Here is a 115343-nt window from a genome sequence, read left to right on the forward strand (position 1 = left end):
GTGTCCGACCACCAGGCCGATCTGGGTCTCGTGTGGGAGCAGGTCGTGCAGGAGCTAGCCGCCAGCACGTTGTCTCCCCAGCAACGCGCGTGGATGCGCGTGACCAGACCCATCGGGCTGCTCGACGGGACCGCCCTGCTCGCCGCGCCGAGCGACTTCGCCAAGGAAGCCATCGAGCGCGCGCTGCGCGAACCCATCACCGCGGCGCTCTCGCGTCGTCTCGGCCGTGCCGTGTCGCTGGCCGTGAAGGTCGACTCGCCCGACCCCGTGACCGCGCCGATCCCGGTGCCCGCTGCCGTGCCTGTCGCCATGTCGACATCGGTGTCGGGCATCAACGGCGGCTACGGCATCAACGGCGGCTACGCGGTCGAGGCGGAGACCGAGGGTGACGCCGAGGGCGAAGGCGAAGAGGTCGACGAAGAGGGCGAAGCGCTCGCCGCCGTCACCGAGATCTGGCCCACGTACGGTGGCGGCCACGCCGCGCCGAGCGGCACGCCGTACACGCGACCGGCGAACCCGGTGGCGTCGCAGACGAGGTTGAACGAGAAGTACAACTTCGACACGTTCGTGATCGGCGCGTCGAACCGCTTCGCGCACGCCGCCGCCGTCGCGGTCGCCGAAGCACCGGCCCGCGCGTACAACCCGCTCTTCATCTGGGGTGAGTCCGGGCTCGGCAAGACGCACCTGCTGCACGCGGTCGGGCACTACGCCCAGCGCCTGTTCCCCGGGATGCGGGTGCGGTACGTGTCGACCGAGGAGTTCACCAACGACTTCATCAACTCCCTGCGTGACGACCGGAAGGTCGCGTTCCAGCGCCGGTACCGGGACATCGACGTGCTGCTGGTCGACGACATCCAGTTCCTGGAGGGCAAGGAAGGCACGCAGGAGGAGTTCTTCCACACGTTCAACACGCTGCACAACGCGAACAAGCAGATCGTGGTGTCCTCCGACCGTCCGCCCAAGCGGCTGGAGACGTTGGAGGACAGGTTGCGGACGCGGTTCGAGTGGGGCCTGATCACCGACATCCAGCCCCCCGAGCTGGAGACCCGGATCGCGATCCTGCGGAAGAAGGCGGCGCAGGACCGCCTGGCGGCGCCCGCCGAGGTGCTGGAGTTCATCGCGGCGCGGATCGAGCGGAACATCCGCGAGCTGGAAGGCGCCCTGATCCGCGTGACGGCGTTCGCGTCGTTGAACAGGCAGCCGGTCGACGTCCAGTTGGCGGAGATAGTGCTCCGCGACCTCATCCCGGATTCCCACGCGCCCGAGATCACCGCGCCGACGATCATGGCCGTCACGGCGGAGTTCTTCAGCGTGTCCATAGACGATCTTTGTGGGCCCGGTAAGACGAAGGTGCTGGCGCAGGCGAGGCAGATCTCGATGTACCTGTGCCGGGAGCTGACGGACCTGTCGCTGCCGAAGATCGGTCAGACGTTCGGTGGCCGGGACCACACGACGGTCATGCACGCGGACAAGAAGATCCGCAAGGAGATGGCGGAACGCCGGCGGGTCTACGAGCAGGTGCAGGAACTGACGTCGCGCATCAAACAGCGCGCCCGACACACTCCCTGACGCCTCGCAAACGCTTGCGCCTCACTATGTGGTCCACGATCGAGTGATCGTGGACCACATATGTACGGAAACACCGTTACCGCTCCTCGGTTGACAAGACGGCCCCGCGACCACCCCTCACGCCTCCACCACCCCACCCATACAGCCGCCGCCCGCCTGCCGCGCCCGCCAGCCAGTCGCCCACCGCTGCCAGAGCCGCCGGCCACATCCGGCCCACGCAAGCCCGCCGCAGGCAGGCCCAACCGCCCAGGCCACCCCGGCCCTGGAACGTGGTGCCGCATCGGCATCCGCGTCCCGCCGCACCGCACGCCGCGTCCCACCCCGCGGCCCAACGGCCACGCCTCCCAACGGCCACGCGATCCCGCGGACCCGCCGGACCCATCCCGCCGGACCCATCCCGCCGGACCCATCCCGCCGGACCCATCCCGCCGCGCGCCTGCATCGCGCGCCTGCCACCGCGCACGCGACGACCCGCGCACCAACGGCCCCAATCGGCCACGCCCCAGCTGTCGTTGTGAGCCGCCGGCCCCTGCCACCGCACGCCGCCGCTGCCTGCCACCAAATGCGAGCCGCGATCTTCCTCGCCGCAGCCAGGCCCTCCAGCCTCTGCGCCTTCAGCTCCGCCCCTCCCGTCGCGACTCCCGCGCCGAAGATCGCCCCCGAGGTGCTCGCGCCAACCGCCCGCTCGGCCGGCTTCCTGGCTTGGACCGTCCAGCCGCGACCGGCGACTCCGGCGACCGGGTGCGCGGTCGCCGGAGTCGCCGTCAGTCCGATACGGCCGTCGGGTGGCCAGCCGGGTGACGGGTTCGGACGGTGACGGTCGGGCAACGGCGTGCGGGTGCGGGTGCGGGGGGCGGGGGGCGGTCGGCGGCGGTGCGGTGGGTGGTCGGTCGGCAGCCACGGCGGTGGGCGGGCTGGGTCGGCGGGCACGAGGGTCGGATGGGGCGGCGGCGGGGTCGCGGGCGGGCCGGGTCGAGGAGCCGAAGCGAGGCGGAGCGGAGGGAGCAGAGGGTGGAGCGGAGGGAGCAGAGGGGAGCGGAGGGGTGGAGGGGGCCGACTGAGAAAGAGCGGGGCCGCCCGCGCGCGGGCGGGCTATGGAGAGGACAGCGGTCGGGGGAGCGGGGCGGCGGTGGAGTGGGGCCGCGGTGGGTTGAGGCGGGTGTTCGCGTCCCCGGGTGTCGCCGTCGCCCCCGGGGACGCCGCGATCCGCACCCAGGGACGGTCCGGATCGATCGGCGCCCCGCCGCCGGCACCCGGGTGCGACGCCCGCCATGGGCACCAGGCACGGCTCGAACCCGGGTGCCGCGTCAGCTCGAGCAAGCAGAACCCGCCCGAAACGGGGTGGTTTGACGGCGTCCTCGGCAGATCACCCTTATGGGGTGGCCGATCCCGGTTGGGCGTGGTTCCCGGGCTGGGCTTGAGGTCCCGACTCCGCGCCCGCCCAAGGAGACGCAGGTGAACGACCGGCCACGAGTTGTCCACAGCCCAGGAAAAGTGCCCCGCCGGGGGAGATTCGGCCCACCGTCACCCTGTGCAGCACCCGGGTACAACTCGGCCCACACCCGGGGATGAACCCGGGGACAACTCGGCCTACCTGTGGACCGATCGGACCGTCCCCGAAGTTCTCCCCGGGGACGGCGAGTTGTCCCCGGGTGCCACCCCGTACTTGTCCACACGGCCAAGCGGGCGACACGCTGCGGGAACAAGGGTTGTCCACACAATCCACAGGCCCTACTGCTGTTGCTGTTGTCTTCCCTTGAAGAGAAGAACAAAAGAAAAACAGGCGGCGGTCGAGCCCGGGGACGAGCGCTCGGCAGCGCCTCGCCCCGGGTGTGGCCCCGAGGTGACGAACCACGCCCCGACGCTCTACGGTGGGGAACCTCCGCGCCGTGGGTCGGAAGATCCGGCGAGGGACGCGGCTCCCCAACCCCCACCGCAACGCATGCTGTTGTCGGTCATGCCGACTTGAGGAAGGACGCCTCATGAAGATCCGCGTCGAGCGCGACGGTCTGGCCGACGCCGTCGCCTGGGTCGCTCGCAGCCTGCCGTCGAGGCCGCCTGTCCCGGTGCTCGGTGGCGTCCTGCTCGACGCCGGGGCGGAGGACGGCTCCGGCGAAGCGCTGACGGTCTCCGGCTTCGACTACGAGGTGTCCGCCCAGTGCGGCGTCCCGGCCACCGTCGCCGACGGCGGCAAGGCGCTCGTCTCCGGCCGCCTGCTCGCCGACATCACCAAAGCGCTGCCGAACCACCCGGTCGAGATCGCGGTCGACGGCTCCCGGATGACGATCTCCTGCGGCAGCGCCCGGTTCAGCCTGCCGACCATGCCGGTCGAGGACTACCCGCAGCTGCCGTCCATGCCGCAGCACGCCGGCGAGCTCCCGGGCGAGATCTTCGGCGAGGCCGTCGCCCAGGTCGCCGTCGCGGCCGGCAAGGACGACACGCTCCCGATGCTGACCGGCGTCCGGCTGGAGATCGGCGAGGGCAAGCTGACCCTCGTCGCCACCGACCGCTTCCGCCTCGCCATGCGCGAGTTCCCCTGGGAGCCGAACGAGTCGCTCGGCGAGGTCGCCGTCCTCGTCCCCGCCAAGACCCTGAACGACGCCGCGAAGACGCTCGGCGCGTCCGGCGCCAAGATCACGCTCTCGCTCGCCGCGAACGACGGCCTCCTCGGCCTGTCCGGCACGAACCGCCGCACGACCACCCGCCTGCTCGACGCCGACTTCCCGAAGTACCGCCAGCTGCTCCCCACCGAGCACTCGGCCGCCGCGATCATCGAGGTCGACGCGCTGCTCCAGGCGATCAAGCGCGTGTCGCTCGTCGCCGAGCGCGGCACCCAGGTCCGGCTCGAGTTCGTGGACAACAGCCTCCGCCTGTCCGCCGGCGGCGACGACGAGGGCAGCGCCGAGGAAGAGCTCCCCGTCGACTACACCGGTGACCCGGTCACCATCGCGTTCAACCCGACGTACCTGCTGGAAGGCCTCCAGGCCGTCCGCACGCCGAGGGCGCACTTGTCCTTCACCACACCCAGTCGGCCCGCGCTGCTCAAGCCGGTGGACGAGGATGGGAACGTGGCGCCGGGCTACCTCTACCTGCTGATGCCCGTGCGCCTGCCCGGCTGATCGACAACGCATCCACAGACGTAGGGAAGAGGAACGACCGTGCAGCTCGGACTCGTCGGCCTCGGCAAGATGGGCTTCAACATGCGCGAGCGGATCCGCCGCGCTGGGCACGAGGTGGTCGGCTACGACCGCAACCCGGAGGTCACCGACGCCGAGTCGCTCGCCGACATGGTGAGCGGGCTCGACGCACCACGCCTGGTGTGGGTGATGGTGCCCGCCGGCGACATCACCCGCCAGACGATCGCCGAGCTCGGCGACCTGCTGGAGCCGGGCGACCTGGTGATCGACGGCGGCAACTCGCGCTTCACCGATGACGAGATCAACGCGAAGGCCTTGGCCGAGAAGGGCATCGGCTACATGGACGCCGGCGTGTCCGGTGGCGTGTGGGGCCTGGAGAACGGCTACGGCCTGATGGTCGGCGGCGAGGCCGAGCACGTCGAGCGCGCCATGCCGATCTTCGACGCGCTGCGCCCGGAGGGTCCGCGCGAGGAGGGCTTCGCGCACGCGGGCCGCGTCGGCGCCGGCCACTTCGCGAAGATGGTCCACAACGGCATCGAGTACGGCCTGATGCAGGCGTACGCCGAGGGCTTCGAGCTGCTGGAGGCATCGAAGCTGGTGGACAACGTGCCGGCCACGATCAAGGCGTGGCAGCGCGGCACGGTGGTCCGCTCGTGGCTGCTCGACCTGCTGGTCCGCGCGCTGGAGTCCGACCCGGAGCTGGACGACCTGCGCGGCCACGTGGAGGACTCCGGCGAGGGCCGGTGGACGGTCGAGGAGGCGATCAAGCACGCGGTGCCCGCGCCGGTGATCTCCGCCGCGCTGTTCGCCCGGTTCGCGTCCCGCCAGGACGACTCGCCGGCCATGCGGGCGGTCGCGGCGCTGCGCAACCAGTTCGGCGGTCACGCCGTTCAGGTCGCGGGCCCTTCGTCCGGTTCCGGCTCCACCCAGAGCTGACCCGTTGTACGTCCGGCACCTGCAAGTCGCCGACTTCAGGTCGTGGGAGCACGCCGACCTGGCGTTCGAGCCGGGGGTGAGCGTGCTCGTGGGGCGCAACGGCCAGGGCAAGACGAACCTGGTCGAGGCGCTCGGGTACGTGGCCACCCTGGGCTCGCACCGGGTGGCCACGGACGCGCCGTTGGTCCGGCACGGCGCGCAGCGCGCGGTGGTCCGCACGGCCGTGGTCAACGAGGACCGCGAGCTGCTGGTCGAGCTGGAGATCACGCCGGGCAAGGCGAACCGGGCGCGGATCAACCGCGGCCCGGTGCCTCGCCCGCGTGACGTGCTGGGCATCCTGCGCACGGTCCTCTTCGCGCCGGAGGACCTGGCGCTGGTGCGCGGCGACCCCGGCGAGCGGCGGCGGTTCCTGGACGAGTTGCTGACGACGCGCGCGCCGCGGTACGCGGGAGTCCGCAGCGACTACGAGCGCGTGCTCAAGCAGCGGGGCGCGTTGCTGAAGAGCGTGCGCGCGTCGCGGAACGCGGACATCAGCACGCTCGACGTGTGGGACGGGCACCTGGCCCGGCACGGCGCCGAGCTGCTGGCCGCCCGGCTGGACCTCGTCGCGGACGTCGCGCCGCACGTGGCCGCGGCGTACGCGGAGGTGGCGCCGGAGTCGCGGCCCGCGCGGATCGCGTACCGGTCGAGCCTCGGCGAGGCGCTGCCGGAGTCGCACGACCGCGAGGTGCTGGAGGACGCGCTGCTCGCCGAGCTGCACCGCGTCCGCGGGCAGGAGGTCGAACGGGGCGTGTGCCTGGTCGGGCCGCACCGCGACGACGTCGACCTGGCGCTGGGCGACCTGCCCGCGAAGGGCTACGCCAGTCACGGAGAGTCATGGTCCTTCGCCTTGGCCCTGCGACTCGGGGGGTACGAGTTGCTGCGTGTCGAAGGCGCGGAACCGGTGCTCGTGCTGGACGATGTGTTCGCCGAACTGGACCGCGGCAGGCGCAGCCAGTTGGCGAAGGTGGCCGCCGGCGCGGAGCAGGTGCTGATCACGGCGGCGGTCGCGGAGGACGTGCCCGAGGAGCTGGACGGGCTGCGGTTCGACGTTCGCGACGGGGAGGTGCGTCGTGTCTGACGACTTGCGCCAAACGGGTGTGACCCGAGGCACATCTGGGGACAACCCTGTGGATGGTGTGGATAACTCGGGGTCGGAACTGGACATATCCACACCTGCGGCCACTCCATCGAGTGGTTTGCGGGGTCCGGACCTCGCACGCGCCGCGCTCGAAGCGGCCCGCGCCTCCGCCAAGGCCCGTGGCGCTCGTGGCCCGCGCAAGGGTTCGGTGCCGGCCGCCGGCCGTCGTCGGCGCCGCCGCTGGTCCGGTCCCGGCCCCGATGACCGCGACCCGCAGCCGCTCGGTCGGCTCGCGTCCAGGCTCGCCGCCGACCGCGGCTGGGCCGAGCGGCTGGCGGGTGGCCAGGTGTTCGCCCGGTGGGCGAAGCTGGTCGGTGAGGACGTGGCCGAGCACGCGCAGCCGGTTGCGCTGAGTGACAACGAGCTGACCGTTCAGGCGGACTCGACGGCGTGGGCCACCCAGCTCCGGCTGTTGCAGCGGGACCTGCTGAAGCGGATCGCCGCGGGCGTCGGCGACGGCGTGGTGAAGAAGCTGAAGGTGCAGGGTCCGGCGGCCCCCAGTTGGCGCTACGGCCCCAGGCACGCCCCAGGTCGCGGACCACGTGACACCTACGGGTGACCTGCGCCAGGGCCGCAGCGGCGATTCTGTGGCGCGGTGAGCGCTCACCAGTCGATTTTGACCCCGTGAGCGGCGGTCGGCCCCCATCTGCGTTCACTTGGGGCCGCCTGTGAGCGAACCAGGGGTGTCCTCGGTGGGTTTCTGTCGGACTGCCCCGGTAGGATCGAGGGGTAGCGTGACCCCAGCGTCGCCAGGCGACGAACGCAGTCGCTAGAAGTCTGAGGAGACACCGAGCCCGTGGCAGCCAAGAAGAATGAGTACAGCGCGTCTTCGATCACCGTCCTCGAGGGCTTGGAGGCGGTCCGCAAGCGGCCCGGCATGTACATCGGGTCGACCGGCGAGCGCGGTCTGCACCACCTGATCTGGGAGGTCGTGGACAACTCGGTCGACGAGGCGATGGCCGGCTACGCCACCGTCGTGGACGTCACGCTGCTCGCCAACGGCGGCATCCGGGTCATCGACGACGGCCGCGGCATCCCGATCGACATGCACCCCGTCGAGAAGAAGCCGACGCTGGAAGTGGTGCTGACCAAGCTGCACGCGGGCGGCAAGTTCGACAGCGACTCCTACGCGGTGTCCGGTGGCCTGCACGGCGTCGGCATCTCCGTGGTGAACGCGCTGTCGAGCGCGGTCGACGTCGAGGTCAAGCGCCAGGGTTTCACGTGGAACCAGCGCTTCGAGGCCACCAAGCCCGCGCACGAGCTGCGCAAGGGCGAGCCGACCGACGAGACCGGCACGGCCATCACGTACTGGGCCGACCCGCAGATCTTCGAGGCCACCGACTACAACATCGAGACGATCTCCCGCCGGCTTCAGGAGATGGCGTTCCTCAACAAGGGCCTCACCATCATCCTGCGCGACGAGCGCACGCAGGCCGGTGACGAGGAGGCCGACGCCGAGGGTCACGTCGCGGCCGTGCGCGAGCGCACCTTCCACTACCCGGGTGGCCTGGAGGACTTCGTCCGCCACATCAACCACACCCGCGAGCCGGTGCACCAGAAGGTCGTCTCGTTCGAGGCCAAGGGCGAGGACCTCGAGGTCGAGGTGGCGATGCAGTGGAACACCGGCTACACGCCGTCGGTGTACACGTTCGCCAACACGATCAACACGCACGAGGGCGGCACGCACGAGGAGGGCTTCCGCGCGGCGCTGACCCGGGTGGTCAACGAGTACGCGCGCGAGAAGAAGGTGCTCAAGGAGAAGGACGCCAACCTCACCGGCGACGACATCCGCGAGGGCCTGGCCGCGATCATCTCGGTCAAGCTCAAGGAGCCCCAGTTCGAGGGCCAGACGAAGACCAAGCTGGGCAACAGCGAGGCCAAGTCGTTCGTGCAGAAGTCGACCAACGAGCACCTGGCCGACTGGTTCGAGCGTCACCCGAACGAGGCGCGCACGATCGTCACCAAGGCGGTGTCGTCGGCGCAGGCCCGCATCGCCGCCCGCAAGGCGCGCGAGCTGGTGCGCCGCAAGGGCGCGCTCGACATCGGCGGCCTGCCCGGCAAGCTCAAGGACTGCCGCTCCACCAACCCGGAGGAGTGCGAGATCTACGTCGTGGAGGGCGACTCCGCGGGCGGTTCGGCCAAGGAGGGCCGGGACTCCATGTTCCAGGCGATCCTGCCGATCCGCGGCAAGATCATCAACGTGGAGAAGGCGCGCATCGACCGCGTGCTGAAGAACACCGAGGTCCAGTCCCTCATCACCGCGTTCGGCACGGGCATCCACGAGGACTTCGACCTCGCGAAGCTGCGCTACCACAAGATCGTGCTGATGGCCGACGCCGACGTGGACGGCCAGCACATCCGGACGCTGCTGCTGACCCTGCTGTTCCGCTTCATGCGCCCCCTGATCGAGCACGGCCACGTGTACCTCGCCCAGCCGCCGCTGTACAAGATCAAGTGGCAGCGGCAGGACCCGGAGTTCGCCTACAGCGACCGCGAGCGCGACGGCCTCGTCCGCGCGGGCCTGGCCGCCGGCAAGAAGCTCGGCAAGGACGACAACATCCAGCGCTACAAGGGCCTCGGCGAGATGAACGCCTCGGAGCTGTGGGAGACCACGATGGACCCGGCCCACCGGGTGCTGCTCCAGGTCACGATGGACGACGCGGCCACGGCCGACGAGCTGTTCAGCGTGCTGATGGGCGAGGACGTGGAAGCCCGCCGGTCGTTCATCACCCGCAACGCCAAGGGCGTGCGGTTCCTCGACGTCTGATCCACCTCCGGGCCTGATCCGCCGGCTGCCTGTTAAGGAAGTAGAACTGTGAGCGAGACGACCCTGCCCCCGGCGTCCGGTGGAGACCGCACCGAGCTGCGCGACATCGAGCAGGAGATGCAGAACTCGTACATCGACTACGCCATGAGCGTGATCGTGGGACGAGCGCTGCCCGACGTGCGCGACGGCCTGAAGCCGGTGCACGTCCGCGTGCTGTACTCGATGTTCGACTCGGGCTTCCGGCCGGACCGCAGCTACAACAAGTGCGCCCGCGTGGTCGGCGACGTGATGGGCAACTACCACCCGCACGGCGACTCGGCCATCTACGACGCGCTCGTGCGCCTGGCCCAGCCGTGGTCGATGCGCTACCCGCTGATCGACGGCCAGGGCAACTTCGGCTCCCAGGGCAACGACCCGGCGGCGGCCATGCGCTACACCGAGTGCCGGCTCACGCCGTTGGCCATGCAGATGCTGGCCGACATCGAGGAAGACACGGTCGACTTCCGGGACAACTACGACGGCCGCATCCAGGAGCCGACGGTCCTGCCGTCCCGCGTGCCCAACCTGCTCATCAACGGCAGCTCGGGCATCGCGGTCGGGATGGCGACGAACATCCCGCCGCACAACCTGCGCGAGGTCGCCGAGGGCGTGGTGTGGGCGCTCGACAACTCCGAGGCGTCGGAGGAGGAGACGCTCGAGGCGATGATCGCCCGGATCAAGGGACCGGACTTCCCGACCCACGGTCAGATCCTGGGCACCTCGGGCATCGAGGACGCGTACCGCACCGGCCGCGGCTCGGTGAAGATGCGCGCCGTCGTGGAGATCGACGAGGACGCCAAGGGCCGCACCATCCTGGTCGTCACCGAACTGCCCTACCAGGTGAACCCGGACAACCTGGTCGAGAACATCGCCACCCTGGTCCGCGACCAGAAGCTGACCGGCATCGCGAACATCGCGGACGAGTCGAACCGCCGCTCCGGCATGCGGATCGTCATCACCCTGAAGCGTGACGCCGTCGCCAAGGTCGTGCTGAACAACCTCTACAAGCACACCCAGCTGCAGTACTCGTTCGGCGTGAACATGCTGTCGCTGGTCGACGGCGTGCCGCGCACGTTGCGCCTGGACCAGATGATCCGGCACTACGTGAAGCACCAGATCGAGGTCATCGTCCGGCGCACGAGGTACCGGCTGCGCAAGGCCGAGGAGCGCGCCCACGTGCTGCGCGGCCTGGTCAAGGCGCTCGACCAGCTGGACGCGGTGATCGCGCTGATCCGCCGGTCGGACACGCCCGAGGCGGCGCGCACCGGCCTGATGGAGCTGCTGGAAGTCGACGAGATCCAGGCCAACGCGATCCTGGAGATGCAGCTGCGCCGCCTGGCGGCCCTGGAGCGGCAGAAGATCGTCGACCAGTTGGCCGAGATCGAGCGCGAGATCGCCGACCTCAAGGACATCCTCGACAAGCCGGAGCGGCAGCGCGCGATCGTGCGCGAAGAGCTGATGGTCATCGTCGACAAGCACGGTGACGAGCGGCGCACGAAGATCGTGCCGTTCGACGGCGACGTGTCGATGGAAGACCTGATCGCGGTCGAGGACGTCGTCGTCACGATCACCCGGACGGGTTACGCGAAGCGCACGAAGACGGACCTGTACCGCTCGCAGAAGCGGGGCGGCAAGGGCGTGCAGGGCGCCCAGCTCAAGCAGGACGACATCGTGCAGCACTTCTTCGTGTGCTCCACGCACGACTGGATCCTGTTCTTCACGAACAAGGGCCGGGTGTACCGGGCGAAGGCGTACGAGCTGCCCGAGGCCAACCGCAACGCGCGCGGCCAGCACGTGGCGAACCTCCTGGCGTTCCAGCCGGAGGAGGAGATCGCCCAGGTCATCCAGATCAAGAACTACCTCGTCGCGCCGTACCTGGTGCTGGCCACCAAGAAGGGCCTGGTCAAGAAGTCGAAGCTGTCCGACTTCGACTCCAACCGGTCCGGTGGCCTGATCGGCATCAACCTGCGCGACGACGACGAGCTGGTCGGCGCGGTGCTGTGCTCGGCGACCGACGACCTGCTCCTGGTGTCCAGGGACGGCCAGTCGATCCGGTTCCACGCGAGCGACGAGGCGTTGCGGCCGATGGGCCGGGCCACGTCCGGTGTGCTGGGCATGCGGTTCAACAGCGGTGACGAGCTGCTGTCGATGGGCGTCGTCCAAGAGGGTCTGTTTGTTTTGGTCGCCACCGACGGTGGGTACGCCAAGCGCACGCCGATCGAGGACTACCCCGTCCAGGGCCGTGGTGGCAAGGGTGTGCTCACCATCCAGCACGACCGCAGGCGTGGCAGGCTGGTCGGCGCGCTCATCGTCGACGTCGACGACGAGCTGTACGCGATCACCTCCTCGGGCGGGGTCATCAGGACCAGCGCCAAGGAGGTGCGCAAGGCAGGACGGCAGACGAAGGGCGTCCGGTTGATGAACCTCGGTGAAGGGACCACCCTGATCGCGGTGGCGCGCAACGCCGATGAGCCCACGGACGTCACCAATGGTGACGACAGCTTGATCGTCGGCGCCGCTGACGGTGGCCCGGCCGTCGACCTCGCCGGCGACTCGGTCGACGACGGTTCGACCGCCGACTCGGCCATCGACGGTTCGACCGCCGACTCCGTCGACGGTGATCGGATTGCCGACTCCGCCGAGGGTGACCAGGCTGGGCCTGCCAACTAGCGCGAACGAGAGGTTGAGGACTGCTCGTGACTCCACCCGAGAAGCCAGAGGACAAGACCGCGGTGATCACCCGGCCCGGTGCCGAGCCGACACCGGCGGCCGGCGCCACACCGACCGGTGCCGGGAAGCCGGCGGTCGACCCCTCGGGGGCGTCCGAGCAGCCCGAGACGTCCGCGGTCGGTGCCACCCCGGCCGGCTTGGCACCGGCCGGCTCGGCGACTGGTGCGGCCGACCAGAAGGCCGACGCCAAGGCCGATCCCGAGCCCAAGACGGAGAAGACCGACAGAGCGGCGTCGGAGAACGAAGGGCACCACGTGGGCACGCCGCCGCCGTGGCAGCGGGGCTCCGGTGACGCGCAGTACTCCGAGGCGCAGCAGGTCGGTCCCGCCGACCTGCTGGCCGCCCCGGACCAGCCCACGGTCGAGGCGCACCAGCCCTCGTACCCGTCGAACGACCCGGACACGGTGGCGGTGGCCCGCCCCGTGCTGACGGGGTCGGCCGCACCCGGTGGCCAGGGCGCGTCCGGAGGTGCCCGGACGCAGGTGAACCTGGGTGCGGCCAACGGTGGCCGTCCGGCCGCCGCGCCGTCGGCCCGCCGTCCGGGGCGCGGGCCGCGTCGGGCGAGCCTGCAGGTGAAGCGGATCGACCCGTGGTCGGTGCTGAAGCTCGCGCTCGTGCTGAGCGTGGCGCTGTTCTTCGTGTGGCTCGTGGCGGTCGGCGTGCTGTACGGCGTGCTGAACGGCATGGGCGTGTGGGACAAGATCAACAACACCGCGAACGACCTGCTGCAGGGCAACGAGGCCGGCGGTGAGCCGCTGATCAGCGCGGGGCGCGTGTTCGGCGTGGCGGCGATCATCGGCGCGGTGAACATCGTGCTGTTCACCGCCCTGGCGACGGTCGGGTCGTTCGTCTACAACGTTTCCGCTGATCTTGCGGGTGGGTTGGAAGTGACCCTGTCCGAGCGGGAGTGATCAAGGACCACCCGATTTGGGGCCTCGACGGAGGGTGCTGTAGTCTTGCCGTCGTTGCCCCGAGGGCCTATAGCTCAGACGGTTAGAGCGCTTCGCTGATAACGAAGAGGTCGGAGGTTCGAGTCCTCCTAGGCCCACCGGAAGTTCACAGGTGTTGCAGAGGGGAATCGCCGTGAAGAAGATCATCGCACTGGTCGCCGTCGCGGGTGCGGTCCTGTTCTTCGTCAAGCGCAACCGCTCGGCGAAGGCCGACGCGGACCTGTGGCGCGAGGCCACCGCTCCCACCGACTGACCCGCGAGGGCGGTACATCTGCCGCCCCGTGAGGGGACGTAGCTCAATTGGCAGAGCACCGCCTTTGCAAGGCGGGGGTTAGGGGTTCGATTCCCCTCGTCTCCACGATCCGAGAGGCGAGCTGTGTTCGCGGAGTACGCGAACCGGCTCGCCTCTTCGTGTTTCCGGGGGTGCGACCTCCACGCTCGGACGTAGCGGTCGACTGACCGACCCCTGTGCCCGACCTCCGTGCCGACCTCCGTGCCCGTGCCGCATCCCCGTTCCCGGCCCTCGGGTGCTGATGTCCCGCAACGTTGACGTCATCTAGGGGGAGCGCAACTTTCGGATCTCGTGTTAACTGGGTGTTGCGACTCGCACGTCCGGATGGGCGAGTGGTCGCGTTCGCGGTATGGCAGCAAGGTGAGGGCCCGCACCCAATGCCGCTGGGTGCGGGCCCTCGTTGTGCCCTCTGCTATGCGGTGACGAGCACGCCCTGCTTCTGCTTACGTGCGGCGAGCACCGTGTCGACGGCCCAAGAGCCGGGACCGATGAACGCCAACAGCAGGAACACCCAGCAGTACACTGCGGCCGGCTCGCCACCGTTCATGATGGGCATGAGGGCCTTGGGCTGGTGAACCACGAAGTACGCGTATGCCATCGCTCCCGAAGAGAGCAGCGCGGCGTACCTGGTACCCAGGCCGATCATGATCAACGCACCACAAACCAGCTCGATCAGACCAGCGGGGCCGCCAGGCCAGCTGGTGATCGACACGGCACCCTTCGTGGACCCCAGCACGCCGAAGAGAGTCTTCGCGCCGTGGCACAGGAACAGGAAACCGACGACCATTCGGAACACAGCGATAGCATGCTCGCGACCGCGGTCAAAGATGTTCATCTTGACTCTGTCCTTACATTGCAGAGGCGGCCGGCAGGGTAAGGACAAACCTAACGGGCATCACGCGATGTGCCTAGATGGTGACCCTGTCGGTTCGCGGTTCGCCGTCTGATTGACTGGCTGCCCTATGAACCGAGCGCTGCACACCGCCCTGCCGTCCCTGTTGGTCCTCGGTGCGTTGGTCGCCTGCGGCACCGCAGATCCTTCCCCGACGCCGGCCACCGAGACCAGCACAGTCGCGCCGACGACCACGGCCGGCCCCGCCGGACCACCACCCCCGCCCGAGCCCGTGACCGACGGCCAGTGCCCCTACCTGGCATCTTCGGTCGTGCAGGAGGCGAACGGACAGCTCGTCCGAAAGGTTCGGCTTTCCGCCGACCAGCCGAACCCGGCCTGCTTCTTCTACGCCGACGGAAGTGACGTCCAGCTGTCCGTCTGGGTGTTCCAGGGTGACGCGATGATGGCGAAAGCGGTGGTCGACCGGGCCGCGCCGGTCGCCGACTCGAACCCCGCGGCAGCGCCCGAGGGTTGGAACGGCGGGTCGTTGACCACCGACACGGGCGCGGTCTACGCCGTCGCCAAGGACGGCCACGCGGTGGTCGTGACGAGCAACCAGAAGCAGACGATCAAAACGCGCCGGGTGGCCGAGACGGTCGTCGGCAACCTGGGCCTGTAGGGACGCACGACTTCGCGCCCGACCCGGAGCGGGTCGGGCGCGAAGTGCTTCCTGCGGTCAGCTGCGGCTGTGCTGGTCGGACACCTGGCCGTTGCGCGCCGCGTGCGGGTGCACGGACTCGGTGGTGGGGTCGGTGGTGTCGACGGTTTCCAGCGTCGGCTCCACGTCGTCCTCCAGGCGCACCTCCTGCGGCCGCTTGGTCAGCGCCATGTACCCCGCGACGGCGGCTGCCGCGAACACGCCCAGCACCCACGGCCAACGGCGGCGCTTGTGCGGCGTCGAGCCCATGTCCTTGCGGGCCTTCTTCGCGACCTTGCGCATCTCCTTCGCGCGCACCTTGGCGTCCTTGCGCGCCCGCTCGGCGGCCTTGGCCATGTCCTTGCGGACGGTCTTGGCCCGCTTCGCGAGCTGCTTGCGACCGCGCCGGGTGGACTTCTCGTACTCCTCGGCCCTCTCCACCAGCGCGCCCGCCTTGTCGGCGACGATGCCCCGGACGTAGTCCCTGGTCATGCCGCGCTCGGCGAGCTTGCCCTCGGCCCGCCCCGCGAGCTGAACGGCTGCGTCCGCACCGGCGTGACCAGCGCGAACGGCACCGAGGCGGGCAGCGCGCACCGCCTTGCCGACCGACTCCCCGGCCCGGGTCATGGCGTCTACCTCATCCATATCTCGCTCCAGCAGCTGTCGGTCAGTGACGTTCCAGGCAATACCCATCGTGCCCCTTTCCCAACCACCTCGCCCGGTGATGGCACGATGGGGTGCGTGGCTGACAGCAAAGAATCGTTCGTCGGGACCAAGGTGACGGCGACCCTGCACACGTCGCAGGGCGACATCCGCATCAACCTCTTCCCCGACCACGCCCCCAAGACGGTGGCCAACTTCGTCGGTCTCGCCGAGGGCACGAAGGACTACACCGAGCCCAACGCGAAGGGTGGGACGTCCGGCCCGTTCTACGACGGCTCGGTCTTCCACCGGGTGATCGCGGGCTTCATGCTCCAGGGCGGCGACCCGACCGGCACCGGCCGCGGCGGTCCGGGCTACAAGTTCGCCGACGAGTTCCACCCGGAGCTGCAGTTCAACAAGCCCTACCTGCTGGCGATGGCGAACGCCGGACCCAACAGCAACGGCTCGCAGTTCTTCATCACGGTCGGGCCGACCACGTGGCTGAACTTCAAGCACACGATCTTCGGTGAGGTCGCGGACCAGGAGTCGCGCACCGTGGTGGACGCGATCGGCGCCACCCCCACCGGCGCCGGCGACCGCCCGGTCACCGACGTGGTCATCGAGAAGGTCTCGGTGGAGCGGTCCTGAGTGGCGGACTTCCCGACATCCCCGCCGCCCGGTGAGCCGATCGGGGCGCGTCCGGACCTGCCGGTCTGCGTGCGCCACCCCGATCGGGCCACCGGGCTGCGGTGTGTCCGCTGCGACCGGCCGGCGTGCCCCGCGTGCCTGCGCGAGGCGTCCGTCGGCCACCAGTGCGTCGACTGCGTGAACGAAGCCCGGGCCACGGTGCGCCGACCGCGGACGGTCGCGGGCGCCGAGGTCTCGCAGGGCGTGGTCGTCACGCCGGTGCTGATCGCGCTGAACGTGCTGATGTTCGGCGTCACCGCGGTGCAGGCGGGCAGCCTGGCGGACAACCAGCTGTCGCCCCTGTTCCGCGACTTCGTGATGTGGACGAGAGCGGTCGCCGCCGGGGACGAGTGGTGGCGGATGGTGACGTCCGGGTTCCTGCACTACGGGCCCGCGCACCTGGCGATGAACATGATCGCGCTGTTCGTGCTCGGCCGGCTCCTGGAACCGCAGTTCGGCAAGCTGCGGTTCACCGCGATCTACCTGGTGTCGCTGCTCGGCGGCAGTGTGTCGGTGTACCTGTTCGGCGGGATCGACGACGGGGTGGCCGGCGCGTCCGGCGCGGTGTACGGCCTGATGGGCGCGCTGCTGGTGGCCGTGCTGAAGCTGAAGCTCAACGCGAGCTCGGCGCTGGTCGTGATCGGCTTGAACCTGGTGCTCAGCGTCACCCTGCCGGGCATCTCGCTGCTCGGGCACCTCGGCGGGCTGGTGATCGGGGCGGCCGTGGCGGCCGGGTTGCTCTACGCGCCGAGGGAGAAGCAGGCGAACTGGCAGGCGGCGGCCGTGGCGGGCGCGTTCCTGCTGCTCGTGGTGATGACGGTCGTGCGGACCGGTCAGCTGCTCTGACGGCCCGGCGCCGGCCGCGTGCCGGCGCTGGACCAATGCCCGTCACGGGCGCAGGGCGTGGAGGACGTCCGCCACGTCGCGCGGGTCCGTGCCGAGGTCGATCGGGGTCAGCACGAACAGCTGCTCGTCCTCGCCGTGCTTCCAATCGAGCTCCAGCGTGGCCGTCTCGCGACCCAGCCTGCGGGTGCGGGCGATGCGGACCTTCACCTCGTGCCACGGCAGCTGCCTCGCCCCGCTGAGGGTGCGGACGGTGAGGCCTGAGTCGTCCACCACCAGCCTGGGGCGCACGAATGTGCCGTAAGCACCCAGGGCGAGCAGCAGGAGCGTGGCGAGGCCGAGGAAGACCCGGCTCGTCGCCTCCGAACTGAGGATCGTGACCAGCAGTGACACGGCGGCCAGACCCCAGGCGAGGCCGACCATGCCCGGTTGTGGTGACCAGGAGCGCGTTGGGTTCACGCGTTCGAGTCTGCCGCACTTGTGGACAACTAGAGCCCTCGACCGGCGCTTGTGCGAACTGGCGCAAAGTTGTCCACAGGAGTTGTCCCCATTGGGGATGACTTACACCCGTGTGTTTCGGTGACCGTCCGGTGAACCAGGTGAACTACGGGGTAACGCGAAACGGCCCGGACGTGGTGCTCGTCCGGGCCGTCTGCCACTTGGCGTAGCGCGTGGTCAGCGCCATTTCATGGTCATCAGCAAGCCGACGATCATCAGGGCGAATCCGATGCCGAAGTTCCAGGACCCTAGGTCCATCATCACCGGGACCTTCTCGCCCGCGATGTAGTTGACCACCAGCCACGCCAGCCCCAACAGCATCATGCCGAGCATCACGGCGACGTAGACGGGGTGCGACGGCCCCGCTGCCTTGACCTTCACCGGGGTGCGGCGATCGGCAGGCGCCGTGTAGACGGCCTTCTTGCGGACCTTGGACTTGGGCATGCTGTCCTCGCCTGACGGGTGGATAGGCCTCCAGTGGCCGCGAGTTCACGTCCACTGCTGGATGAACACGTTAACGTAACCGGGCAGGTCCCTGAAGCACCGTGTAGTTCTGGAACGTTCGGTTTGGGAGGTTTTTCGGTGAGCTACGACCCGCCTCCGCCGCAAGGCGGCCCGCCGGGCCGACCGCCGCGACCCAGGCCACAGCCGCCGCAGGGCCCCGGCGAACCGCCGCCCCCGGGCTACCGGCCACCCACTCCACCTGCGGGTTTCGACCGTCCACCGACCCCGCCGGGCGGTTTCGACCGGCCCGCTGCTCGCCCGGACCGACCGCTCACCCCGCCCGGCGGGTTCGACCGACCGGTCACGCCACCGGGTGGACTCGATCGTCCCGTTCCCCGGTCCGGAGGTGCCGACCGACCGGTCACACCACCCGATGGGTTCAACCGCCCGGGCGACCACCACCCGTCCCGCGCCGAGCCGCCGCGCCCGGAAGCGCCGTACGCCGAGCCGCCGCGGGCCGAGCCGCCGGCCACCGGTCGCCGTGCGCGGCGCGACGACGTGCCGCCCCGGGAGCACCGGCCGCAGCCGCCGTACGGGGAACCGCCGTACGCCGAGCCTCCGCAGGCCGAGCCTCCGCCGTCCGGCCGTCGTGCGCGCCGGGACGACGCGGGGCCCGGTGTCGAACCGCCATCCGGACGCCGTGCGCGTCGGGACGACCCGGGGCCGCCGGCCGAGCCGCCGTACGCGGATCCCTCGTACGCGGACCCCGGGTACGGCGACCTGTCACGCCCTGAGCCGGCGCGCCCCGACCCGTCGCGTCCTGAGCCTCCGCGTGCCGAGCCTCCGCCGTCCGGGCGTCGTGCCCGCCGGGACGACGCGGGACCGGGCGTCGAGACGACCTACGTGGAGCCCGTGCGAGTGGACCCGCCGTCCGGACGGCGGGCCCGGCCCGACGACGCGGCCCCCGTCCCGCCAGCGCCGGGTCGCCGCCGTGCGCCGGAAGACCCGGCGAACCGACCCGCGACACCGGACGTCGCCGCCCGCCTCGGCGGAGCCGCGCCACCGCCCGGTCCGCGCCCTCGGCCCACCCCGCCGCTGGACGCCGACGCCACCCGCTACACCAACGCGTTCTCCGGCAGCCTCCCGCCGCCGCCGGGGGCGCGCCCACCCGCGCCGCAGCGCCGCCCCCTCCCGGTGGACCCGCCCACCGAGCTCATCGCCCCCGTCGGCGACGGCCACCCCGAGGACGGCTACGCGGACGACTACGAGGACGCGTACGAGGAATACGACGACTACGAGGACGAGGCCTACTACGACGACGAGCAGCCCGCGCCGCCGCCGGACAGCGCCGCCCGCAAGACCGTCCGCACCATCGGCGAGCTGCTGATCACGGCGGGCCTGGTCATCCTGCTGTTCGTGGTCTACGAGGTGTACGTCACCGACCTCATCTCGGCGGGCAAGCAGGGCGATGCCACCGAGGCGCTGGACGAGCAGTGGAACTCGAACACCGTCGAGGCCGACCCGCAGCGCAAGGCCCAGTACGAGCTGCTGGACGGCCAGGCGTTCGCCAAGATGTACATCCCGGCCTTCGGCCCGGACTACAAGTTCTCCATCGTCGAGGGCACCACGGACAAGGACCTGGAGATCGGCCCCGGCCACTACAAGGGCACCGCGCTGCCGGGTCACCCGGGCAACTTCGCCGTCGCGGGCCACCGGGTCGGCAAGGGCGCACCGTTCAACGACCTGGACCTGCTCAACCCGTGCGACGCGATCGTGGTCGAGACGCAGACCGAGTGGATCGTCTACCGGATGCTGCCGAAGTCCGGTGACGTGGCCGGCTGGGCGGAGAAGCAGGCGGCGAACGCCAAGTGCGCGAAGGTCTCGCCGCTGGGCGCGCCGTACGACAAGACGGTCGGCCAGGAGATCGTGCTGCCCACCCAGGGCGAGGTGATCGACGTGGTGCCGCACTTCGCCGGTGAGCCGCCCCCCGAGGCGCAGCAGGTGTCGTTGATGACGCTGACCACCTGCCACCCCCGGTTCTCCGACAAGCAGCGGCTGATCGTGCACGCGGTGCTGGCGGACACCTACCCCAAGGCCCCCGGTTTCATCCCCGAAGAGATGAAGGAGCAGTGATGTACGGGTGGATCTGGCGGCACCTGCCGGGCCCGCTGCCCGTGCGCATCATCGAAGCGGTGGTGCTCGCGGCCGGCGTGGTGGCGCTGCTGATGTTCGTCGTGTTCCCGTGGGCGGAGCCGAAGCTGCCGTTCAACAACGTGACGACGCCCCAGTAGCCCGCCGCCGATATCGCTTCGGCCGCGGAGTTCGTCACGGCTAGGCTGGCGGCATGCGCGTGCTCGTGGTCGACAACTACGACAGCTTCGTCTACAACCTCGTCCAGTACCTGGCCCAGCTCGGGGTCGAGTGCGTGGTGCGGCGCAACGACGCCGTCGAGCTGGACGAGGTCGGCGAGGTCGGCGGCGTCCTCGTCAGCCCGGGGCCCAGCACGCCGGACAAGGCCGGTCGGAGCATGGACGTCATCCGCCACTGCGCGGACCAGGGCGTTCCCGTGTTCGGGGTGTGCCTCGGCCACCAGGCGATCGGCGCCGTCTGGGGCGGCACGGTCGACCTCGCGCCGGAGCTGCTGCACGGCAAGACCAGCGTGGTGCACCACAACGGCGTCGGCGTGCTGGAAGGCGTGCCCAGCCCGTTCACCGCGACGCGCTACCACTCGCTGACCGTGCTGCCGGACACCATCCCGGTCGAGTTCGAGGTGACCGGCCGCACCGAGTCCGGCGTGGTGATGGCCATGCGCCACCGCGAGCTGCCGGTCGAGGGCGTCCAGTTCCACCCCGAGTCCGTGCTGACCGACGGCGGTCACCGGATGCTGGCGAACTGGCTCGCGGTGTGCGGCTTCCAGGTGCCGGAGGCGACCGTGGCGCACTTGGAGGACGGCATGCGCCAACTCGCCGCCGCGGCCCGCCAGAAGTAGGCCGACCCCCGGACAGGACGATGGCCCCCTCCGCGGAGGGGGCCATCGTCGTGGGACCGCTAGCGCGATGGCGTTGTCGCGCCGACCTTGAAGTCACCGATCATCACGTTGATCCGGGCGTTCTTGCCCACCGGCGTGTCGGTCTTGATCTCCTGGTCCTGGATCTTCTTGTCCTGGGTGAGGTCGGAGACCGGCACCTTCTCGCTGACCACCAGGTCGTTGCCGGTCCACCCGGCCTGGGCGAGCTTCGTCCTGGCCTGGTTCTCGGTGAGGCCGCGCAGGTCCGGCATCTTGAACTGGTTGTTCTTCGACACGCTCAACGTGACCAGCGTGTTCTTCTCGGCGCGTCCCGGGCCCGGGTTCTGGGCGACCACTTCGTTCAGGTCCTCGACGCTGTCGACTTCCTTGGTCTGCACCTTGAACCCGTTGCCCTCGAGCGTCGTCCTGGCGTTGGCGAGCGTCTGGCCGGTCACGTCGGGCAGCTGGACGGTCTCCGGGGCCTTGCCCAGCGTCACCGTGACGGTGCTGCCCTTGGGCGCCGTGACGCCGGGGTCGGGCGACTGCGACACGACCTTGCCGACCAGGTTCGGGTCATCGGTCTCGACGGTCCCGGTGGCCTGCTGGTAGACCCAGCCCTCGGTCTGCAGCTTCTTCTGCGCGTCCGTGGGGCTCAGACCGGTGACGCCGGGCACCGGCGCGGGCTGCGGGTTGGTGCCGACCACCAGCTTGATCTCGGTGCGCTTCTCCACCTCGCGGTTCGCCGGCGGGTCGCTCGAAACGACCTTGCCGATCTGGTCGTTGGTGCAAGTCGGCTCGGGACCCGGCTGGCACGGCAGCACCTCGATGAACGAGCGCAGCTCCTTGGCTTCCAACTCCGCCTGCGCCGCCGTCAACTCCTTGCCCACCAGCGCGGGCACCTGGACCTTCTCCGTGATCGGGGTGTTGGCGGCGTCGTTGTTCATCAACGTCGTGGTGATCCACGTGGCGAGCGCGAGCACGGCGACGCACAGCAGCACGACCAGCGTGACCATGATCGCCTTCTTGCGCCGGGCCCGCCGCTCCGCCTCTTCCTCGGCCAGCGGGTCGTAGTCGTCCGGCTCGTCGCGCTGCGCCGCCGGCCGGTGCCGACCGCCGCCCGACGAGACCTCGGTGCGCGGCGACGGCGACTGGTTGAGCACCGCGGTGCGGTCCTCGGGCGTCATCACGGCGGGCGCCGAAGGGCGCTGGCCGGACAGCACGCGCACCAGGTCCGCGCGCATCTCGGCGGCCGACTGGTAGCGGTTGGCCGGCCCCTTCGCCATCGCCTTCAGCACGATCGCGTCCAGCGCGGGCGTCACCTTCGGGTTCAGCATCGACGGGGACTTCGGATCCTCCCGCACGTGCTGGTAGGCGACCGCCACGGGCGAGTCGCCGGTGAACGGGGGCTCGCCGGTCAGCAGTTCGAACAGCACGCACCCGGACGCGTACACGTCCGAACGCCCGTCCACGGCCTCGCCGCGCGCCTGCTCCGGTGAGAGGTACTGAGCAGTCCCTATCACCGCCGCCGTCTGGGTCACGGCGGCCTGGCCGTCGTGCACCGCGCGGGCGATGCCGAAGTCCATCACCTTCACCGCGCCGGAACGGGTGATCATGACGTTCGCGGGCTTCACGTCCCGGTGCACGATGCCGTGCCGGTGGCTGAAGTCCAACGCGGCCGACACGTCGGCCATGACCTCCATCGCCCGCTTGCCCGACAGCGGCCCCTGCGTCTTGACGATGTCGCGCAGCGTGCGGCCGTCGACGAACTCCATCACGATGTAGGGGAGCGGACCGTACTCGGTCTGGGTCTCACCGGTGTCGTAGACCGCGACGATGGCGGGGTGGTTCAGCGCCGCCGAGTTCTGGGCCTCCCGACGGAACCGCTCCTGGAACTGGGTGTCGCGGGCGAGGTCGGCGCGCAGGACCTTGATGGCCACGTCCCGGCCGAGCCGGACGTCCCGCCCCTTGTGCACCTCCGACATGCCGCCGTAGCCGAGGGTTTCACCCAGTTCGTAGCGGTTGGAGAGCAGTCGCGGAGTGCTCATCAGTGCTTCGTCCCGCTCCTCGTCAACGGTCTCACCATCAAGCCTTGCGTTCGCTGTCGTACCGTTTCACCGTCAAGTCGGCACACACGTCACCGTCACCCGTGAGCCGATCGCCACTTCGCCGGTCGGCGTCAGGTCCGACACCAGGCACCGCTCGGGGTCCCGCGGCACGCCTCCGTCGTCGGAGTGCACCTCGGGCGCCAAGCCGTGCCCGGAGAGCGTCGTGGCGACCTCGTCCACCGGCAGGTCGACGTAGTCCGACTTGGTGATCGTCACCTTGGGCTTGCCGGGGAGCCGATCGGTGGAGTCGTCCAACGGGCGGGCACTCGTGGTGCCCTGCAGGCTCGCTCCACCTGACACCTCGTCCTTCAGCGCCCAGCGGAGGACGACCACGCCCAGCACCAGCAGCGCGACCACCAGCACAGCGACCATAACCCACACGAAGGCACGGTAGCCCCCCGGTGGCCGCGGTCCGGGGGGCAACGGACGGAAAGCGCCCGTGTGCGGAGTGTTCATCGTCGGCAGCACCGGCTGCAACCCCGGGCGCGATCCGGGGTTGGTGATCCGGATGCCCGGATGGGTGGCCTGGGCGGGCGCCTGCGGGATGGCCGGCGCCAGCGGCGGCGCGCCGACGGCCATCGCCAGGCCGGACGGCGCGGGCAGCGGCTGGCCGGCCCGCACCGCGCCCACCGCCGAGGCGAACTCACCGCCGTTGCGGTAGCGCTGGCGGGGATCCTTGACCAGCGTCGCCTCGATCAGCGCCCGCGGACCCGGCGGCACGTCCGGCGGCAGGGGCGGCGCCATGTCGCGGATGTGCATCATCGCGACCGTCACCGCGTTCTCGGACAGGAACGGTCGGTGACCGGTCAGGCACTCGTAGCCGCAAACGGCCAACGCGTACACGTCCGACGCCGGTTCGGCGGCGTGACCGAGGGCCTGCTCCGGCGCGATGTAGTGGGCGGTGCCCATCACCATGCCGCTGTGTGTGACCGGTGCCGCGTCGGCGGCCTTCGCGATGCCGAAGTCGGTGATCTTCACCTTGCCGGCGGGGGTCACCATGATGTTGCCCGGCTTCACGTCCCGGTGCACCAGCCCGCGCTCGTGCGCCGCCTGGAGCGCGTTGCCCGCCTGCTCCAGCAGGTCCAGCGTGCGGTCCGCGCCGAGCCTGCCGCGGGCGATGATCGCGGCCAGCGGCTCGCCCTCGACCAGCTCCATCACCAGGTACGCGGTGTCCTCCGGCCCGTCCGGGATCGACGCCGTCTCGCCGTAGTCGTGCACCGAAGCGATACCGGGGTGGTTGAGCGACGCGGTGGTGCGCGCCTCGATCCGGAACCGGTTCAGGAACTCGGCGTCCCCGCTCAGCTCCGCCTTCAGCACCTTCACCGCGACCTTGCGGTCCAACCTGGCGTCGTCGGCTTCCCAGACCTCGCCCATGCCGCCGACCGCGATCCGCCTGCTCAGGCGGTACCGCTCGGCGAGCAACTGGCCGGAGGTCAGCATCAACGGCCCCCGAGGTAGGCGCCGATGACCGCGCGGCCGATCGGCGCGGCGACCCGGCCGCCGGTCGCCGAGAGGCCCTGCTGGCCGCCGTTCTCCACGATGACCGCGATCGCGATCTCCGGCTTCTCGGCCGGCGCGAACGCCACGTACCAGGCGTGCGGGTTGGTCGACTTGACGTCCTCGCCGTGCTCGGCGGTGCCCGTCTTGGACGCGATGGTGACGCCGCTGAGCTTGCCGCCGCCGCCGGTGTTGTTCTCCGACTTGATCATCATGTCGCGCAGCGCACGGGCGTGGTCGGGGTCCATCGCCTCGTCGACCTCGTCCGGGTCGGTCTCGCTGATCACCTGGAAGTCGGGCGCCAGGATCTTGGAGATCAGGTGCGGCTTCATCCGCTCGCCGTCGTTCGCGATGGTCGCCGCCATCACGGCGTTGACCAGCGGCGTCACCCGGACGTCCTTCTGGCCGATGCCGGTCTGGTAGAGCGACGGCTTGTCCGTGATCGGGCCCAGCGTCGACGGCACCACCGACAGCGGGATCGTCAGGTCCTGCTCGCCGATGCCGAACTTCGCCGCCTGCTCGCGCAGCTTCTCCTCGCCCAGCTCGTTCGCCAGCACCGCGAACGCCGTGTTGCACGACTTGGCCAGCGCCTCTTCGAGGGGGGCGGTGACGCCGTTGCCGCAGTTGGTGTCGTTGAAGTTCGGCAGCTGCGTGTTCGTGCCGGGCAGCGTGATCACCGGCCTGCCGTCGACCTCGCTGTCCTTCGTCTTGCCCTCCGCCAGCGCCGCCGCGGTCACCACCAGCTTGAACGTCGACCCGGGCGGGTAGTTCTCGTGCACCGCGCGGTTCAGCATCGGCTTCGACTTGTCCGCGTCGAACGACTTCCACGCCTCTTCCTGCACGTCGACGTCGTGGCTGGCGAGCACGTTCGGGTCGTAGGACGGGGTGCTGACCATGGCCAGGATCTCCCCGGTCTGCGGCCGGATCGCCACGACCGTGCCGGTCACGCCGTTGAGCCGCTCGTACGCCACCTGCTGGAGCTTCGCGTCGATCGTCAGCTGGAGGCTGCCGCCCTTGGGGTCGCGGCCGGTGATCAGGTCGGACACCCGGCGCGCGAACAGCCGGTCGTCCGAGCCGTTGAGCAGGTCGTCCTCGGCGCGCTCCAGCCCACCCGCGCCGTAGATCGTGGAGAAGTAGCCGGTGACCGGCGCGAACACGGGGCCGTTCGAATAGGTCCGCAGGTAGCGCAGCCGGTCGTCCACCCGCTGCACGCTGGCCAGCGGCTCGCCGCCGGCGGAGATGATCTGGCCGCGTTCGCGCGAGTACTGGTCCAGGATGACCCGCCGGTTCAGCGGGTTCTTCCGGTAGTCGTCGGCCTTGATGACCTGCACGTAGGTGGCGTTGCCCAACAGCAGCAGCATCATCGCCATCATGGCGAGGCCGACCCGGCGGAGCGGTGTGTTCATTTCGGACGCTCCACCATGACTGTGAACTGGTCGGCGATGGCCGGCTGCTGCGGCCTGGGCTTCGGTGTGCTCTTGGGCGCGCGCGCCGCGTCCGAGATGCGCAGCAGCAGCGCGACCAGGATGTAGTTCGCCAGCAGCGACGAGCCGCCGTAGGACAGGAACGGCGCGGTGATGCCCGTCATCGGGATCAGCTTCGTCACGCCGCCGACGACGATGAAGATCTGGAACGCCACCGCGAACGCCAGACCGCCGCCCAGCAGCTTGCCGAACGTGTCACGCACCGCGAGCGCGCTGCGCAGGCCGCGCATGGCGAACACCATGTAGATCATCAGGACCGCGGAGAGGCCGACGAAACCGAGTTCCTCGCCGATCACGGCGGTGATGAAGTCGGTGTTGGCCTCCGGGATCTGGTCCGGCCGGCCACCGCCCAGACCCGCGCCGAACATCGCGCCGGTGCCGAGCCCGAACAGCGACTGCACGATCTGGTAGCCCGCGCCGGACGGGTCCGCGAACGGGTCCAGCCAGTTCTGCACCCGCACCTGGACGTGCGAGAACAGCTTCCACGCCACGAACGCGCCGACGCAGAACATCATCACGCCCAGCACGACCCACGCCGCGCGTTCCGTCGCCACGTACAGCAGCACCAGCACGATGCCGAAGAACAGCAGCGAGCTGCCCAGGTCCTTCTGCAGGACCATGATGCTCACGCCGACCGCCCACGCGGCGATCAGCGGACCCAGGTCGCGGGCGCGCGGCAGGTCGAGCCCCAGCACCCGGCGGCCCGCGATGGTGAACAGGTCCCGTTTCGACACCAGGAACGCCGCGAAGAACACCATCAGCAGGATCTTCGCGAACTCACCCGGCTGGATGGAGAACGCGCCGAAGCTCAGCCAGATCTTCGCGCCGTTGATCTCCGGCGCGATGAAGCCCGGCAGCACGCCGGGCAGCACCAGGGCGATCAGGCCGAGCAGGCCGAACGTGTAGCCGTAACGCGCGAGCGTGCGGTGGTCGGACAGCACCTTCAACACCGTGCAGAACAGCACGAGCGCGATCGCCGTCCACAGCACCTGCTTGGGCGCGGCGGGCGACCACACCCGGTCGTCCGGCAGCTTCACGTCCGCCATGGCCAGGTCGATCCGGTGGATCATGACCAGGCCCAGGCCGTTGAGCAGCGCGACGCACGGCATGATCACCGGATCGGCGTAGGGCGCCCACTTGCGCACCGCGAGGTGCGCCACGGTCAGCAGCCCCAGGTACGCCAGACCCAGCCACAGGATGCGCATGCTCAGTTCCTGCTCCTGGTTCGCCTCCACCAGGATCAGGGCGCCTGTGACCAGCATCGCGGCGAACGCGAGCATGAACAGTTCCGTGCTGCGTCGCGTGGGCGGCCTCAAGCCGGGCGACGTGCTGCTCGCCGCCGCGAGCGGTGTGCCCTCCGCGCCGGGGACCGGCGAACCCATGCGACTACTGACCCTTTCGACAATCCGTGCCCGGCTTCTGCACGGGCGTGGTGAGGGGGGTTCCCTCCACCGTGGTGGACGCCGGGACGTCGGTCGAGGTTGCCGGTGGCGCCTCGGTCGTGGACGTCCCGACGGTGTTCTCCGTGGTCTCCTTCGAGCACAGCGGCAGCGTCTGCTCCGTGCGCAGCCGGCGGATCGCCTCCCGGGCGCCCTCCAGGCCGTCCACGTCGGTGATGCCGTTGCGGACCACGTCCCGGCTGGCGACCTTCAGGTCGTCCACCGTGATCGGCTCGCAGGCCTGCGCACCCGGCGGGCACGAGCCCTCCACCCGGCTGTGCAGGTCGAAGCCGAACACGCTGCCGGTCACGCCGCGGAACACCGACACCTCGCCGCTGTCCGCGTTCGTGCCGACGTAGTACTGGCGCAGCACGTACCAGCGGGTGCCCAGACCGGCCGCGACCAGCATCAGGAGCAGGAACACCACCAGCGCGAGCGCCTTGAGCCTGTTGTTGCGCGTCCGCCGGGGGTCCGGCGGCGGCTGCATCGGCTCGACCCGCTGCGGGATCGGCCGAGGTCCCGTGATGGAACTCGCCCGCGAGGCGGGCGAGTCGGGGGGTGGTGGGTCTTCGCTGCCGTCTCCGGCCGCGCCGCCCACTATCGGGGCGTCCTCCCCGAAGTCGACGTCGACCACGTCGGCGACGACGACCGTCACGTTGTCGGGGCCGCCGCCCTTGAGCGCCAGCTCGATCATCCGGTCCGCGCACATCTGCGGATCCGGGATGCGGATCGCCTCGTCCAGCGTCTCCATGCTGACCACGCCGGACAGGCCGTCCGAGCACAACAGGTAGCGGTCGCCCGGTCGGGCCTCCCGCACCATCAGCCTCGGCTCCACCTCGTGGCCGGTCAGCGCGCGCAGCAACAGCGAGCGCTGCGGGTGCGTGGCGGCCTCCTCCTCGGTGATCCGGCCCTCGTCGATCAGCGACTGGACGAACGTGTCGTCGTGCGTGATCTGCGTGAACGTGCCGTTCCGGAGCATGTAGGCGCGCGAGTCGCCGATGTGCACCATGCCCAGCCGCGTGCCCGCGAACAGGACGGCTGTGAGCGTGGTGCCCATGCCGTCCAGGTCGGGGTCGCTCTGGACCAGTTCGGAGATGGCGCCGTTGCCCGCGATCACCGCGTCGCGCAACTGGCCGAGCAGGTCGTCGCCCGGCTCGTCGTCGTCGAGCGGCGCCAGGGCGGCGATCACCACCTTGCTGGCGACCTCGCCCGCGGCGTGGCCACCCATGCCGTCGGCGAGCGCGAGCAGGCGAGGGCCCGCGTACACGGAGTCCTGGTTGTTCGAGCGGACCAGGCCCCTGTCGCTGCGGGCCGCGTATCGGAGGACGAGGGTCATGAGCGCAGCTCGATCACCGTTTTGCCAATTCGGATCGGGGAGCCGAGCGGGACCCGGAGTGGGGCCGTGACCTTCGCCCGGTCGAGATAGGTGCCGTTCGTGGAGCCCAGGTCCTCCACGTACCAGTCGGTTCCGCGCATCGACAACCGCGCGTGCCTGGTCGACGCGAAGTCGTCGTCCAGCACGAGCGTGGAGTCGTCGGCACGGCCGATCATGATCGGCCGGCCGTCCAGGGAGATGCGCGTGCCCGCCAGCGCGCCGTGCGTGACGACGAGCTGCCGGGCCGCCTTGTTGCCCCTGGCGGCCTTGCTAGCGCCTCTGCCGAATTTCGGCGTCGGCACACGGAGCCCCGACGCCGCGTAGAGGTCGGAGCGGACGACTCGAAGCGCAGCCAACACGAACAACCAGAGCAGGACGAGGAAGCCCGCTCTGGTCAGCTGCATCACCAGCTCTGGCACCGGTTGTAACCGCTCCTGACTTGAGTGCCGTCACGCCAACGCTCGATCCGACCCGATCGGGCCGAACCGACCGGACCACACCGATCGGATCAACCCGGTCAGCCCTGGGTGCGGTAGACCAGCGACGAGTGGCCGATGCGGACGACGTCGCCTTCCGCGAGCTGCCAAGTCTGCACTGGGGTGCCGTTCACCGTGGTGCCGTTTGTCGAACCGAGATCAGCGAGCATGGCACTGTGCCCGTCCCACGTGATCTCCAGGTGCCTCCTGGAGACCCCGGTGTCGGGCAGACGGAAGTCCGCTTCCTGCCCGCGGCCGACCACGTTGCCACCCTGCTTGAGGTTGTAGGTGCGGTTCGAGCCGTCGTCCAGGTGCAGCGTCGCGTTCAGCTGGCGGGGACCGGACTGGACCGCCGGGGGCGCGTAGCCCGCCGCCGGGTCGCCGTACCCCTGCTGGCCGTAGCCCTGGTCGTAGCCGGGCTGACCGTAGCCGGGCTGCGCGGGCTGCTGCCCGTAGCCCTGGTCGTAGCCGGGCTGGCCGTAGCCCTGGTCGTAGCCTGGCTGGCCGTAGCCGGGCTGCGCGGGCTGCTGGCCGTAGCCCTGGTCGTAACCCTGCTGCTGGCCGTAGCCCTGCTCGTAACCGGGCTGCGCGGGCTGCTGCCCGTAGCCCTGGTCGTAGCCGGGCTGCGCGGGCTGCTGGCCGTAACCCTGGTCATAGCCTGGCTGCTGCTGCCCGTAGCCCTGTTCGTAGCCGGGTTGCTGCTGGCCGTAACCCGGCTGGTCGTAGCCCGGTTGCTGCTGGCCGTAGCCGCCCTGTGCATAGGGGTCGTAGGCGGGCTGGCCCTGTCCTTGTCCGTAGCCGGGAGGCTGGCTCATGGATCCGTCTCCAGAAGTGCGAGGTGGTGCTGACCGTCGGCTGGCAACTTTCACGTCGGGGTCGACGGACGAGCTGGTTCGGAACTGTCCCGTGTGCAGCGCGTCGGAGCGCTCCAGGGAGACTACGACGTCACCATAGGTATCCCATCCGCTCTCTTCGAGGTGCTCCCGGACGGAGTCCCCCAGAAGCTGGGTGATGCGTAGTTCATCCTGGCCGTCCCCGGCAAGCCGATCGTGGTCCTGCGGACCCAGCAGGACCTTGTAGTGGTTCGGCGCGAGCAACCTGCCGCCCGCCAACTCGCGGACGTTGCCCTCCGCCTCCCGCTGCAGTGCCTGGGCCACTTCCTGCGGGACGACGTTCCCACCGAACACGCGCGCGAAGGTATTGCCAACGATGCCTTCGAGACGGCGCTCGAAGCGCTGTACGAGGCCCACGGCAACCCTCCGACCCGGTCGACTTCTACTACCGATCGTATCCGGGCTGACGTGCCGGTACACGGGCCAATTGGTAACCCGTGCGGGCACCATGCTAGTGTTTCCCACGTCGCTCCGGGCGAGTGGCGGAATGGCAGACGCGCACGGTTCAGGTCCGTGTGTCCGAAAGGACGTGGGGGTTCAACTCCCCCCTCGCCCACCAGAACCATGAAGTCCCATCCACAGCAGTGGGTGGGACTTCATGGTTTTGTGCTTGTCCGGGCCGGTTTGCGCTCTTGGCGGACGCGTGATGTCTGTCACCCGGGTGGCCGCGGCCGAACGTGGGGCCGGTGGGCGGTCGGTCGGTCGGTCGGTTTCGCGCGGCGAGCGGTCGGTGGGCGGTCCGGTGATGCGGCCCGGGGCCTCGGCCCGGGATGCGAACCGCGGTCGATCCAGGCGAGCCACGCACACGCTGAGCATTCGACGCCGGGTCTTCGGCGGATCCGTGTCACCCAGACGGCAGCATCGCCGGGCCGAAGTCCCATTTCCGGTCGGCGACCGGTTACCGACCGCTCGACGCCGTCGATCGCAGGACGCCCGTTGACCTGGGGGTGCCGCGGTGCGCACCTGGTACGCCTTACCCAGAGCACGAGTCGAACGCGGCGGACATCCCGCCGTGGTTGCCGAGGAGGCCCTGGCGTGAGCAGCACACCAGCACGGATCGCGGACACCGACGACGCCAGGGCGCTGTCGGCAACCGCTGTTCCGGTTCCCGAACTACCCGGTTCCGTCGAGGACCTGGCCGGCGCCGCCGCCGTCCGCCTCGGCTGGCACGGCGTGGTGCTGCCCGAGATGGTCCTCATGGGGCGCAAGGTGAACGTGGTGGCGGAGCTGCTGGCCGACGCGCACGCCGAGCGGCTGTGCCTGGGCGCGGGTCCGGAGTCGGACCGCACGACGGTGTCCACGTGGGTGTGGCCGGAGATGGACGGCCGCGTGCCGCCCGCCGCGGTGCGGATCGTCGGCGTGCTGGCGGTGACCCGGCACTGGCGGACCGCGCTGGCCTCGGCGGTGCCGTTCGCCCGCTTCGGCAACGCCGCCGCCGTGCTGCCGTCGTCGGTCGCGTTCACGCACGACTACCTGGCGAACTGCCTGCCGCGCGTGCGCCGGTACGGCGTGTCGGTGCTGTTGGCCGACGAGGAGCAGCAGCTGAGCACGGATGTCGCCGGCCGCAACGAGACCGTGCCGGTCGAGGACACCGCGACCACCCGCTGGGTGAACGAACTGGTCTACGAGCGGGTGCTGGCGACCGCGTCCTGACCTACGGTCGGACCATGCGAGTGGTGATTGCGGGCGGGCACGGCAAGATCGCGTTGCAGGTGGAGCGGCTGTTGGCCACACGGGGTGACAGCGCCACTGCGTTGGTGCGCAACCCCGACCACTTCGCGGATGTCCTGGACGCGGGCGCGGTCCCCGTCCACTGCGACCTGGAGGCGGCCGACGTCGCTTCGGTCGCCGAAGTCCTGAACGGTGCGGACGCGGCGGTCTTCGCCGCGGGCGCCGGGGCCGGTAGCGGGGTGACGCGCAAGGACACCGTGGACCGGGCCGCGGCGATGTTGTTCGCGGAGGCCGCCGAGCGGGCGGGTGTGCGGCGGTTCGTGCAGATCAGCACCACCGGCATCGGCCGGACCACCGGTGACGAGGTGTTCGACGCCTACCTGGCGGCCAAGGGCGCCGCCGAGGACGACCTGCGCGGACGTGATCTGGACTGGACGATCCTGCGGCCCGGTCGGCTGACCGACGACGAGCCGACCGGCCTGGTGGAGTTGGCCGAAACACCCCTGCGGGGTTCCGTAGCCCGCGCCGACGTGGCCGCGGTGGTGGTCGCCCTCCTGGACCGCCCCGGCACCTCCCGCCGCACCTACGAACTGATCTCCGGCCCCACTCCGATCCCCCAGGCCTTCTGAGCCGGCACCGCGAGTTGCGCACTCCGGCACCTCGAACCGACCACTCGGGCACCGCGAACCGACCGCTCGGGGCGGGGTCGGTCAGCCGGAGGCGGGTGGGTCGGCAGCGGGGTGGCCGGTGGCGGTCGGGCCGAGGACCCGGTCCAGATAGGGGTTGGTGAACTTGCCGGTCGGGTCGGTTTCGGCGCGTACCCGGCGGAAGTCGTCGAAGCGGGGGTAGAGGTCGCGGAGGGCGTCGGCGGTGAGGCTGTGCAGCTTGCCCCAGTGCGGACGGCCGCCGACCGCGCCCGCGATCTTCTCGAACGCGTCGAAGTACTGCCGGTAGGGCATGCCCAGGTACTGGTGGACGGCGACGTACGCAGTGTCGCGGCCGTGTGCGGTGGACAGCCAGATGTCGTCGCCCCGCGCGACCCGGACCTCCACCGGCACGATCACGCCGTGGTCGAGTCGCGCCACGGCTGCGCGCAGTTCCCGCAGCACGTCGTGCAGCGCCGCACGGGGCACGGCGTACTCGGTCTCCACGAACCGCACCCGGCGCGGCGTGACGAGAACGCGGTGCGACACGTCCCGGTAGACGCGCTCCGACACGATCGCCCCGCACACCCGGTTGAGCGTCCTGGTGGTCGCCGGCACGGCGCGGGCCAGCTTGCAGACCAGCCCGAACGCCCCGTTCTCCAGCACCTCGTACTCGTAGAACCGGCGCAGCGCGGACAGCGGCGCGGCCGGCTCGTCCACCCGGTTGTTCCGCTTCACGATCACCCGGTCGGAATGCGGGAACCAGTGGAACTCCACGTGGTCCTCCACGGCGGTCAGGTGGTCGAACTCGTCCAGCACCGCGTCCAGCCGGCCGGGGAACTCACGGGCGTGCAGCACGAACGAGGGCACGCACCGGAGCGTGACCGTGCTGATCACCCCCAGCGCGCCCAGCCCGATCCTGGCCGCGTGGAAGAGGTCGGGGCGTTCGTCGGCCGAGCACCGCGCCACCGACCCGTCGGCGAGCACCAGTTCCAGCGCGACGACCTGCGTGGCCAGCCCGCCGAGCTTCGCCCCGGTGCCGTGCGTGCCGGTGGAGATGGCGCCGGCCACGGTCTGCGCGTCGATGTCACCGAGGTTCGCCATGGCCAGCCCGAGCACGTCCAACAACGCGTTGAGCTGGTGCAACGTCGTGCCGGACCGCACCGTCACGAGCGGTCCGCACACGTCCACGATGCCGGTCCACGCGTCGAGGTCGACCGCCACGCCGGGCGCGACCGCGATGTCGGTGAACGAGTGCCCGCTGCCCCGGGGCCGCACCCCGGGCGCACCCGCCACGACGGAGACGAGCTCGTCGAGGCTCGCCGGGTGCTCCACGCGGTGTGGGTTCGCGGACGCGGTGCGCGCCCAGTTCGTCCACGGGGTCCCCATGCCCACCTCCGGTGTGACGCGTTCCACGAACCGTAGGTGAAAGCTATTCACCTTTCAAGTACCGTGAGGAACCATGCAACCCCGCACGCGCCTGGACGCCGCGACGAAGGAGCACGACGCTCCGTTCGCGATCGTCGACCTGGACGCCTTCGACAGCAACGCGGCCGACCTCGTGCGGCGCGCGGGCGGGCGGCCGATCCGGGTGGCGAGCAAGTCCGTCCGGGTCCGCGCGCTCCTCGAACGGGTGCTCGCGAAGCCCGGCTTCGCGGGCGTCATGTGCTACTCGCTCGCCGAGGCGCTGTGGCTGTCCGGAGTGGACCTCTCCGAAGACCTCCTGGTCGCGTACCCGACCGTGGACCGCACGGCGTTGCGGCGACTGGCCGAGGACGACAAGGCACGCGGGCGGATCACGATCGTGGTCGACTCGGCCGCGCACCTCGACCTCGTCCAGGCCACGCTCGGCGCCGGCCACCCCGAGATCCGGGTGTGCCTGGAGCTGGACGTGTCGTGGCGACCGGTGCCCGGCCTGCACATCGGCCCGCGGCGTTCTCCCGTCCACACGGCGCGTGAAGCGCGCGCTCTGGCCGAGACGATCACGCGCCGGCCGGGGTTCCGGCTCGTCGGCGTGATGGCGTACGAAGGACACATCGCGGGCCTGGGCGACCAGCCGCCGGGCAAGCCGCTGCGCGGTGCGGCGCTGCGCTGGATGCAACGCCGTTCCGCCGCCGAACTGGTCGGCCGCCGCACGGCCGCCGTCGCCGCCGTCCGCGCCGTCGCCGACCTGGAGTTCGTGAACGGCGGCGGCACCGGCAGCCTGGAGGTCACCGCCGCCGACCCGTCCGTGACGGAAGTCGCGGCGGGCTCCGGCCTGATCGGGCCGGCCCTGTTCGACGGCTACCGCGGCTTCCGGCCCAAGCCGGCGGTCCTGTTCGCGCTCCCGGTGGTGCGCCGGCCGAAGCCGAACGTGGCCACGCTGTTCTCCGGCGGCTACGTCGCCTCCGGCACCGCGACGGCCGACCGCCAGCCGGTGCCGCACCTGCCGGTCGGGCTGAGCCTGCTGGCGATGGAGGGCGCGGGCGAGGTGCAGACCCCGGTGGTGGGACGGGCGGCCGACCCGCTGCGCCTCGGCGACCGCGTGTGGCTGCGGCACGCCAAGGCCGGCGAGCTGGCCGAGCGGTTCACCCACTACCTCGTCGTCAGGGGCGACGAGGTGGAGCGGACCGTGCCCACCTACCGGGGCGAAGGCCACTCGTTCGGGTGACCTGGGGGACTAGCTGGGCAGTCTGGTCGACAGGTACCCGCGGACCAGGGCCTTGGCCTCGTCCAGGATCCGCTGGTCGCCGGCCGCGTCCCGGCGGAACGCCAGGTTCAGCACGCCGTCCGCCGCTTCCACCGCGATCGAGATCGGCAGCTGGAGCTCGCCGAGCGGGATGTCGAACTTGGCCGAGATCATCTCCGCGATCCGGTCGGAGATGACGGTGTTGTTGTCGCGCCGGTCGTCCAGCAACCGCAGGTCGACCACGTCACCGAAGTGCAGCTTCGAGAACGCGGGCACCTCGCGGTGCATCGACACGTACACGTCGAAGATCGAGTCGACCGCGTCCCACCAGTGGTCGAGCGTGGTGGAGGTGAACCGGCCGTCCACCGTCTGGATGAACTTCTCCAGGTTGCGCAGGGTCAGCGCCTGCACGACCGCGCGCTTGTCCGGGAAGAACTGGTACAGCGAGCCGACCGCGACACCCGCGCGCTCGGCGATCAGTGTCGTGGTGACTCCGTCGTAGCCGACCTCCTCGATGAGCTGTGCGCAGGCCTCGAGCATCCGCTCGACGCGCTTGGCGCTGCGCTGCTGCACCGGCTGGCGGCGCAACGGGGTCGTACTGGTCACGGCGACTCCTGCGGAATGGGTGGCGGGTCTCCATAGTGCCCGGTCGCGGACCTCTCCACTTCACTTCACGCCACAACACGCCTACGATCCGAATGACTTTCATGTTTCAGGAGGCTGGCGTGACCTTCTCCCCCGACTTCCCCGGCGCCGACGACTTCCTCTGGGGTGTGTCCACCTCCGCCTTCCAGATCGAAGGCGCCTTCGCCGCCGCCGGCCGGCAGCCGTCCGGCTGGGACGCGTTCCCGGCTTTCGAGGGCCAGGACGCCTCCGTGGCGTGCGACCACTACCACCGCTACCGCGAGGACGTCGCGCTCATGCGGTCGCTCGGCGTCGGCGCTTACCGCTTCTCCCTGTCGTGGCCGCGCGTGCTCGCCGGCGACCTGGCGTTCTACGACCGGCTGGTGGACGAGTTGCTGGCGTCCGACATCGCGCCCGTCGTCACGCTGTACCACTGGGACACGCCGCTGGCCCTGGAAGAAGCGGGCGGCTGGCTCGCCCGCGACACCGCGCACCGGTTCGCCGAGTACGCCGCCAGGGTCGCCGAACGCCTGGCCGACCGGGTCGCGATGTGGATCCCGATCAACGAGCCCGCCATGGTGACGCTGCTCGGGTACGCCATCGGCCGGCACTCGCCGGGCAAGACCCTGCTGTACGACGCGCTGCCGACCGCGCACCACCTGAACCTGGCGCACGGGCTCGCGGTGCAGGCGTTGCGTGCCGCCGGAGCGCGCGCTGTGGGCACCGCCAACAACCACACGCCCGCGTGGCCGGCGAGTCCGGCCGATGTCGAGGCGGCCGAGGCTTACGCCGATCTGCACAACTGGCTCTACGCCGATGCGCAGCTGGCGGGGCGTTACCCGGACTCGCTGGTCGACCGCTTGCCGATCGTGGACGGCGACCTGGCGATCGTCTCCCAGCCGCTGGACTTCTACGGCGTCAACTACTACAACCCGACCCGGCTGCGGACACCGTCCGAGCGCAACCCGCTGCCGTTCGAGCTGGTGGACATCGACGAGTACCCGAAGACGGGCTTCGGCTGGCCGGTCGTGCCGTCCGGGCTGTCGGAGGTGATCGCCTCGCTGCGAGATCGCTTCGTCGACTTGCCGCCGGTGTACGTGACGGAGAGCGGGTGCAGCTACCCGCACTCGCAGGACGACACCGAGCGGATCGAGTACCTGGACGGGCACATCGAGGAGGCCCTCAAGGCGGACGTCCGCGGGTACTTCGTGTGGTCCCTGATGGACAACTTCGAGTGGGACTCCGGGTACTCGCAGCGGTTCGGCCTGGTCCACGTCGACTACGCGACGCAGCGGCGCACGCCGCGTGCCTCGTTCGAGTGGTACCGCGATCGGATCAGGCGGTGACCACGGAAGCGCTTGCGGAACCGGTCGTCCCGGTCCGCCGGTCGTGGATGACGTGGCTGTTCCTGGCCAACCTCGGGCTGTGGCTGGCCATCTACGCGCCCATCCAGGTGCTGCTGCCGCAGCAGGCCGAGCTGGTCGACGCGGCCGGTAAGGAAGCGGTGTTCGGCCTGGTCACGGGCGTGGGCGCGGTGGTGGCGCTGATCGCGAACCCGCTGATCGGGCTGTCGTCGGACCGCACCACGTCCCGGTTCGGGCGGCGGCACCCGTGGACGCTGGCCGGTGCGCTGGTCGGCGCGGCCGGGCTTGCGGTGCTGTCGTCGGCGTCCACCACCGGGGTGATGGTGCTCGGGTGGTGCCTGGTGCAGGCCGGGTTGAACGGGATGCTCGCCAGCCTCACCTCCGCCGTCCCCGACCGGGTGCCGGTACGGCAGCGGGCGAAGGTCGGCGGGCTGGTCGGCGTCTCGCAGATGCTCGGCACGGTCCTGGGCGCGGTCGTGGTGACGGTGCTCGTCAGCGGCCTGGCACCGGGCTACCTGGCGTGCGCGGTCCTCGTCGTGGCGGGCGCGTCGGCCTTCGTGCTGATCACACCGGACGTGCGGCTGCCGCTCGTCGCACGGCCGCCGCTGCGGTGGCGTGAGCTGTGGGTGTCGCCGAGGCGGCACCCCGACTTCGCCTGGGCCTGGTGCGCCCACTTCATGATCAACCTGGGCAACGCGTTCGGCACGCTCTACCTGCTCTACTTCCTCGGCGACGCTGTCCGGCACCCGTCACCCGAGGACGGCCTGCTGGTGTTGATGCTGCTCTACGGCGTGGCACTGGCGATCGGCGCGTTCGTCGTCGGCGCCCACTCGGACCGGACCGGCCGACGCAAGCCGTACGTGCTGATGGCCGCCGGCGCGATGGCGGTGGCGGCGCTGATCCTCGCCGCCTGGCCCACGTGGACCGCGGCACTGGTCGCGGCGCCGCTGCTCGGGGTCGGGTTCGGCGGGTACTGGGCGGTGGCGTTGGCCCTGTTGACGCAGGTCCTGCCCGCCGCGTCGGACCGCGCGAAGGACCTCGGGGTGCTGAACATCGCCAACTCCCTGCCCCAGGTGATCGCTCCGCTGCTGACGACGTTCGTGCTCGCGTCGCTCGGCGGGTACCGGGGCTTGTTCGCGGTGTCCGCGGTCGCCACGCTGTGCGCGGCACTACTGGTGAGCCGGGTTCGATCGGTGGCTTAGGGGGTTTCGTTGCGGTTGGCGGGAAAGACGGTCGTGGTGACCGGTGCGTCGCAGGGCATCGGCGCCGCGACGGCGTGGACGCTCGCGGGGCGTGGATCGGTTGTCGTCCTCGTGGCGCGGAGCGGTGAAGCGCTGGACGAGCAGGTCGAGCGGATCACGGCGACCGGTGGGCGTGCGGTCGCGCTGCCGGCGGATCTCGCGGATGTCGACCAGATCCGCGCGCTCGCCGAACGGGTGCGCGACGAGGTGGGCGTCCCGGACGTGCTGGTGAACAACGCCGGCGTCGGCCGGTGGCTGTTCCTGGACGACACCCCGACCCCCGAACTGGCCGGGATGGTCGCCCTCCCGTTCACCGCGGCACTGCACCTGACCAGGGAGTTCCTGCCGGGGATGCGGGCACGTGGTTCGGGCCGGGTGGTGAACGTGAACTCACCGGTGTCCCGGCTGCCGATCCCGGGCGCGACCGGGTACGCGGCGGCCCGCTACGCGTTGCGGGGGATGACGGCGGCGCTGCGGCTGGACCTGCGCGGCACCGGGATCGGGGTGAGCGAGGTCGTGCCGGGCAAGGTGAGCAGCCGGTACTTCGTCAACAACCCCGGCGCGGAGGACCGCATCCCGGCCGTGGCCAGGCTCATCCCGACCGTGACGCCGCAGGACGTGGCGGCGCGGATCGCGTCGGCGGTGGAGCGGGAACGGGACGAAGTGGTGTTCCCGTGGCAGTTGAAGGCGTTCGACGTGGCCGGGCGGCTCTTCCCCGGGCTGACCTCGTACCTGACCTGGCGGACCGGAACGCACCGCTGAGCCGCCGACCATGCCAACGGCCCCGATGTCCGCGCGGGAGGTGCGGACATCGGGGCCGAAGTGGTGCCCGCGGACCAGTGTCGGTCGGGGAGGGAAGGTGTGCACAACACCGGCCCGCGGCTGTCTGTGTAGTTGTCCGAACGGTGGAGCTGTCGAACTGCCCGAACTCTCCGAGCGGTGGAGCTGTTAGCTGGCCGGCGGTCCGTTCGTCGCGGTCGGGGGTTCGCACGTCCCGGACCGCCGGCCAGTAGGCGGCTGCTCGACCTGGTCGCGTCGGGGGAACGACAGGTCGGGACCGCCCGTTAATGGGCTCGGGCCACCACTCCCCGGCGTGTCCTGGTGACCGGAGGGGTCACCGGCGCCGAACGGAGGTGCCGAGCCGGGCGCGGGGCCAAACCGCCCGCGACCAGGTGTTCGTACGCGGCGCGCCACACCGAGCACGGGCTCTTCTGCTGCCGCCAACGACCGGAGCACTCGGGGCAGTTGCCCTTCTCGTCCGGTTCGTGCGCGGCGAGCAGCGCCCGCCAACCCTCGGTCAGCCGAGGGAGCTCGGAACGTGCCACCGACAGGAGGGACGGGGCGTCGGCTTCGTTGGCCAGCTCTGTGAGCAGGTCCAACCGCTCCCACACCGCGTTGCGAAGAACTTGTCCGAGGATCTCGTCCACCGAAACGTCACCGTCACCTTTCCGCCTGCTCGGCGGCCTCACGTAGCGCGGCCCTGAGTTGTACGAGTTGGTCGGCCGAAAGGACCGCCGTCTCACCCGGCGGACCGACCAGGACCACGCGGCCCCGCTCGACCAGCACGGTGAGGCAGCGCTCCCGGTCGACCACGTCGCTGCAGCGGATACGCCACCAGCGACGCTGCCCGGTCGTGCCGCGCCATCCGGAGCCGAGGTCGGTCGGCTCCTGGACGGACAGGGAAGCCGGAGTGGGCGCGACCGCGGCGACGGCGGGCGACGTCGGTCCACCAGTGGTGGTCACCGCCCGCTCGATCAGGTCCACGGCCATGTTCCTCTCCGTACTCACTCGCTTACCGGAACCCAGATTGCGATGATTCAACCCGGATCGGGACGTCATAGCGGTAGCCGGTGGCCGTTCCACGGTAAGCGGTCAGTGGAGTTCGGCAGAGCCGATCAGCCTCGCCGATCGGTACTTCTCGTGGTCGGGGAAGTGCCCCTACTCTGCCGTTGACGCCCAAAGGACTGTGAGGGGGCGCAATTGAACACCATCGGTTCGCCGAGCTCTCCTGTTACACCAGACGTCTGGGACCAGCAGGAGATGCGGGACGCCTTGGCCAGACGGGAGATCAGCGCGGTCTACCGGCTGCTCCGCAGGCATGGGGTCTCGCAGCGCCAGATCGCGGCGCTCACGGGCCAGTCGCAGTCCGAAGTCTCGGAGATCCTCAAGGGACGCCAGGTCATGGCCTACGACGTCCTGGCCCGGATCGCCGCCGGCTTGGGTGTCCCAAGGGGGTACATGGGTCTCGCTTACGACGAGGCCACGGCAGTGAGGGTGGCCGCGACCGCGGAGTCACCCCATTCTGAGGAGGACGAGTCGGTGAAGCGAAGGAAGTTCCTCGCGCACGCCGCCGCCATCACCGTCGGCGCGGCCGTGTTCGGTACGGACTCCGGGTCTTGGGCTTCATCGCCCGCGCAGACTCCGGCCCCAGGCCGCATCGGCATGACCGATGTCCGACAGGTCGAAGCGGCCACCAGGGCTTTGCGCACGTTGGACTACCAGTACGGCGGCGGTTCCTGCCGCGACGCGGTCGTGGCGCAGCTGTCGTGGGGGCAGCAGATGCTCGGCGCGAACGCCACCGACCTGGTCCGGGAGCGGCTCTACGTCGCGCTCGCCGACCTGCACAACCTGGCCGGCTGGACCTCGTTCGACACCGGTCTGTACGACTCGGCCCGCAACCACTTCGGCCAGGCCCTCGGGCTGGCGAAGCAGGGGCGCAAGGAAGAGCTCGTGGCGAACATCCTGTACCGGATGGGCCGCGTCTACCTGCACCAGAACGCCCCGGACGACGCGTTGAAGGTGTTCCAGCTCGGCCAGCTGGCCGCGCAGAACTCCGGCTCCGAGCTGGCCGTGGGCATCCTCTGCGCGAACGAGGCCTGGGCCTACGCGAAGATGGGCTCCGACGACCAGGCGATGAAGCTGCTCGGCCGCGCGCGCGACGAGTTCGCCCGCGCGAACATCGGCGAGGCGCCCGCCTGGGCGAAGTTCTTCGACGCGAACGACCTGTCCGCGATGATCGGCACGGTGCACACCGAGCTGGCGCAGACCGTGGACCCGAAGTACACGCGCACGGCGGTGCCCGCGCTGACCAAGGCCATCGGTGGCTACGGCGAGGACATGTCCCGCAGCCGGTCGTTCAACCTCACCTCGTTGTCGATCAACCACCTGCTGGACGGCGACATCGACCACGGCGCCCGGCTGGGACGCCAGGCGATCGAGCTGTCCGAGGGCCTGAAGTCGGTCCGCACGAAGGACCGGATGAAGCCGCTCCAGCATGAAGCGGAGAAGCGCCGCAACAACCCCGACGCCCGTGAGCTGGCCGAACGCCTGGCCAAGTTCACCGGCAATGACAGCGCGGCCTGAGCCAGGAGGAGTCGGGCTCCTGGACGGCAGGTTCACCCCCGCCGCGTTGACCGCCGTGCTGGAACGGCTGTGCGCGCAGCTGGGGTTGGCACACCGCGGTGCGAGGCTCGTGAAGTTCACCAGCAACGCCGTGTTCGACCTGCCCGTCGACCGGGTCGTGGTCCGGATCGTCGGCTCGATGAACCTGCGCCACCGGGCGCGGAAGGTGGTCCAGGTCGCGCGGTGGCTCGCGTCGCACGACGTGCCGGCGGTCCGGTTGGTGGAGGACGTGCCGCAGCCGTTGGCCGTGGGCGACCACCTGGCCACCTTGTGGCACACGGTGCCGTCCGGCGGCACCCCCGTCGACGGCCGTGACCTGGGTCGGGTGTTGCGCCAGGTGCACGGGCTGCCCGTGCCGGAGTTCGCGTTGCCGCGGTGGGCACCCTTGGACGACGTGCACCGCAGGATCGCCGACGCCGAGGAGCTGTCCGCGCCGGACCGCCGGTTCCTGGAGGACCGGTGCGCCGAGGCGGAGGACCGCCTGGCCGGTCTGCGGACCGTGCTGCCGCCGGGTGTGCTGCACGGCGACGCGCACCTCGGCAACCTGATCGCCAGCCCGGACGGCCCGGTGATCTGCGACTTCGACTCGACCAGCGTCGGGCCGCGGGAGTGGGACCTGAGCACCCTGCCGGTCGGCGTCGCCCGCTTCGGCCACCCCGCCGAGTGGTACCGGCAGCTCGCCGACGAGTACGGGTTCGACGTCACGAGGTGGTCCGGTTTCCCGGTGTTGCGCGAGGTCAGGGAGTTGAAGCTGACCACGAGCGTGCTGCCGATCATGCGCAGCCACCCGGACGTCCGGGACGAGCTGCACCGCCGGCTCAAGGCTCTCCGTGCCGGTGACACCACGACCCGGTGGACCCCTTATCGCTGAACCGGGGGATGTCGGGCACGAACCGGTAACGCTCGGCGCACGTTTGACGAATGACGCATCGACGGGATGCTGGACGCGGTCGGGCGAGGTGCACGTGGTCGGAAACCTGTTGGGTGTGCGGCGGCTGAGCGCGCGGCGCGCGATGAAGGCCGCCCGGATGTTGGACGAGGTCGTGGACACCCAGCTGCCGCTGCTCGCGTCGTTCGACGAGCCGCGCCGCCGCCGGTCCGCGGACTACCTGGCCGAGCTGGTGAAGCTCGCGCACGACTACCGGTACTACGCGAACGGCTGGATCGACGCCAAGGAACTCGAACGGCGCGGCAAGGACGCGATGGCGGAGCTGACCCGGCTGCGCGGTGAGGACTCTTCTGCGCGGGTGATCACCGAGTAGGACGTTCGGCGCAGCTCGTCGCACCGAACGGACCACTTGTCGATGGCCGTCGCGCGGTACCCGGGCCTTCCGCGTTCTTGCGGCCGAGTCGCCGATCAGACGACTTGGGCGCGCGAGAGGACGACGGCGAGTCCGAAGGCGATGCCCATGATGGCCAGTTCCACCGCCGCCCAGCCGACGATCGCCGTGGCCTTGTGCTGGGCGATGTGGGGCAGCAGGCGCCACCGGATGTTCGCGCCCAGGACCGCCAGGAGGCCGGCGCACACGACCTTGGCCACCAGGACCAGGCCGTACGAGGTGGTGAAGAGGGATCCGGGCAGGGAGACGACCGGGTTCAGCACCAGCTCCAGCACGCCGTTGAACAGGCCCGTCGCGGACACCAGGATCAGCGCCACCGTGGCGAGCTTCGAGAACTTCGGCAGCGCGTCGGCCAGCAGCCCCCGCCGGTGGGCCACCAGCACGACCAACGCAGCCAGGCCGCCGGTCCACGCCGCCGCGCCCAGCACGTGCAGCTCCATCGAGATCATCGAGTAGTCGTGGTACTTCCAGTTCGACGCGTGACCGGTCACCGGTAGCGGCAGCAGCCCGAACATCGAGATCAGGATGCGCAGCTCCGCGGGCACCGATTCGCCCCGGCGCACCGCCATCACGCCGATCCACAGGTACACCAACGCGCACACCGCGCTGAACAGGAGCCCCTGCCCGGCGCCGACGCGCTGCACGTAGTCCACGACCATCGGCATGGTCAGGTCGGCGTCCGGCCGCGTCTCGTACGCCCGGATCACGATCGACAGCAGCGCGGTGAACGCCCACACGGCGGCGGCGACCACGGCGGCCGGCCGCGCGATGCGCATCACCGGTTCGGTCAGGGCGGGGCGGCTGAACCCGAGCAGCTTGGGCAGCAGCGACAGCCCCACCACGATCGTCGCGGCCAGGTCCAGCAGCGTCCGCACCAGCGGGTGGGCGAACCGGACCACCACCCCCGGCTCCGTCACGCCCACCGTCTCCGGTGTCGTGGACAGGCCGAGGCCCAGGAACACGCCGAGGGCGCCGCCCGCCAGCAGGCCGCCGACGACCCACTGCCTGGTCGTCGGGGTGGTGGTCCGGTTCACCGTCATCGCCTGTCGCTCTCCTTGACGCCGCCGCCGCGCAGCGCGAGGAACACGCCGCCGCCCAGCAGCACCACCGCGCCCAGGATCCACACCCAGATGGGCACGCCACCGCCGTCCGCCGGCGCGGACGGGTCCGCTTCCGGCTTCGGCGCGGGTGTGCCGTCGCCCGCCTTGGTGAGGGTGAACTTGAGCGAACCCGTCACCGGGTGCCCGTCCGCCGACAGGACGCGGTAGCCGATCGTGTACTCGGCGGCCGGTCCCAGCGGGCGGACGGGGAAGACCACGGTGTTGTTCTTGACCGTCGGCTCGCCCTCCGCCTCCCAGCGCGTGCCCTCGGGACCGGTGACGGTGACCGTGTTGAACTTCTCCCCGGCCTGGACGGGCTGGTCGAAGGTCAGCGTGATCTCCGCCGGTCCGGACTCCAGCTGCGACCCGTCCTTCGGGTCGCTGCTGACCAGCACGTTGTGCGCGAACGCGGGTGTGGCCGTGCCCAGCACGACCGCGCCCGCGACGAGGCCGGTCAGCAGCAGCGAGACGACGCGGTTCATGCCGTCGGCTTGCCCGCGCGACGGGACCGCAGCACGGCGCCCGCACCCAACCCGAGGCCGAGCGCGCCGACCGCGAGACCGGCGCCGCCGAGCCAGCGGGCCGTGTCGTCGGTCGCCGCCGCCGCTTCCGTGGCGTGGCTGTCGTCGGCGACCGGTGTGGCGGTGGCGTGGTCGTCGCCCTTCGCGGCGACCAGCTTCAGCACGGGCGCGGGGCGTTCCGGCTCGTCGGCGCCGTCGGCGGGCGGCGGGGCGTTCCAGTCCACGACCTCACCGCTGTCGTACGTCTGCTTGGTCGGCAGCACCAGCTGGTCGGTGTTGTCCGGCAGCGGTCCGATGGACACGTCGAACTCGTTGAACTGCCCCGGCTCGATCCGGTTGCCCGCGTCGGCGGTCCACGTGACGGTGCGGACCGCCTCGGTGACCTCCCGGCCGTGGCTCTTGACCGGCGTGGCCAGCTTCTCCTTGACCGCCTCGACCTTCCAGCCGGGCGTCGGCTTGGTGCTGACCGACGCCAGCGGGTACTCGGCGGGCAGGGTCAGTTCGAGCTTCACCGTGCCCGCGTCGGGGCGTTCGTTGGGGACGCGGAGGGTCACCTTGGTGTACCCGCCCTTCACCGCGTCCTTCGGCGTGGACGCGGTGACGTGCGCGGACGCCGGGCCGGCCGTGGTCAGGGCGAGGATCGCGGCGGTCGCGAGCACGGCGCCGCCCTTGGCGAGCGTGCGCGCGCCAAATCGATGTGTCGACATGAAGTTGTGGCTCCTGAGACCTGAGAGGTGTGCTGGGGGACTCGGGCGATCAGGAGCGAGGAGGGCCGCGGCGGCCGTGCACCCGCCGCATCAGCACGCCGACCAGCGTGTTCGCCGACGACGCCGGGGTGGGGCACCACAGCGCGCCGGCCGGCACGAGCGGCGCGTGCGGCGGCGGGACCAGCCGGGAGACGGCGCCGACCAGCGCGTGCAGCGCGGCGTCGGCCCTGGCCAGCAGCAGGCCGGTGAGGAGCGCGGCGACCACGTGCGCGGCGGTCATGACGACCGGGCTGAACCCGATGCCGGGCCCGTCGGCGGTGTGGTGGCCGAGGTTGAGCAGGGCGTGCTGCCCGAGCTGGGCGACGCCGAGCGTGACCAGGATCGTCCAGGGGCGACGCCCGCGTTCGGCGATCGAGGCGCCGGCGAACGCGACCAGCAGCGTCAACGGCAGCGCGGGGGCGAACTCCGTGACCGAACCGCCGGCCGCGCCGTGCGCGGCGACGCTGAGCGCGGCGGACGTCACAGCCAGCAGGACCGCCCGCGCGAAGCGGGTGGGAGCGGGCCGTCGGGTCACACCTCAGAGAGTAGGAGGTCGCGCGTCACCCAGGGGAGTCCCCTCGGTCCAGCTCGCGTTTGCGCTACTCCGTTCGAGGGTATGGGGTACCCGTGACGATCGAGAGCAAACCTGTGGAAGAACCTTTGCCCGGTGAACCGAGGGCCGACCGACCCGCGCGCACGGACCGGGTCGTGTTCGGTGTCGCCGCCGTGGTCGCGCTCGGGTTCGTCGGGTGGGGGATCCTCGGCACGGATTCCCTCGCGATCGCGTCCAAAACGGCTTTGAACTGGGTCATCAGCCACCTGGGCTGGGCTTTCGTGCTCACCGCGTCCGGCTTCGTGCTGTTCGCCCTGTGGTTGGCGGTGAGCCGCTACGGCCGCATCCCGCTGGGCCGCGACGACGAGGAACCGGAGTTCCGCACGGTCTCGTGGGTGGCGATGATGTTCAGCGCCGGCATGGGCATCGGCCTGATGTTCTACGGCGTGAACGAGCCGCTGTCGCACTTCGTGAAGCCGCCGCCGGGCACCGTCGAAGCGGCCTCGGACGAAGCCGTGCAGACCGCGATGGCCACCACCCTGTTCCACTGGACGCTGCACCCGTGGGCGATCTACGCGGTGGTCGGCCTGGCGATCGCCTACGGCAGCTTCCGCCGCGGTCGCAGCCAGCTGATCAGCTCGGCGTTCGCGCCGCTGCTCGGCCGGCGCCGCGTCGAGGGCGGCGCGGGCAAGGCGATCGACGTGCTGGCGATCTTCGCCACCCTGTTCGGGTCGGCCACGTCGCTCGGCTTGGGCGCGTTGCAGATCGGCAGTGGCCTGCAGGTGGCCGGCTGGCTGGGCGAGGTCGGCAACGGCATCGTCGTCGGCGTCATCGCGGTGCTGACCACAGCGTTCGTCGCCTCGGCGGTGTCCGGTGTGGCCAAGGGCATCCAGTGGCTGTCGAACATCAACATGGTGCTGGCCCTGGTGCTGGCCGTGTTCGTGTTCGTGGTCGGGCCGACGGTGTTCGTGCTGAACCTGGTGCCCACCGCGATCGGCGACTACTTCCGCGAGCTGGCCGACATGGCCGGCCGCACCGCCGCGTCCGGTGGCGACGCGACCGAGGCCTGGCTGTCGGGCTGGACGATCTTCTACTGGGCGTGGTGGATCTCGTGGACGCCGTTCGTCGGCATGTTCATCGCCCGGATCAGCCGTGGCCGCACGATCCGGCAGTTCGTGGCCGGCGTGATCGGCGTGCCCAGCCTCGTGAGCCTCGCCTGGTTCTGCGTCTTCGGCGGCACGGCGATCTTCATGCAGCGGTCCGGCGCGGACATCGCGGGCGCGTCCTCGGCGGAGGGGCAGCTGTTCGGGCTGCTCGACCAGTTCCCGCTGGCCCCCGTCGCCGGCGTGCTGGTGATGCTGCTGGTGGCGATCTTCTTCGTGTCCGGCGCGGACGCCGCGTCCGTGGTGATGGGCACGCTGTCGCAGCGCGGTTCGATCCGTCCGTCGAAGCCGGTGGTCGTGTTCTGGGGTGTGCTCACCGGTGTGGTCGCGGCGGTGATGCTGCTGATCGGCGGCACCAGCGCGCTGACCGGCCTGCAGAACCTGACCATCATCGCCGCGCTGCCGTTCATGCTGGTCATGGTGGGGCTGTGCGTGTCGCTGGCCCGTGACCTGCGCAGCGACCCGATGATCCGGCGCGAGGAACGGGTCGCCGAGGTGATGGAGGAGGTCACCTCGCAGTACCGCCCGAACGGCGAGGGGCCAGGCGACGGACCGGAGGACGCCGCCTACCGGGCGGTGGAGCAGGTCACACGCCGAGGCGTTTGAGCAGGTCCGCTTCCAACCCGTCCAGATCGGCCGAGACGGCGCGGTGTGCGGCTCTGCGCCGCGGTGCCGGCATGCGTTCCGCTGCCCGCACCGCGGCCAAGAGCTGCGCCAGGCGCCTCTCGGTGCTCTCCACGTACGTCCGCTCGGTGTCCCGCAACTGGTCGAGCGCCTCGCTGAACCCGGCGATCCGGGCGTGCAGGCTCGCGCCCCTGCCCGAGTACCGGGTGAGCTGGTCGACCGGGATGCCGAGCCGCGCGGCCCGGTAGTGGTCGTAGCGGTCGCTCAGCAGGGCGGCGGCGCGGGCGGCCATCGGCGCCATCACCGGGATCAACACCGGCGCCAGCACCTTGGCCACGCCGACGAGGTTCTTCGCCCTGCCCGGGGTGAAACCCTTGCTCTTCTCACGCGCCATGGCCGTGCCCCTGTTCGCCGAGGTACCAACAGCAGACCCTAGAGCCGTTCCGGGAAAAGATCGACTCGACTCCGCGAGGTTGCCGGTACGAGCACCGACCCGGCGTCATACGCTGCACCGGTGACTTCCCAGGTGCAGCTCGACGCCGGCGTGGTCACTCGTTGCCGGCGGCGGGTGCACCTCGAACACGATCCGACCATGCGCGACGTGCCCAGGCTGCCGCCGGATCCCACGGGTCAGCAGCGCAAGGCCGACGCGGTCGAACACCGGCGCGGAGTCGCCACGGCGCTGGGCCGGGTCGTCGGGTCCGACCTGATGGAGATCCCTCAGGACGTCCCGTCGGCCGACCGCGAACGCGTGACGGCCGCCGCGATGCAGGCCGGCGTGCCGTTCATCTGGGGCGCCGCCCTGCCCCGCGACCCGCTCGGCGGCCGGCGAGGCGGCATCGACCTGCTGGTGAAGGAGACCACCGGGTACGTGCCGGTGCTCGTGGTCCGGCACAAGGTCAGCGACCCCGGCCAGGGCGCCCGCACGTCACCGCTGTCCTACCCGCTGCCGGGCGGCGCGCGGGTCGACCCGCTGCGCAAGGTCCGGCCGCAGCCGCGCGACCAGCTCCGGCTGGCGCACGCGCAGCGGCAGCTCCAGGCGTCCGGGTTCGCCGCCCACGGGCGGGCGACCGGCGGCGTCATCGGCATGGACGCCGACGTGGTCGTGTGGCACGACCTGGAAGCGCCGAACTGGCCCGGCGGCAAGAGCGCGCTGTCCGAGTACGACACCCGGTTCTCCGACCGGCTCTCCGTGGCGTCGGCCGCAGCCACCGGCGCCGACCCGCTGGCCCGCCCGTCCCGGATCGTGGAGTGCCGCAGCTGCCCGTGGTGGTCGGTGTGCGAGGAAGACCTGAAGACCGCCCGTGACGTCAGCCTCGTGGTGCGCGGAGAGGACGCCGTGGCGCTGCGCAAGGTCGGCGTCGGCACGGTCGACGACCTGGCCGCGCTGGACCCGGACGAGCAGGCGATCCCCCTGGTCGGGATGCTGCACTCGGACGCCGTCATCCTGGCCCGCGCCTGGCTGCGCGACCTGACCGTGGTCCGCCGCGTGTCCCGCATGGACGTGCCGCGCGCGGACGTCGAGGTCGACGTGGACATGGAGAGCTTCGGCGACCTGGGCGCGTACATGTGGGGCTGCTGGCTGTCCGGGCAGGACGTCGGCGAGGAGCACGGCTACCGGGCGTTCGCCACCTGGGACCCGCTGCCGTGCGGCGACGAGGCCCGCTCGTTCGCCGAGTTCTGGTCCTGGCTGACGGGCGTGCGGCTGCGGGCCCGCGCGCGCGGGCTCTCGTTCAAGGCGTACTGCTACAACGAGCTCGCGGAGAACCGCTGGCTGCTGGGGTCGGCCGAGCGGTTCAAGGGGCAGCCCGGCATCCCCGCGGTGGCGCAGGTGCGGGAGTTCATCTCGTCCGACTCGTGGGTCGACCTGTTCGGCATCGTGCGGGAGCAGTTCCTGTGCGCCCACGGCAAGGGCCTGAAGACCATCGCCCCGGTCGCCGGGTTCCGCTGGCGCGACCCGGAGGCCGGCGGCGAGAACTCGATGCGCTGGTACCGCGACGCCGTGGGCATGGACGGCCACCCGCCGAACCCCGCCCAGCGCCGCCGGCTGCTGGAGTACAACGAGGACGACGTCCGCGCCACCCACACCTTGCGGTTGTGGATGACGTCGGACGCCATGGACGACCTGCCCTTCGCGGGCGACCTGTAGAGCGTTAGCGCGGCGCCATCCTCAAAGCCCCGTCCATGCGGATGACCTCGCCGTTCAGGTAGTCGTGCTCCACGATCGACACGGCCAGCCGCGCGTACTCGTCCGGCAGCGCCAAGCGCTTCGGGAACGGCACGCCCGCCGCGAGACCCGCCCGGATGTCGTCGGACACGGTCGCCAGCATCGGCGTGTCCACGATGCCCGGCGCGATCGTCATCACCCGCACCCCGACCGACGCCAGGTCACGCGCCGCCGGCAGCGTCATGCCGACCACGGCCGCCTTCGAGGCCGCGTACGCGACCTGCCCGATCTGCCCGTCGAACGCCGCGATCGACGCCGTGTTGACCACCACGCCGCGCTGCCCGTGCTCCAGCGCCTCGGTCTTGCCCATCGCCGCCGCACCGAGCCTCAGCACGTTGAACGTGCCCACCAGGTTGACGTCGATGACCTTCCGGTACAGGTCGAGCGGGTGCGGACCCGACTTGCCGACCGTCCGGCTCGACGGGCCGATACCAGCGCAGTTCACCACGATCCGCAGCGGCGGACCGGAACCGGCGGCCGTGTCGACCGCGGCCTGGACGTCGTCCTCCGACGTGACGTCCGCCGCGAGATAGGTGACGCCCTCGACTTCCTGGGCGTTCTCGATCGAGAGGTCCAACGCGAACACCGTCGCACCACGTGCCGCCAGAGCCCGTGCGGCCGCGTTGCCCAGCCCGGACGCGCCACCGGTGACGATTGCCGCCGTACCCGAGATCTCCATGCATCCTCCTGTCCTGGCCCAGGAGGTTAACGGTCGTTCAGCTCCCGGCGCTCGGAGAAGTGGAGCAATGCGACCAACGGCACGGCCGCGAGCAGCGCCAGACCCACGAACAGCAGCCCGATCACGACCAGTTCCATACCCACTGACAGTGCCCGCATCCAGCCGGAACCGCGTCGTCCACGAGGGGTGTTTCGACGTGCACCCAGGGGACTACCGACCTCACTCTCCGCATACAGCTGGAGTTTGACCCACGGCCAACTTCGGCTGACACCGTCACCTGCATGTTCGTCCGGCGGATCGCGGTCGTGGGAACGGGTTACGTGGGCCTGACGACGGGGGCGTGCCTGGCATCCCTCGGTCATCGGGTCGTGTGCGCGGACGTGGACGCGCTGAAGGTCGCCCGGCTGCGCGTCGGGCAGGTCGACATCCTCGAACCAGACCTCGCCGACCTGGTCGTGGCGGGCCAGTCCGCGGGCCGGCTGGCGTTCGTGGAGGGCGCGCGGCACGCCGTCGCCGAGGCCGAGGTGGTGTTCCTGTGCCTGCCCACGCCCATGGGGGCGGGCGGCGCGGCGGACCTCAGCGCGGTGGAAGCGGTGGCCGAGGAGATCCGCGGCGTCCTCCCTTACGGCGCGATCGTCGTGTGCAAGTCGACCGTCCCGGTGGGCACGTCGGTCAAGGTCGCGGACCTCCTCGGGCGGGAGGACGTCGCCGTCGTCTCGAACCCCGAGTTCCTCCGGGAGGGCAGCGCGGTCCACGACTTCCTGCACCCCGACCGGATCGTGGTCGGCTCGGACTCGCCGCAGGCCGCCGAACGGGTCGGCGCGCTGTTCACCAGGCTCGGCGCACCCACCGTGCTGATGGACGCGGCCAGCGCCGAGATGGTCAAGTACGCGGCCAACTGCTTCCTCGCGATGAAGCTGTCCTACGTCAACGCGGTCGCCGAGCTGTGCGAACTGGTCGGCGCGGACGTCACGTCGGTGACCGAGGGCATGGGCTACGACAAGCGCATCGGCCAGTCGTTCCTCAAGCCCGGACCCGGCTGGGGTGGTTCGTGCCTGCCCAAGGACACGCACGCCATGGTGCGGATCGCGGACGCCGTGGGCGTCGACTTCTCGCTGGTCAAGGCCACTATCGAGACGAACGCGCGTCAGCAGCGGCGGGTGGTGGAGAAGATCCGCCGGGCGGTCGGGTCGCTGGCCGGTTCCCGGATCGGCGTGCTCGGGCTGGCGTTCAAGGCGGGCACGAACGACCTGCGCGACTCGCCCGCGTTGGCGGTGGCGGAGCTGCTCGCGTTCGAGGGCGCGGAGCTGGTGGCGCACGACCCGGAGATCACCCGGCCGTTGGTGGGCATGACGGTGGTCGACTCGCCTTACACGGCGGCGCGCGGGGCGGACGCCGTGGTGCTGCTCACCGAGTGGCCGGAGTTCCGGGCGTTGGACTGGACGCTGATGGCGTCCCTGATGTCCGGTTCGACGGTGCTGGACACGCGCAACCACCTCGACCCGGACGCGTTGACGCGCGCCGGCCTGGTGCTGCACGGGCTCGGACGCGAATTGCGGGTGCGTGACCAGGCGGTGTGACGATGAGTCGTGTTCAGCCGATCTTCAGGATGCGATCTAGTTAGCCGGGGTAACAAAACCGGCTTTGTGGACGTAGGTTGTTGAAATGTTCACCACCCGTCCTGAACTAGTCGGCACGCACGGAATGGTCGCGTCCACGCACTGGCTCGCCTCCAGCGCGGGCATGGCCGTCCTGGAGGACGGCGGCAACGCGTTCGACGCCGCGGTGGCGGTCGGCTTCGTGCTGCAAGTGGTGGAGCCGCACCTCAACGGGCCCGGTGGCGAGGTGCCCGTGGTGTTCGCCGCGGCCGGCGAGACCGTGCCGCGGGTGCTGTGCGGGCAGGGCGTGGCACCGGCCGGCGCGACGATCGACCACTACCGCTCCCTCGGCCTGGACCTCGTGCCGGGCAGCGGGATGCTCGCCGCCACCGTGCCGGGCGCGTGGGACGGCTGGTTGACGCTGCTGCGCGACTACGGCACCAAGACGCTGCGGGACGTGCTCACCTACGCGATCGGGTACGCCCGGGACGGGTTCCCGCTGCTGGAGCGGGCGGCGTTCACGATCTCGACGGTGGCCGACCTGTTCCGGGACCACTGGACGTCGTCGGCCGCGCTGTGGTTGCCGGGCGGGGCGCCACCGGAGGCCGGGGCGCGGTTCCGCAACCCCAAGCTGGCCGACACCTGGGAGTGGCTGCTGGCCGCCGCCGAGGCCGCCGGCACGTCCCGGGAGCAGCAGATCGAGGCCGCGCGGCGGGCGTGGTCGCAGGGTTTCGTGGCGGCGCAGGTGGACGAGTTCTTCCGGATGGCGCACCGGGACGACTCGGGCAACGACCACGCCGGTGTGCTGACCGGCGACGACATGGCGTCGTGGGAGGCGACCTACGAGGACGCCGTGTCGGTGGACTTCGGGTCGTGGACCGTGGTGAAGCCGGGGGCGTGGACGCAGGGGCCTGTGCTGTTGCAGCAGTTGCTGCTGCTGGAGGGCACCGGTCTGTCGTACGCCGACGGCGTGCCTTCGGCGCGGACGGTGCACCTGGCGGTGGAGGCCGCGAAGCTGGCGTTCGCCGACCGGGAGGCCTGGTACGGGGACAGCGGCGACGTGCCGTTGGACGTGCTGCTGTCGCGGGAGTACGCGGCGGAGCGGCGGAAGCTCATCGCCGATCAGGCGTCGCTGGAGTTGAGACCGGGTTCCGTGTCGGGCGTGGCCCCGAGGCTTCCGGCGCACGTCCTGCGCGGTCCGTGCGAAGGGGGTCGTGACGGCGGCGGGGCGATCGGCGAACCGACCGTGTCCGGCAGCGGTGCGGTCAAGGGCGACACGGTGCACGTCGACGTGGTCGACCGGTGGGGCAACATCGTGTCCGCCACCCCGTCCGGCGGGTGGTTGCAGTCGTCGCCGACGATCCCGTCGCTGGGGTTCTGCCTGGGCAGCCGGGCGCAGATGTTCTGGCTGGACGAAGGTCTGCCGAACTCGTTGGCGCCCGGGAAGCGTCCCCGGATCACGCTGTCGCCGACCCTCGCGCTGCGCGACGGTCTGCCGGCGATGGCCTTCGGCACGCCCGGCGGTGATCAGCAGGACCAGTGGCAGCTGGGGTTCTGGCTCGCGCACACGGTCGGCGGGATGAACCTGCAGGAGGCGATCGACTCGCCGATGTGGCACACCAACGCGTTCCCGAGCTCCTTCTACCCGCGGTCGTGGACGCCGGGGGAGGTCGTGGTCGAGTCGCGGTTCGGTGGGATGGACGAGCTGCGTGAACGCGGGCACGCGGTGGTGGACGCCGGGCCGTGGGCGCTGGGCCGGATGTCGGCGGTGGCCCGGGATTCCCGCGACGGTCTCCTCCGTGCGGCGGCCAACCCGCGCGGTGCGCAGGGGTACGCCGTCGGCCGGTGATGTCGCCGGGGACGGACGGTTGCCGGGTCGGGATCGCCGGCTGGGAGTTGCCGGCTCGGAGTTGCTGGGTTGGAACGGCCCCGGCCCGAGGGGGAGGGGGCCGGGACCGTTCCGGCTCTGGTGCCCGTCAGGAACCGAAGCTGACGCCGGTCTCCACGGTCGGCAGCTGGTCGGTCCTGTCACGGGTGGCGCCCTGGGCGGAGTCCGCCAGGCCCTCGACCGTGGTCTCGGGGTCGGTGAGGTCCAGGTCGACGGTGCGGACGCGGTCCAGGAGGTCCTTGGTGCCGATGCGGCCGGCGAGGTCCCGGGTGTCGATGCCGGCGACGTCGCCGATGGTGGCGATCTTGCCGGGCTCGGTGTCCAGCTGCGGCCGGGTTTCCGCGCCGATGTCGGCAGCCTGAGCGGTGCCACCCAGGCCGAGCATGACTGCGGCGCCGCCGAGGGCGACCGCGGCCCCCGCGAGGGTCTTCCTGAGGTTCATGGGCGGGAAAGTGTCGTACCCGGGAGCCCTGGTTCAAGCTCGCTACCTCGGGTGAGTGGACTACTTCACCCGGTCCAGTGGAGCTCGACCGTGCAGACCCGCGTCGGTCCTCGCCACACGGCCACCGGGTAGACGCCCCGCTGCGCGCCCTGCCGTGCCAGGACCTCCTCCGCGCGTGGCGCCGGGGGTGAGCAGGAGCGAGCCGACCCATCGCATGCGCGGGCTCGGGGAGGTGCTCCGGCGTCCGAGATCGTCATCGGGCACCGGTCCCGGGACCGACGGTCTCGCCGCCACCCGGCAGGCTGCGCCGAGTTGCCGGACGTGAAGGTCCTCGTCCTGAGTTCGCGAACCGACCGGAGCACCGCCGCCCCGACCCGAGGGCCTTGCCTGGTGATCAGTCCGGCCACATCGCGCACCCGCGTCAGCCGGGTCCTGACCGAACTGGGCGCGAGGGACCACGCGCAACTCGTCGTGCCGGCCTACGAATCGGGATTGGTCTCGCCGCGGCGAGGGTGAATATTCATTGTTCGGCAGCCCGCAAAGGCCTTCGTCGCAGGCCTCGCAAATCTTGCGTGAAACGATAAATCATTACGGACGGTAACCGTAACGCCGCTACCCGCCGCATTGTGTGTGCGGCGGGTGAGGTTAACGGAAGATGTACCGGGCCGAAAGCGGCGCTAGGCGATCGCGCCGGGCGGCAGCTTCAGCTTGAACGGCAGCGTCGTCACGAGCGCGAGGTCGGACGCGGTCTGCCGCATCAGCGTCGGCGCGTTGCGCGAGCCGGGCTCCGGCAGGTCGAGCAGCCGGTCCACGGCCTCGACCAGCGGTCCCTCGTAAATCCACACCGCCTGCGCGGCCCGCTGGCTGTCCCGGACCGCCGGCAGCCTGCCCGCGCGGGCCTCGGTCTCCGACCAGAACAGGATCGAGTCGATGAACCCTCTGCGCTGCTTGAACGCCATGATGCGGTCGAGCTGTCCGTCCTCGTCCCGGAGGTGGAGGAACTGGAACCCGCTTTCGCGCAGCTCGATGACCTTGCTCAGTGCGAGATCCATGACGCACCTACCTCTGTTCTGAGGTCCCCTAGCAGGTACCGGTCGTACGACCCGAAATGATCGTACGGCAAGCGGACAATCCGCCATAGGGACTAGGCCGGCGGGGCGGTCTCAATACGGGATCCGTTGCCTTCCCGTTTCGATACGGATCGCAGCACCCGAACGGTTCGCACTAATAAGGCGAGTGCGCCCAAGGTGACCAGGCTCACAGTGGGCCACATCCTGTTCCTCCACTGCGTCGGGTGGCTTGCTCACCCGTGAGACGTCTGCCATGAGTGCGGGGTTGCACGATCGCCAGTGCGCCAATCCCCACCTTGGTGTGAACCGCCAACGGGTGACCTCGCCGCCGGCTACCCTGTTCGGCGTGAGCATCGACCCGCCCAAGAGCCTCCCGGCGGTGCCCGAGTCGTTGCTCCCGCGCGAGCACGCGCTCTACCGGCCGCGGCACAGCACCCGGCAGCGGACCGCGTTGACGCTGGCAGTGATCTTCTTCTGCGCGCCGGCCCTGCTGCTGGTCGTCGGCGTTCGCCCGGCCGAGTTCGAGAACCGCAAGCTCGCCGACTTCCCGTCGATCACCGAGGGGTGGGGCTTCTTCACCGGCCTCAACGACTGGGCCAACGACCACATCCCGCTTCGGGATCACGCCGTCGCCGCCGCCAACGGCATCAGCCGAGGTGTGTTCGGCGAGGCGCCGCCGGTCGCCAAGCCGCCGGACCAGGAGCCGAACGGCCCGATCCCGCTGCCGCCCAAGGACCCGTCGCTGGACCGGCCCGAGCCCACCGCCTACGTCCGCGCCATCGAGGGCAAGGACGGCTGGCTCTACCTGGGTGAGGACATCGAGCGCGCCTGCGAGCCGCTGCTTCCGGTGCCGGAGGTGTTCGACCGGCTCCAGGCCCTGCGGACCGCGATCGAGTCGTCCGGCCGGAAGCTGGTGCTCGTCGTCGCGCCGGACAAGGTGACGACCGTGCCGCAGTACCTGCCCGCCAAGTACTTCGGCACGCGGTGCGCGGCCGAGGCGCGGGAGGAGTTCTGGCCGTCGGTCAGCCGCGAGACCGGCGCGCTGGACCTGCGCAACGGCCTGCGCGCCGAGGCCGAGAGCCGCAAGCAGCCGGTCTACCAGCAGCTCGACTCGCACTGGACGACCGAGGGCGGCCTGGTGATGGTCCGCGCCATCGCCGAGCGGATCCAGCCGGGCGTCACCAAGACCTGGGACTTCCGCGCGGCCGGGTCGTCGGAGGCCGACGCGGGCCTGCCGCCGCTGCTCGGCCGGACCGGGAAGATGACGATCACCAACTACGACCTGGCGCCGGACGGCAAGACCGTGCGGGAGAAGAAGCTCGACGAGCCGTTCCCCGTGCCGCAGCGGTCCACCCAGGCCGCGGGCACGGGCGTGGTGCGGCCCAAGGTCGTCATGCTCGGGGACTCGTTCGCCGCACCCGTGGCCGAGTACATGTCGGCCGCCTTCGCCGACTTCACCTTCGTCCACCTCAACACCGTGGCCAGCGACCCGAAGCCGACCGGTCAGCTGATGGCCGGGGCGGACGTGGTGGTCATCGAGGTGGTGGAGCGCAACATGCTCTCCGGCAACAGCTCGGTGATGTCGAGCCGGCACCTCGAAACCTTCAAGGCCGAACTCGCCAGGCAACCCCGCTGAGTAGAGTCCCCACGTGCGCGAACTTCACCCCAAGCCGTCAGGCGGAACCATCGGGCTGTGGTGCGGCAGCGACCTGCCCGGCCTGGGTGACCAGATCACCGCCCGCGTCCTCGTCCGGGAGCTGCGGCACCGGCTCGGCGACTGGCAGGTGCGCACGCTGGCGCCGTTCGGCTGGTCCAGGCCCACCCGCGCCGACGGCGGACTGGTGGCCGAGCCGCTGGGTGAGCGCACCCCCGGCCGCGTCCGGGAACTGGTCGAGTCGCACCACCTGAACGTGGTCGCGCCGTCGTTCCCGCTAGGCGCGGACCTGTCCGCCCGGTACGGCGAGGACGTCCCCGCGCAGGAGTTCTTCACCGGCGGGCTCGGCGTGGAACCCGACGCGCTCTGCGTGGCCGTGCGGGTGGCCGAGGAGGTGCCCGCCGGTCTGGTCGAGTGGATGGCGCGGCAGCCGTCGGCGTCCGTGCGGGACGAGGTGTCGCGGGACCGCCTGCGCGCCGCCGGTCTGCGGCAGGACGTGACCGTGGTGCCGAGCCCGGCGCTGCTGGTGGACCGGCTGCTGCCGACGAGCGACATGCGGACCAGGGCGGCGCAGCTGCGCCAGCTCGGGCAACTGCCGCCGGAGGGGCGCAGCTACCTGGTGGTCCACGTGCCGCACACGTCGTTCACCGCGCTGCGACCGGCTGTCGCGAAGACCGCCGAACTGCTGGCGATCGGCGACGTCGTAATGCTGTCCACAGGTGCTCCCGTGCCGGCCGACACGGGTTGGCACGCGCTGCCCGCGGACACCGTGCTGGAAGACCGGCTCGCGGTGCTGTCCGGCGCGGCGGCCGTGATCGCCGCCGACGAGCACGTCGCCGCCGCTTCCCACGCGTACGGGCGCCGTTGGGTGCTGCTCGACCCCAAGGGCGCCGACCGCGCGGCGGTGGAGCAGTTCGCGTCCGCCGACCGCGTGGTGGCACGGCCCAGTGGGCTGGCCGCGGCGTTCCGGCGCACGCTGCGCGACGACGACGACGACCGCTCACCGAAGGCGGTGCAGCGGCTGGACGACCACCTGGACGCGGTCGCCGTCGCGGCGGAGGAGGCCCTCGCCGCACGCGGCAGTTGCGTCACACCCCGCCTGGCGGCGCTGGTCGAGGAGAACCGGGCGCTGCGCCTGGCCCAGCAGCGGATGCGGGACCGGATCGTCGCGGACCGGCACGTGCTGGCCGAACGCCTGCTGGAGGGGCGCGCCGGCGGCCCGCAGCTGGCGGAGGAACGCCGGCTGCACCGCGAACTCGCCGCACGGCACCACGAAGTCCTGGCCCAGCTGGAAGCCGAACGGCGGGAGCTGGCCGCGATGCGCGCCACCAAGCTGTTCCGCTGGACGCGGCTGGTGCGTGCCGTCTACGGGCGGCTGCGGTGACCCCCCGCGTCACGTTCGTCCTGGTCACGTACGGCGGCGGCGAGCTGGCGAAGCACTGCCTCGACGTGCTGGCCCGGCACACCGACGTGCCCTACGAGGTGGTCGTGGTGGACAGCGCGTCCCCGGACGGCACGGGGCAGTGGCTGGAGGACAAACTCACCGGCGCGACCGTGGTGCGGATGGCGGACAACCTCGGGTTCGGCGCGGGCTGCAACCTGGGCGTGCAGCACGCGCGCACCGAGTTCGTGTGCTTCCTCAACGCCGACGTCGAGGTCACGCCGGGCTGGCTCGAACCGCTGCTCGACTTCCTCGACGACACGCCGGCCGCGGCGGCCGTCGCTCCGCTGATGGTGTTCCCGGACGGCCGGGTCCAGGAGGCGGGCAGCCTGCTCGGCGGTGACGCGTACAGCCGGGGCTGGGGTGACGGCTGGACCGACGTCGGTTCCCTGTACCCCAGGGTGGTCGACTACGCGTCGGCCGCCTGCCTGGTGCTGCGGCGGCGGGCGTTCCACGAGGTCGGCGGGTTCTCGCCGGAGTACCACATCGCCTACTACGAGGACGTCGACCTGCAGTTCCTGCTGCGGGCGCGTGGGTGGCAGGTGTGGGTGCAGCCGTCGTCGCACGTGCTGCACGTGCGGCACGGCACGTCGTCCACGAAGCGGGCCGAGGAGCTGTCCGACATCAACCGCGAGGTGTTCCGCCGGCGTTGGGCGGACGACCTCGCGCTCAGGCCGCCGGCCGTGGGCGTCCACGAGCACCCGCACCGGTTGTGGTGGCTGCGCGACCGGCCCGCGTCGGTGCGCGTGCTGCTGATGGCGTCGCGGGTGCCGCGTCGTGACGACGAGCGGTCGGCGGCGGTGGTGGCCGAGTGGCGCCGGTCCGATCCGGCCGCCGCGATCACGCTGCTGGCGGTCGCGGGTGAGGGGGAGGCCGCTCGGTGGCGTGCCGCCGGGGTCGAGGTCGAGGTCGCCGACGACTTCGCGGCGTGGAGCCGGGACCGGGTGGGGCACTACGACGTGGTCTTCGCGCTCGGCACGGACGTGCCCGCGACCGCCGTGACCGACTGGCAGCCCACCGCCGTGCGGGCGCTGGACCTCGGGTCGTTGCCGCACAAGGAGTGGGAGAAGCGGTTCGCCGAGACTCGCTCGCGCGAGGACGCGGTGCGGGCGGGGGAGGCGCGGGCGGCGGCGTCGGCGTTGCTGGAGTGGGCCGAGGTCGTGTCGTGCCGTGACGCCGAGGACGCGTTGTGGGCGCGGCAGGACAGCGGCCGGTCGCCGCACGTCGTGCCGGACCTCGCGGCTGACGCGGTGGCCGACGCGGTCGAGGCGGGGGAGTTCCGGGCGGCGATGGCGAAGGTGCTCGTCGACTGCACGGTGGTGCCCACCAGCTGACCGCCGGTCGGCAGCTCAGCGCTCGGTCCTCAGCGCTCGGTCCTCAGCGCTGAGCGCGGCGCAGCAGGGCGGCGGCGAGGAGTCGGCGTTCGGCTCCCGCGGTCTGCGGCCGTTCCTCGCCCTCCAGCGCGAGCCGGACCAGCGGCCACAACCGGTGCTCGGCCGCGGCCAGGCGCGACAACCGCGTCTGGTCCTCGGCCGCGAGCCGGTCCTGGTTGCGCATCAGCAGCACGGCCGCGAACTGGGCGATCCGCCGCAACTCGTGCTCCGTGATGTGGTCCAGCTCCGCCTGCCGCGCGGCCATCCGACCCACGCCGACCCCGACGCCCGCAGCGGCGAGACCGCGAAGTCCGGGCAGGCCGTCGGCCAGGCGGGGCACCTGCCAGCCGGTGACGTTCGCGCCGTGCTGCCGGTAGGAGTGCAACGGCCGGTCCACGAACGAGATCGTGCCGACGGACAGCGCGGTCGCCGCGATCCACTGGTCGTGGTACGCGCTCAGCGTGCCCGGCGGCAACGGCAGCACCCGTTCCCGGACCAGGTCGGCGCGCACCATGCACGCCGCACCGGTCACGGTGTTGAGCAGCAGCAGCTGTTCCAGGTCGGTGAACTGGTTCACGCGGTTCGCCCACACGCTCTCCGCGACCACCTCGCCCCCGCCGTCCACCAACCGCATGTCGCAGTACGCGAGCTGGACGTCCGGGTCGGTGAAGCGGGAGACGAGCACGGCGAGCTTGTCCGCGTCCCACAGGTCGTCCTGGTCCGACAGCGCGACCAGGTCCGCGTCCGCCGGCACGAGTGACAGCGCGCGCTCGAAGTTCCGGTAGAAGCCGACGTTCTCGTCGTTCTCGACGATGACGAACCTCGGGTCGTCGCCGACGACGTCGCGCAGCACCGCCACGCCCTCGTCACCGGAGCAGTCGTCGCTGATCACGCACACCCAGTTCGGGTGCGTCTGCGCGCGGATCGACTCGACCTGCTCGGCGAAGTGCAGCCGGGGCGCGCGGTAGGACGCCAGGCAGATCACGACCCGCGGACCGCCACCCGGCCAGCGCACGTCGACCGGGTCCGTGTCCGCGCCGCGCCCCCGCACGGCGGGCAGCTCGCGCCGGATCGTGGTGCCGTCGACCAGCGTGACGACCAGTTCCAGCGGCACCAGGCCCTCGCGGACCGGCACCCGGACCCGGAAACCGCTGTTCGCGTCACCGCCGATGACCGCCGCGACGTCCGGCCGGGGGTGGCCGGTGGTGGCCCGGCACGTCCGCCCGTCCGCGACCACGGCGACCTGGCGCACCGGCAGGTCGGCGTGCGCGACCCAGCCCTGGAGGTCGATCACCTGCCCGCGGCCCACGGTCACCGCCTCGGGCACGTCCACCGCGTACATCAGCCGGTCGTCACGTCGGCTGACCGGCCGGACGCGGCTCGCCAGCAGCGGCGTCACCGCGGGCACGCGCTTGCCGACGCGGCGCAGCACGCCGTCCGGCTCCTGCCCGCCACGGCCCAGCAACAGGTCACGCGTGCCGCGGGCGAGCCGTGCCGCCGGCCAGAGGACGTTCTCGCCCGCCCGCACCAGCGTCGACGACGTCAGCCGGTCCAGCTGCTCGCGCAGCCGCGCGTTCTCCGCCGCCAGCTCCTCGGCGGCCGTGCGCTGCGCCGCCAGCTCCAGTTCCGCGTCGGCCCGCTCGGTCTCGGCGGACGCCAGTTCGATCAGCGCCCGGCCGAACTCGCCGTCGACGCGGGCCACCTCGGCACGCAACCGCCGTTCCGACCCGGTGAGCTCCTCGTGCCACGCGCGCACCGCCTCCGGCAACGACGCGGTCGTCACGCCGAGCACTTCGCGTGCCTCGGAGATCTCGCGGTGCGCCTGGGCCAGCATGTGGCGCGCGTCGGCCAGTTCGCCCGCCAGCCGCTCGTGGTCGCCGAGCACCGTGCGGACTTCGTCCAGGCCGCCGCGACCCCACAGGCGCAGCCGGCCCGGCGCTTCGACGTCGGCGTTCAGCGCCTCGCGCACGTCGTCCGCGCGGGCGCCGCTGACCAGTTCCTGGAGCACCGCCTCGGCGTCGATCAGCTCCGACCAGCGTGAGCTGGCCGCGTCGTCCAGCCCGACGAGCGCGGCGAGGTGGAGCACCAGTTGCCGCGTCGAGGTCTCGGCCGGCCACGGGTGGGCCGCGCCGCAGCGCAGCACCTCGCGGGCGAACTCCACCAGCGCGCGCACGAGCACCAGCTCGGCGTCCACGCCGGCGCCCGCCCGCCACTCCAGGTCGATCCGCCGGGGCGTGCCGTCCGGCAGCACGATCACGTTGCCGGGGTGCACGTCCAGGCAGTCCGGCGGCAGCACCGGCACGTCCGGGCGGCCGGGCAGGAACGGGTGGGTCTCGTCGTCGGCGAACGGCCGGGCGTCGACCGTGCAGCAGGCGCGCCACCGCTCCAGCAGGTCACGCGTCGCGTCGAGGTCGTGCCCGGCGAGCGCGTCGAGCAGCAGCCGGTCCAGCGGCGCGCCCGGCAGCAGCGGCTCGTCGGCCACCGGCTCCTGGCTCAGCCACCCGGCCGTGCTGCCCGTGCGGTGCGGCTCGGCCAGCCGCAGGTCCTCGGTCAGCCGCCGCGACCGCCGCCACGCCGGCAGGCGTTCCGCGCTGACCATCCACCCCAGATCGGGCCGCGCGGCCTTCGCGACCGCCTCGGGGGTGCGACCCGCGATCACCAGGAACGACGGCGCGACGGCGGCGCCGAACCCGTTGGCCACGGCCTCGCGGTGCGGCGACCGCACCGCGACCGCCGTGGACGAGCCGCGGAACACGCCCAGCAGCGGATCGCGGACCAGCTTGTCCACCACGTCCGACGCGTCGGCGAGGTCGTGCACGCGTTCGTCGAGGATCACCCTCGGCAGCTTGTAGTCCGGGTACGGCAGCAGCCAGCGCTGCGCGGTCAGACCGGCTTCCGCGAGCATCGCGCGCAGCCGTTCCTTGCTCCACGTCCTCGCACCCCGCGCCGGGTAGTCGGCCAGGCCCATCCACGCGCTCGCGTGGTGGTCCTCGGGCTGCCCGAGCAGGTAGCCGATGCCGAGCCGGTTCTCGATCGCGACGACCACGACGCCGTCGTCGGCGAGCGAGTCCGTCACGTCGGCGAGCATCGCGGCCGGGCCGTCGCCGTGGACCGGCGAGTACTCCAGCACCCCGCACAGCAGCGCCACGTCGAACGTGCCGTGGGCGCCCAGGCCCGACGCGTCACCCGTGACGATCCGCACGTCCGGCAGGTCGCGACAGCGTTCGGCCGCCGCGGCGGCGCGCGACGGCGTGCCCTCGACGCCGACGACCCGCGCCCCGGTCTCGCCGAGGGCACGGGTCAGCACGCCGCTGCCGCAGCCGACGTCCAGCACGCGCAGGCCGTCGTGCACGTTCAGCGGTGCGAGCAACGCGGTTCTCTGGGGCGAGAAGTGGTAGGTCAGCTCCCAGTTGGTGAGGCCGGCGGCCAGCTCGGCCGAGCCGGCGCTCACGTCCTGGGCTGCCCGCAGCCGGGTGAGGACCTCGTCCTCGGCGCCGTCCGCGTACTCGGGTCCGCCGTCCATCAGCTGACCGGGAACTCCCGGACGACGGCGCCGCCGAACTCCTGGAACTTCTTGATCAGCTCCTTGTCGTCGACGCCGATCGGCGTCTGCACGGTGCCGATGCGCACGACCTTCGTGCCGGTGACGTAGACGCAGCGGTAGAAGCCCGGCTCGCCCTTGCGGACCAGCTGGTGGACCGTCGAGCTCTGCGGCATGACGCCCTTGGCGCCGGGCACCATCTTCGCCTTCGCCTGGAGCTCGACGAGCGCCTCGGCCAGTGCCTCGGCCTTGTTCGCGTCCTCGGCCTCGAACACCATGGCCTCGTAGGTGAACGCGGCCTCGGTGCTGCCCTTGAAGTTCACCTCGGTGATGCCCGCGGCTTCCACCGCGGCGGCTTCCTCGGCGGTCAGGATCTCGCCCTCGACCGCCGTCGCCACCTCGACGACGCCGTTGTCCGGGTTCGCCGTGCCCGGCGGCGCGGGCAGCAGGTCGATGGGCGGCGTGGTCGTGGTCGTGGTCGGCGCGGCGCTGGAAGTCGACCCGCCGCCGGTGGTGGTGTCGCCGCCCGCGGACGGGCTGCTCTCGCGGAAGCCGAAGAACCAGATCGCGCCGCCGATCAGGGCGATCACGAGCACGACGCCGACGATGGCGAGGACCTTCTTGCCGCCGCCGCCGGACGTGTCGTCGAACACCTCGGGGCCCTGGCGCAGCCAGCTGTCGTTGGACGCGGTCGCCCACGGCGCGGACGTGTCGCCACTGCCCCACGGCGAGGCGGGCGGCTGCTGCTGGGCGAACCCGTGCGGCGGCGAGGGCTGGCCGTACTGCGGCGGCTGCATGCCCCCACCGGGGACGACCTGCGTGCGGTCGACGTCCTGGGGCGGCATCGCCGGTCTGCCACCGGACACGACCTGCGTGGCCTCCGGGTTCGGCGGCTGGCCCTGGCCCGCGTCCGGTGCGACCGGCCGCAGGTACTGGGTCGCGCTCTCCGACGGCTGCTGACCCGGCTGCTGACCCTGCTGCGGGACCGGCGCCGACGGTGCGTTCGCCTGCCACTGCTGCTGAATCGGCGGAACGGCATGAGCCGAAGCCAGCACCTGGTCGCGGCGCGTCCGGTACTCGTCGGCCGAAACCCGGCCGGACGCAAGCTCCTCATCCAGCTTGCGCAGCTCATCCTGCCAGTTCACGCCGGCAGCCCCTTTCTGCGGTTCATGCGATCGTGGCCATTGTGCACGGGTGGTGACATGGCCGGGTCGGGCACCACCAAGTCGTGATGCGCCGGACGACCGAAGGTGTCGGGCATTGCTCTGCTCAACGCAGCGGCCTCCGCCCGCGGACCCGGTCGTAGCGGGTCAGCGCGTGCACGGCGGCCTTGCGCAACACCGGCACCACCCGCTGTGACGGCGAGGGTCGCGGCGGTGCGGCCGGCTCGGGCGCACGCCGGGCGCGCCAGGTCGCGTGCGCCTCGGCGACGCGTTCGCGCACCCAGTCGGCGGTCACCTGGAAGTTGCGCTCGCCCAGCAGTTGCTCCCGGGCCTTCAAGCCCTGCTCGGCGGCCCGCACCGGGTCGTCGGCCACCTCGCGCATCGCCGCCGCCGCCGCGTCCAGGTCCGGTTCGGCCCAGCGGGCGTCCGGCGGGTACGGCGGCGCGCCCGGACCGACCTCCGTCAACCGGTACGGCACCGGCCAGGCGTGCTGCGCCGGGACGAACTCGGCCGTGCCGGAGTAGTCGGTGCTGATCACCGGCAGGCCGAGCGCGATCGCCTCGGCGACGGTGAACCCGTAACCCTCGGACCGGTGCAGCGACACGTAGCAGTCGGTGCCCGCGTACAGGTCGTGCAGCTCCTCGGTGGTCAGGTACCGCTCCAGCAGCGTGATCCGGCGGTCGTCCGCCACGGCGGCGCGCAGCCTGGCCAGCTCGACCAGGTGCTGCCCGCCGTTGATCGCCTTCACCACCAGCTCGACGTCGTCCCGACCCGGGAACGCCCGTTGGAACGCCTCGACGAGGCCGAACGGGTTCTTCCGCGCCGCGACGCTGTTGAAGTCCATGGCGAACAGGAACCGCACCGGCGCACCGGGCTCACGCCGCGACCGGTCCACGGCGGCGGTCGGGCGCACCGGCATCGGGATGACCCGCACCGGCTTGTCCGTGTGCGCGGCGATCGAGGCGCGGCAGAACTCGCTGATCGTCCAGACCTCGTCCACGCACTCGAACTCGTGCATCACGGAGGGGAAGTCGTCCAGCTCCCACGCCCACACGCCGATGCGGTACCGGTCGTGGCCGACGTCGGGGTGCTGCTCCAGCACGCCGCGGACCAGGTCGGCGTTCACGCACAGCACGCTGACCGGGAACTCGGGGCGGCCCACGTCGTCCGGCTGGTCGATGTCCGTGCGGTTGGCCACGAACCAGTCCTCGACCACCGACGCCACCGGCACGCCCGCCCGGCTGAGCGCTTCGTGGATCACGCGGGCCAGCTCGCCGACGCCCAGCACGGCGGTCAGGTGGCCCACCAGGTTCACGCCGAAGCGGTCGTTCGGGGGCTGCGGCACCACGTCCGGCCCCGGCGCGGCCCACTCGGGCAGCAGGCCCTCGGTGATCGCGGACGTGCGGCACCAGTGCGCGAACCCCGGCGACCTCGGCTGCCGGAACACGCTCTGCAAGTCGGCGCGCCGCTGCCAGACGGCGGCGGTGATCCGGCTCAGGCCGTACTGCGCGGTGGGCTCGGTGAGCCAGTCGCGGAACGGCTCGCCGGTGAACGCGTGCGGCGGCACGGGCGCCGGCTTGCGCGGTGCGCGCGACGCCCGGACGCCTGCCCGGTAGACCTCGCGCATCAGCGTGGTGAGGGGCGTGCCGTCCGGCAGTTCCTCCAGCCACGAGGGGAGGACGTCCACCTTCGACAGGCGGCCCGCACCCTCCAGCCGCTCGGCGTAGTCGGCCGTCAGGTCGCGCAGTTCCGGGCGGTCGGAGAGCAGGGTCGCCGGGCGGTTCGCGCACAGCTCGCTGAGCACCCACGGGACGTCCGGGTCGAAGCCGAACAGGTCGACGACCTTCGGCGCCACGCCCACCCGCTCGAACGCGTTCCAGGTGGTGAAGCCGATGCCCGGGTCGGTCACGGTGGTGCGCGGGAAGTGGCTGACCACGCGGTCGAACCACTCCTGGTCGCAGAACGCCTCGCGGTCGAACCGGATCGCGCGGTAGCCCAGCACCGCCTCGATCCACAGGTCCGCCAACTCCGGCTCGGTGACCGTCAGGAAACCGGGGTTGTGCACACCGGAGCCGATCAGGATCGCCTCGTCGGACTCGGCGTCGCGGCCCGTCACCGGGTGCAGGAAGTGCGGCACGACGGTCAGCCCGGTGGCCTCCGGCAGCGGGGCGAGCACCAGGCTCGTCGGGCTCAGGTACGTGACGGACGGCGCGTCGGCGAGCAGCGAGCGCAGCAGCCACGGCTTCACCGCGGCGGCCAGCTGCGGCGGCGCGTGCGCGGTGGCCAGCGCCAGGAACTCGTCCTCCGCCAGGCCGAACCGGTCCGGGCCGAGCAACGCGATCCCGTCCTCGGCCTGGACGCCGTCCGCGCCGTCGAGCACGGCGATCGCGAACCGGTGGCCCGGGTGGTGCTCCACGTAGGACCGGGCCAGCACGGTCGCCGCGGCCAGCCCGCTCTCGGGCGTCACGGTGAAGGCGAGCGGGGCGTTCATGGGTTCGTTGTCACCTTCTGTCGTTCGCGCTCGCGGAACCACCGGGCGATCGGGTTCTCCACGAAGCGGTACAGCAGTTCGGACCCGACGGCGACGACGGCCAGCGCGACGAGCAGCGCGACCCAGTAGCCGGTCGTCGGGGTGAGCAGTTCGAGCACGGGGAAGCCGAGCGGGATGTGCAGCAGGTAGGTCGCGTAGGTCCGCTTCGCCGCCGCGCCCACCCACGGCTTGCGCACCAGCGGGTTGTCCAGCCGGGTGGCGAGCAGCACCACGAGGACGAGGATCAGCAGCTGGCGCGGGAACTCGTCCTCGGGCGGCCACACCTGGCTGCCCAGGTCGGCCCGGATGAACAGCAGGAACTGCACGACCCCGAACCCGACGCCGGCGACGGCCGGGATCCGACCCGCCCGCACCAGGGTCATGAGCTGGCCGATGAACAACAAGGGCAGGAACGTCACCACCATGCGGAACCCGTTCGCGGGCGGCCCGCCGTTCGCCGGGATCACCGCGAGCAGCACCGACACCAGCGCCACCGACATCGCCGGCGGCAACCACGGCCACCGCTTGAGCAGCGGCATGGTGCCCGCGACGTAGAGGTAGAAGAACATCTGCACGACGAGCGTCCAGGTGATCGCCAGCACGGACGACGTGCCCGGGACGAAGAGGTTCAGCAGCGCCATGTTCAGCGGCAGGTCGTCGAGGTCGGGCGGGAGGTTGGCGGTGAGCAGGCCGTTCGAGACCAGGACCCACGCCAGCGCCACCGCCACCCACATCGCGGGCAGGAGCCGCACCACGCGGCGGACCATGAACTGGCCGCTGGTCTCCCGGAACGCCACGTGCGTCACGACCATGCCGCTGACCAGCAGGAACGTGCCGACGCCGACACCGAACAGGGTGATCGGCCGGTAGAGGTGCAGTGGGCCGCTGACCAGGCCGTCCACGGCCTTGCCGACCGGGAAGTCGTGGCCGTTGAGGCGCAGCCAGTTCGCGTAGTGGGTGAAGATGACGGCGAGCGCGGCGAGGATCCGGATGAGGTCCAGGCCGTGCATGTACTTGGTGTTGGACGTCGTGGCCCGCACGTCCGGCGTGGAGGTCGTCGTCATCGGCTGCGGCCCATCCAACCCAGTGCGGCGGTCGCGCCGAGCGTGGCCAGCACGCCGGCGACCACGGTGGACGCGTGCGTGATCGCGAACCCGAACACGCCCTGGAGCAGCGCGAGCCAGATCGCGTTGTCCGCGAGCCACACCACGACCCGGTTCTCCGCGACCTTCGCGGCGGTCGGACCGGCGAACACGACCGCCGAGGCGAACAGCAGACCCGCGTACACGGCGGCCACCGGGTACCACCACCGGGAGAGCTCGACCGGGTACTGGTGCTCGGCCAGCACGAACAGCAGCCACGCGGCGGGTGCGAGCACGAACTGGAACCGGCCGCCCAGGGCCACCACCTGGCCGATCACGACGACACCGGAGAACGCGGCGACGGTCACCGCGCGGTGGTCGTGGTCGACCAGCAGGATCGCCGCCGCGGCGACCGCGAGGTGGACGGCCGGGACGGCCAGCCGGGTGTGGCCGGAGAGCCGGCGGACCAGCGCGCCGGTCGCCCACGCGAGCAGTTCCAGCAGGACGATCCAGCCCAGCGGCACCAGCAGCGGTTTGACCGCGATGAGCTGGCTGAGCAGGGTGAGGTTGCCCACCACCGTGAGCGGTGACGTGTGGTCGGCGGCCGGGATGGTCCAGATCGTCGCGCCCAGCGCGACCATGCCGGCGGCGAGCAGCACGGTGACCGCGAGCGGCAGGTACGTCAGCACCACGCGTCGCACGGAGGGTTGCCGGGTGACGCTCTCGTAGCCGGCCGTGGCCAGCAGCAGCATCGCGCCGAGCGGGCCGAAGTCCTCACCGAGGCCGAGCGGCCGGTTCAGGAAGTCCCGGACCGGCGCCAGGTCGCTGTTCATCCCGACGAGGTAGCCGTAGACCAGCAGCACCGCGCCGGTCGCGCGCAGCAGGACGACGGCGGGCGCGCTCGTCGTCGGCTCCGCCGCCGGTGCTTCCCGGGACGTGGCCACGGTGGTCATCGGGCCTCCGCCGGGCTCAGGGCGAGTTGCCGGTCGGTCAGCTCGGTGATCGCGGACGTGCCGCCGGGGCCGTAACCCTCTACGCGGAACACGTCGTCGCCGCGGACGTAGTGGCCGTGGAAGACGCCGTCCCGGTGGCGCATGAGCAGGCCCTGGTGGTTCGTCGGCCGCAGTTCGTGACCGCCCTGCTCGTACAGCCGGTCGATCGCGGCCAGGGCCGGTCGCGGGTCCGCGCGGGCGGTGAAACGCCACACACCCATCGTGGTGCCCTCGGCGTCGCGGGTGATCCGGCTGGTGATCCGCACCACGCCGTGGTCGGCGAGCAGCTTCACCTCGGGGTCGGTCAGCACGCCGGAGCCCAGGAACTTCGCGGGTGCGGCCTCCAGCTCGAACACCAGCGGGTTCGGCGGGGTGACCAGCGGGTCCGGCAGCGGCTCGACGTAGGGCAGGCGCGGGGTCGGGTCGGCCGCCGCGGTCGTCGGTGCGGCCTGCGGCCCGTCCGGCCGGGCGACCCAGGCGCCGACGGTGACCGCGCTCAGCAGGACGAGCACGATGATGACGGACGCCGGCTTCACAAGTACTCCCCCACAGTGGTTCGCCGGGTCATTGTCGCTGATCAACCAGTGGCCCTGAGCCGCGTACCATCGACGTCATGGCGTGGTTCGGGCGTGACAAGAGTCAGATGGTCGCACAGGTCGACGCGCTCCCGGGCCGGAACGAGCCCTTGGCCGTCCCGGACCGGCACGCGGTCTTCACGGACCGCGGCATCAAGCCCCCGTTCCCGGAGGGGTCGGAGACGGCGGTCTTCGGCATGGGCTGCTTCTGGGGCGTGGAGCGGATCTTCTGGCAGATCGAGGGCGTGCGCACGACGGCGGTCGGCTACGCGGGCGGCCACACGCCGAACCCGACGTACGAGGAGGTGTGCTCCGGTCTGACCGGGCACGCCGAGGTCGTCCTGGTCGTCTTCGACCCCGCCGTCGTGTCGTTCGAGGACCTGATGCGGGTGTTCTGGCAGGGCCACGACCCGACGCAGGGGATGCGCCAGGGCAACGACGCGGGCACGCAGTACCGGTCGGCGGTCTACTGGACGTCCGACGCGCAGCGGCAGGTGGCGGAGGCGAGCCGGAAGGTCTACCAGGAGGCGCTGAACGACGCCCGCGTCGGCGAGATCACCACCGAGATCGCGCCCCTGCGTGATTTCTACTACGCCGAGGAGTACCACCAGCAGTACCTGTCGGACACCAAGAACCCGAACGGCTACTGCGGCGTCGCGGGCACCGGCGTCTCCTGCCCGATCGGCCTCGGGATCGATGGCGGATGACCCCGCCGACCGGCCGCGTCCGGCCGCTGGGGTAACGCGGTGAAGCGGTAGCGTCACCGAATGCGAGTCGGTGTGTACGTCGACGGGTTCAACCTGTACTACTCAGGGCGTCGATGGTTCGGTCGTGGAGTCGCAGGCTGGAAGTGGTTGGCGCCACGGACTTTGGCGACGACCCTCGTCGCCGAACGCGTCAACTGGACCGGCGCGCACATCGAGCGGGTCGTGTACTGCACCGCGCGTATCGACGCGGCGGACGCGCCGGCCGCCTACGTCGACCAGGACGTCTACCTCAAGGCGTTGGTCGCGGCAAGAGCGGTCGACCACATCGAGTTCGGTCAGTACGTCGCGCGGGCCAAGCAGGCGCCTTTGGCCAGTCAGCCCAGGAAAGGACGGCCCCAACTCGTCCGGCCGGGTGTCCAACCGCCCGCCGGAGGACTGCCGCTGAGCGTCGCGTCCGATGGAAACGGCGGTCAGATCATGTTGGCGACTGTTCTGATCCGCGAGGAGAAGGGCAGCGATGTCAACGTCGCCACCCACTTGCTCGTGGATGTCCTGGGCGGCACGGTGGACGCCGCGGTCGTGATCTCCAACGACTCGGACCTGGGGCTTCCGCTGAGGGTCGCCCGCAGCCACGTGCCGGTAGGGGTGGTGAACCCTTCGACGGGGTACCTCGCCGGGGCCTTGCAGGGCAAAGCGGCTGACGGGGTCGGTCGACACTGGTGGCGCCAACTGGCCGCTGGGGACTTCGCCGCCCATCAACTGCCCGACCCGGCCGGAGGCTTCACTCGCCCGTCCGGGTGGTAGTGGGTCGCCGGTGTCACCGCCGACCGGGTTCACATTGACGGACGACAACATTCCGAGTTACTTTTACGGCACCCACCCGGCTCCCTCGCGGAGCCGGGTTTTCTTGTTTCGGTACTGGTTGCCGCCGCTGTAGCCGTTGCTCCTCGCCGGCATCGCGGACGGCTGCCGGGGTGGTCGTCCCGACCGGCGGGACCCGGTGGGCCTCTCACCTAAGCTGTGGGAGCGCTCCCCCGCACGGCGTGGTGTGGGTGTCTCGTGGCCCCCGGTTCCAGGAGCTTCCGCACCCATGCCTGATGGTCCGCTCGACCACCGCTACCGCGGCGAGCACCCCGTTCGCACGCTCCTCTACCTCTTCCGCGAAGACCGCACCCACCTCCTCCTCGGCGCGGGAGCCTTCTTCGTCAAGCACAGCCCCACCTGGCTGACCCCGGTCATCACGGCCCACGTCATCGACGTCGTCGTGGAGCGCAAGCCGATCATCGGCATGTGGCTCGGCGCCGGCCTGCTGCTGGTCATGCTGGTGCTCAACTACCCGTTCGCGGTCCTCTACACGCGCTGGTGGTACGGCAGCGCCCGGCGCACCGGCATGCGGGTGCGGTCGGCGCTGAGCCGGCGGATGCAGCAGCTGTCCATCGGCTACCACGCCAGGGTCAGCGCCGGGGTGTTGCAGACCAAGGTCATCCGGGACGTCGAGGCCATCGAGACCTCCACCCAGCAGGTCGGCGACCAGGGCCTCGCGGCGCTCGCCATGCTGAGCGGCGCGCTGGTCGTCATCGGTCTGAACGTGCCCGCGTTCCTGCCGGTCTTCCTGCTCGTCGTCCCCGCCGCCGCCGTGCTCGTCATGTGGCTGCGCGGCCGGCTGCGCGCGTACAACGAGTCGTTCCGCCACGAGGTCGAGCAGCTGTCGTCCCGGGTCGGCGAGATGACCACCCTCATCCCGATCACCCGCGCCCACGGCCTGGAACGGACCGCCCTCAACCGGATGGACGGCACGCTCCGCCAAGTCCTCGCCGCGAGCCTCAAGCTGGACGGCCTCAACGTCCGCTTCGGCGCGCTGGCCTGGATCCTGCTCAACGTCCTGGGCGTCGGCTGCCTGGCCGGCTCCGCCCTCGCCGCCTACCACGGCCTGCTCGCCGTCACCCCCGGTGACGTGGTGATGCTCAGCGCCTACTTCGCCTCGCTGACCGGCGCGGTCACCACGCTGATGAGCCTCACCCCGTTGATCAGCAAGGGCCTGGAGTCGGTGCGCTCGCTCGGCGAGGTGCTGGAGGCGCCCGACCTGGAGCACAACGCCGGCAAGGCCCACGTGGACGTCGTGCGCGGCGGCGTCCGGTTCGAGGGCGTCGGGTACACCTACCCGGAGGCCACCCGTAACTCCATCAGCGACTTCACCCTGGACGTGCGGCCCGGCGAGACGATCGCCCTGGTGGGCGCGTCCGGCGCGGGCAAGTCCACGGCGTTGAACCTGGTGATCGGCTTCCTCCGACCCACCGAAGGGCGGATCCTGCTCGACGGTGTCGACATGGAGACCCTGGACCTGCGCAGTTACCGGCAGTTCGTGTCGGTGGTGCCGCAGGAGTCGATCCTGTTCGAGGGCAGCATCCGGGACAACGTCACCTACGGCCTGGACGACGTGCCCGAGGACGTCGTCCGCCAGGCGCTCTCCGACGCCAACGCCCTGGAGTTCATCGACCGCCTGCCGACCGGCCTGGACACCGTGGTCGGCGAACGCGGCGCACGGCTGTCCGGCGGCCAGAAGCAGCGGCTCGCCATCGCCCGCGCCCTGATCCGCGATCCGAGGGTGCTCGTGCTGGACGAGGCGACCTCCGCGCTGGACAACAGGTCCGAGGCGCTGGTGCAGCAGGCGCTCGCCCGACTCGTGCACGGCCGGACCGTGTTCGTGGTGGCGCACCGGCTCACCACGATCCGCAACGCCGACCGCATCGTGGTGATGGAGGACGGCCGGATCGAGGAGATCGGCTCGCACGACGAGCTGCTCCGGTCGGACGGCCTGTACGCGCGGGCGCAGTCCGCCTAGCCGGTTAGCCGGTGGTGGTCGTCAGCCCTTCTTGGTGAGCAGGGTGGGGCCGACGATCCGGCGTGCGATGCGGCGCAGTCTGCTGCGTGGCGTCGCGGGCGGGGTCGGCTTGGCGGCGGTGGGCGCGGGGGTCGTCGGGGTCGCGGGTGCGGGGATCGCCTGGGTCGCATCCGCGGCGGGTGCGGCGGGTGCGGGCTGGACAGGGGCGGCGGGAGGGGCCGGTGCGACCGGAGCGGCGGCAACGCCGTTGACCGCGCCGTTGAGCGCACCGTTGACCCGGCCGTTGATCGTGCCGTTCGACGGGCCGGGCGGGACCTGGCCGTTGGTCGGCGCCCCGGGCTCGAACGCGGGCTCGAAAGCGGCGGCGGGCGTGGCGGCGGGGATGGCGGAGGCGGGGACCACCGGGATGTTCGCGGTCATCGGTTCGGCGGTGGGCCAACCGGGGTCGGAGGAGGGGGCGACGGGCTGGATGCGGACCGTTGGGATGTCGTTGCTTCGCTGGGTCTGAGTGGGCACCTGGCTGGACGTCACGCCTCGATCTTGCCAAAACACGCTCTGTGATCCAGTCCCGGGGAATCAACAGAAGATGAGCCCGCACCTCCTGCGGGTCGTCGTGGTCGTGGTCGCCGTCGGTGTGGGCTGCGGCGTGGTGGTCGCGGTCGTGGTCGGCCGCACGGTGGTCGTGGTCGCGGTGACGCCCGTGCTGGTCGTCGTTCCCGTGGTGGTGGTGGTGCTGGTCGTCGTGCTCGACGACGCGGTGGTGGTCGTCGTGGTCGAGGACCCGGTGTTTGACGACGACGACGTCGTGCCGATCACGGTTACCGTCCGGCTCGGTTGCTCGCTGCCCCTGACGACGACGATCTCACCGCCGGTCGCCGGCGGCAGGCCGTGCCGCGGGTTCGTCATGGCCGCCTGCGACACCATCAGGGCCGCCAACGCCGCACCGATCAAGGCACCGAAGGAGACCCGTCCGGAACCACCCAGCGCGGTGAGCATCCACAACGACTACCGGCCTCACTCGTTCGGGTCAAATTGCCCGAAACATCTGGTACCGGCCTGACACTTCGGGGTATCAGGCCGATACCAGGGGTCATCCGGTCACGCCAGGGTGGCGGTCAACGTGATCTCGGTACCCGTCAGCGCCTTGCTGACCGGGCAGTTCTGCTTGGCGTTCTCGGCAGCCGCCGCGAAGCCCTCGGCGTCGAGGCCGGGGACGACCGCGGTGACGGTCAGGTGGATGCCGGTGATGCCGGTGCCGGGCTGGAACGTCACCTCGGCCGAGGTGTCGACCTGCTGCGGCGGGGTGCCCGCCTGCGCGAGGCCGTGCGACAGCGCCATCGAGTAGCAGGACGAGTGCGCGGCGGCGATCAGCTCTTCGGGGCTGGTCTTGCCGTTCGCCGCCTCGGCGCGGGACGGCCAGCTCACGTCGTACGTGCCGATGCCCGACGACTCGAGGGCGACGCTGCCCTTGCCCTCCAGCAGGTTGCCTTCCCAGTGCGTGGTCGCCTTGCGGGTGGTGGCCATGTCTGCAACTCCGTCTTCGATGAGGAAAACCCTTCGGGATCAACCTAATGGGCATCTCCGACGGGCGCCGCAAGGCGTGATCGAGAACGTGCCCTGCGATCGGGAACGTGCCTGCGATCGGGGACCGCGCTGTGATCGGGAACGCACGAGAAGACCCCCGGCGCGTGAACACCGGGGGTCTTGTCAGAGCGGATGACGAGACTCGAACTCGCGACCCTCACCTTGGCAAGGTGATGCGCTACCAACTGCGCTACATCCGCCTGTTGGGGAGAACTATACCGGACGTTCGAAGCCGGTTTCGACAGGGGGGTTGGGCGCCGCGCGGCCGGACTCGGCCAACAGCTGGTCGACCTCGGACAACCGCTCCGTGCACCACCGCCACTCCCACAGCGGCCGGACCCGGTCGACCACCTCGGCGGGCAGCCACGGCGCCACCTCGTCCCGCAGTTCCCACTCGTCGAACACGTGCTCGTAGAAGCTCACCACGGACGCGTCGGACAGGAACCGCTCCGGCTGCCGGAAGCACCAGTGCGCGAACCCGTACACCCGGCCGAGCACTTCGCGGTCGCCGTCCCGGTGCGCCTCCAGCGCGAGTTGCCACAACTCGGACAGGAACACGTGGCAGGACCAGGACTCGCGCTCGACAACGGCGCTCAGTTCGGGGAGGAGGGCGGAAGCCCTTGTGCGCCAATCGACCACGCGGCAGGAGGTTACTCGTCGAAGCCGCCGCCGCAGCCCGATCGCCCATCACCTGACGCCCACCCGTGACCGCCCCGTCACCGACCGCAAGGGGCCCGATTGCGGTGTGCAGGTGCTCTGACTAGGCCGAACGGTCCACGTCGTCAGTCTGGTCTTCGGTATCGGGTCGCTATCACTTCGGGCCGGAATCAGCCGACTGTGGCATCTTGGCCACTGGACCACAGGCGGGGTGGGAGGTGCCGGGGCGGGATGGCCGACGATGCCGATTTCGACCGGGAACTGCTCGCCAGGCTCAGGGCGGGCGACGACGGCGCGTTCGGCGAGCTGTTCACCCGGCACGCCGACGCCGTCCGCAGGTTCGCCCTCCGGCACGTGCGCGAGCACGCCGAGGCCGACGACCTGACCGCCGAGGCGTTCTTCCGCGTCCTGCAGGCGATCCGCCGGGGCAACGGCCCCACCGAGCACGTCCGCACCTACCTGCTGACCGTCGCCCGCCGGGTGGCGTGGGAGTGGAGCGGGCGGCGGCGGGACGTGCCGGTGGAGGACGAGGAGCTGAGCCGCCGCGTCGAGCCGTTCCCGGACGTCACGGCGAACCGGCCGGAGCACACGCTGATCTCCCGCGCGTTCACCAGCCTGCCCGAGCGGTGGCGCACGGTGCTGTGGCAGGTCGAGGTGGAGGGTGAGCGGCCGGCCGCGGTCGCGCCGAACTTCGGCCTGAGCCCGAACGCGATGGCCGCGTTGGCCCGCCGCGCGCGCGAAGGGCTGCGCGCGGCGTACTTGCAGGCACACCTCGCCGAGGACGCCGGGCCGCGCGCGTGCAGCTCGGTGGTCGCCAAGCTCGGCGCCTACACGGCGGGCGGCTCGCAGGGCGGTGAGCAGAAGCGCATCCGCAAGCACCTCCAGACCTGCGCCTCGTGCAACGCGCTGCACGCCGAGCTGGCCGAGGTGTGCTCGACGCTCCGGGCGCACGCGGCGAGCATCGCCGTTCCGGTGGCCGCGACCGCGCTGCTCGCACCGGCCGTCCTGGGGCCGGCGGTGCTCGGCCCGGCCGTGATGAGCAAGGCCGCGCTCCTCACCGGACGGGTGAAGCTGGTGTTCGCCGCCGCCGCTTCGGTCGCCGCCGTCGGCCTGTTCGGGATGGTGGCCGGGACGTTCACCGGCGCGCCCGGCCCGGGACTGGTCCAGGCCGGTCCGGACGGCGCGCCCGGCGAGAACGTGCTGGCGCTGTGCTCGACCGGCCCGACCACGACCGTGACCGGCACGGCGACCAGCGAGACGTCGCCGCCCCCCGAGGCCCGGCACGTCGTGCACACGAAGACCGCCCAGCCGAAGCGCTCGGCGCTGCCGACCACGTCCGCCGCCCTGGCCGCACGCCCGGCGGAGACGTCCGCCCCGACCCTCCCGGCCGAACCGCGCACCCTGCCCGTCGGCACGGCGTCGTCCCCGGTCACCACGTCGGAGCCCGGCCCGGAGATCCTGATCAGCACCACCGGGGACGCCACGGCGACCACCGCCGTCACCACCACCGACACGGCGAAGGTGGGCGGGCCGACGAAGCCGACCACCACCTCGACGACCGTGACGCTCAGCCCGACGCCGAGCCGCCTCGACCCCGCGTGACTGCGGGTTTCACCCACGAGGTGCAAGACTTTGCCGGTAGCGTGGGAAACGTTGAGTGATCGCTCGACGTCTTGAGGAGACGGTGATGACGCGGCTGGTGCGCGGCGCGGACGGCCGGATGTGGACGGTGCGCAGTCAGATCGAGTGGCGCAACCCGTCGACCGACGCCGACTTCGAACACGATGTGAGCGGCGGTTACGGCCCCGGCGTGCTGATGCTGGGGATCGTCATCGTCCTGGGCGTCGTGCTGGTGTCGTGGACACCGGAGGCGGTCGTCGTGCCGGGGTGGCTGATCCTGGCGCTGATCCTGGTGTTCCTGTTCTTCCCGGTCCGCTGGGCGGTGCGCCGGCCGTGGCTGGTCGCCGCCGAGTCGAAGAAGACCGAGGAGCTGCCGCCGGAGCGGTGGGTCGGCTCGGTGCGCGGGTTCCTGACCGTGCGCAACGAGGTCGCCAACGTGGCCCGCAAGATCGAGATGTACTCGCTGCCCGACCTGGACGGCCCGCTGCAACCGGTCGACTGATCGCCCTCGCCGGGTGACACTGGTCGGGTGCCGGAACTCCCCGAGGTCGAGGCGCTCGCCCACCACCTGCGCGAGCACGCCGTCGGACGACGCGTGCACCGGGTGGACGTGGCGTCGCTGCAGGTGTTGAAGACGTTCACGCCGCCGTGGACCGAGCTCCAGGGCCGCGAGGTGACGGGTGCCGGCCGGTTCGGCAAGCACCTCGACCTGGACTGCGACGGCATCCACCTGGTGGTGCACCTGGCGCGGGCCGGGTGGCTGCGCTGGTCGGAGCACCTGTCGGCGGCGCCGCCCAAGCCGGGCCGCGGTCCGCTGGCGCTGCGCGTGCACCTGGGTCCGCCGGGGGATGGTCCGGGGTTCGACCTGACCGAGGCGGGCACGAAGAAGGGCCTGGCCGCGTGGGTGGTGAACGACCCGGCGGACGTGCCGGGCATCGCCCGCCTGGGGCCGGACGCGCTGTCGGTGACGCGCACCCAGCTGGAGGACCTGTTCGCGGGCCGGACCGAGCGGCTGAAGACCGCGCTGACGGACCAGGCGCTGATCGCGGGTGTCGGCAACGCGTACTCCGACGAGATCATGCACACGGCCCGGCTGTCGCCGTACGCGACGGCCGGGAAGCTGCCTCCGGAGGCGTTGGACCGGCTGCACGAGGCGTTGATCGGCGTGCTGACCGACGCGGTGGCTCGGTCCGTCGGCCAGTCGGCGGCGACCCTCAAGGGCGAGAAGCGGTCCGGGCTGCGGGTGCACGCGCGGACCGGACTGCCGTGCCCGGTGTGCGGCGACACGGTCCGCGAGGTGTCGTTCGCCGACAAGGCGTTCCAGTACTGCCCGAAGTGCCAGACCGGCGGCAAACCGCTGGCCGACCGGCGGATGTCACGGCTGCTCAAGTAGGTCACACGGACGAGTGGCTTAGTCCGTTCGTCGGCTGAGTGCCCGGTGGGTGGGTAGTTACTCCAGGAGTCCGACTGACTACTTGGAGGAGCCGTGAACCAGCGCATCACCGCCGCGTTGATCGGGGTCGCCATGGGAGTGGCCACGTTCGCCGGTTCGACCATCGCCGTCTCGGCCGCCGCGCCGGCGGAACAGCAGCCCGCATTGCACCAGGACCAGGTGTCCGAGGTGATCTGCCGCGTGCTCGAGGAGCTCGACCTCCTCGACCACCCGAGCCTGGTCGACCTGGTGGAGAAGCTGAAGTGCAAGGACTCGGCAGAGCCGACCACGACCACCACGACCACGCCATCCTGACCGGACCGGTGCCGACGTGGGGTGGGTGTCGTGGCTGTGGGTGCGACCCGAGTGATCGGGGCGCACCCACTCTCGGTGATCACTACACCCGCAGATCGCCCGATCGGGTAAGCAGAGCGCCACGGTTGCCGCCAATTCATCGGATGGGCGCGTCTGACCCCGCCCATCCCCTTGCCTATGGGGCCCCCACGGAACAGCATGGACGCCGTGCGGGACCTCATGACCGAGCGCGCTCTGCTCGGCCTCATCGCGAGCATGGCCGTGCTCGGCCTCTTCGTGATGCTGTGCCGTGCCCGCCGCGTCAGCACGTCCGTCGAGGACGCCGTGATGGACATGCTGCACCGCATGTCCAAGGCGTCGGCCGACCTCCGGGAAGGCCTGACCGAGGACGCGGCCAACAAAGCCACCCCGCACCTGCGCGAGATGCTGCGCTGCGTCGCGGTCGGCATCACCGACGACGAGGGCACGCTGCTGTCGTGGGACGGCGGCGCGAACGACCACTACGAGTTCCTCCGGACCTACATCGAGCGGGCCATCGGAGAGGGGCACAAGGAGCACGTCGAGCACCGCAAGCTCGACTGCGAGCTTCCCGGCCCGTGCTCGCTGCACACCGCCGTGATCGTGCCGCTGGTGGTGGAGAACGAGGTCGCCGGCACCCTGATCGTGGTCAGCGGCGTGGCGAACAAGCGGCAGATCCGGATGGCCGAGGAGACCGCGCGGTTCGTCTCCACGCAGCTGGAGCTGGAAGTGCTGCAGAAGTCGCGGCAGGCGTTGGCGCAGGCCGAGGTGCGGGCGCTGCGGGCGCAGATCTCGCCGCACTTCGTCTACAACGCGCTGAACACGATCTCGTCGCTGATCCGCACCGACCCGGCGCACGCGCGGGAGCTGCTGCAGGAGTTCGCCGAGTTCACCCGGTACTCGTTCCGGACGGACGGCTTCTTCACCACGCTGGCCGACGAGCTGACGAACATCCACCGCTACCTGACCATCGAGCAGGCGCGGTACGGGCCGCGGCTGAACGTGCGGCTGAAGATCGCGCCCGAGGTGCTGCAGGTCGTGCTGCCGTTCCTGGTGCTGCAGCCGCTGGTGGAGAACGCGGTCCGGCACGGGCTGGCGAAGAAGCCCGGCGGCGGCGAGCTGACGATCATCGCCGAGGACAACGGCGCCGAGGCGCTGATCTCGGTCGAGGACGACGGCGTCGGCATGGACCCGGACCGGCTCTTCGAGGACCTGAAGGACGCCCACCAGACCGGCGCGCACGTCGGCCTCGGCAACATCAACCACCGGATGCGGGCGGTGTTCGGCGACGACTACGCGCTCGTCGTGGAGACCGCGCCGGACGCCGGCATGAAGATCATCCTCAAGATCCCCAAGTACAGCCGGGGCGTGCGGACGAACCTGCCCATCGTGCCGCCACGGCTGGAGGACACGTCCGAACAACCCGTCGTGCGGGCCTGACGGATCAGGTCTGACGGGATCAGGCCGCAGCCGGATCAGGCCGCGGCGATCGCCAGCACGGTCACCATCATGACCGCGCACACGCTCCACGCGATCCACATCCAGTAGACGTGCATCGGGCTCGGGCCGTCCGCGTTCTGCCGACCCCGGACGTCCCACCACTCGACACAGCGTTCGAGCCAGCGGATCGGGTTGAACGTCACCGCCCGATGTTAGCGGTGCGCGCCGGTGTTTCCAGGGCGCACTCGACCTACCGGCACACGTAAGGTCGAAGCCATGAGCGTCACGGACAAGATCGCGGCCCGGCTGCCCAGGATCGTGAGCGAGCGGACCGAGCGCGGACCCGTGGTGGCCGCCGTCCGCCTGCACGGCGTCATCACCCCGACGCCGACGCCGATGGCCCGCAACACCATCAACATGCAGAACGTGGAGAGCGCGCTGACCCGCGCCTTCGAGCACGACCGGCTGGTCGCCGTCGCGCTGCTGATCAACTCGCCGGGTGGCGCGCCCACCCAGTCAGCCCTCGTCGCCGAACGGGTCCGCGAGCTGGCCGCCAAGAAGAAGGTGCCCGTCCTGGCGTTCTGCGAGGACCTGGCGGCCTCCGGCGGCTACTGGCTGGCCTGCGCGGGCGACGAGATCTACGCGCACGGCACGTCCCTGGTCGGCTCGATCGGCGTGGTGAGCGCCGGGTTCGGCCTCAACGGCCTGATCGAGCGCTACGGCGTCGAACGGCGCGTGCACACGGCCGGCGACAACAAGGTCCGCCTCGACCCGTTCAGCCCGGAGAAGCCGGAGGACGTCGAGTGGCTGAAGGGCCTCCAGGCCCAGATGCACGAGCAGTTCGCCGACTGGGTGAAGGAACGCCGCGGCGCGAAGCTCAAGGGCACCGACGACGAGCTGTTCAACGGCGAGGTGTGGACCGGGGCGAAGGCGCTCGAACTGGGTCTGGTGGACGGCATCGGCACCCTGCGCGGCATCGTGGCGAAGCGCTACCCGGGCGCGGAGATCGCGGTCGCCGAGCCTCGCCGACCCCTGCTCGCCCGCCTCGGACTCGCCGGCGCGACCACCCGATCGGGCGACTTCATGCTGGAGGGGTTGGCGGCGTTGGAAGAGCGCGCGCGCTGGTCGCGATTCGGCTTGTGAGGTCACGGCCTCGCGCCTGTCCGGCAACCGGCGTAGACAGCGACCCCGCCGGGTCGGCAAGATGCGCGGCACAGTGAGTACCCCAGTGAGCAATCGCACGGACAACACCGGCCTCCTCGTTCTGGCGGTGGACGACGAGGCACCCGGTCTGAGCGAGATCAAGTACCTGCTTGAAAGCAGCCCGCACATTCGACGTGTGCTCACGGCCTTCGACGCGGCCGAGGCACTGCGCATCCTCCGGGGTGACTACGACGTCGAGGTGATGGACCGCACCAGAGCAGGCCTGCCGCCGGTCGACGCCGTGTTCGCCGACATCAACATGCCCGGACTGAGCGGCACGGACCTCGCGCGGGTGCTCGGCGCGTTCCGCGCGCCACCGGCGTTGGTGTTCGTCACGGGGGTCGAGCACTCGGAGGCCGTGGTGGCGTTCGAGGTGGGCGCGTTGGACTTCGTGACGAAGCCGATCAACGAGGACCGGATCAACAAGGCGATCTCGCGGGTGGTGGAGCGGGTCGCGGCGACACCGGGGGTCACCGCGGAGCCCGCCGCGGCGGAGCAGCAGGACGACGAGGTGATCCCGGTCGAGCTGGGTGGCACCATCAAGCTCGTGCCACGGGCCACCGTCCGCTACGTCGAAGCGCAGGGCGACTACGCGCGCCTGCACACCAGCGACGGGTCGAGCCACCTGGTGCGGATCCCGTTGGCGCAGCTGGAGGAGCGCTGGGAGAACGCCGGGTTCGTCCGCATCCACCGCTCGTTCCTGGTGGCGCTGCCGCTGGTGACCGAGCTGCGGATGACGTCGAACGGGTACGCGGTGGTGATCGGCTCCGGTGAGGGTGCGAAGGAGCTGCCGGTCAGCCGGCGGCACACCCGTGAGCTGAAGGAGAGGATCGTGCGTCCCCCCAAGAGCAGTTGGGGATGACCCGGCACTCCGGCCCCCCCGGCCAACCGGACCAGCCGCAGCCGGCCGAACGCGATGCCTGGCTGTCGGTGTCGGCGCGCAAGAACCGCCGCCGGCGGGTGGTGCTGGCGGACCCGCGCGGACGCGGGCGGGTGCTGCGCACGATCATCGAGCTGGAGGAGCAGACCAGCGTCGGCGAGAAGCTGATCCGCGACCTGATCCGGCAGCAGCTGCGCACGGGTCTGCTGCTGGGTGGCGGCACGCTGCTGTTCCTGGCGCTGATGCCGGTGGCGTTCTACCTCATGCCGTGGCTGTCGGAGGTGCAGCTGGTGGGCGTGCGGCTGCCGTGGCTGCTGTTGGGCGTGCTGCCGTTCCCGCTCTGCTACGGCGTCGGCTACGTGTACCGGGGGCTGGCGGAGAGGCATGAGCAGGACTTCGTGAGTTCGGTGGACCGGTGATCCAGACACCGTGGAGCCTGGTGCTCGTCGGCGTGATGGCGGTGCTGACGTTCCTGTTGGGCTACGTCGGTTCCCGCCGGGCCAACACCACACCGGACTTCCTGGTGGCCCGCCGCGCCGTCCCGGCCACCCGCAACGCCGCCGCGATCTCCGGCGAGTACCTGTCCGCCGCGTCGTTCCTCGGTGTGGCGGGGCTCGTGCTGAAGGACGGCGTCGACGCCCTGTGGTACCCGATCGGCTTCACCGCGGGCTACCTGGCGATGATGCTGTTCGTCGCCGCGCCGCTGCGGCGGTCCGGCGCGTACACGCTGCCCGACTTCGCCGAGGCGCGGCTGGGCTCGACGCGGCTGCGCAAGTTCTGCACGTTCTTCGTGATCTGCATCGGAGTGCTGTACCTGGTGCCCCAGTTGCAGTCGGCCGGGTTGACGCTGAACACGATCACCGGCCTGCCCGCGTGGCTGGGCGGCGTGGTCGTGATCGGGATCGTCATGGTGAACGTCCTCGGCGGCGGCATGCGGGCGATCACGCTGGTGCAGGCGTTCCAGTACTGGGGCAAGCTCTTCGCGATCGCCGCGCCGACGTTCGTGCTGTTCGCCCTGTTCCTCGGCGGACCGGGCAACGGGGCGCAGCCGGTGGACTCGTCGGGCGTGCTGCGGTTCCCCGAGGACGCGCGCGTGACGACCGTCGACGAGGTGCGGGTCCGGGTCGAGGTGGCGATGGAGCTGACCGCGACCGGGATGCTGAACGGGTCGTACGCGGACGGCCCGGTGTACTGGACGCCCGGCCTGTACGAGGTGGGCGAGCAGACCGAGCTGCGGTTCACCGAGGGCTCGCCGGTGCCGGTGGTCGAGGGCTCGCCGACGTCCAACCACGACTGGCTGCGGCCCCAGACCGACGGGCTGTCCGGGCTGTTCGAGACGTACTCGCTGATCCTGGCCACGTTCCTGGGCACGATGGGGTTGCCGCACATCCTGGTGCGCTTCTACACCAACCCGGACGGGCGGGCGGCGCGGCGCACGGCGTTGCACGTGCTGTACCTGCTCGGGCTGTTCTACCTCTTCCCGACCGTGCTGGGCGTGATCTCCCGGCAGTACCTGCCGCAGCTGCTGGTGACCGGGAAGACGGACGCGGCGGTGCTCCTGCTGCCGAGCACGATGCAGCCGAACCTGCTGGGCCAGGTGTTGGGCGCGGTCGTGGCGGCGGGCGCGTTCGCGGCGTTCCTGTCCGTGTCGTCGGGGCTCGTGGTGTCGGTGGCGGGGGTGGTGTCCACGGACATCCTGCCGGGCAAGGTGCGCGACTTCCGCTGGGCGACGGTGATCACGGGCGTGGTGGGGTTGCTGCTCGCGCTGGCGCTGCCGGGCGCGGACGCGTCGTTGACGGTGGCGATGTCGTTCGCGCTGGCGGCGTCGACGTTCTGCCCGTTGCTGCTGCTGGGCATCTGGTGGCGCGGGCTGACGTGGGTCGGCGCGATGTCCGGGCTGCTGGTCGGCGGTGGGCTGGTGATCGGGGCGCAGGTGGTGACCGTGATCAGCTCCTACACCGGGCGGTGGGCGCCCTCGGTGTTCTCGCAGCCGGCGCTGGTGACGGTGCCGGCGGCGTTCCTGACCATGATCATGATCAGCAGGCTGACCGCGCGGCGGCAGCCCGAGGACGTCAGCCGGATCCTGCTGAGGTTCCACGCGCCCGATCCGCTGGGGTTCATGCGGGACCGGGAAGTGCGGTTCGGGACGGCGGAGGAGAAGGCCCGCCAGGACGAGGCCAAGCGACCCGACGACACCGCGTCACCGCCGCTGCCCTGACCGGCCGCTGGTCCGAGCGGGTGTGCGGTCGTGAGTTCACTCACAAGGGTTCCCGCGCTTCCGGTAGAGGTCTGGACCGCCCCCTCCCGAGTGCTGCCGACCGTCCTCCGGCCATGACCAGCGCTAGACCGTTCGAGAACTCCCCGGCGGTTGCACAGGGTTCGTATAGGTCTCAATCGGGTGAAGATATACACACCTATCCGGTTACCGGTGATTCTGATCACCCGAGTGGCTGTTCGTCTCAGCATTCCTACCGCTCATCGCATCACTCGACAGTTGAGCGCAAGCCGCCACGAAAGGTCTTTCTCGCGTGAGCCAGGTCTCCCTACGGTGCACCGCGTATCAGGAACGCACCAGGAGGACTTACGTGTCGTTCACACCGTCGTCAAGTACGCGAGGAGGGGACCGTGAGCACCTCTGAGCAGCACACCCCCGATGCCCAGGGCAATCACGTCTGGGTAGACGTCCAGCAGAGCCCCGACTTCGTCGAGCTGCGCCGGCGGCTGCGGAGCTTCGTCTTCCCCATGGCAGGCCTGTTCCTGGCTTGGTACGTGGCGTACGTGCTCCTGGCCGACTACGCCCACGGCTTCATGTCGACCAAGGTCATCGGCAACATCAACGTGGGCCTGATCCTCGGCCTGCTCCAGTTCGTGTCGACGTTCGCCATCACGACGCTGTACGTGCGGCACGCGAACAAAAACCTCGACCCCATGGCGGAGAAGCTCCGCAACGAGCTTGAAGGGGGTCAAGCGTGAACGGCAGCGCCCTGCTCAACATCGGCATCTTCGGCATCTTCGTCGCGGCAACCCTGGTCGTCGTGATCCGGGCCAGCCGCAACACCAAGACGGCTGCCGACTACCTCGCCGCGGGCCGCGCGTTCACCGGCCCCCAGAACGGCGTCGCGATCGCGGGTGACTACCTGTCCGCCGCGTCGTTCCTCGGCATCGCGGGCGCCATCGCGCTGAACGGCTACGACGGCTTCCTGTACTCGATCGGCTTCCTGGTCGCGTGGCTCATCGCCCTGCTGCTGGTCGCCGAGCTGCTGCGCAACACCGGCAAGTACACGATGGGCGACGTGCTGAGCTTCCGCATGCGCCAGCGCCCGGTGCGCGCGGCGGCGGCGACGTCGACCATGGCCGTGTCGTTCTTCTACCTGCTGGCCCAGATGGCGGGTGCGGGCGGCCTGGTCGCGCTGCTGCTCGGCATCACCGGCAAGTTCGGCCAGGCGATCGTCATCGCGGTCGTCGGCGCCCTGATGATCGCGTACGTGCTCATCGGCGGCATGAAGGGCACCACCTGGGTGCAGATCATCAAGGCGGTGCTGCTGATCGTCGGCGCCGGCGTGATGACGCTCTGGGTGCTGGGCAAGTACGGCATGAACCTGTCCAGCCTGCTCGGCGCGGCCGTGGACAACGCCCCGAAGGCCGGCGAGAAGCTGCTCGGCCCCGGTCTGGCGTACGGCAAGGACGGCACCACCAAGCTGGACTTCCTGTCGCTGGCCCTCGCGCTGGTGCTCGGCACCGCCGGTCTGCCGCACATCCTGATGCGCTTCTACACCGTGCCGACCGCCAAGGAAGCCCGCCGTTCGGTGGTCTGGGCGATCTGGCTGATCGGCCTGTTCTACCTGTTCACGCTGGTCCTGGGCTACGGCGCGGCGGCGTTGGTGGGTGCGGAGAAGATCCGGGCGGCTCCGGGTGGCCCGAACTCGGCGGCCCCGCTGCTGGCCGAGGCGCTCGGCGGCCCGCTGCTGCTGGGCCTGATCGCGGCGGTCGCGTTCGCCACGATCCTCGCGGTGGTGGCCGGTCTGACGATCACCGCTTCGGCGTCCTTCGCGCACGACATCTACGCCAACATCATCAAGAAGGGCCAGGTGGAGGACAAGGAGGCCGAGGTCAAGGTGGCGCGGCGGACTGCGGTCGTGATCGGCCTCGTGTCGATCCTCGGCGGTATCGCGGCCAACGGCCAGAACATCGCGTTCCTGGTGGCCCTGGCGTTCGCTGTGGCGGCGTCGGCGAACCTGCCGACCATCCTCTACTCGCTGTTCTGGAAGAGGTTCAACACCTCCGGCGCGCTGTGGAGCATCTACGGCGGTCTCTCGGTGACGATCACGCTGATCGTGCTGTCGCCGGCGGTGTCCGGAAGGCCGACGTCGATGTTCAAGGACGCCGACTTCGCGCTGTTCCCGTTGTCCAACCCGGGCATCGTGTCGATCCCGCTGGCATTCCTGCTGGGTTACGTCGGCACGGTGCTGTCGAAGGAAGACAACAAGGAGAAGTACGCGGAGATGGAGGTGCGGGCGCTCACGGGCGTCGGCGCCGAGAAGGCGACCGCCCACTAGTCCCCGGACCAGTCGGTCACTGCCTCCGCTGGAGACCACGCCGGCCGTCATCCCTTCGAGGGAGGGCGGCCGGTGTGCTCCTTATCCCCGGTTTATCAGCCCCGTGGCAGCATGGACCCGTGACCGTTCCCAGCGTTGAAGTGTCCGAGGTGCCGGCCGAGCTGCCGGCGGGCAAAGTGCTGCTCGACGTGCGTGAAGCCGACGAGTGGGCGGCGGGCCACGCCCCGGGCGCGCTGCACATCCCGATGAGCGAGCTGGCCGGCCGGTTGGGCGACCTCCCGGGCGACGCCGAGTTCTACGTGGTGTGCCGCGCCGGCGGCCGTTCCGCGCGGGTCACGCAGTACCTGAACGCCAACGGCTGGGACGCCACGAACGTCGACGGCGGCATGCAGGTGTGGGCCGTCTCCGGTCGTCCGCTGGTCGGTGAGGTCGACGGCGCGGAGCCCGAGGTCATCTGACATGGCACTGCGACCGATGCGCGTGGACTGGGTGGCGAGCCCGCCACCCGGCGCCTACACGCAGCGTCGCCTCGCCGCGCCACGGCGCGGTTACACCGGGCCGCCGTCGTACCCGGTGCCCCCGCGCTGGGGCTTCCCGTTGCTGGCGTGGCGCTGGCCCACGTCGGTGGCGACGGACGACGACCAGCCCGTGGACACGATCGGCCAGGCCCAGCGTGCGGCGCGCACCGCGTCCCACGCGCTCGGGTTGGCCGCCGTGACGGCGCTGTGGGCGTTCGGCAGTGAGATCTGGCGCTACGTGTTGTTGCTGCTCAGCCGGTACGGCGCCCTGTCCGCGACGACGGTCGGCGTGTCGGACGCGATGGTCGTGTCGTCGTCGGTGGTGACGTTCGTGGCCTGCGGGATGGGGCTCGTGTTCACGCTGCTGTGGCTGCGCCGGGCGCGGAACGCGGCGGCCACCGATGCGGGCTACCGGCCGTCGAGGTCGGACCGCGAGGTGCTGATCAGCCTCGTCGTGCCCGGCGTGAACCTCATCGTGCCCGGCGCCGTGCTGGCGGAGCTGGAGCACGCGGCCCTCCGCCTACCCGCCACCACCCGCCCCGCCCCCTCCAAGACCATCCGCTGGTGGTGGGGTCTCTGGGTGGCGATGGGCCTGTTCTTCGCGTTCACGGTCGTCTGGTCGTTCCGCTCCAGCGTGCAGGCCCTGGCGGACGGCGTGCTGTTCCACGCCATCGCCGACCTGCTGGCCGCCGCGGTCGCCATCGTCACGGCGCTGGTGGTCCGCCGGATCACCGCACTCCTGCTCCCGGTGGACGTCGGCAGCATCCGCCGCATGCGCGTGGTGGACGTCAAGGACGCCCCCACCCCCGCCCTCCGAGCCACCCGCCCCTCAGGCTCCCCCCGCTAACCACCCACCCACCGCGAGTCGTCCGCTCGGACACCGCGAGTCGTCCGCTCGGACACCGTGAAGGTGCCGGCCGGCCCAGGCCCTCATCGGCCCGGAAGCCCCCGGTCGGCCCCGATCACCGAGATGTGCACCAGGTGTCGCACCGGCCTCCGACGCCGCACGCGCCAAGTTCGCGGTCGCCCCGGCGTCACCCTTCGGCCCGCCGGCGAGGTGCACGATCACCTCGGCACCGTCCACCGCAGCGTCGATGCCCTCACCTCCGACCAGGTCGCCGGTCACGTGCTCGATGCCCTCCACCGGCTCGTGCGGCCGCCGGCTGGGCAGCCGTACCTTCCCGCCTGCCTCCTACCCTCCCAGGCGAAGATCCGGGTCTGCCGCGGCCGTGCGGGACTCGGAGAACCCGGCTGCGGCAACGCTCGCGTTCCCCGCTGTTCAATGGTCGTTCTCGCTCCGGCGGTTGGGCGGCTGACAGGTCGCGTGCCACCGTGACCCCATGCGGGCACTCGTGGCAGCTTTGACCCTGATCGTGCTGGTCCCGGGCGTGGCGAGCGCGGACGGTGACAGGAGATCCGGCCAGAAGTTCGATCTCCAGGCCCACCGGGGCGGGATCGGGCTGACGGTCGAGAGCACGGTGGCGGCGTTCGGCAAGGCGCTCGAACTCGGCGTCACGACCCTCGAACTGGACGTCCAGATCACCAAGGACGGCCGCGAAGTCGTCACCCACGACCGCAAGACGAACCCCGCCAAGTGCATCGACACCGCCCCCGCCTTCCCCGGCGACCCGGCGTTCCCGTACGCGGGCAAGTACGTGAAGGACCTGACGTTCGACCAGGTCCGCACCCTGGACTGCGGCTCGCGCCGCTGGGACCGGCACCCGGACCAGGAGCTGTCACCGGGCGCGAAGATGCCGACCCTGGCCGAGGTGTTCGCCCTGGCCCGCGACCACCGCGCGTTCACCGTCAAGTTCAACATCGAGACCAAGGTCGAAGCCGCCGCGCCGCACGAGACCGCCCCGCGCGAGCAGTTCGTCGAGGTCACGGCCCGCGAGATCCGCAAGTCCGGCTTCTACCGCAACGTCACCATCCAGTCCTTCGACTGGGGCACCCTGATGCTGTGGGCCCAGGCGGAGCCGCGCCTCCCGCTGGTCGCCCTCACCCAGCCCGAATTCCTCCGCCCCGGCTCCCCGTGGACGGGCGGCCTGAAGCTGGAGGACTTCGGCGGCAGCGTGGTCAAGGCCGTGAAGAGCTTCGGCGCGTCCGCCCTCTCCCCGGTCCACGGCAACCCGCAGGGCGGCGCGGTCGGCGACCCGGACTACGTCCCGTTCACCACGAAAGCCCTGGTCGACGAGGCGCACGCGCACGGCCTGAAGGTCGTCCCGTGGACCGTCAACGACATGCCGACCATGCGCAAGCTGATCGACGACGGCGTGGACGGCATCATCACCGACTACCCGGACCGCCTCCGCGCGGTGATGGCCGAGCGCGGCTTCAAGCTGCCGAAGAAGTACCCCTTCAAGGGCTAGCCGGCGCTCGTCAGGGGCAGGTCGTGGAGGCCCCGGATGACGAACTCGGCCTTGCGCCGGGGCTCGGCGGCCAGTTCGGCGCCCGGTAGCTTGCGGGCCAGGGAGGCCAGGGCCGCCTGGATCTCGATCCGGGCCAGCGGGGCGCCCAGGCAGTAGTGGATGCCCATGCCGAAGCCCAGGTGCGGGTTGGTCTTGCGGCCGACGTCGAAGGTGTCGGGTGAGGTGAAGACCGCCGGGTCACGGGCCGCCGAGCCGAGCAGCGCGGCGATCTTCTGACCCGGCGCCAACTCGTGGCTGGCGATGGTGACGGGCTCGGTCGCGGTGCGCTCGAACAGCTGCAACGGCGAGTCGAAGCGGATCAGCTCTTCCACCGCCGTGGGCAACAGGGTGTGGTCGTCCACCAGCCGACGCCACTCGGACGGGTGTTTCATCAACGCCCGGACGCCGTTGCCGATGACGTTCACCGTGGCCTCGTGCCCGGCCATCAGCAGCAGCACGGCCGTCGCGACGAGCTCGTCCTCGGTCAGCTTCGCGCCGTCCGCGTCCGTCACGGCCACCAGGTCGGACACCAGGTCGTCACCGGGCGACCTGCGCCGCAACGCCACCAGTTCTCGCAGGTAGGAGACGAACTCCGCCGACGCCTCCTCGGCCGCCGCACGCCGCTCCTCGGGCAACCCGTACTCGTACATCTTCACGATCGCGTTCGACCACGGCTGGAGCAGCGGCCGGTCCGCCGTGGGCACGCCCAGCAGCTCGGCGATCACCTCGACCGGCAGCGGCGCGGCCACGTGGGCGAGCAGGTCCGCCTGCCCGTCCGCCTTGATCCCGTCCACCAGCCCGTCCACCAGCCGGTCCGCCAGGTCCGCGATCCACGGCCGCAGCCGCTCCACGTGACCCCGCCCGAACGCGGCGGCGACGAGCCTGCGCAGCCGCCCGTGCGTGGGCGGCTCGTTCTCCAGCAGCGAGTTGCGGTGCAGCAGGTTGAACGCGGTGAACCGCTCGACCGGCTGCGCGTCGTTCCAGATCCGGCCGAGCGACCGGTGCTTGAGCACCGCCGACGCCGCCGCGTGCGAGACCGCCATCGGGACGCGCATCCGCTCGTGCCAGTGCACCTCGCCCCGGGCGCGCATCGCGGCGAACGCGGGGTAGGGGTCCGCGATGAAAGCCACGTCGTGCTGGTCGAAAGAGGCCACGTCCACGGACGGTAGGTCGTGCGCGCGGCCTTCGTCCATCGGGATGTCGTTGTTCTTTCAAACATTCAGGGAGCTGTGACGTGCGGTAGTCGAAGTTGACCTGATCGGTATCCGGCAGGAGCATCCCGGGTCGTGCCACCTGAAGTCGTCGCCCACCGCGGCGCGTCCACCCGCCTCCCCGAGCACACCCTCGCCGCCTACGAGCTGGCCCTGCGGCAGGGCGCAGACGGGTTGGAGTGCGACGTGCGGCTCACCAAGGACGGGCAACTCGTGTGCGTCCACGACCGCACCATCGACCGCACCAGCGACGGGTCCGGGGCGGTCAGCGGGATGACGCTGGACGAGCTGCGCCGGCACGACTTCGGCAGCTGGCACGGCGGCGACCCGGCCGAGGTGCTGACGCTGGACGCGCTGCTCGGGCTGGCGGCCGACCACGGCACCCGCGTGTTCGTCGAGACCAAGCACCCCGTCCGCTACCGGGGAGAGGTGGAGCGCGCGCTCGCCGAGCAGCTTGACCGGCACCGGGTCGACGCGGTGATGATGTCGTTCTCGGTGTTCGCCGTGCACCGGTTCAAGCAGCTGCGCCCCGACGTGCCGACCGTCCTGCTCTACGACCGGTTGTGGCCCCGCACGCGGCCCTGGTTCGCTGACTACGCCGGACCGGGCGTTCAGCTGCTCAGACGTCACCCGGACCGGGGACAGGGCGTCTACACGTGGACCGTGGACGATCCGGCCGACATCGCGTTGTGCCGCGAGCGCGGCGTCCGGTTCCTCGCCACCAACAACCCGGACGAAACCCGCGCGCACCTTGCGGCTAACTTGACGCCCGACCAGCCCTGAGGACCGAGGAGGCGCGCGGTGGCGAAGCGGACAGCCGTGAAGAACAAGCCGGCGGACGGCGTCAACCCGCGGCAGCCGTGCCCGTGCGGCTCCGGCAAGCGCTACAAGGCGTGCCACGGCGGTGCCGGTGGCGGCACCGACGTCATCGTCTCGCGCCCGTTCGAGGGCTTGGCCGCCGAGGCCGAGCTGATCGCGCTGCGCGAGTTCGTGCCCTCGGCCACGGTCAAGCTGCCGCTCAAGGAAGGCGCGGCGCGCGAGGTCGTGCTGGCCACCGTGCTGCCGATGGCGGCGGCCGGCCTGGTCCGCGCGGACGGCACCGCGTTCGTCGGCCTCCAGGTGCAGACCCGGTCCGGCGACCTGAGCCGCGACCTGGCCCGCGCCGTGCAGTGGGCGCTGACCGCCGGGACCGGTGACGCGCTCGCGGTCGTCGGCCCGGACGACGGCACGAACCCCGGCCGCCTCCAGGACCTGCTCGACCCCGAGGCCGGGTTGAGCCCCGAGCTGCACCCCGACTTCGCGTGGTGGCTGCCGCCGGACAACGAGCCCACCGGCGACGTCGCCCTGTCCCTGGAACGCGCCAACGCCGCCATCCTGCCCACCGAACGCCTCGAAGCGCCCGGTGTCGAAGCGGCCTACTGGGTCGACGCGGGCGACAAGGCGCACCTGCGCTGGGTCCGCCCCGAGCCGGAGGAGACGTTGCTCGCGGCCCTCGCGCGGCTGTCCGTGCGCGGTGAGCTGGACCTCGGCGAGGGTTCCCGGTACGCGGGCTCGTTCCGCGCGCACGGCCTGCTCGTGCCGGTGTGGGACCTGGACCGGGAGCTGCACTCCAGCGAGTGGGCACCGGGCGCGGAGGCGTTGGGCAAGCGTTTGCTGGACGCTCTGACCAGCCTTGGGACCGACCCGCTGACCGAGCCGGAACGGCGTTCGCGGGACGGCCTGCGCGGGCGGCAGATCACTCTGCGCTGACACCCCGCGCGGACCTGTCCACAGGTATCCCCAGCTTTGTCCACAGGCTCCTGTGGACAACTAGGAGGCGGCGTGATCCTGCGGATCAGCCTGAAGGCCGACTGGACGCGTGCCCGCGGGGACGGCGCGATCCCGCTCGACCCGGACGGGTTCGTGCACTGCTCGGACCCCGGCACCGTGCACCTGCCCGCGAACCGGCTCTACCCCGGCCGGCACGACCTCGTGCTGCTGGTGGTGGACCCGGAGGGCCTGCCGGTGCTGTGGGAGCCGGGGGAGACCGAGGACGGCCCGTGGTTCCCGCACGTCTACGGGCCGATCCCGGCCGACGCGGTGGTGGCCGTGCACGAGTTCACGCCGGACGCGGACGGCGCGTTCCGCCCGCTGCCCGTCCTGTGACCTGATCTGTGACCTTCGGGTGACAACCGGAAGCCCCCTTCGCGCGTGAACGTCCCGACGGTGGTCGGGAGGTCGCCGGAAGGGGGCAACTGAGGTGACGGCGGTCCTGCCGGTCGAGTGGGTGGACGCGGACGTCCGGGCGGATTTCGGGGAGTTCGTCCGGATGTCGCTGCCCGCCCTGCTGCGGTACGGCCACGCGTTGACCGGCAACCCGCACGATGCCGCCGACCTGGTCCAGACCGTGCTGGAGAAGCTGGGCGCGCGGTGGGCGGCGCTGGTGCGCAAAGGCATCGAGCCGCTCGCGTACGCGCGCCGGTCGATGGCGAACGCGCACATCAGCCGGTGGCGGCGGCATCGCCGGGAGCGGCTGGTGGCCGACTTCCCGGACGCGGTCGGCGAGTCGGGGGTCGACCGGCTGGAGCACGAGCCGCTGTGGCAGGCCCTCCGCGCCCTCCCGCCCCGGCAGCGCGCGGTGGTGGTGCTGCGGTTCTACGAGGGCCTGTCGGAGCTGGAGATCGCGGACACCCTCGGCATCTCACCGGGCACCGTCAAGAGCCAGAACAGCCGGGCGATGGCCACGCTGCGCAAGAGGCTGGAGGAGGGGTGACGGTGGAACTGGACGACCGGTTGCGCGAGCTGTTCGCCGATGATCGCCTCGACCTGCCCGCCCCGCCGGACACCGCCGAGGCGATCGTGGCCGGGGCGCGTCGTCGGCGGCGGACGCGGACGGCGGTGGCGGCGGCGTTCTCGCTGACGGTGCTGGTCGCGGGCGGTGCGGCGGTCAGCGGGATCGGGCGGCTGGTCAGCGAACCGGCGGCTCCCTCGCGGTCCACGGTGGTGGAGACGGTGACCGTGTCGGTGGCAGCGTCGAAGCCGGCGGAACCCGGTGGCTACGGCGGCATGGCGCTCGGCATGACCCGCCAGGACCTGCGGGACGCGAACACCGTGCTCTACCCCGTGCGGATGGAGACGTGCGACTACTACTCGACGGGGGTCGTCGCGGGTGAGGCCGTCGTGGTGTCCCCGCGCCACGGCGTCGTGCGGATCACGCTGCCGGCGCTGGGCGTGACGCCGTCCGGGGTGGGGGCGGGGTCGTCCACGGCCGAGGTGCTGACCCGCTATCCGACGGCGGTGTGGCGGCGGGGCGACCTGCTGACCGTCCCGATGCCCGGCACGCCCGCCTGGCAGTACGTGCTCCGGTTGGACGCCGCCGGCAGGGTGACGTCCGTGCGGATGGAGTCGATCGGCCACGACTGCGACCTGGGGGACGAGTGAGATCCGTCGTCGGGGCGTTGCTCCTGCTCCTGCTGACGTCGTGCGACGTGGCCGAGCCTCCGACCCTGCCGCCGGTCACGATCACCGTCAGCGAGACGGTCGAGGTGGACGACACCCCGGTGCTCGACGCCGGCGGGATCGGGAAGGTGCGGCTGGGCATGACACCCGCCGAACTCCAGGCCACGGGCGAGATCGGCGGTGAGGCGAACGAGCCGGAGTTCTCGTGCGTCGCCCACACGTTGAACGCCGTGCGCGGCTGGGTGGGCATCATGGATGGTGTCGCGGTGGAGCTGCGGATCGAGGCGGGCGTCCGAACCCCGGACGGTCTGCGCATCGGCGACTCGCGGGCGCGCATGCACCGGCTCTACCCCGAGGCGGAGCAGGACCCGCACGGCTTCAACCAGCCGTTGGACGCCAGTGCACGGTACCGGTTCTACTTCATGAACGCGGGCGACACGGTCACCGGTATCGAGTTGAGCCGGCCCGATCGGAGATGCCTGAGCTGAGCACAGGCGAAACGCCCGTCACCAGTGCGGTGACGGGCGCTTCCGAGTTCGTGTTTCAGAGAGCCCCGCCGGCGACCCTGGGCGCGGTCGGGTCCGTGCCCTCCTCGCCGACGTTCTCGCGGACGAGGAAGTTCTCCACGTGGAACCAGTTGCCGTCGGCGCGGTCGACCACGGTCAGCAGCGTGGTCATCGACGCGACCTCCTCGACCTGTTCCTTGAGGAACCACTGGAGGAACTGCTCGCCGAGGTAGTCGCCCTCGTCGCGGGCGGCCTTGGCGAGCGTGACGATCTGCTCGGTGACCGTCTTCTCCTGCTCCAGCGCGAGCGCGACCGGATCACGCGGGCCGGCGAAGTCGTTGCGCACGTCGGCCACGCCGGGAATGGTCACCGGAAGCCCGTTGTCCATCAGGTACCGCACGATCATCATCGCGTGGTTGCGCTCTTCCAGCGCCTGCTGGTAGAAGTGCGAAGCCAGCCGGGGCAGGTCGTTGGCGTCGTACCAGACCGCGACGGCCACGTACTGGTGCGAAGCCGTGAACTCGTTGCGGACCTGCTGCTGGAGCAGGTCGTGGAACTTCGTCGCACGTGCGGGTGAAATCTTCTTCAGGTTGACCGCCATGCCTTCGAGAATAACCGAACGTGCGATTTAATGCATTGCAGGTAAGGCTATGGAGAGTAAGGAAAGGGTTGCCGAAGAAAGCTTAGGCAACCCTTTCCCGATGTGATTAACCCGAGTTCACCCGAGTTCGCGCGGACTCACACCAGAGCGGCGCGGTCGATCGGGCACGACATGCAGCGCGGCCCGCCCCGGCCCGACCCCAGCTCGGAACCGCTGATCCGGATGACCTCGACGCCCGCGTCTTCGAGGCGCGCGTTCGTCTCCACGTTCCGCTCGTAGGCCACCACCAGGCCGGGCCCGACGGCCAGCGTGTTGTTGCCGTCGTCCCACTGCTCGCGTTCCGCGGTCACCGGGTCCAGCCCCGTGTCGATCACGCGCAGCTTCTCGATGCCCATCGCGTCGGCCGCCGCCTCCAGGAACGGCCGCCGGTCCTCGACCGCGACACCGCCCGCGCCGTCCGACCGGACCGGGTAGGCGAACAGGTGCTCCCGCACCGCCGGGTACATCACCACGGCGTCCCGGTCGACCATCGTGCACACCGTGTCCAGGTGCATGGTCGCCCGCTCCTGCGTGATCGGCACCGCCAGCACGGTGTGCGCGAGGCCGTCGGCCAGCGCGGACCGGGCGAACGACTCGGCGCCCGCCGGCGTGGTCCGCTCGCCGACGCCGATCGCCAACACGCCCGGCGCCAGCAGCAGCACGTCACCGCCCTCGACCGGCGCGGAGTGCGCCCCGTACGCGCGGCCCGTCTCGCGGAACCGGGGGTGGTAGGCGTAGATCAGGTCGGTCAGCGCGGTCTCCCGGTCGCGCGCGGGCAGCGCCAAGGACGTGATCGCGACCCGGTCGCCGACCCACACCGACGAGTCGCGGGTGAACAGCAGGTTCGGCAGCGGGTCGACGGCGAAGTCGATCGGGTGGTGCATCTTGCGCACCAGCGACGCGCCCTCGGCGGCGGGCAGCTCCTCGAACGTCATGCCGGTCATCAGCGCGGTGGCCAGCTGGTCCGGGCTGATCGACGCGAGGTGCGAGCGCAACGCGTCGGCCAGGTCGATGCCCAGCCGCCGCTCGTTGACCGCGCTGTGGATGCCCGCGATCCGGGCCCGGTCGTCGTGCAGCGCGTCGACCAGCAGGTCCGACAGCAGCAGCACCTCCACGCCGCGCCCGCGCAGCAGCTCGGCGAACGCGTCGTGCTCCTCCTGTGCGCGGTCGACCCACGGCACGCCGTCGAACAGCAGCTGGTCGTTGTTGCGCGGGGTGAGCCGCTTGAGCTCGGCGCCGGGCCGGTGCAGCAGCACCGTGCGGAGGGGGCCGACTTCGCTGTCGACCCGGGGCGCCGGTGCCGGTGCGCCGTCGGTGGACGCGGTCTGGGCGATGTGCGCAGTCACAGCACCGAGGGTAACCCCTGGTCGGTCCGAACAGCAGCTCAGTGTGGCCCATTCCGGCGAGACTCGATCGTATGACCGCCTTGGAATGACGATTCGTTGCGCAATCGACGTAGCGGGCTTTCGAAACGTTGCGTCGTCGGGTGGACCACGGGGCCCGTCTGCCCGGTTGCGGGATGACCGTGTTCCACAGGCGGTCTCAGTGGCGGACTTCCGCTTGGTCGTCGACGCACCCGACCAAGTCGGCGCGGCGACGAACCAGCTGCTCCAGGAGCTGGTCAGGGCAGCTCGCCGCCGTGCTGGAGGACCCCGACGTCACCGCCGCCGCCCGAACCGCCGCCCGCTTCCCCCTGGTGGGCCGGCCCCACCGCGAGGCTTCACTTCCCGCCGGTCAGCTCGTTGCCGCAGGCACGATGACGGCGACCGTGATCGCGGACTGGACCTCCTCGATCGCCTTCCGCACCGCCGTCGCCGCCCAGTCGCCCTCGGAGATCACCTTCAACCGCTTCCGCACCTCGGCGCGCGGCAGGTCGGCGAACACCTTGCGGTCGTAGCCGACGGCCTTCACCAGCGCGCACAACGCGGCCGTCCGCGGGTCCACCAGCCCGTCGCCGGTGACCGCCGACGTCATCCGCGCCCTGGCATCGGTCTCCGCCGCCGGCTGCACGCCGTCCGGCGCGGGGAACCGGGTGCGCGGGAACACCAGGAGCACCCGGTCCTCCTCGCGGCGCAGCACGCCACCGGCCACCAGCCCGTCGAGCACCTGGTCGGTCAGCTTCTTGCTCAGCTTGTCGATCCAGTGCGCGGGCTTGCGCGGCTTGTCGTCCGCGATCCTGGCCAACGCCTGGTCCAGCAGCGGCCGTCCGACCGGGGTGGGGTTCAGGACGACGACCTTCTTGTCCACCACGTCGACCCGCTCCGCCAACGCCAGCTCGACCAGCAGCGCACCGGCGAGGCCGTAGCCGAACGCCGGCTGGCCCAGCTTCCGCGAGCCGTCGTCGGCGTACGCGAGCAACGCCAGTTCGTCCGCCAAGGTGAGGTCGTCCATGACCCCACCCTAGGTTCAGCCGATCGACCGGACACCCGGACGACGCGGCGGGTCACCGGGTGCGGTCCCCGGCGGGGCGCCGTCCGCCCCGCGCCTGGCATGATGATCTTGACGCGGTCGGTGGCGGCGTCGGGAGGTGTTGCTACGACGAAGGTTGCGATGACCGCGACGGCCGGCGCTCGGATGCGCCCCAGGGGTGGGCGGAGACCCTGGTCGGTGGACTCACGGCAGCCACGACACGTGACCGCGCAACGCCGTGTAGCCGACGAACGCCACCACGTCGAGCAGCGCGTGCGCGACGATCAGCACCCACAGCCGGTTCGTGCGCTGCCACACCTTGCCGAACACCAGACCCATCACCACGTTGCCGACGAACCCGCCGAACCCCTGGTACAGGTGGTACGACCCGCGCAGCACCGCACTGGCCAGCAACGCGGTGTCGTCCCGCCAGCCCAGCTGCTTGAGCCGGGTGAGCAAGTACCCGACGACCAGCACCTCCTCCGCCCACGCGTTGCCGATCGCGGCCAGGACGAGGACGACGCTGCGCCACCACGACTCGTCCAAAGTGGACGGCTGCACGGCCAGGTTCAGGCCCAGGTTCCACGCGACCAGGTAGAAGATCAGCCCCGGGATGCCGATCAACGCCGCCAGGCCGAGGCTGCCCAGCGCGTCCGGGCCGATCCGGGTGCGGTCCAGCCCCAGCGCCTTGAGCTTGATCCCGCCGTGCCACAGCAGGTACAGGCCGAGCCCGCCCCACGCCGCGAGCTGCACGACGCTCAGCAGCTGCGCGATCAGGTCGAGCAGGTCGAACCGCGCCTGCGGGACGTTGATCGCGACCTTCTGCTCGTTCAGCGGCTTCGGGTCGAGCAGGCTGTCCAGCAGCCGCACCAGGCTCCGCAGCCCCGACAGCCCGAGCGTCACGGCGAAGACGAGCAGCAGCTCCAGCCGGTAGCCGTGGCGGGACCGGGCGTCGAGGTCGTCGATCACCCCCACACGGTAACCGCGCGGTCGTCAGCGCCGTTGGGTCCAGCGGGGTCAGATCCAGCGCCGTTGCGCTCAGCGGCGTTGCGCCAGGAACGGGCAGCCCATCAGCCGGCGCAGTTCGCCCGCCAACTCCTGCGCCGTGGACACCGACTGCGAGAACGCGATGCGCACGTCGTGGTCCTCGTCCGCCATCTCCACCCGCAGCCGCAGGCCGAAGCGGTCCAGCCCGAGCGGGCGGACGTGACCGCCCTTCAGGTTGTCCGGCAGGTGCTGCGCGAGCTGGCCCACCACATCGCGGTGCGACAGCTCCAGGTGGCGCAGCCAGTGGTCCTCCAGCGCGGCGAACGGGTCCGGCTCGGCCTGCGCGAACAGCTCCGGCCGCAGCGACGTGGTCCCCTCGGCGTCGGCCACCACCAGCGAGGCGGGCGTCAACCTGAGCACCGACGCGCCGTGGCCGATGTCGAGCAGACGCGGGTCCGGGCGCACGTCGGCGACCTGGAGACCGGCCTCGCGGGCCTCGGCCGGGGCGAGCGTGCGCAGCCAGCCGGTGATCCAGAGCAGGCCGCGCACCGGTTCGCGCAGCTGCACGGGCGCCTGGTCGGCGAGCTCCAGCATGGCGGTCAGCTCCGTCGCGCGGGCGGACTCGACCAGCGGGTGCTCGTCCGGCAGCACGATCGTCGCGTCACCGTGCGGGTGGACGTGGTGCAGCACCGGGGTGACCCGGTTCTCCGCGCCGTCGGACGGCAGCAGGGCCGCGCGCCCACCCCGGGCGGCGATGGTGCGAGCCCGCTCCGCCGGATGCGGTGCCGGCGGTCGACGTGTCTCGTTCACCGCTCACCTCCCAACTTAGGGCAGCCTAACTCGTTGGAGTCCGGTGGCGGTAGTCCTTCGACCGGCCCAACCGGTCACGATCCCGCAGGTCCGAATGGTTCACGCAGGCTAGGGCGTGCGCAACCGACACGCCCAGCAGGGTCGCCCGGCCGGGCGTCGGTGATCGGGCCGGTTGGCCGATTCGGCGGGCCGTGCGCCGGTCGTAACCTGGGTTCGCCTGGCGGAGGTGGCTCGTGGCCGTGCCGAACAAGCCGTCCACCGAAGGTGCGGCTGTCGATGACCGGTGGACCCGGTACTGCTTGGAGGTGGCCAGTCGGCGGGCGTTCGGCTGGGTCGTCCTCGGCGCGCTCGCGTTCGTGCTGCAGCTCGCCCTGACCCTGGCCTTCGAGGTCTCGTCCCCCCTGCCGCTCGGGCTGCTGCTGTTTTCCGTGCTGGTGCTCGGGGCCGGGCTCGCCCGGCGCCGGCCGTACACGAAGGTGATGGGTGACCACGCCTGGGTCTACGTGCGCGTGCACTGGCGCGGGGGGCTGCTCGTCGTGCACGGCGTCCGGTCCGTCGTCCTCGACGTCAGCGCCGGACCGCTGGCACGTGGTCGGATCCGCCGGCACCGGCGCGCGTGGGTCGTGTCGCCCGACCGTTCCGGGAACACGGTGGTGACGTTCCGGGGCGTGCCCAAGCTGTTCCCGGCGAAGCTCGTCCGCAGCTGAGTTTGCGTGATCAATAATTCGGCTATCCAGGGGTAGGACTTCTGGTCGGCTGGGAGCGGTGGTGGGCGACGCTTGGGTGAACAGGTGCCTGACCAGCGCGGATCGCCGCGCGGTCGGGTTCATCGCGCTGGGGTTGATCGGGCTCCTGGTGCTGTGGGCGGTGTCGGAGCGGATCGGGTCGCCGTGGGTGTTCGTGCTCACGCCGTTGTGCATCGAGTTCGCCGTGCCGGGGCTGCGGCACTTCTCCTCACGGCGCAGCCTGCGGCGGCTGCTCGACACCTACCCCCGGCACGCCGTGTCGGTGGCCTTCGTGCCGGGGCGGACGCGGGTCGGGCGGCAGACGTACTTGGAGACGGCCGGCTCCGACCGCACTTTCCTGCGGCTGTGGGAGGTGCCGGAACGGGTGCGCGAGAACATCCGGCGCGGCGGACAGGTGTGGATGGCCGGGCCTGACCCGCGCGGTCGGGCGGCGGTGCTGACCCGGGGCGCGCCGTTCCTCACCCTCGGCCGCGTCGTCATCCGGTAGGCGGGCGTTCAGCGGCCGACCGGGATGCCGCTCTGCTCGGCCCAGGCGGCGACGTCCTCGCGTCGCAACGCGGTCGCCAACAGGTCGGGGAACCGGTCCGGGGTGCAGGCGAACGCGGGTGCGCCCAGGTCCGACAGGCGGGCCGCCAACTCGTGGTCGTAGGCGGGCGTGCCGCTGTCCGACAACGCCAGCAGGACCACGACCGTCACGCCGCTCTGCACCAGCTCGCGGACGCGTCGTTGCAGCTCCTGCGCGACACCGCCCTCGTACAGGTCGCTGATCAGGACCATGACGGTGTCGGTGGGGCGGCGCACCAGCGACTGCCCGTACGCCACCGCGCGGTTGATGTCCGTGCCGCCGCCGAGCTGGGTGGAGAACAGCAGGTCGACCGGGTCCTTCAGCTGCTCGGTCAGGTCGACGACCTCGGTGTCGAACACGACGAGCTTCGTGTCGACGGCCTTCAGCGAGGCCAGCGACGCCCCCAGCACCGCGGAGTACACGACGGATTCGGCCATCGAACCGGACTGGTCGACCAGCAGGACCACGTCGCGCAGGGAGGCCTGTCGGCTGCGCCGGCTGTTGCCGACGAGGTCCTGCACGACGACCGTGCGCTGGTCGGGCTGGTAGTGGCGCAGGTTCTTCCGGATCGTGCGGTTCCAGTCCACATCGGACAGTCGCGGCCGGCTCGTGCGGCGGGACCGGTCGATCGCGCCGTGGACGGCGGCGAGGAGGCGGTCGGCGAGCTTGCGCTCGATGTCCTCCACCACCTTCCGGACGACCGCGCGGGCGGTCTCGCGGGTGCGTTCGGGGATGGCGCGGGACAGCGAGACGAGCGTGCCGACCAGGCTCACGTCCGGTTCGACGCTGGACAGCAGTTCCGGTTCGAGCAGGAGTTGGCGCAGCCCCAACCGCTCCACCGCGTCCCGCTGCATGACCTGGACGACGGAGCTGGGGAAGTACGTGCGCACGTCACCGAGCCACCGGTGCAGGACGGGCGACGAGCCGCCAAGACCGGCACTCCGCTTGCCGTCGGTCGAAGGCGCGTCCTCGCCGCCGCCGTACAACCCGGTCAGCGCCGCATCCCGCCGTTGATCGTCCGAGCCCAACGGGCCGAGATCACCAGCCGCCCCGCCCAGCAACAACCTCCACCGCCGCTGCCGCTCGGCCGCGATGTCGTGCGTCATGCCCCACCCCACCCATTCCCGGCCGCCGAGGGCCCGTACTCACACCTTCGGGTGATCATCGTCAGAATATGTACGGAAACACCGTTACCGCCCCTCGGTTAGAACGAAGAGGAACCCCGCCCAACCACACCCCTCACATCAGCCACCCATCGCCCGACCGATCACCGGGGCGCACGGTCACCTGCCGGCCGCACGGTCATGCACCGGTCGCCAACAACTCGCGCACGTGCCCCGCGAGCCGCGCCGCCAGCTCCTCGTCCCACTCGCTCGAAGCCGCCGCACCACCCGCCGCCGTGCCCTTGACCCGGTCGCCGAGCATCCGCCGCTCCGCCGGGCTGAAGTCGCCCACCGCCCGCCGCAACAACGGCAGGGCCGCAGCGAAATCCGCCCCCGACAACCCGGCCAGCCACTCGTCGACCACGCCGAACAGCCGCGCGTCCGCCGTGAGCAGCGACGCCGACCCGCGCAGGAACCCGGCCACGAACGCCGTCGCCCCGGCGGCCAGCGAGACCGCCCGGTGCAGGCGCGCGGCGACCTCCTCGGAGTCGAGCGCACCCGTCTCCCACAGCAGCCGCGTCGCCCGACCCGTCGGCAGGCCGTGCGCGTCCGGCATCGCGACCAGCGACGTCAGCGCCCGCTGCCACGTGTCCCGGTGCTCCTCGTCGGCCGCCAGCCGGACCGCGTCGTCCGCGCCCTCCACCGCCTTGACCGCACGTTCCGCCGTGTCCTCGTCCACCCCCCGACACGCCAACGGCAACCCGACCGCCCCGCGTGCCAGCAACCCGTGCAGCGCCACCCGCAGCAACTCCGGGTCCGTGCCGCGCACCGACCCGTAACGCACCGTCGTCGCCAGGTCCGGCAGCGCGGCCAGCAACTCCAGCGCGTCGGTCGCCGCCGCCGCGCACCGGTCGAGCGCCTGGCGCGCCGCCGCGACCGCCTCCGGGATCTCGCACCCGACCGACCGGCTCAGCGACTCGGCCGCGTCGACCACCCGCGTCGCGTCCCCCGCCCGCGTCACGAGCACCGTCCGCGCGGCGGCCTCGACCGTCGTCCCGTGCCGGGCGGCCACCGCCAGCGCCACCTCGAACTCCGGCTTCCAGCGCAGCTGCCACGCCTCGGCGAACGTGCCCAGCGTTCGGGTCGTGTCCGGCGTGCCCCACGGCACGTCCAGCACCTCCAGCCGCCGCAACAACTTCGACCGCTCCCGATCCGTGTCCTTGCGCAGGTCGAGCCGGATCGGCCTGGCCAGCGCGCCGGCCGGCAGCCGCAGCCGCTTGCGCAGCCGCGCGAAGTCCGCCGCCAACGGTGACGTGGGCACGTCGTCCCCGACCTCACCCAGCCGCTCACCGACCACCAACTGGTCGTGCACCAGCCGCAACGGCGTCGCGTCACCCCCGCACAACACCGCCAGCGACGCCTCCATCACCTCCGACAGCCCCGGTGACGGCCGCCCCCGCATCGCCGCCAACGCATCCGCCAGCCGCACCGCCTCCACCGCGCTCGCCGTGGACGCCGGCAGGTCCTCCGCCCGCAACACCGCGCACGCCTTGGCGAACCAGCGCGCCACGGCGTCGCCGCGTTCGGCGCACTCCCACAAGTGCGCGTACCACCCCGGCGAGTCGATGCCCGCGCCATAACCGGAAGCCGACGCCAACCGCCCGTGGCTCCACGGCACCCACGTGCCCGAAACCTTCCTGCGCGGCAGGCCTTTCAGGGCGGCGGCATCGACCGACGCGGGCGGCAGGGTGCGCAACGCGGGCACGTGCCAGGCGCCGGCCACGACCGCGATCGGCCCGTCCACGTCCTTCAACGCCTGCCGCACGTTCTGCCGCATCGCCGCCTCACGGCGCAACGTCCGCGCGTCCACCTGGTCGGCGAACTCCTCGCGCAACGCCCCCATCGCCTCCGCGACCGCCTCGGCCAGGTCCTCCGGGTCGGTGTGGTGCTCGACCACGTCCTCCCACCAGCGCTCCGGGTCGTCGAACCCGGCCGCCTCCGCCAACGTGCCCAACGGGTCGAGCGCCGCTTTCGGCCCACCGCCGGGGGGATCCCCGGAGGAGTCGCCAGGGGAGTCCAACCCGGAGGAGTCGCCAGGGGAACCCCGCTCCTCACCCAGCGACGCGGCGGCCGGCAAGTCGAAGAACCGCACCGGCACACCGTTCGCGTGCGCCCACTTCATCGCCCGCCACTCCGGCGAGAACTCCGCGAAAGGCCAGAAAGCGGCTCGCGCCGGCTCCGCCTCGTCGTGCAGCAGCAACGCCACCGGCGGCGTCAGGTCCGGCACGTGCGACAGCAGCGCGTCGCCCTCAGGCGGTCCTTCGATCAGCACCACCTCCGGCCGCACGGCCTCCAGCGCCGCCGCGACCATGCGCGCCGAGCCGGGACCGTGGTGCCGGATGCCGAGCAGCGTGACCCGCTCGGGCAACGGCTGTTCGCGCGCCATCAGCCCACCGCGTCCTGGCACGCCCGGTACAGGTCACGCCACTCGGAACGCTCCTTGACCACCGCTTCGAGGTACTCCCGCCACGCCGCCGTGTCCGACACCCGGTCCTTGACCACCGCGCCGAGCAGGCCCGACGCCAACTCGTCCGCCGTGATCGTGCCGTCGCCGAAGTGCCCCGCCAGCGCCATGCCGCTGGTCACCACGGAGATCGCCTCGGCCGTGGACAGGCTGCCGCTCGGCTTCTTCAACTGCGTGCGCCCGTCCGCGGTGGACCCGTTGCGCAGCTCGCGGAAGATCCGCACCACCCGGCGCACCTCCTCCAGCGCGGGCGGCTCGGCGGGCAGCTGCAACGCGCGGCCGAGCTGCGCGGAGCGGGCCAGCACGATCTCCACCTCGGCGTCCTCCGTCGCGGGCGGCGGCAGGACGACCGTGTTGAAGCGGCGGGCCAGCGCCGACGACATCTGGTTCACGCCGCGGTCGCGGTCGTTGGCGGTGGCGATCACGGTGAACCCCGGCACGGCCTGCACCTGGATGCCCAGCTCCGGCACCGGCAGCGTCTTCTCGGACAGGATCGTGATGAACGAGTCCTGCACCTCGGCCGGCATCCGGGTCAGCTCCTCGATGCGGGCGACCGCGCCGGTGCGCATCGCCTTCATCACGGGGCTCGCCACCAGCGCCGCCTCCGACGGACCCTCGGCGATCAACCGGGCGTAGTTCCAGCCGTAGCGGACCTGGTCCTCACCCGTGCCCGCGGTGCCCTGCACGACCAGCATCGAATCGCCGCTCACCGCCGCCGCGATGTGCTCCGACAGCCACGACTTCGCCGTGCCCGGCACCCCGACCAGCAGCAACGCCCGGTCGGTGACGAGCGTGCCGACGGCCACCTCGACCAGCCGCCGGTCGCCGACGTACTTGGGCGTGATCACCGTGCCGTCCGGGAGCCTGCCGCCGAGCACGTAGGTGACCACCGCCTGCGGCGACATCCGCCACCGCGGCGGACGCGGTCGGTCGTCCGCCGCCGCCAAGGCCGCGAGTTCCGCGGCGTACTGCTGTTCCGCGGCGGGCCGCAGCACGGATTCGGTGGTCACGGGCTCTCCTCCTGGTGGTTGAACGCCGCGCGCAGCTGCATGCGCAGGCGCAGGACGTCGAGTTCGGCGGTGTGCTCGGGCCAGCGCTCGGTGATGCGGGCCCAGTTCGCGCCGAGCACCTCGGCGTCACCCCTGGCCAGCAGCACGGCGGGCGGCCGACCGGCGAGCCACCTCGGGTCGCGCATGCCGGCGTAGCAGTCGAGCAGGTCGGCGGTGGCGTCCGCGCTCCACGGTCCGGGCAGCTGCGAGCAGGCGTGGTCGAGCAGGTCGTAGTTCCACTGCCGCGACACCTCGACCACCGTGCGCGCGGCCAGGTCGGCGGGCAGGCCGCCGAGCATCTCCAACTGCTCCATGCCCGTCAACGACCGCGTCGCCGCCACCGCCCACGGCCGGGCGTCGTCGGCCAGCTTCAGGTTCTGCGCCACCCCGCGCAGCAACGCGCCGGCCCACGGACCGCGCGCCAGCTCGGCGGCGGCGCCTTCGTCGTCGGTGTCGAGCCGGTTGGTCCAGTGCTGCGGCGCGACGCTCGCCGCCGCACCCCGGATCCGCCCCGCGATTCCCGCCTCGGAACCGTCTTTCAGCAGGTCGCGGGCCTCTTCCGGTTCGGGTGCGGCGTCGGCCCACAGCTCGTCGCTCTGCACGTCGAACCCGTCCGCCGTGAGCCAGAGTCCGCGGTGCAGGCGTTCGGCGGCGCGGTCGGCGAGGTTCGAGGTGGGGAGGGTCCGCAGGAGTCGGAGGGCTTCGTCGTGGACGCCGATCGCGCGGTCGTCCAGGGCGCGTTCGAGGAGCGGTTCGTCGTCCGGTCCGAGGTTCGCTTCCAGGGCGCTGATCAGCGCCTGGCGGTCGGTGGCCCGGCGCTGGACGTCGAACTGGGCGGCCAGGAACTCGCGGGTCTTCACCCGGTCGTGGTCGCGGGCGCGGCGCAGGGCGGCGAGGCGGGACCTGCCGGGCAGGTCGAGGGCCTGGTCGAGGTCCACCTCGTCGGTGGCGGAGCCGGTCGCCGCCCAGGACCAGGCGGACCGGATCGCCGCCAGCCACCGCCCGCGCGCGCCGAGGACGGCCGTGACGGCCGGGCGCAGGCCGGGGTGCGCGGTGCCCAGGCCCAGCAGGGCCGGCAGTTCGCGGTGGTCGGCGACCACGCGCGCGGCCCTCGCCATGCCGCACCACTCAGTGAGGAGGATCTGGTCGTCCAGCGCGAGGATCCGGACCAGGACGGACCTGGCCGCCGGGTTGGCCCGCTCGTCATCGGACGCGGGGGCGGCGGGCAGCAGCGGGGTGTCGACGGTCGGCGGGAGCTGCGCGCCGTGGGCGGCCACACCCAGGGCGGCGACGCGGTCGAGCAGGGCGGTCGGGGTGGTGCCCGCCCGGTGCGCGCCCACCAGGGCCGCCCGCACGGCCTCGTCCCAGTCGCTGTGCAGGCTCATCCGACGACCTCCGGCGCGCTGCCCGGTGCGGCGACGGCGCCCAGGCGCAGCTCATGGCCGTTCCACAGGCCCCACGCGTCGAACGGACCGCCTCCGGTCAGCGCCAGCGCCTGGTCCAGGGCCAGGTCCGGCCGGACCCGGAGCCCGCGGCCCGTCGCGTCGACCAGGTGCCCGGTGTCCTCCGTGACCCGCACCGACGCACAGCCCACGGGGTGCAGCCGCGCCCACGGATCGGCCTTCAAGAACTCCTCCAACCCCGCCAACGCCGCACGCCACGACTCCGGCGCGGGCACCGGCTCCGGCTGCCGCTCGACCAGCAGCTCGCCCACCGCCACCCGGTGCGGCGGCACGCCGGGATACGGGTGCAACACCCCCTGCACCTGGACCCCGTGCGCCAACGGCAGCACCGGCCGGGCGCCACCACCGGCGTGCCGCACCGCCACGACCCAGCCGTGGGACCGCCCCCGGATCCACTGCCGCACGGTCCGCACCAAGCCGGCATCGGACTCCAGCTTCAGCAGCGGCACCCACTGGTCCGACCAACCCGCCGCCGCCCGGACCTCCTCCTCGGCCACGGAGAAGCCCAGCCGGCGACGCACCACGGGCGAAGGCGACTCGGCCAACCGCGCCAGCAGGTGCAATCCGCCCAGCCGGTCGGCCGCGTCGTGCGCCCACCGCGCCCCACCCGCCACGACGACGCCGCGCACCTCGTCCACCGCCGACGCCAAGCCCTTGGCCTGCGCGTCGACCATCCGCGCCTCGATCGAGCGCCACCACGCCGCGTCCCGCGCGGGCAGCCCGGCGAGACCGGCGCCCGCCACGTCGGTCAGCCAGTCGGTCAGCCCCGCCACCCCGGCCCGCACCGCGCTCTCCCTGGCCAGGGCCGTCCTCTCCTTGGCCTTGGCGCGCCGCTCGACCGCCTCCGGCGACTCGTCGGAGGCGGCCGGACCGGCGGGGGCGGCGGCGCGGTTGCGGCGGGTCAGCCACTCGGTCACCCAGTCGGGCGTTTCCGACGCGGGCAGCGGCTCGCGCACGTCGCGCAGTTGCAGCGCCAGCGCGTGCTTGCACGGGAACTTGCGCGACGGGCACGAGCACCTCGTCGCCCGGTCACCCAGGTCGACGCACACCTGGTACGGGTTCTTGCCGCTGCCCTTGCACAGGCCCCACAGGGCCGTGTCGCTGCGACCCGTCCCGTGCCACCCGGAGGACCCCGCCAGCCGGGTGGCGCTGCTCGCCACCTGGCCGTCCGGGGCCTGCTCCAGAAGCGCTTGTGCGTCCATGCCGGCAGACGTTAGAGGCACCCACCGACACTGAGTCGACCACTTCCGCCCGCGGCGGCGTCAGTCCAGGTCAGGACCGCGTCGGGCCCAGGACCAGGCGTACTTGGGGTCCTCCGACGCCAGCGCCGCCTCGCCCAGTTCCAACGGTCGGAACGTGTCCACCATGACCGCGGTCTCGTCGAAGTAGTCCACCCCGAGCGAGGCCTCGACCGCCCCCGGCTGCGGCCCGTGCGTGCAGCCGGACGGGTGCAGGGACAGCGAGCCGATGCCGATCCCGGACCCCTTGCGCGCCTCGTAGTCACCGCCGACGTAGAACATCAGCTCATCGGAGTCCACGTTCGCGTGGTTGTACGGGACCGGGATCGCCAGCGGGTGGTAGTCGACCTTGCGCGGCACGAACGAGCACACCACGAAGTTCGGACCCTCGAACGTCTGGTGCACGGGCGGCGGCTGGTGCACGCGGCCCGTGATCGGCTCGAAGTCGCGGATGTTGAACGCCCACGGGTACAGGCAACCGTCCCAGCCCACTACGTCGAACGGGTGGTTCGCGTAGGTGAACCGGGTGACGCCGGCGCGGTGCCGCACGAGCACGTCCACGTCCTCGCCGTCCACGGTCAACGGCTCCACCGGTCCGCGGACGTCGCGCTCGCAGTACGGCGAGTGCTCCAGGAACTGCCCCTTGCCGGACAGGTAGCGCTTCGGTGGTCCGATGTGTCCGGTTGCCTCCAGCACTAGCACGTTCATCGGCCGGCCGGGCACCACGCGGTAGGTGCACGACGTCGGGAGCACCACGTAATCGCCCTCGGCGACCGGCAGCGCGCCGTAGATCGTCTCCACGACGCCCTCGCCGGACTGCACGTACAGCAGCTCGTCGCCGGCCGCGTTGCGGTACAGCGGACTGGGCGCCGTGGCGGTCACGAAACTGATCACCACGTCCGAGTTGCCGAACAGGGTGCGGCGTCCGGTGACCGCGTCGACGTCCGGGGAATCCCAGGTCAGGGCCGGTGTGCGGAAGTGCCTGGGCTTGAGGGGGAGGTTCGGCGCCAACGCGCCGCGCGCCTCCTCGACGGTGACCGCGTCGACGATCGCGGTCGGCAGGTGGCGGTGGTAGAGCAGCGCCGAATCTGCGGAGAAGCCCTCCACGCCCATCAGCTCTTCCGCGTACAGCCCGCCCTCCGGTGTGCGGAACTGCGTGTGGCGCTTGCGGGGGATCTCACCCACCTGGCGGTAGTACGCCATGGCTCACTCCGGGCGTTCGATAGTCGGACATCTTTGTTCATTGACCGGTACGCCACTAGCGTGTCAGCCGTGTCAAGCGCCTTCGAACTCCGTGCGCCCGGTCCACGCGGCACTCCGCCCCTGCTCGCGCGGCTTGTCGACGACGCCGCCCTGTTCCCGCCGGGCAACGCGGCAATGCCCGACGCGATCCGCGGCCACCTCGACGCACGTGCCGGTGATTGGGCGGGTGCGGTGGGGTTGTTCCTGTGCCCCGCGTCGCGACTGGCCGAGCTCATCACCGAGTTGATCAAGGTCAAACCGGTGAAGCCGATCGCCCTGTCGCTCGTCATCGACACCGGCCTGGGCGGTGTGCCCAAGGCCGTGTCGATCGTCGAATCCCGCAGCGAGCTGCTCGCGCTGCGGATGGTCGAGATGCCCGCCCCGTCCGACGTGGACGAGGTGTGGCTGGAACGCGTCTCCGAGTTCGTGCCCGAGGACGTCATCAGGGTGGTCGAGCCGAGGCGGGGCGGCGCCGAGTGGCTGGACGGCGTGCGCCGCGTCATCGAGCACGGCAGCTGGCCCAAGTTGCGGTGCGGAGGAGTCAGCAAGGAGAACTTCCCCAGCGTGGACGAGGTCGCCGACTTCCTGGCGGTGGTGAGCGGCGGCGGCGTGGCCTTCAAGGCGACCGCCGGCCTGCACCACGCCGTCCGGCGCACGGACGACCGGACCGGGTTCACCCACCACGGGTTCCTCAACCTGCTGGTCGCCACCGCGCGCTCGCTGTCCGGCGGTGACGTGCGCGGCGCGCTGTCCAGCACGGACGCCGTCGCGTTGGGCGAAGAGGCCAACGGGCTGTCCGACCAGGCCGCGCACGCCGTGCGCGGTGTGTTCGCCTCCTACGGGTCGTGCTCGCTGAACGAGCCGATCGCCGACTTGGAAGAGCTGGGCCTGCTGTGAGCTGGATCGACGACCCCGCGTTCACCGCCGACGCGCCGTTCGGGCCGCAGACGCTGCCCTACGGCGTGCTGCCCGGTGAAGTCCGGCCCGGGGGAACCCGCCCCGGCGGTGTCGCGGTGCGGGTGGGCGACCAGGCCCTGTTGCTGCGCGGGCTGGCCCTGGGAGAGCGGCTGGAGCCCTTGGTGGCCACCGGCACGCTGGACGCCCTGCTGGCGGCCGGACGGCCCGTGTGGAGCGAACTGCGGGAGAGGCTGGTCGAGATCGTCTCGGCCGCGTCCGCGCCCCGTGGGGCGGAGCTGGTGGGGCTGGACGGCGCCGTGCTGCCGTTCACCGTCGCCGACTACGTGGACTTCTACTCGTCGCGGCACCACGCGGAGAACGTCGGCCGGATCTTCCGCCCGGACGGCGAGCCGCTGCTGCCGAACTGGACGCACCTGCCCATCGGCTACCACGGCCGGGCCGGGACGGTCGTCGTGTCCGGCACGCCGGTCGTCCGGCCGCACGGGCAGCGGCGGTCGTCGTCGGGACCGGTGTTCGGGCCTTCCGGCCGGCTGGACATCGAGGCCGAGGTCGGTTTCGTGTGCGGCGGGCCGGTCGCGTCCCGGTTGACCCCGTCGCAGGCCGCCGACCACGTGTTCGGCGTGGCGCTGGTCAACGACTGGTCCGCGCGGGACATCCAGGCCTGGGAGTACCAGCCGCTCGGGCCGTTCCTGGCGAAGTCCTTCGCCACGTCGATCGCGGCGTGGATCACCCCGCTGGAGGCGTTCGCGGCGGCCCGCGTGTCGCCGCCGCCCATGGGTCACGACCTGCTGCCGTACCTGGTCGAGGAGCGGTCCTGGGGCCTGGACGTCGACCTGGAGGTCGAGTGGAACGGCACGGTCGTGTCCCGGCCGCCGTTCCGCGAGATGTCGTGGACGTTCGCGCAACAACTCGCGCACCTGTCGGTGAACGGCGCTACGGTTCGGCCGGGCGACCTGATCGCGTCGGGCACCGTGTCGGGACCGGCCCGCGACCAGCGCGGCTCCTTCCTGGAGCTGAGCTGGGGCGGGCAGGAGGCGGTGGCGCTCGGCGACGGCGAGCGGACGTTCCTGGAGGACGGCGACACGGTGCGGATCACCGCGACGGCTCCGGGTGCGGGTGGTTCGGTCGTCGGGCTGGCCGAGGTGGTCGGCACGATCGCGCCCGCCGACGAGAGGTAGGGCGCGTGGTCAGACCTGATCCCCGCGGCAGGCTGCCGGGGCCCGCCACCAAGGAGAGCTCGCTGACCTTGGAGCGGGGGTTGGCGCTGCTCCAGGCGGTGGCGGACGCGGAGTCCGAAGCGCCGTCGATCAGCGAGCTGGCGGCGGCCATCGGCGCTTCGCGGGCCGCCGTCTACCGGCTGCTGGTGCCGTTGCAGTCGCGCGGGCTGGTGCGCCGCGAGGGGTCGAAGGTGCGGCTCGGGCTGGGCGTGCTGCGGCTGGCGGCGAACGTGCTGCCGCAGCTCCGGATGGCCGCGCAGCCCGCGTTGCGGACGTTGGCGGAGACCGTCGGCGCGACCTCGCACCTGACCGTCGCCGACGGGACCGAGGCGCAGGCGGTGGCGGTGGTCGAGCCGTCCTGGACGGCGTACCACGTTGCGTACCGGGTCGGGTCGCGCCACCCCGTGCACCGGGGTGCGGCGGGCAAGGCCATCGGTCTGCCGCCGGAGGGCCGGCAGTGGGTCCAGTCGACGGGCGAGTTGCAGCCGGGCGCGTACGGGGTGGCGGCGCCGGTGCGCGGGGTGCCCGGGTTGCGGGCCAGCGTGGGCGTGGTGGCCCTGGAGAAGCTGGAGGGTGACGTCGTGGGGCCGCACGTGGTGCGGGCGGCTCAGGAGGTCGCTGACGCGTTGCGCTGACACGCAGGCGGTTGGCCGGGGCCGGCCGCGGTTTCGGCGGGGTGCACTTCGAGGCCGCCGTCGTCGTCGAGGACGATCCGGCGGTGCCCGGTAGGCGCGTTCGGCGATGGCGACGTCGCGGTGATCGAAGCAGCCGTGGAGCACCGCCCCTCCTCCCTGCCGGTCGGCGACGTCCACCGTCGACTCCTGCCGGGACTAGGCCGCGACCGCCTGCCACAGCGCGAGAGCGGCGAACGCGGCGAAGACGCAGCCGCTCACCCGCTGGATGAGGTGCGTCGGGATGCGAGTGGCGAGCTTGCGGCCCACGAGGACCGCGATGGCGGCGACGGTGGTCAGCGCCAGGAACGCGCCCAGGCCCACGAACACCGGGCTCGCGTACCGGGCGGACAGGGCGGCGGTGGCCAGCTGGGACGCGTCGCCCCACTCGGCCGCGAACAGGACGCCGAACGACGTCAGCGCGGCCCGCCGGAACGTCACCTGACCAGGACCGTCGGCCGCGCCGTCCACCTCATCGCCGTCCTGGGAGAAGCCTTCCTTCAACAGCAGGAACGCACCGACGCCGAACAGGACCGCGACCACCCCGGCGACCACCCGATCGGGTAGCAGGGTGAGCACGCCGCCGAACGTGGCGGCCACCACGCACTGGATCGCGAACGCCGCCGTGACGCCCGCGAACACGGGCCAGGCCCGGTACCGGGTGGTCAGCACGAGGGTGGCGACCATGGTCTTGTCCGGCAGCTCGGCCAGGAACACGACGGCGAAAGCGGTAGCCAGTGCGATGAGTTCAGGTGCCACGGAAACCTCCGACGTCCGGAATGAACCCGGACGGAGGCAGCACGACCCCGACCGGGCGTGGTGCGCTGCCCGGCCGGAGGTCTCGTTCGCCCGCTGGTGAGAGCGGGTGAGGGACCGGATCCGCGGTGAAGCGGATCAGTATGTCGATCCTCTCGCCCCGGTCGTGGTGACCCGGGGGAACTACTCCCCTCTGGCGCCTTCATCGTACCCCGTGCACCCGTTTGCGCTGGACGTGACGATGGGCACGGGAGGGGTGGGCGATCCGGGACCTTGGTCCTGGTCCACAGGGGACCCTCGTACCTGAGGGAGCACCGCACCACGCACCTACGTTCGATCCGTGGACGTCCTCGACCTGGCGCGGTGGCAGTTCGGCATCACCACCGTCTACCACTTCCTGATGGTGCCGTTGACCATCGGGCTCTCCCTGCTCGTGGCCGGGATGCAGACGGCGTGGGTGCGCACGGGCAACCGCAAGTACCTGGCGATGACGAAGTTCTGGGGCAAGCTGCTGCTGATCAACTTCGCCATGGGCGTGGTGACCGGCATCGTCCAGGAGTTCCAGTTCGGCATGACGTGGAGCGCCTACTCGCGCTTCGTCGGCGACGTGTTCGGCGCGCCGCTGGCAATGGAGGGCCTGGTCGCGTTCTTCGTCGAGTCGACCTTCCTCGGCCTGTGGATCTTCGGCTGGGACCGGCTGCCGAAGAGAGTCCACCTGGCCTGCGTGTGGGCCTTCTCGCTGGCCACGATCGCCTCGGCGTACTTCATCCTGGCCGCGAACTCGTGGATGCAGCACCCGGTCGGCGTCGAGATGGTGGACGGACGGCCGCGGCTCACGTCGATCTGGGCGGTGCTGGGCAACAACACCGTGCTGGCCGCGTTCCCGCACACGATCTTCGGCGCGTTCTCGGTCGCCGCGTCGTTCCTGGTGGGCATCGCGGCGTGGCACCTGTGGCGGCGCAGCGACGAGGAGTCGGTGTGGCGTGCGTCGGTCAAGTTCGGCACGTGGGTGGGCGTGGTGGCGTTCACCGGGCTCGCGATCAGCGGCGACCAGCAGGCGAAGCTGATGTTCGAGCAGCAGCCGATGAAGATGGCGGCGGCCGAGGCGCTGTGCCACACGGAGTCGCCCGCGGCGTTCTCGGTGTTCGCGATCGGCGACGTGGCGCGGCCCGACTGCGAGAACGTCAAGAGCATCACGGTGCCGGCGCTGCTGTCGTTCCTGGCGCACAACGACT

The 115343-nt window shown here is 71.3% G+C and carries 106 protein-coding genes, 4 tRNA genes and 2 pseudogenes (1 of these 112 running past the window's edge); 65 read left to right on the top strand and 47 right to left on the bottom strand.

What is annotated here, in order from left to right; genetic code table 11:
* The 11 genes and pseudogenes from dnaA (at position 1) to ACRAKI_RS00055 (ending at position 13666) form a co-directional block, all read left to right on the top strand.
* Positions 1-1569, top strand: a complete 1569-nt coding sequence (dnaA, locus tag ACRAKI_RS00005; RefSeq protein ID WP_447004988.1) for a chromosomal replication initiator protein DnaA — start codon at positions 1-3, stop codon at positions 1567-1569.
* Positions 1570-3551: 1982 nt separating this feature from the next.
* A complete protein-coding gene (gene dnaN / locus ACRAKI_RS00010) occupies positions 3552-4688 on the top strand; it encodes a DNA polymerase III subunit beta (RefSeq protein ID WP_447004989.1) in 1137 nt (378 codons plus the stop codon).
* A gap of 39 nt (positions 4689-4727) precedes the next feature.
* Positions 4728-5642: a phosphogluconate dehydrogenase (NAD(+)-dependent, decarboxylating) gene (gene gnd / locus ACRAKI_RS00015; protein ID WP_447004990.1), complete on the top strand. Its 915-nt coding sequence runs from the start codon at positions 4728-4730 to the stop codon at positions 5640-5642.
* 4 nt (positions 5643-5646) lie between these two features.
* Positions 5647-6762, top strand: a complete 1116-nt coding sequence (recF, locus tag ACRAKI_RS00020; protein WP_447004991.1) for a DNA replication/repair protein RecF — start codon at positions 5647-5649, stop codon at positions 6760-6762.
* 118 nt (positions 6763-6880) lie between these two features.
* Entirely contained in the window at positions 6881-7381 is a 501-nt protein-coding gene (locus ACRAKI_RS00025) for a DciA family protein (RefSeq protein ID WP_447004992.1), read from the top strand.
* Between the two features lie 237 nt (positions 7382-7618).
* The gene (gene gyrB / locus ACRAKI_RS00030; RefSeq protein ID WP_447004993.1) at positions 7619-9589 is read left to right on the top strand and encodes a DNA topoisomerase (ATP-hydrolyzing) subunit B; all 1971 of its coding nucleotides are present in this window, start codon (positions 7619-7621) and stop codon (positions 9587-9589) included.
* A gap of 48 nt (positions 9590-9637) precedes the next feature.
* The gene (gene gyrA, locus ACRAKI_RS00035) at positions 9638-12298 is read left to right on the top strand and encodes a DNA gyrase subunit A (protein WP_447004994.1); all 2661 of its coding nucleotides are present in this window, start codon (positions 9638-9640) and stop codon (positions 12296-12298) included.
* Between the two features lie 26 nt (positions 12299-12324).
* Positions 12325-13269, top strand: coding sequence for a DUF3566 domain-containing protein (locus ACRAKI_RS00040; RefSeq protein ID WP_447004995.1), 945 nt, complete (start codon positions 12325-12327; stop codon positions 13267-13269).
* A gap of 63 nt (positions 13270-13332) precedes the next feature.
* Positions 13333-13406: transfer RNA gene (locus ACRAKI_RS00045), tRNA-Ile, on the top strand.
* Between the two features lie 35 nt (positions 13407-13441).
* Positions 13442-13558 (top strand): annotated as a pseudogene (locus ACRAKI_RS00050) (DLW-39 family protein); the annotation flags it as partial.
* 35 nt (positions 13559-13593) lie between these two features.
* Positions 13594-13666: transfer RNA gene (locus tag ACRAKI_RS00055), tRNA-Ala, on the top strand.
* A 346-nt stretch (positions 13667-14012) separates the two neighbouring features.
* Here ACRAKI_RS00055 and ACRAKI_RS00060 read toward each other — a convergent pair.
* Entirely contained in the window at positions 14013-14435 is a 423-nt protein-coding gene (locus ACRAKI_RS00060; protein ID WP_447004996.1) for a DoxX family protein, read from the bottom strand.
* Positions 14436-14562: 127 nt separating this feature from the next.
* Between ACRAKI_RS00060 and ACRAKI_RS00065 the strand changes: the two genes are divergently transcribed.
* Positions 14563-15111 (top strand): DUF2020 domain-containing protein, encoded by a 549-nt coding sequence (locus tag ACRAKI_RS00065; protein ID WP_447004997.1) that lies wholly within the window; start codon positions 14563-14565, stop codon positions 15109-15111.
* Positions 15112-15168: 57 nt separating this feature from the next.
* On the opposite strand, the gene ACRAKI_RS00070 is transcribed toward ACRAKI_RS00065, so the two are convergent.
* Entirely contained in the window at positions 15169-15756 is a 588-nt protein-coding gene (locus ACRAKI_RS00070) for a hypothetical protein (protein ID WP_447004998.1), read from the bottom strand.
* A 105-nt stretch (positions 15757-15861) separates the two neighbouring features.
* On the opposite strand from ACRAKI_RS00070, the gene ACRAKI_RS00075 reads away from it, so the two are divergent.
* Both ACRAKI_RS00075 and ACRAKI_RS00080 read left to right on the top strand, forming a co-directional pair.
* The gene (locus tag ACRAKI_RS00075) at positions 15862-16419 is read left to right on the top strand and encodes a peptidylprolyl isomerase (protein WP_447004999.1); all 558 of its coding nucleotides are present in this window, start codon (positions 15862-15864) and stop codon (positions 16417-16419) included.
* The gene (locus tag ACRAKI_RS00080; protein WP_447005000.1) at positions 16420-17304 is read left to right on the top strand and encodes a rhomboid family intramembrane serine protease; all 885 of its coding nucleotides are present in this window, start codon (positions 16420-16422) and stop codon (positions 17302-17304) included.
* A gap of 42 nt (positions 17305-17346) precedes the next feature.
* On the opposite strand, the gene ACRAKI_RS00085 is transcribed toward ACRAKI_RS00080, so the two are convergent.
* Positions 17347-17760, bottom strand: a complete 414-nt coding sequence (locus ACRAKI_RS00085; RefSeq protein ID WP_447005001.1) for a PH domain-containing protein — start codon at positions 17758-17760, stop codon at positions 17347-17349.
* 216 nt (positions 17761-17976) lie between these two features.
* Positions 17977-18243, bottom strand: a complete 267-nt coding sequence (gene crgA / locus ACRAKI_RS00090; RefSeq protein WP_053714567.1) for a cell division protein CrgA — start codon at positions 18241-18243, stop codon at positions 17977-17979.
* Between the two features lie 912 nt (positions 18244-19155).
* Here crgA and ACRAKI_RS00095 point away from each other — a divergent pair.
* The 3 genes from ACRAKI_RS00095 to ACRAKI_RS00105 are packed head-to-tail and all read left to right on the top strand — an operon-like array spanning position 19156 to position 21232.
* Entirely contained in the window at positions 19156-20376 is a 1221-nt protein-coding gene (locus ACRAKI_RS00095; protein ID WP_447005002.1) for a class E sortase, read from the top strand.
* Entirely contained in the window at positions 20376-20534 is a 159-nt protein-coding gene (locus ACRAKI_RS00100; RefSeq protein ID WP_447005003.1) for a hypothetical protein, read from the top strand. Before ACRAKI_RS00095 ends, ACRAKI_RS00100 begins: the two co-directional genes overlap by 1 nt.
* A gap of 53 nt (positions 20535-20587) precedes the next feature.
* The gene (locus ACRAKI_RS00105; protein WP_447005004.1) at positions 20588-21232 is read left to right on the top strand and encodes an aminodeoxychorismate/anthranilate synthase component II; all 645 of its coding nucleotides are present in this window, start codon (positions 20588-20590) and stop codon (positions 21230-21232) included.
* 59 nt (positions 21233-21291) lie between these two features.
* On the opposite strand, the gene pknB is transcribed toward ACRAKI_RS00105, so the two are convergent.
* From pknB to ACRAKI_RS00140, 7 genes are all read right to left on the bottom strand, one after another.
* Positions 21292-23295, bottom strand: coding sequence for a Stk1 family PASTA domain-containing Ser/Thr kinase (gene pknB, locus ACRAKI_RS00110; RefSeq protein WP_447005005.1), 2004 nt, complete (start codon positions 23293-23295; stop codon positions 21292-21294).
* Between the two features lie 72 nt (positions 23296-23367).
* Complete coding sequence (locus tag ACRAKI_RS00115; protein ID WP_447005006.1) at positions 23368-24795, bottom strand: serine/threonine-protein kinase; 1428 nt, start codon at positions 24793-24795, stop codon at positions 23368-23370.
* Positions 24795-26258: a peptidoglycan D,D-transpeptidase FtsI family protein gene (locus tag ACRAKI_RS00120; protein ID WP_447005007.1), complete on the bottom strand. Its 1464-nt coding sequence runs from the start codon at positions 26256-26258 to the stop codon at positions 24795-24797. Before ACRAKI_RS00120 ends, ACRAKI_RS00115 begins: the two co-directional genes overlap by 1 nt.
* Positions 26255-27718 (bottom strand): FtsW/RodA/SpoVE family cell cycle protein, encoded by a 1464-nt coding sequence (locus ACRAKI_RS00125; RefSeq protein WP_447005008.1) that lies wholly within the window; start codon positions 27716-27718, stop codon positions 26255-26257. The genes ACRAKI_RS00120 and ACRAKI_RS00125 overlap by 4 nt, the downstream gene beginning before the upstream one ends.
* Before the next feature lie 4 nt (positions 27719-27722).
* Positions 27723-29111, bottom strand: a complete 1389-nt coding sequence (locus ACRAKI_RS00130; RefSeq protein ID WP_447005009.1) for a PP2C family protein-serine/threonine phosphatase — start codon at positions 29109-29111, stop codon at positions 27723-27725.
* Positions 29108-29569 carry an FHA domain-containing protein FhaB/FipA gene (locus tag ACRAKI_RS00135; RefSeq protein ID WP_073897742.1) on the bottom strand — a complete coding sequence of 154 codons (462 nt, stop codon included), beginning with the start codon at positions 29567-29569 and terminating at the stop codon, positions 29108-29110. The genes ACRAKI_RS00130 and ACRAKI_RS00135 overlap by 4 nt, the downstream gene beginning before the upstream one ends.
* A gap of 98 nt (positions 29570-29667) precedes the next feature.
* On the bottom strand, positions 29668-30876 hold the full coding sequence (locus ACRAKI_RS00140) for an FhaA domain-containing protein (RefSeq protein WP_447008611.1): 1209 nt from the start codon (positions 30874-30876) through the stop codon (positions 29668-29670).
* Between the two features lie 116 nt (positions 30877-30992).
* Between ACRAKI_RS00140 and ACRAKI_RS00145 the strand changes: the two genes are divergently transcribed.
* From ACRAKI_RS00145 to ACRAKI_RS00155, 3 genes are all read left to right on the top strand, one after another.
* Positions 30993-31078, top strand: a tRNA-Leu gene (locus ACRAKI_RS00145).
* Positions 31079-31554: 476 nt separating this feature from the next.
* On the top strand, positions 31555-32172 hold the full coding sequence (locus tag ACRAKI_RS00150) for a hypothetical protein (protein ID WP_447005010.1): 618 nt from the start codon (positions 31555-31557) through the stop codon (positions 32170-32172).
* Between the two features lie 14 nt (positions 32173-32186).
* Complete coding sequence (locus tag ACRAKI_RS00155; RefSeq protein ID WP_447005011.1) at positions 32187-32819, top strand: NAD(P)-binding oxidoreductase; 633 nt, start codon at positions 32187-32189, stop codon at positions 32817-32819.
* An 81-nt stretch (positions 32820-32900) separates the two neighbouring features.
* Here the strand turns inward: ACRAKI_RS00155 and ACRAKI_RS00160 are convergent, their stop codons facing one another.
* Entirely contained in the window at positions 32901-34223 is a 1323-nt protein-coding gene (locus ACRAKI_RS00160) for a D-arabinono-1,4-lactone oxidase (RefSeq protein WP_447005012.1), read from the bottom strand.
* Between the two features lie 73 nt (positions 34224-34296).
* Here ACRAKI_RS00160 and ACRAKI_RS00165 point away from each other — a divergent pair, with 73 nt between their 5' ends.
* On the top strand, positions 34297-35484 hold the full coding sequence (locus ACRAKI_RS00165) for an amino acid deaminase/aldolase (protein WP_447005013.1): 1188 nt from the start codon (positions 34297-34299) through the stop codon (positions 35482-35484).
* Between the two features lie 9 nt (positions 35485-35493).
* Here ACRAKI_RS00165 and ACRAKI_RS00170 read toward each other — a convergent pair whose 3' ends face one another.
* A complete protein-coding gene (locus ACRAKI_RS00170) occupies positions 35494-36108 on the bottom strand; it encodes a TetR family transcriptional regulator (RefSeq protein WP_447005014.1) in 615 nt (204 codons plus the stop codon).
* A gap of 119 nt (positions 36109-36227) precedes the next feature.
* Between ACRAKI_RS00170 and ACRAKI_RS00175 the strand changes: the two genes are divergently transcribed.
* From ACRAKI_RS00175 to ACRAKI_RS00185, 3 genes are read left to right on the top strand one after another with little or no spacing between them, the layout of a single operon-like run.
* The gene (locus tag ACRAKI_RS00175; RefSeq protein ID WP_447005015.1) at positions 36228-37472 is read left to right on the top strand and encodes a glycoside hydrolase family 1 protein; all 1245 of its coding nucleotides are present in this window, start codon (positions 36228-36230) and stop codon (positions 37470-37472) included.
* 47 nt (positions 37473-37519) lie between these two features.
* A complete protein-coding gene (locus tag ACRAKI_RS00180; protein ID WP_447008612.1) occupies positions 37520-38692 on the top strand; it encodes an MFS transporter in 1173 nt (390 codons plus the stop codon).
* A gap of 9 nt (positions 38693-38701) precedes the next feature.
* Positions 38702-39493 (top strand): SDR family NAD(P)-dependent oxidoreductase, encoded by a 792-nt coding sequence (locus ACRAKI_RS00185; protein WP_447005016.1) that lies wholly within the window; start codon positions 38702-38704, stop codon positions 39491-39493.
* A gap of 302 nt (positions 39494-39795) precedes the next feature.
* Here the strand turns inward: ACRAKI_RS00185 and ACRAKI_RS00190 are convergent, their stop codons facing one another.
* Together ACRAKI_RS00190 and ACRAKI_RS00195 are read right to left on the bottom strand one after the other, a co-directional pair.
* A complete protein-coding gene (locus ACRAKI_RS00190; protein WP_184926698.1) occupies positions 39796-40158 on the bottom strand; it encodes a hypothetical protein in 363 nt (120 codons plus the stop codon).
* A gap of 13 nt (positions 40159-40171) precedes the next feature.
* Positions 40172-40501: a hypothetical protein gene (locus tag ACRAKI_RS00195; RefSeq protein ID WP_447005017.1), complete on the bottom strand. Its 330-nt coding sequence runs from the start codon at positions 40499-40501 to the stop codon at positions 40172-40174.
* 270 nt (positions 40502-40771) lie between these two features.
* Between ACRAKI_RS00195 and ACRAKI_RS00200 the strand changes: the two genes are divergently transcribed.
* The 3 genes from ACRAKI_RS00200 to ACRAKI_RS00210 all read left to right on the top strand — a co-directional run bounded on the left by ACRAKI_RS00200 (position 40772) and on the right by ACRAKI_RS00210 (position 43395).
* Complete coding sequence (locus ACRAKI_RS00200; RefSeq protein ID WP_447005018.1) at positions 40772-42094, top strand: helix-turn-helix domain-containing protein; 1323 nt, start codon at positions 40772-40774, stop codon at positions 42092-42094.
* Positions 42078-43004: a phosphotransferase family protein gene (locus ACRAKI_RS00205; RefSeq protein WP_447005019.1), complete on the top strand. Its 927-nt coding sequence runs from the start codon at positions 42078-42080 to the stop codon at positions 43002-43004. Before ACRAKI_RS00200 ends, ACRAKI_RS00205 begins: the two co-directional genes overlap by 17 nt.
* A 94-nt stretch (positions 43005-43098) precedes the next feature.
* Complete coding sequence (locus ACRAKI_RS00210; protein WP_447005020.1) at positions 43099-43395, top strand: hypothetical protein; 297 nt, start codon at positions 43099-43101, stop codon at positions 43393-43395.
* Between the two features lie 95 nt (positions 43396-43490).
* Here ACRAKI_RS00210 and ACRAKI_RS00215 read toward each other — a convergent pair whose 3' ends face one another.
* The 4 genes from ACRAKI_RS00215 to ACRAKI_RS00230 are packed head-to-tail and all read right to left on the bottom strand — an operon-like array spanning position 43491 to position 46375.
* Complete coding sequence (locus ACRAKI_RS00215) at positions 43491-44513, bottom strand: copper resistance D family protein (protein WP_447005021.1); 1023 nt, start codon at positions 44511-44513, stop codon at positions 43491-43493.
* A complete protein-coding gene (locus ACRAKI_RS00220) occupies positions 44510-45055 on the bottom strand; it encodes a copper resistance CopC family protein (protein ID WP_447005022.1) in 546 nt (181 codons plus the stop codon). The genes ACRAKI_RS00215 and ACRAKI_RS00220 overlap by 4 nt, the downstream gene beginning before the upstream one ends.
* Positions 45052-45801 (bottom strand): YcnI family copper-binding membrane protein, encoded by a 750-nt coding sequence (locus tag ACRAKI_RS00225; RefSeq protein ID WP_447005023.1) that lies wholly within the window; start codon positions 45799-45801, stop codon positions 45052-45054. Before ACRAKI_RS00225 ends, ACRAKI_RS00220 begins: the two co-directional genes overlap by 4 nt.
* 49 nt (positions 45802-45850) lie before the next feature.
* Positions 45851-46375, bottom strand: a complete 525-nt coding sequence (locus ACRAKI_RS00230; RefSeq protein ID WP_447005024.1) for a hypothetical protein — start codon at positions 46373-46375, stop codon at positions 45851-45853.
* Positions 46376-46488: 113 nt separating this feature from the next.
* Here ACRAKI_RS00230 and ACRAKI_RS00235 point away from each other — a divergent pair, with 113 nt between their 5' ends.
* Positions 46489-48162, top strand: a complete 1674-nt coding sequence (locus tag ACRAKI_RS00235) for a BCCT family transporter (RefSeq protein WP_447005025.1) — start codon at positions 46489-46491, stop codon at positions 48160-48162.
* Here ACRAKI_RS00235 and ACRAKI_RS00240 read toward each other — a convergent pair.
* On the bottom strand, positions 48143-48574 hold the full coding sequence (locus tag ACRAKI_RS00240) for a DUF6474 family protein (RefSeq protein WP_447005026.1): 432 nt from the start codon (positions 48572-48574) through the stop codon (positions 48143-48145). The two genes, ACRAKI_RS00235 and ACRAKI_RS00240, sit on opposite strands and share 20 nt — an antisense overlap.
* 120 nt (positions 48575-48694) lie before the next feature.
* On the opposite strand from ACRAKI_RS00240, the gene ACRAKI_RS00245 reads away from it, so the two are divergent.
* Entirely contained in the window at positions 48695-50329 is a 1635-nt protein-coding gene (locus ACRAKI_RS00245; protein WP_447005027.1) for a TM0106 family RecB-like putative nuclease, read from the top strand.
* A 4-nt stretch (positions 50330-50333) separates the two neighbouring features.
* Here ACRAKI_RS00245 and ACRAKI_RS00250 read toward each other — a convergent pair whose 3' ends face one another.
* Complete coding sequence (locus tag ACRAKI_RS00250) at positions 50334-51086, bottom strand: SDR family NAD(P)-dependent oxidoreductase (protein WP_447005028.1); 753 nt, start codon at positions 51084-51086, stop codon at positions 50334-50336.
* A 281-nt stretch (positions 51087-51367) separates the two neighbouring features.
* On the opposite strand from ACRAKI_RS00250, the gene ACRAKI_RS00255 reads away from it, so the two are divergent.
* Positions 51368-52666: a UDP-glucose dehydrogenase family protein gene (locus ACRAKI_RS00255; protein WP_447005029.1), complete on the top strand. Its 1299-nt coding sequence runs from the start codon at positions 51368-51370 to the stop codon at positions 52664-52666.
* Between the two features lie 85 nt (positions 52667-52751).
* Positions 52752-54533 (top strand): gamma-glutamyltransferase family protein, encoded by a 1782-nt coding sequence (locus tag ACRAKI_RS00260; RefSeq protein ID WP_447005030.1) that lies wholly within the window; start codon positions 52752-52754, stop codon positions 54531-54533.
* 127 nt (positions 54534-54660) lie between these two features.
* Here ACRAKI_RS00260 and ACRAKI_RS00265 read toward each other — a convergent pair whose 3' ends face one another.
* Positions 54661-55014, bottom strand: coding sequence for a hypothetical protein (locus ACRAKI_RS00265; protein ID WP_447005031.1), 354 nt, complete (start codon positions 55012-55014; stop codon positions 54661-54663).
* Between the two features lie 387 nt (positions 55015-55401).
* On the opposite strand from ACRAKI_RS00265, the pseudogene ACRAKI_RS00270 reads away from it, so the two are divergent.
* Positions 55402-55530 (top strand): annotated as a pseudogene (locus tag ACRAKI_RS00270) (DNA-binding response regulator); the annotation flags it as partial.
* A gap of 161 nt (positions 55531-55691) precedes the next feature.
* Here ACRAKI_RS00270 and ACRAKI_RS00275 read toward each other — a convergent pair.
* On the bottom strand, positions 55692-56066 hold the full coding sequence (locus tag ACRAKI_RS00275) for a hypothetical protein (RefSeq protein ID WP_033436232.1): 375 nt from the start codon (positions 56064-56066) through the stop codon (positions 55692-55694).
* 364 nt (positions 56067-56430) lie between these two features.
* Here ACRAKI_RS00275 and ACRAKI_RS00280 point away from each other — a divergent pair, with 364 nt between their 5' ends.
* From ACRAKI_RS00280 to ACRAKI_RS00290, 3 genes are read left to right on the top strand one after another with little or no spacing between them, the layout of a single operon-like run.
* The gene (locus ACRAKI_RS00280) at positions 56431-57720 is read left to right on the top strand and encodes an alginate O-acetyltransferase AlgX-related protein (RefSeq protein ID WP_447005032.1); all 1290 of its coding nucleotides are present in this window, start codon (positions 56431-56433) and stop codon (positions 57718-57720) included.
* Between the two features lie 13 nt (positions 57721-57733).
* Positions 57734-59122: a hypothetical protein gene (locus ACRAKI_RS00285; RefSeq protein WP_447005033.1), complete on the top strand. Its 1389-nt coding sequence runs from the start codon at positions 57734-57736 to the stop codon at positions 59120-59122.
* Positions 59119-60513 (top strand): glycosyltransferase family 2 protein, encoded by a 1395-nt coding sequence (locus tag ACRAKI_RS00290; RefSeq protein WP_447005034.1) that lies wholly within the window; start codon positions 59119-59121, stop codon positions 60511-60513. Before ACRAKI_RS00285 ends, ACRAKI_RS00290 begins: the two co-directional genes overlap by 4 nt.
* Before the next feature lie 43 nt (positions 60514-60556).
* On the opposite strand, the gene ACRAKI_RS00295 is transcribed toward ACRAKI_RS00290, so the two are convergent.
* The 6 genes from ACRAKI_RS00295 to ACRAKI_RS00320 form a co-directional block, all read right to left on the bottom strand.
* Positions 60557-64075, bottom strand: coding sequence for a glycosyltransferase (locus ACRAKI_RS00295; protein WP_447005035.1), 3519 nt, complete (start codon positions 64073-64075; stop codon positions 60557-60559).
* Complete coding sequence (locus ACRAKI_RS00300) at positions 64075-65238, bottom strand: hypothetical protein (RefSeq protein WP_447005036.1); 1164 nt, start codon at positions 65236-65238, stop codon at positions 64075-64077. Before ACRAKI_RS00300 ends, ACRAKI_RS00295 begins: the two co-directional genes overlap by 1 nt.
* Before the next feature lie 124 nt (positions 65239-65362).
* Positions 65363-67747 (bottom strand): glycosyltransferase, encoded by a 2385-nt coding sequence (locus tag ACRAKI_RS00305; RefSeq protein ID WP_447005037.1) that lies wholly within the window; start codon positions 67745-67747, stop codon positions 65363-65365.
* Positions 67744-68850 carry an acyltransferase family protein gene (locus tag ACRAKI_RS00310; RefSeq protein WP_447005038.1) on the bottom strand — a complete coding sequence of 369 codons (1107 nt, stop codon included), beginning with the start codon at positions 68848-68850 and terminating at the stop codon, positions 67744-67746. The genes ACRAKI_RS00305 and ACRAKI_RS00310 overlap by 4 nt, the downstream gene beginning before the upstream one ends.
* Positions 68847-69821: a hypothetical protein gene (locus tag ACRAKI_RS00315; protein ID WP_447005039.1), complete on the bottom strand. Its 975-nt coding sequence runs from the start codon at positions 69819-69821 to the stop codon at positions 68847-68849. The genes ACRAKI_RS00310 and ACRAKI_RS00315 overlap by 4 nt, the downstream gene beginning before the upstream one ends.
* Positions 69818-70396 (bottom strand): hypothetical protein, encoded by a 579-nt coding sequence (locus tag ACRAKI_RS00320; RefSeq protein ID WP_447005040.1) that lies wholly within the window; start codon positions 70394-70396, stop codon positions 69818-69820. The genes ACRAKI_RS00315 and ACRAKI_RS00320 overlap by 4 nt, the downstream gene beginning before the upstream one ends.
* Before the next feature lie 77 nt (positions 70397-70473).
* Between ACRAKI_RS00320 and msrA the strand changes: the two genes are divergently transcribed.
* The 3 genes from msrA (at position 70474) to ACRAKI_RS00335 (ending at position 73984) form a co-directional block, all read left to right on the top strand.
* Positions 70474-71142: a peptide-methionine (S)-S-oxide reductase MsrA gene (gene msrA / locus ACRAKI_RS00325; RefSeq protein WP_447005041.1), complete on the top strand. Its 669-nt coding sequence runs from the start codon at positions 70474-70476 to the stop codon at positions 71140-71142.
* Positions 71143-71289: 147 nt separating this feature from the next.
* A complete protein-coding gene (locus ACRAKI_RS00330) occupies positions 71290-71946 on the top strand; it encodes an NYN domain-containing protein (protein WP_447005042.1) in 657 nt (218 codons plus the stop codon).
* 286 nt (positions 71947-72232) lie between these two features.
* Positions 72233-73984, top strand: coding sequence for an ABC transporter ATP-binding protein (locus ACRAKI_RS00335; RefSeq protein ID WP_447005043.1), 1752 nt, complete (start codon positions 72233-72235; stop codon positions 73982-73984).
* Positions 73985-74005: 21 nt separating this feature from the next.
* On the opposite strand, the gene ACRAKI_RS00340 is transcribed toward ACRAKI_RS00335, so the two are convergent.
* Positions 74006-74404 (bottom strand): hypothetical protein, encoded by a 399-nt coding sequence (locus ACRAKI_RS00340; protein WP_447005044.1) that lies wholly within the window; start codon positions 74402-74404, stop codon positions 74006-74008.
* A gap of 166 nt (positions 74405-74570) precedes the next feature.
* Between ACRAKI_RS00340 and ACRAKI_RS00345 the strand changes: the two genes are divergently transcribed.
* Positions 74571-75044 carry a hypothetical protein gene (locus ACRAKI_RS00345; protein WP_447005045.1) on the top strand — a complete coding sequence of 158 codons (474 nt, stop codon included), beginning with the start codon at positions 74571-74573 and terminating at the stop codon, positions 75042-75044.
* Positions 75045-75082: 38 nt separating this feature from the next.
* On the opposite strand, the gene ACRAKI_RS00350 is transcribed toward ACRAKI_RS00345, so the two are convergent.
* The 3 genes from ACRAKI_RS00350 to ACRAKI_RS00360 form a co-directional block, all read right to left on the bottom strand.
* Positions 75083-75508 (bottom strand): OsmC family protein, encoded by a 426-nt coding sequence (locus tag ACRAKI_RS00350; protein WP_447005046.1) that lies wholly within the window; start codon positions 75506-75508, stop codon positions 75083-75085.
* A gap of 187 nt (positions 75509-75695) precedes the next feature.
* Positions 75696-75768, bottom strand: a tRNA-Gly gene (locus tag ACRAKI_RS00355).
* 13 nt (positions 75769-75781) lie between these two features.
* The gene (locus ACRAKI_RS00360) at positions 75782-76207 is read right to left on the bottom strand and encodes a DUF7674 family protein (protein WP_447005047.1); all 426 of its coding nucleotides are present in this window, start codon (positions 76205-76207) and stop codon (positions 75782-75784) included.
* 249 nt (positions 76208-76456) lie between these two features.
* Between ACRAKI_RS00360 and ACRAKI_RS00365 the strand changes: the two genes are divergently transcribed.
* The 5 genes from ACRAKI_RS00365 to ACRAKI_RS00385 all read left to right on the top strand — a co-directional run bounded on the left by ACRAKI_RS00365 (position 76457) and on the right by ACRAKI_RS00385 (position 81050).
* Positions 76457-77827 carry a sigma-70 family RNA polymerase sigma factor gene (locus ACRAKI_RS00365; RefSeq protein WP_447005048.1) on the top strand — a complete coding sequence of 457 codons (1371 nt, stop codon included), beginning with the start codon at positions 76457-76459 and terminating at the stop codon, positions 77825-77827.
* Between the two features lie 85 nt (positions 77828-77912).
* Positions 77913-78347, top strand: a complete 435-nt coding sequence (locus tag ACRAKI_RS00370) for a DUF983 domain-containing protein (RefSeq protein WP_447005049.1) — start codon at positions 77913-77915, stop codon at positions 78345-78347.
* Positions 78348-78374: 27 nt separating this feature from the next.
* Complete coding sequence (locus ACRAKI_RS00375) at positions 78375-79238, top strand: DNA-formamidopyrimidine glycosylase family protein (RefSeq protein ID WP_447005050.1); 864 nt, start codon at positions 78375-78377, stop codon at positions 79236-79238.
* A 93-nt stretch (positions 79239-79331) separates the two neighbouring features.
* Complete coding sequence (locus ACRAKI_RS00380) at positions 79332-79592, top strand: hypothetical protein (protein ID WP_447005051.1); 261 nt, start codon at positions 79332-79334, stop codon at positions 79590-79592.
* A gap of 198 nt (positions 79593-79790) precedes the next feature.
* Positions 79791-81050, top strand: a complete 1260-nt coding sequence (locus ACRAKI_RS00385) for a sensor histidine kinase (protein ID WP_447005052.1) — start codon at positions 79791-79793, stop codon at positions 81048-81050.
* A gap of 35 nt (positions 81051-81085) precedes the next feature.
* On the opposite strand, the gene ACRAKI_RS00390 is transcribed toward ACRAKI_RS00385, so the two are convergent.
* A complete protein-coding gene (locus tag ACRAKI_RS00390) occupies positions 81086-81253 on the bottom strand; it encodes a hypothetical protein (RefSeq protein ID WP_447005053.1) in 168 nt (55 codons plus the stop codon).
* A gap of 73 nt (positions 81254-81326) precedes the next feature.
* Here ACRAKI_RS00390 and ACRAKI_RS00395 point away from each other — a divergent pair, with 73 nt between their 5' ends.
* The 9 genes from ACRAKI_RS00395 to ACRAKI_RS00435 all read left to right on the top strand — a co-directional run bounded on the left by ACRAKI_RS00395 (position 81327) and on the right by ACRAKI_RS00435 (position 90576).
* Positions 81327-82193, top strand: coding sequence for a S49 family peptidase (locus tag ACRAKI_RS00395; protein WP_447005054.1), 867 nt, complete (start codon positions 81327-81329; stop codon positions 82191-82193).
* Positions 82194-82254: 61 nt separating this feature from the next.
* A complete protein-coding gene (locus ACRAKI_RS00400; protein ID WP_447005055.1) occupies positions 82255-83115 on the top strand; it encodes a LytR/AlgR family response regulator transcription factor in 861 nt (286 codons plus the stop codon).
* Complete coding sequence (locus ACRAKI_RS00405; protein WP_447005056.1) at positions 83112-83552, top strand: hypothetical protein; 441 nt, start codon at positions 83112-83114, stop codon at positions 83550-83552. Before ACRAKI_RS00400 ends, ACRAKI_RS00405 begins: the two co-directional genes overlap by 4 nt.
* A gap of 35 nt (positions 83553-83587) precedes the next feature.
* Positions 83588-85351, top strand: a complete 1764-nt coding sequence (locus ACRAKI_RS00410) for a sodium/solute symporter (protein ID WP_447008613.1) — start codon at positions 83588-83590, stop codon at positions 85349-85351.
* A 407-nt stretch (positions 85352-85758) separates the two neighbouring features.
* Positions 85759-86106, top strand: coding sequence for a DUF485 domain-containing protein (locus ACRAKI_RS00415; protein WP_447005057.1), 348 nt, complete (start codon positions 85759-85761; stop codon positions 86104-86106).
* The gene (locus ACRAKI_RS00420) at positions 86103-87689 is read left to right on the top strand and encodes a solute symporter family protein (protein ID WP_447005058.1); all 1587 of its coding nucleotides are present in this window, start codon (positions 86103-86105) and stop codon (positions 87687-87689) included. Before ACRAKI_RS00415 ends, ACRAKI_RS00420 begins: the two co-directional genes overlap by 4 nt.
* A gap of 119 nt (positions 87690-87808) precedes the next feature.
* On the top strand, positions 87809-88147 hold the full coding sequence (locus tag ACRAKI_RS00425; protein ID WP_447005059.1) for a rhodanese-like domain-containing protein: 339 nt from the start codon (positions 87809-87811) through the stop codon (positions 88145-88147).
* Between the two features lies 1 nt (position 88148).
* A complete protein-coding gene (locus ACRAKI_RS00430) occupies positions 88149-89054 on the top strand; it encodes a DUF4328 domain-containing protein (RefSeq protein WP_447005060.1) in 906 nt (301 codons plus the stop codon).
* 493 nt (positions 89055-89547) lie between these two features.
* Positions 89548-90576 carry a glycerophosphodiester phosphodiesterase gene (locus ACRAKI_RS00435; RefSeq protein WP_447005061.1) on the top strand — a complete coding sequence of 343 codons (1029 nt, stop codon included), beginning with the start codon at positions 89548-89550 and terminating at the stop codon, positions 90574-90576.
* Here ACRAKI_RS00435 and ACRAKI_RS00440 read toward each other — a convergent pair.
* Positions 90573-91808 carry a cytochrome P450 gene (locus tag ACRAKI_RS00440; RefSeq protein WP_447005062.1) on the bottom strand — a complete coding sequence of 412 codons (1236 nt, stop codon included), beginning with the start codon at positions 91806-91808 and terminating at the stop codon, positions 90573-90575. The two genes, ACRAKI_RS00435 and ACRAKI_RS00440, sit on opposite strands and share 4 nt — an antisense overlap.
* 93 nt (positions 91809-91901) lie before the next feature.
* Here ACRAKI_RS00440 and ACRAKI_RS00445 point away from each other — a divergent pair, with 93 nt between their 5' ends.
* The 6 genes from ACRAKI_RS00445 (at position 91902) to ACRAKI_RS00470 (ending at position 95752) form a co-directional block, all read left to right on the top strand.
* Positions 91902-92609: a glycerophosphodiester phosphodiesterase family protein gene (locus tag ACRAKI_RS00445; protein WP_447005063.1), complete on the top strand. Its 708-nt coding sequence runs from the start codon at positions 91902-91904 to the stop codon at positions 92607-92609.
* 18 nt (positions 92610-92627) lie between these two features.
* Positions 92628-93575, top strand: a complete 948-nt coding sequence (locus ACRAKI_RS00450) for a DUF5926 family protein (RefSeq protein WP_447005064.1) — start codon at positions 92628-92630, stop codon at positions 93573-93575.
* A gap of 72 nt (positions 93576-93647) precedes the next feature.
* Positions 93648-93971, top strand: coding sequence for a DUF952 domain-containing protein (locus ACRAKI_RS00455; protein WP_447005065.1), 324 nt, complete (start codon positions 93648-93650; stop codon positions 93969-93971).
* A gap of 163 nt (positions 93972-94134) precedes the next feature.
* Complete coding sequence (locus ACRAKI_RS00460; RefSeq protein WP_447008614.1) at positions 94135-94578, top strand: SigE family RNA polymerase sigma factor; 444 nt, start codon at positions 94135-94137, stop codon at positions 94576-94578.
* Complete coding sequence (locus tag ACRAKI_RS00465; RefSeq protein WP_447005066.1) at positions 94575-95246, top strand: hypothetical protein; 672 nt, start codon at positions 94575-94577, stop codon at positions 95244-95246. Before ACRAKI_RS00460 ends, ACRAKI_RS00465 begins: the two co-directional genes overlap by 4 nt.
* Positions 95243-95752: a hypothetical protein gene (locus tag ACRAKI_RS00470; RefSeq protein ID WP_447005067.1), complete on the top strand. Its 510-nt coding sequence runs from the start codon at positions 95243-95245 to the stop codon at positions 95750-95752. The genes ACRAKI_RS00465 and ACRAKI_RS00470 overlap by 4 nt, the downstream gene beginning before the upstream one ends.
* 55 nt (positions 95753-95807) lie before the next feature.
* Here the strand turns inward: ACRAKI_RS00470 and ACRAKI_RS00475 are convergent, their stop codons facing one another.
* The 5 genes from ACRAKI_RS00475 to ACRAKI_RS00495 form a co-directional block, all read right to left on the bottom strand.
* The gene (locus tag ACRAKI_RS00475) at positions 95808-96371 is read right to left on the bottom strand and encodes a ferritin (RefSeq protein ID WP_447005068.1); all 564 of its coding nucleotides are present in this window, start codon (positions 96369-96371) and stop codon (positions 95808-95810) included.
* Between the two features lie 137 nt (positions 96372-96508).
* Positions 96509-97756: an arginine deiminase gene (locus ACRAKI_RS00480; RefSeq protein WP_447005069.1), complete on the bottom strand. Its 1248-nt coding sequence runs from the start codon at positions 97754-97756 to the stop codon at positions 96509-96511.
* A 388-nt stretch (positions 97757-98144) separates the two neighbouring features.
* Positions 98145-98801 (bottom strand): GOLPH3/VPS74 family protein, encoded by a 657-nt coding sequence (locus tag ACRAKI_RS00485; RefSeq protein ID WP_447005070.1) that lies wholly within the window; start codon positions 98799-98801, stop codon positions 98145-98147.
* Positions 98802-99023: 222 nt separating this feature from the next.
* Positions 99024-99788 (bottom strand): CPBP family intramembrane glutamic endopeptidase, encoded by a 765-nt coding sequence (locus tag ACRAKI_RS00490; protein WP_447005071.1) that lies wholly within the window; start codon positions 99786-99788, stop codon positions 99024-99026.
* A gap of 69 nt (positions 99789-99857) precedes the next feature.
* A complete protein-coding gene (locus ACRAKI_RS00495) occupies positions 99858-100616 on the bottom strand; it encodes a DUF2470 domain-containing protein (protein ID WP_447005072.1) in 759 nt (252 codons plus the stop codon).
* A 233-nt stretch (positions 100617-100849) separates the two neighbouring features.
* On the opposite strand from ACRAKI_RS00495, the gene ACRAKI_RS00500 reads away from it, so the two are divergent.
* Positions 100850-101323, top strand: a complete 474-nt coding sequence (locus ACRAKI_RS00500) for a hypothetical protein (RefSeq protein WP_447005073.1) — start codon at positions 100850-100852, stop codon at positions 101321-101323.
* A gap of 61 nt (positions 101324-101384) precedes the next feature.
* A complete protein-coding gene (locus ACRAKI_RS00505; protein ID WP_447005074.1) occupies positions 101385-101849 on the top strand; it encodes a hypothetical protein in 465 nt (154 codons plus the stop codon).
* 8 nt (positions 101850-101857) lie between these two features.
* Here the strand turns inward: ACRAKI_RS00505 and ACRAKI_RS00510 are convergent, their stop codons facing one another.
* From ACRAKI_RS00510 to ACRAKI_RS00535, 6 genes are all read right to left on the bottom strand, one after another.
* The gene (locus tag ACRAKI_RS00510; protein WP_447005075.1) at positions 101858-103033 is read right to left on the bottom strand and encodes a VWA domain-containing protein; all 1176 of its coding nucleotides are present in this window, start codon (positions 103031-103033) and stop codon (positions 101858-101860) included.
* A gap of 196 nt (positions 103034-103229) precedes the next feature.
* The gene (locus ACRAKI_RS00515; protein WP_447005076.1) at positions 103230-105476 is read right to left on the bottom strand and encodes a DUF5682 family protein; all 2247 of its coding nucleotides are present in this window, start codon (positions 105474-105476) and stop codon (positions 103230-103232) included.
* A complete protein-coding gene (locus tag ACRAKI_RS00520) occupies positions 105476-106564 on the bottom strand; it encodes an ATP-binding protein (RefSeq protein WP_447005077.1) in 1089 nt (362 codons plus the stop codon). The genes ACRAKI_RS00515 and ACRAKI_RS00520 overlap by 1 nt, the downstream gene beginning before the upstream one ends.
* Complete coding sequence (locus ACRAKI_RS00525) at positions 106561-107988, bottom strand: DUF5691 domain-containing protein (protein WP_447005078.1); 1428 nt, start codon at positions 107986-107988, stop codon at positions 106561-106563. The genes ACRAKI_RS00520 and ACRAKI_RS00525 overlap by 4 nt, the downstream gene beginning before the upstream one ends.
* On the bottom strand, positions 107985-109268 hold the full coding sequence (locus tag ACRAKI_RS00530) for an SWIM zinc finger family protein (protein WP_447005079.1): 1284 nt from the start codon (positions 109266-109268) through the stop codon (positions 107985-107987). The genes ACRAKI_RS00525 and ACRAKI_RS00530 overlap by 4 nt, the downstream gene beginning before the upstream one ends.
* Positions 109269-109328: 60 nt before the next feature.
* Positions 109329-110507 carry a homogentisate 1,2-dioxygenase gene (locus tag ACRAKI_RS00535; protein ID WP_447005080.1) on the bottom strand — a complete coding sequence of 393 codons (1179 nt, stop codon included), beginning with the start codon at positions 110505-110507 and terminating at the stop codon, positions 109329-109331.
* A gap of 69 nt (positions 110508-110576) precedes the next feature.
* Between ACRAKI_RS00535 and ACRAKI_RS00540 the strand changes: the two genes are divergently transcribed.
* From ACRAKI_RS00540 to ACRAKI_RS00550, 3 genes are read left to right on the top strand one after another with little or no spacing between them, the layout of a single operon-like run.
* The gene (locus tag ACRAKI_RS00540) at positions 110577-111443 is read left to right on the top strand and encodes a hypothetical protein (RefSeq protein ID WP_447005081.1); all 867 of its coding nucleotides are present in this window, start codon (positions 110577-110579) and stop codon (positions 111441-111443) included.
* On the top strand, positions 111440-112642 hold the full coding sequence (locus tag ACRAKI_RS00545) for a fumarylacetoacetate hydrolase family protein (RefSeq protein ID WP_447005082.1): 1203 nt from the start codon (positions 111440-111442) through the stop codon (positions 112640-112642). The genes ACRAKI_RS00540 and ACRAKI_RS00545 overlap by 4 nt, the downstream gene beginning before the upstream one ends.
* A gap of 5 nt (positions 112643-112647) precedes the next feature.
* Entirely contained in the window at positions 112648-113316 is a 669-nt protein-coding gene (locus tag ACRAKI_RS00550) for an IclR family transcriptional regulator (RefSeq protein ID WP_447005083.1), read from the top strand.
* A gap of 195 nt (positions 113317-113511) precedes the next feature.
* On the opposite strand, the gene ACRAKI_RS00555 is transcribed toward ACRAKI_RS00550, so the two are convergent.
* A complete protein-coding gene (locus ACRAKI_RS00555; protein WP_447005084.1) occupies positions 113512-114111 on the bottom strand; it encodes a TMEM165/GDT1 family protein in 600 nt (199 codons plus the stop codon).
* A 337-nt stretch (positions 114112-114448) separates the two neighbouring features.
* On the opposite strand from ACRAKI_RS00555, the gene ACRAKI_RS00560 reads away from it, so the two are divergent.
* Positions 114449-115343, top strand: partial view of a cytochrome ubiquinol oxidase subunit I gene (locus tag ACRAKI_RS00560; RefSeq protein WP_447005085.1) — the 5' portion only. The gene runs 593 nt beyond the window's last position; 895 of the gene's 1488 nt are visible here — the first part of the coding sequence; its start codon is at positions 114449-114451; the stop codon falls past the right edge of the window.

This window comes from Saccharothrix isguenensis (genome assembly GCF_052936305.1).

Coding starts and splice junctions, on each gene's coding strand:
- ACRAKI_RS00240 (WP_447005026.1), bottom strand. CDS start 48,574: ATGGCGCGTGAGAAGAGCAAGGGTTTCACCCCGGGCAGGGCGAAGAAC.
- ACRAKI_RS00385 (WP_447005052.1), top strand. CDS start 79,791: ATGGACGCCGTGCGGGACCTCATGACCGAGCGCGCTCTGCTCGGCCTC.
- ACRAKI_RS00400 (WP_447005055.1), top strand. CDS start 82,255: ATGCGCGGCACAGTGAGTACCCCAGTGAGCAATCGCACGGACAACACC.
- crgA (WP_053714567.1), bottom strand. CDS start 18,243: ATGCCCAAGTCCAAGGTCCGCAAGAAGGCCGTCTACACGGCGCCTGCC.
- ACRAKI_RS00475 (WP_447005068.1), bottom strand. CDS start 96,371: ATGGCGGTCAACCTGAAGAAGATTTCACCCGCACGTGCGACGAAGTTC.
- ACRAKI_RS00250 (WP_447005028.1), bottom strand. CDS start 51,086: ATGGAGATCTCGGGTACGGCGGCAATCGTCACCGGTGGCGCGTCCGGG.
- ACRAKI_RS00395 (WP_447005054.1), top strand. CDS start 81,327: ATGAGCGTCACGGACAAGATCGCGGCCCGGCTGCCCAGGATCGTGAGC.
- ACRAKI_RS00065 (WP_447004997.1), top strand. CDS start 14,563: ATGAACCGAGCGCTGCACACCGCCCTGCCGTCCCTGTTGGTCCTCGGT.
- msrA (WP_447005041.1), top strand. CDS start 70,474: ATGGCGTGGTTCGGGCGTGACAAGAGTCAGATGGTCGCACAGGTCGAC.
- ACRAKI_RS00195 (WP_447005017.1), bottom strand. CDS start 40,501: ATGGCCGTGGACCTGATCGAGCGGGCGGTGACCACCACTGGTGGACCG.
- ACRAKI_RS00365 (WP_447005048.1), top strand. CDS start 76,457: ATGGCCGACGATGCCGATTTCGACCGGGAACTGCTCGCCAGGCTCAGG.
- ACRAKI_RS00100 (WP_447005003.1), top strand. CDS start 20,376: ATGTACGGGTGGATCTGGCGGCACCTGCCGGGCCCGCTGCCCGTGCGC.
- ACRAKI_RS00165 (WP_447005013.1), top strand. CDS start 34,297: ATGCAACCCCGCACGCGCCTGGACGCCGCGACGAAGGAGCACGACGCT.
- ACRAKI_RS00160 (WP_447005012.1), bottom strand. CDS start 34,223: ATGGGGACCCCGTGGACGAACTGGGCGCGCACCGCGTCCGCGAACCCA.
- ACRAKI_RS00260 (WP_447005030.1), top strand. CDS start 52,752: ATGTTCACCACCCGTCCTGAACTAGTCGGCACGCACGGAATGGTCGCG.
- ACRAKI_RS00180 (WP_447008612.1), top strand. CDS start 37,520: ATGACGTGGCTGTTCCTGGCCAACCTCGGGCTGTGGCTGGCCATCTAC.
- ACRAKI_RS00295 (WP_447005035.1), bottom strand. CDS start 64,075: ATGGACGGCGGACCCGAGTACGCGGACGGCGCCGAGGACGAGGTCCTC.
- ACRAKI_RS00205 (WP_447005019.1), top strand. CDS start 42,078: ATGACAGCGCGGCCTGAGCCAGGAGGAGTCGGGCTCCTGGACGGCAGG.
- ACRAKI_RS00440 (WP_447005062.1), bottom strand. CDS start 91,808: ATGGACGAAGGCCGCGCGCACGACCTACCGTCCGTGGACGTGGCCTCT.
- ACRAKI_RS00515 (WP_447005076.1), bottom strand. CDS start 105,476: ATGGCGCGCGAACAGCCGTTGCCCGAGCGGGTCACGCTGCTCGGCATC.
- ACRAKI_RS00075 (WP_447004999.1), top strand. CDS start 15,862: ATGGGGTGCGTGGCTGACAGCAAAGAATCGTTCGTCGGGACCAAGGTG.
- ACRAKI_RS00275 (WP_033436232.1), bottom strand. CDS start 56,066: ATGGATCTCGCACTGAGCAAGGTCATCGAGCTGCGCGAAAGCGGGTTC.
- dnaN (WP_447004989.1), top strand. CDS start 3,552: ATGAAGATCCGCGTCGAGCGCGACGGTCTGGCCGACGCCGTCGCCTGG.
- ACRAKI_RS00265 (WP_447005031.1), bottom strand. CDS start 55,014: ATGAACCTCAGGAAGACCCTCGCGGGGGCCGCGGTCGCCCTCGGCGGC.
- ACRAKI_RS00525 (WP_447005078.1), bottom strand. CDS start 107,988: ATGAGCCTGCACAGCGACTGGGACGAGGCCGTGCGGGCGGCCCTGGTG.
- ACRAKI_RS00105 (WP_447005004.1), top strand. CDS start 20,588: ATGCGCGTGCTCGTGGTCGACAACTACGACAGCTTCGTCTACAACCTC.
- ACRAKI_RS00510 (WP_447005075.1), bottom strand. CDS start 103,033: ATGACGCACGACATCGCGGCCGAGCGGCAGCGGCGGTGGAGGTTGTTG.
- ACRAKI_RS00255 (WP_447005029.1), top strand. CDS start 51,368: ATGTTCGTCCGGCGGATCGCGGTCGTGGGAACGGGTTACGTGGGCCTG.
- ACRAKI_RS00115 (WP_447005006.1), bottom strand. CDS start 24,795: ATGCTGACCTCCGGCCAGTTGCTCGCCGAGCGGTACCGCCTGAGCAGG.
- ACRAKI_RS00345 (WP_447005045.1), top strand. CDS start 74,571: ATGAGCCCGCACCTCCTGCGGGTCGTCGTGGTCGTGGTCGCCGTCGGT.
- ACRAKI_RS00310 (WP_447005038.1), bottom strand. CDS start 68,850: ATGACGACGACCTCCACGCCGGACGTGCGGGCCACGACGTCCAACACC.
- ACRAKI_RS00430 (WP_447005060.1), top strand. CDS start 88,149: ATGGCACTGCGACCGATGCGCGTGGACTGGGTGGCGAGCCCGCCACCC.
- ACRAKI_RS00435 (WP_447005061.1), top strand. CDS start 89,548: ATGCGGGCACTCGTGGCAGCTTTGACCCTGATCGTGCTGGTCCCGGGC.
- ACRAKI_RS00485 (WP_447005070.1), bottom strand. CDS start 98,801: ATGGACGACCTCACCTTGGCGGACGAACTGGCGTTGCTCGCGTACGCC.
- ACRAKI_RS00120 (WP_447005007.1), bottom strand. CDS start 26,258: ATGAACACACCGCTCCGCCGGGTCGGCCTCGCCATGATGGCGATGATG.
- ACRAKI_RS00155 (WP_447005011.1), top strand. CDS start 32,187: ATGCGAGTGGTGATTGCGGGCGGGCACGGCAAGATCGCGTTGCAGGTG.
- ACRAKI_RS00130 (WP_447005009.1), bottom strand. CDS start 29,111: ATGACCCTCGTCCTCCGATACGCGGCCCGCAGCGACAGGGGCCTGGTC.
- pknB (WP_447005005.1), bottom strand. CDS start 23,295: ATGAGCACTCCGCGACTGCTCTCCAACCGCTACGAACTGGGTGAAACC.
- ACRAKI_RS00335 (WP_447005043.1), top strand. CDS start 72,233: ATGCCTGATGGTCCGCTCGACCACCGCTACCGCGGCGAGCACCCCGTT.
- ACRAKI_RS00340 (WP_447005044.1), bottom strand. CDS start 74,404: ATGACCGCGAACATCCCGGTGGTCCCCGCCTCCGCCATCCCCGCCGCC.
- ACRAKI_RS00125 (WP_447005008.1), bottom strand. CDS start 27,718: ATGGGTTCGCCGGTCCCCGGCGCGGAGGGCACACCGCTCGCGGCGGCG.
- ACRAKI_RS00370 (WP_447005049.1), top strand. CDS start 77,913: ATGACGCGGCTGGTGCGCGGCGCGGACGGCCGGATGTGGACGGTGCGC.
- ACRAKI_RS00215 (WP_447005021.1), bottom strand. CDS start 44,513: ATGACGGTGAACCGGACCACCACCCCGACGACCAGGCAGTGGGTCGTC.
- ACRAKI_RS00315 (WP_447005039.1), bottom strand. CDS start 69,821: ATGACCACCGTGGCCACGTCCCGGGAAGCACCGGCGGCGGAGCCGACG.
- ACRAKI_RS00305 (WP_447005037.1), bottom strand. CDS start 67,747: ATGAACGCCCCGCTCGCCTTCACCGTGACGCCCGAGAGCGGGCTGGCC.
- ACRAKI_RS00070 (WP_447004998.1), bottom strand. CDS start 15,756: ATGACCCGGGCCGGGGAGTCGGTCGGCAAGGCGGTGCGCGCTGCCCGC.
- ACRAKI_RS00530 (WP_447005079.1), bottom strand. CDS start 109,268: ATGGACGCACAAGCGCTTCTGGAGCAGGCCCCGGACGGCCAGGTGGCG.
- ACRAKI_RS00405 (WP_447005056.1), top strand. CDS start 83,112: ATGACCCGGCACTCCGGCCCCCCCGGCCAACCGGACCAGCCGCAGCCG.
- ACRAKI_RS00460 (WP_447008614.1), top strand. CDS start 94,135: ATGTCGCTGCCCGCCCTGCTGCGGTACGGCCACGCGTTGACCGGCAAC.
- ACRAKI_RS00200 (WP_447005018.1), top strand. CDS start 40,772: ATGCGGGACGCCTTGGCCAGACGGGAGATCAGCGCGGTCTACCGGCTG.
- ACRAKI_RS00225 (WP_447005023.1), bottom strand. CDS start 45,801: ATGTCGACACATCGATTTGGCGCGCGCACGCTCGCCAAGGGCGGCGCC.
- ACRAKI_RS00350 (WP_447005046.1), bottom strand. CDS start 75,508: ATGGCCACCACCCGCAAGGCGACCACGCACTGGGAAGGCAACCTGCTG.
- ACRAKI_RS00220 (WP_447005022.1), bottom strand. CDS start 45,055: ATGAACCGCGTCGTCTCGCTGCTGCTGACCGGCCTCGTCGCGGGCGCG.
- ACRAKI_RS00535 (WP_447005080.1), bottom strand. CDS start 110,507: ATGGCGTACTACCGCCAGGTGGGTGAGATCCCCCGCAAGCGCCACACG.
- ACRAKI_RS00410 (WP_447008613.1), top strand. CDS start 83,588: ATGGCGGTGCTGACGTTCCTGTTGGGCTACGTCGGTTCCCGCCGGGCC.
- ACRAKI_RS00060 (WP_447004996.1), bottom strand. CDS start 14,435: ATGAACATCTTTGACCGCGGTCGCGAGCATGCTATCGCTGTGTTCCGA.